The organism is Rhodococcus sp. MT28, assembly GCF_058792695.1.
The window spans coordinates 897,201-1,010,851 of the sequence record NZ_JBXAFD010000001.1; the positions used below are offsets into that span (position 1 = coordinate 897,201).

Sequence of the window (113,651 nt, forward strand, 5' to 3'; positions counted from 1 at the left end):
TGCTCTTGCGAGAACACCGACGTCAGGCCGAGGGCCATGAGCGAAGCTGCCAGCGAACCCAGGTAGGTGCCGGTATTGACCATCGAGGTCTGCGTCGCACGCCACCGTTTGGGAGCGGACTCGGAGACGAACGCGTTGGCGCCGCCGAGTTCACCGCCGGCCGCGAAGCCCTGCAGGCAACGAGCCAGAACCAGGATGGACGTCGCCCACACACCCAACGTGGCGTAAGTCGGCAGCAGGCCCATTCCGGCTGTCGCGAGAACCATCAGGAGGATGGTCCAGGACAGCGCGTTCTTGCGGCCGTACTTGTCGCCGATGTGGCCGAAGAAGATGCCGCCGGGCACGCGTAGGAAGAAGGCCACGGCGAATGCTGCAAAGGTACCGAGCAGCGCTGCGTTCGGGTCATGGGAAACGAAGAACAGCGCGGCGATCGTCGTGGCCATGTATCCGTAGATACCGAAGTCGTAGTACTCGACGACGGTACCGACGATGGCCGCGCGAATTACCTTCGTCGTCGACTGTCGTTCGGTTGCCACGCTGCTGCCCTCGGTGGATTCGGCTCTCGCCATGGTCTCATTCTCTGACATGTTGTTCCCTGCCTGGATTGGATACTGACTGGATTCGGTGCCGCGCAGACGTCGGACGTCAGGAGTGCGCGATGGAATGGACCGGTGCGCTCTCAGCGCTGGTCCTGGTGTAATTCGCCGCATTACGTCCCGCTACGCGGCCCATGGTCAAAGCGTTGGCAACCGCATTGCCGCCGCCCACGTATCTCAGTCCGAGGATTCCGGCGCCGGCCTCACCTGCGGCGTACAGACCCTCGATAGGTACTCCGGTGCTGCCGAGCACGGCCGCATCGGTGTTGATCTCCATTCCCGCATGCGTACAGACGAGCTCTGCCGGAAGGATTTTCGCGGCATAGAACGGAGCTGTCGCAATAGGATCCGGATTGCCGACGGCACCCTTGTTCCGCAACGTGCGATGGCGGAGGAAGTCGTCGTCGTGACCGCTGGGCAGTTGGTCGTTCCATCGACGCAGGGTTTGCGCCAACGTCGCAACCGGAACACCCGTAGCCACTGCGAGGTCTTCGATCGTGTCCGCACGAATCGTGCCACCGGCGGCAACTTCTTCCTCGATGCGTTCGGGATTCCAATCCGCATATCCTGGAGCCAGATTCACGCGAGCGTTCTCGTCGAAGATCATCCAACCGTATCCACCCTGATGGTCGATGATGCCGGTCGAGACCGCGTACGAGCTGTCCTCGTCCATGAAACGACGGCCGTCCTGGTTGACGTAGATCCGCGACTTCGGCGGAAAGCCGGCCTGCCAGTGGTGGAATCGCTGGAAGTAGACGGTGGGCAGCATCAGACCCCAGCCGTCGCCCGCCAGGGAAGCACCGAGGTCTTCGGCAAAACGAAGATGGTCTCCGCGGCTCCCCTCGGCTGCGACGACGAACAAGGCCTCTCCGGCCTTGTTCGCGTCCGGGAAGTGGCGTTCCACCAAACCCGGATCTTGCGCGAATCCACCGGAGGCAACAACGACGGCGCCCGCAGGCACCTCGATGTCGTCGGCGACAACGCCGACAACCCGACCGTCTTCCTCGATCAGCTTCTGCACCCGTGTTCCGAAGATGACCTCGATCCCGTGCTTACGACGAGCCTTGTCCAGCACCTGAATCAGTCCGTATCCCTGATCCTTGGGCACGTGGCCGCGCCAGACGTCCTCGACGCCGGCTTGGGCGAGTCCCGGCTGGTGAGCGTTACCTGAGATCGCCGCCGGAATCTCGACGCCGAGTCCGATGAGCCATTCCAGTGTCGGACCGGCGTTTTCGCAGAATGCACGAATCAATCCGGGTGAGAGCATCCACTGGTTGAGGTCCATGTAGTGCTGGAAGAACTTCTCTGCCGAGTCGTCGACTCCGAGGCCGGCCTGCACGCTCGTTCCGGCGGCCGTGAAGATGCCGGCCGACAGCGCGGTGGATCCACCGAGTTCGGTTTCGGATTCGAACAGCAGAACGGATGCGCCTTCTTCAGCTGCCGACACCGCAGCGGCGAGACCTGCTCCGCCGCCACCGATGACAACGACGTCCCAGTGCTCGGTCATGAAAGTTCTCCAGTCTCCGCGATGATGCGGTGGTAAAGACCGTTCGACACCAACCCGCCGTCGACAGTGAGTTCCGTACCGGTGGTGTAGGTCGAACTGTTCGAGAGCAGGAACAGCACTGCTTCGGTGATCTCGTCGAGAGTTCCCATGCGTCCGAAGGGAACCGACTTCAGTGACGCGGCGACGAAGTCGTTCGCGCCGCCGAGCAGCGCCGTACCGACCAGTCCCGGGTGCACCGAGTTGACGCGAATCCCCCACTGCGCGAAGTTACCTGCGGCCGACTTCGACAGACCGGTCAGACCCCACTTGCTCGACGAGTAAGCCGGAGAGAAGTATCCGATCTGACCGGCGATGGACGAGATGTTGACGATCGATCCGCCACCACTCTCGCGCATCAGCGGCGCCACCGCCTTCATACCGTAGAACGGGCCGAAGAGGTTGATCTTCATGGTCAGTTCCCAGATGTCGTTCGGGGTGTCCATGAATTCGAGCCGACGCGAGATGCCGGCGTTGTTGACCAGTCCGCCGAGTTCCCCACGGGTGGTGCGAATTTCGTCGACAACCCGGTCCCAGGCATCGACATCGGTGACGTCGAGAATATGAGCGGACGCCGATCCGCCTGCGGCGACGATGTCGTCGACCACGCCGGATGAATCCGAAACATCGGCAATGCAGACATGCGAACCGCGCGCGGCGAGAGTGCGCGCGTGATGCGCCCCCATCCCGGCAGCACCGCCGGTAACGAGAACGACGCCGGGATATGTCGTGGACTCAGACATGCCGCGAACCACCGTCCACCGCAATGCTGTGCCCGGTGACGTAACGCGCGCTGTCCGAGAGCAGGAACAGCAGCGGGCCGAAGACCTCTTCGGGCGAGCCCAGACGATGCAGTGGTACCGCGTCGAGTGCGTTCGCGAGCGCGATCGGATCTTCCTGGACCCACTTCGTCATCGCCGTGTCGATGTAGCCGGGTGCAATGGAGTTGACCCGAATACCCTTGTCGCCGAACTCCACTGCGAGAGACTCCGTGAGGTGCGCAACGGCAGCTTTCGACGTGCAGTATGCGCCTCTCCCCTTCCGCACACGCAGCGCAGACACCGAAGACATGTTGACGATGGCGCCGCCGGGACCGAGGTGACGTGCCGCCGCCTGAGCACCGTAGAGCACTCCCTCGACATTGACACTCAGCGTTGCGCCGATCTGCTCCGGGGTGATCTCCTCGGCCAGCGCAAACGGGAAGATACCCGCATTGTTGATCCAGAAATCAACCCGGCCGAACTCCTTCAACGCCAACTGCGCAAGCAATTCATGCTCGTCGGGCTTGGTGACGTCGACCCGAGCTCCGACGACGCGACCCGGCTTGTCCGCCAGTGCATTCGATTCGAGGTCCGTGTTGATTCGTGCGGCCGTGGCGAGCATCTGCTCTTCGTTGATGTCGGCGCCGACGACATGTACGCCGCGCGTTGCCAGTCCTTCGGCGAACGTCGCACCCATACCCTGAGCCGCGCCGGTCACCACTGCGACCTTGCCTGCCAACTCCGGGTACACCGCCGACATCTGCGTCACAACGGTACGGCCCGGGTTCGTCTGGTCAGAGCTTTCGGTCATGATGTACTTCTCCTACTGAATATTGTTGTGCAAGAAACATTTCGGTACTTCAAGCTTGTTCGGACGCTCGGGGCGCGTCGTCGCGGGAGACGGTGCGGCGGGCGATCTTCCACCCCTCACCGACCCGAACCACGTGATCTGTGACAGTTGTCAACCGCACCAGTCGCGAGTCTCCGCCGCGAGCGGTGGCAACGATCTGCAGGTACCCGTGCACTGTGAGAGCACTCTCGTCCACCGCCTCGACGACGAGATTGGTCAGAACGTGGCGATGCACCTCGTCGGCAGCTTCCGCCGCAGCGAAGAAGCGAGCAGCAAAAGCCGCAAGGTCGTCGAAACCGACCACAGGTTCCGGATAACTGGGGGAATGAAACTCACCGCCATCGGTGAATGTCTGCGCCCAATCCTGCTGGCGCCCAGAGTCTATGCAATGACTCTGGTGGCCGTACAGCTGGTGAATTGCGGCAACATCCTCCGTTGCCACGACGCTGTAGTTGCTCATGAAGGTTCTCTCCGAACACGCTGTGCTGCATCCACCCGAAGGTTGTGCAGCTCCGTAAAGTGTGCGATAATCGCACACACTGTGCGATATATTCAAAGCGTAGGTGGCATACCTCACAAACGTCAAGAAAGGGATTTGATGTCAGAGCTGAGCGAGGAACACCGACCGCGCAAAAGTGCAGTTCAAGTGGACTCCAGCATGTCGAAAACGCTGCACCACGGACTCGAGATCCTGGAACTCCTGACGTCCTATCCGCACGGCTTGTCGGTCACCGACATCGCCGACGGAGTGGGAGTCCACCGAACCGTCGCACATCGGTTGATCCGCACGCTCGAGGCTCATCACCTGTGCCGCAAGGACTCCTTCAAGCGCGTCACTCTCGGCGCCGGCCTGGTCACCCTCGCCGAACCGGTGGAACAGGATTTGCGCACTCTCGCTCGCCCGATACTTCAAGAACTTGCCGAGGCCACCGAGGCGACAGCGCACCTGGTGGTCCGCGAGAGCGATACCGAAGTGCGCGCGCTGATGGTGGTCGAACCGCGCAGCGCCAAGGTTCACGTCGCGTTTCATCCAGGGCAGGTCGATCCGATCGACCGCGGCTCCGCCGGGCTCTCCATCCTTGCCTCACTCCCGCCGACGAGCGGGGAACGAGAGGAAGTGACGGCGGCACGCGCACGCGGCTACGCAGTGACCGTCGGCGAGGTCATCCCGTCGGTCCTGGGAATCTCGGCGGTGATCCCCGGCCGACGCCGCGACGCCATCTCCAGCCTCGGAATTTCCGTCTTCGACTCCGAGGACCAAGCAGCGCTGGGCGCCGAGGTCATGGCAGCGGCAAAAACCCTCGGCAGCATGTTGCGCTGATCCGAACACCAGTCGAGCCCCGGGAATACCCGGGGCTCGACTTTGTTGACTCCGAATGAGATAGTTGAACAATCAACTACCTGACATCAGCTTCACGGATACAAGGAGTACGACATGCCTGCTGTGACAGTCGAGAACATCTTGGCCCTGCCCCGTCTCGACGAGCCGGCAGAGTCAGCAGTCGACCGCCCTGTCAAGAGCATCACCACCGCACCGGTCGGATACGAAGGTGAAGGCTTTCCCGTTCACCGCGCCTTCGCCGGCATCGACCTCTCCGCCCTCGATCCCTTCATCCACATGGACCAGATGGGCGAAGTCAACTACGCACCCGGAGAACCCAAGGGCACACCGTGGCACCCGCACCGCGGCTTCGAAACCGTGACCTACATGATCGACGGCATCATGGAGCACCAGGACTCCAATGGTGGCGGTGGCATTATCGGCGGCGGCGACACCCAGTGGATGACCGCGGGTGGCGGCATCCTCCACATCGAAACTCCGCCGGAGCACCTCGTCCTCAGCGGCGGCCTTTTCCACGGCGTCCAACTGTGGGTCAACCTGCCTCGCGACAACAAGATGGCATCTCCGCGGTACCAGGACATCACCGGTAACAAGGTGGCCCTGCTTTCCTCGCCGGACGGCGGAGCCTTGGTACGCGTCATCGCCGGAGACATCGCCGGCCACGCCGGACCTGGTTCGACGTACACACCGATCGCGCTCTCCCACACGACTGTGGCCCCGGGTGCGAGCCTGACGCTTCCGTGGAACCCCGAGTTCAACGCGATCGTCTACGTGCTCGCCGGCGAAGGCACGGTCGGGGCAGAGCGTCGGCCCATTCGTGTCGGACAGACAGCTGTCTTCGGACGCGGTGACTCCATCACCGTCGCCGCCTCCGATCGCCAGGATTCACGGACCGAATCTCTCGAGGTATTCATCCTCGGCGGCAAACCGATTCGTGAGCCCATCGCGATGGCCGGGCCGTTCGTCATGAACACCAAGTCCGAGGTCATGCAGGCCTTCGAGGACTTCCAGGCCGGACGCCTGGGATCCATCCCGGCGGCACACGAGACGCTGAGCTGACATGTCGTCGGTAGTCGTCCAGCGAGCTGACGAACGCGCGCATCTCAACTACGGCTGGCTCACGGCGCGTCACAGTTTCCCCTTCGCCGGAAACTTCGATCACGCCGCGTACGCGCATGGACTTCTGTTGGTGAACAACGACGACATCATCGAAGCCGACTACGGTTTCGACACTCATCAGCACCGCGACACCGAGATCGTGACGTGGGTGCTCAGCGGATCTCTGGTTCACCAGGATTCCGCTGGGCACTCCGGGGTCATCCATCGCGGACTCGCGCAGAGAATGAGCGCGGGTACCGGAATCCTGCACTCCGAGCGCAACGATCGCTTCCGGGCCGACGGCTCGCGTGTCACCGAGCCCGTTCACCTCGTCCAGATGTGGATACCCCCGGACGAATCCGGAGTGACTCCGAGCTATCAGGAACTCGACATCAACTCCGAACTCGACGGCGGTGGCCTGATCACCCTGGCGTCGGGGATGCCCGCGCATCGCGACCACAGCGCGATCAGCTTGCACAACAAACATGCGGCACTGCATGTTGCTCGCCTCGAGACCGGTGGGTCGGTATCTCTCCCGGATGCGCCGTACGTGCACGGCTTCATCGCCGGTGGCACTGTCGACGTCGAGGGAGTCGGATTGCTCGGTCCGGGAGATTCGTTGCGACTCAAGGATACTGGCGGTCAACGAGTCGAGGGAATCGGCGATGCGGAGATACTCGTGTGGGAGATGCACGCGTCGACGAACTGACGACACCACCGAGTACGCCCAATGTTCGGACTACACAGCAGGTTCGTCGTAGGGTGGATGCCGGTAGTGGCGGATCCCGATTGTGGTGGATCCCGGTGGTACAGAAGGAGGAGCCATGGCATCTGGTCGAGCACAGGCCCCACGGACGACACCGCACATCGATGTGCACCGCTCCGGCGATCGCTTGAAATCCCGCGTCTCCTGGCTGGATTCGAAACATTCGTTCTCGTTCGGACAGCACTACGATCCGGACAACACTCATCACGGATTGCTGCTCGTCAACAACGACGACACCGTACTGGCGGGAACCGGTTTCGACACCCATCCGCACAAGGACATGGAAATCGTGACCTGGGTGCTTCGCGGTTCGCTCGTGCACCAGGATTCCATCGGCCACACCGGCGTCATCTATCCGGGACTCGCCCAGCGCATGAGCGCCGGTACCGGAATCATGCACAGTGAGAAGAACGATTCGTGGCGTATCGGCGGCGAACAGCATTCCGACCCCGTGCATTTCATTCAGATGTGGGTGGTACCGGACGAAGGTGGACTGACCCCCGGTTACGAACAGCTCGAGATCGACGACGAACTGCTGCGCGGCGGTCTGATCCCGGTTGCCTCCGGGATGGAGCGCTACAAGGATCATTCGGCGATTCGCATCAACAACAAGAACGCCGCCATGCATGTCGCACGCATTCTGCCGGGCACCTCCGTGAATCTTCCGGGCGCACGGTTCCTGCACGTCTTCGTCGCGCAGGGCACTGCCGAGATGGAGGGCGTCGGCACACTGTACGAGGGCGATGCTGTCCGGTTGAGCGATTCGGGTGGCCAGCAGCTGACCTCCGACGCCGGGGCCGAAGTCCTCGTCTGGGAGATGCATTCACGTATCGGTGGTTGAGACCCGGTCTCGGCAGGACTCGGCGCGCTGGAGATACTCGACGGATGAGCATCGACAACTCCGCCGCGCCCGTCAAGAAGCTTGACCCACTCAACACATTGATGGGTGTGCGCGCCGTTTCGGTCGAGCCCGGGGACCTGGCCTTCGCGCAGGCCGTCGGCGAGCGATTCCACGATCACCGTGGCAAGACCGTGCTCGGTTCCATCGGAGTCATGATCGACGGTGCCATGGGTGGCGCGGTGTACTCGGGACTGACCTCGGGCCATCAGTCCGTGCTCGCGCAGGTCACGGTCAGTGCGGGCGCCGACATCCCCGACGTCGCGGACGTCGGTGCCACCGGAACACTCGTGCATCTCGACGACGGCGTCGGACTCGCATCCGGGCAACTTCGCGACGAGAACGGCACCCTTCTGGCAGTGATGGCCGGTCGCGCCATGGTGGTCTCGCGTCCCCCCGTCGTGGGAATCGACGACTACGTGGAGGGCGAGCCGCTGCCCGTCCCGACGCCGGAGAAGACAAGCGACCTGAGCGGGTTGTCCGGGTCCGACGTCGTCGAAGGAATCCGCGACGGCAAACTCGAACGCGGTCCACTCGCCGGTCTCCTCGATCTTGCTGTCGTCGACGTGACCCCGGGTTCCGTCGTCGGTGAGTTCGCACCCGTGGCCTGGATGGCCAACCCGTTGGGCGCCGTTCAGGGCGGTGTCCTCATCTCGGCAGTCGACGCCATCACTGGCCTGTCTGCCCAGACCCTGACCAGCGTCGACCAGGACTATCGCGTCCTCGACCACAAGATCGACTTCCTGCGCTCACCCGACATCGGCGGGCCGGTCTTGCGCGCCGAGGCCTCCGTGATTCGTGCCGGGCGCAGGCTCGCGCTGATCGAAACGCGCATCGTCGACGCCGGCGGACAGGTCTACGTACGGGCCACCTCGAGCATCCAGATGCTCTCCCAGCAAGTTCACAGCGGATAACCAGTTCCGCACCAGGTCGCCCGTCCACCATTGAGACAACAGCCCACACAATGGAGGTACAGCGGCGTGAACAAAGACATCGAAGCGAGCAGGCTGCGCGTGAGCCGTCGGCGGGCTCTCGCCCTCGGCGGAACCATCAGTCTCGGCGGGCTCATCGCAGCGTGCTCCGGCAACAGTGGCACCGCCACGACGACTTCGGCTGCGGCTGCGTCGACGACAAACACTTCCGGCACTTCCGCCGCGGCCACGTCCGGCGACGCTGTCACCGCACTTCTGGCCAAAGCACCGCAGTGTGTCATGAGCAAGGAAGAGACGCAGGGTCCCTACTGGTTCGACGTCGACTCCATTCGCGGCGACATCCGCGAGGACCGTCCGGGCACCACGCTGCAGGTTGCGATGCGCGTGCAGGACAACAGCCAGTGCAACGTCGACGGCAGCATCGGCGCGGTCAGTAACGCCGTCGTCGAGATCTGGCACTGCGACGCCGGCGGCGTGTACTCCGGCTTCGAATCCGGTTCGCTGAGCGCCAACGGCGGCGGCGGTGGCGGAACTCCCCCGGCCGGCGGGATGGGTGAACCTCCGTCAGGTGCACCCGGAGGCGGAATGGGCGAACCACCGTCAGGCGCCCCCGGCGGAATGGGCGGCGGCATGGGAGGGTCCGGTGAGACCTCCGACGGTTCGTACAGCGTCGGCGACACCGAAGCCACCACCACCGACGACGGTACCTATCTGCGCGGGGCGCAGACCACCGATGCAAACGGCATCGCACAGTTCACCACGATCTTCCCCGGCTGGTACATGGGCCGCACCACCCACATCCACGTCAAGGTTCACATCGACAAGAAGACGGTCCTCACGTCGCAGACCTTCTTCGACGAGACCCTTCTCGACGAGGTGTACTCGCAGTCCCCGTACAGCGAGCACACCGGTCGTGAGAACAACACGAACAACGCCAGTGACGGCATCTACGACGACACCGGCCTCATGACCGTCGAAAAGCAGTCGGACGGGTCCTACCTCGCCGTCATCAACCTGGGTATCGACGCCTGAGGTAGGAGCCCGGTCAGCTGCCGACGTATGCCGCGAGGTGCTTTCCGGTGAGGGTGGAGCCGTCGGCGACGAGCTCCTCGGGAGTGCCCTCGAAGACGATCCGACCGCCGTCGTGACCCGCACCAGGGCCGAGGTCGATGATCCAGTCTGCGTGTGCCATCACCGCTTGGTGGTGCTCGATCACGATGACTGACTTGCCGGAATCGACCAGTCGATCGAGCAGGCCGAGCAACTGCTCGACGTCGGCCAGGTGCAGTCCGGTGGTCGGCTCGTCGAGGACGTACACGCCGCCCTTCTCACCCAGGTGGGTTGCCAGCTTGATGCGCTGACGCTCACCGCCCGACAGCGTCGTCAACGGCTGGCCGATCGTGAGGTATCCGAGCCCCACGTCGACCAGTCGGACGAGGATCTTGTGCGCAGCGAGGGTCTTGGCCTCACCGTCGCCGAAGAACTCCTCGGCCTCGGCCACCGACATCGTGAGAACCTCGTTGATGTCCTTGCCACCGAATTTGTATTCGAGTACCTCGGCTTGGAAGCGCTTGCCCTCGCACTCCTCGCAGAGAGTGGCAACGCCGGCCATCATCGCCAGGTCGCTGTAGATGACGCCGTTGCCGTTGCACGTCGGGCAGGCGCCCTCGGAGTTGGCACTGAAGAGCGCCGGCTTCACGCCGTTGGCCTTGGCGAATGCCTTGCGAATCGGGTCGAGCAGCCCCGTGTACGTCGCCGGGTTGCTCCGACGCGAGCCGCGGATCGCGCTCTGATCGACCGACACCACGTCTTCGCGTTTCGCGAGCGAGCCGTGGATCAGCGAACTCTTGCCCGACCCGGCGACACCGGTGACCACGACCAGGACGCCGAGCGGTACGTCGACGTCGACGTCCTGCAGGTTGTGTGAGTTCGCTCCACGAATCTCGATTGCTCCGGTGGACTCCCGCACGGTCTCTTTGATTGCGGCCCGGTCGTCGAAGTGACGGCCGGTTACGGTGTCGCTGGCACGCAAACCGTCGACGGTGCCCTCGAAGCAGACGTTTCCGCCGGCGCTACCCGCACCCGGACCGAGGTCGACGATGTGATCGGCGATCACGATCGTCTCCGGCTTGTGCTCGACCACGAGCACGGTGTTGCCCTTGTCCCGCAGGCGCAGCAGTAGGTCGTTCATCCTCGCGATGTCGTGCGGATGCAGGCCGGTGGTGGGCTCGTCGAAAACATACGTGATGTCGGTGAGCGAGGAACCCAGGTGACGAATCATCTTGGTGCGCTGAGCTTCACCGCCGGAGAGGGTTCCCGACGGCCGATCGAGACTGAGGTAGCCGAGTCCGATCTCCACGAACGAGTCGAGCGTTTCACCGAGCGTCGTGAGCAACGGCGCGACCGACGGTTCCTTCAGTCCGCTGACCCATTCCGCGAGATCGCTGATCTGCATCGAGCAGGCGTCGGCGATGTTGACGCCCTTGATCTTCGACGACCGCGCCCCCTCGCTCAGTCGCGTCCCGTCGCATTCGGGGCAGGTGGTGAACGTGATCGCCCGCTCGACGAAAGCCCGGATGTGGGGCTGCATCGCGTCGACGTCCTTGGCCAGGAACGACTTCTGAATCTGCGGAATCAGACCCGTGTACGTCAGGTTGATGCCTTCGACCTTGATCTTGGTCGGCTCTTTGTAGAGCAGATCGTTCAGTTCCTTCTTGGTGTACTTCTTGATCGGCTTGTCGGGATCGAAGAAGCCGCAGCCGCGATAGATCCGGCCGTACCAACCCTCCATGCTGTAACCGGGCACCGTGATCGCACTCTCGTTGAGCGACTTGGTGTCGTCGTACAACGCGGTCAGATCGAAATCGTTGACCGCCCCTCGTCCCTCACACCGCGGACACATGCCGCCGGTGATCTTGAAGCTGCGACGCTCTTTCGTCTGACGTCCGCCGCGTTCCATCGTGACCGCGCCTGCTCCGGAGATCGAGGCCACGTTGAACGAAAACGCCTGGGGCGAACCGATGTGAGGCTTTCCGAGACGGCTGAACAGGATGCGGAGCATCGCGTTGGCGTCGGTGGCGGTTCCGACGGTCGAGCGCGGGTCGACTCCCATCCGCTGCTGATCGACGATGATCGCGGTGGTCAGGCCGTCGAGAACATCGACGTCCGGCCGCGCGAGCGTCGGCATGAATCCTTGAACGAAAGCGCTGTAGGTCTCGTTGATCATCCGCTGCGATTCCGCGGCGATCGTACTGAACACCAGCGAACTCTTCCCCGAACCGGAGACGCCGGTGAATACCGTCAGCCTCCGCTTCGGGATCTCGACACTGATGTCTTCGAGGTTGTTCACCCGCGCGCCTTGCACGCGGATCAAATCGTGGCTGTCTGCGGTGTGCAAGGCAGTCATCGTGTCTCCATCTGTCAGTCGATCGCCGACGGTCTCAGCGCAGTTGACGGGCTCAGCGCAGTTCTTGAATACGGATCAGGTTTCCCGCTGGGTCCCGGACGGCGCAATCGCGAACGCCGTACGGCTGCTCGGTCGGTTCCTGGACGACGTCGATGTCGCCGGCCTGAAGCCGCTCGAACGTGTCGTCCAGATCTTTGGTGGCCAGGAGAAGTCCGCCGTAGGTGCCCTTGGCCATCATCTCGATGATGGTGCGGCGCTCCTCGTCGGTGATTCCGGGATCGACGGCCGGCGGATGCAGCACGATGGAGGTGCCGGGCTGGCCGGGCGGCCCCACCGTGATCCAACGCATCCCGTCGTAGCCGACGTCGTTGCGAACCTCGAAGCCGAGCGTGTCGCGATAGAAGTTCAGGGCGGCTTCAGGGTCGTCCTGCGGAAGGAAACTCGAGTGAATGGTGATGTCCATGGCGATCACGTTAATTGCGGCTGCGCGGTCTGCGCTTCTCGATTCCTGATCGGTCTGGTGACTTGTTTGGACACGCAGGACGGCATTCCTGCCGTCGACTGCTCGGCCTCGCGCCGATAGACACTGGGCGGAACCCCCACCAATTCGGTGAACTTGCTGCTGAAAGTGCCGAGAGAGCTGCAACCGACCTCGAAGCAGACGTCCGTGACACTGAGGTCTCCGCGCCGCAGTAACGCCATCGCTCGCTCGATTCGCCTGGTCATCAGGTAGGCGTACGGCGGTTCTCCGTATGCCTGACGGAATTGGCGACTGAGATGCCCCGCAGACATGTTCACTCCCCGCGCGAGCGCCTCCACGTCCAGAGGCCGCGCGTACTCCCGGTCGATACGGTCTCGCACACGTCGTAGTCGCGCGAGGTCCTGCAGGTGCGGATCTGCGGCAGGTCTGCTGGTCACGTATTCGATCGTGCCATGCCATACCGACGTTGCCCAGCACAAGAGATGAACTCGGCGTGGAGCGATCGCGCACACACCGAGCAGTTCGTCATGATCGTGTAAGGATGGAGAAATGACCACGGCTCATCGCTCAGGCATCGACCTCACCCACCTCGACGGCGACACACGGGCGCAGGACGATCTGTTCGTCCACGTCAACGGAAAATGGCTCGCCGAATACGAGATTCCGGCAGACCGCGCAGTCGACGGGGCCTTCCGGACGCTCTACGACAAGGCCGAAGAAGACGTACAGACCATCATCACCGAAGCCGCGGAGTCCAACTCGGCCGCCGGTACCGATGCACAGCGCATCGGCGACCTGTACTCGAGCTTCATGGACGCCGACGCCGTGGAGGCCGCAGGCCTCGGCCCCATCGACGACGAGCTCGACGCCGTCGCCGATGCGCCGGACCGGTCGTCGCTGGCCACCGTGATCGGACGCCACCAGCGCGTCGGCGTCGGCGGTGCCATCTCGCATTACGTCGACACCGATGCCAAGAACTCCGAGCGGTACCTGATCCACTTCAGCCAGTCGGGAATCAGCCTCCCCGACGAGTCGTACTACCGCGAGGACAACTACGCGGAGATCCGCGAGAAGTACGTCGCGCACATCGACAAGATGTTCACCCTGGCCGGCGTCGGGTACGACGCCCAGCGTGTGTTCGAACTCGAGAAGAAGATCGCGGCCGGGCACTGGGACGTCGTCAAGCGTCGTGACGCAGATTTGAGTTACAACCTGGTGGGCTTCGAGGAACTGACCGAGCAGAACCCCGGTTTGGACTGGGCTGCGTGGCTGTCGGGTCTCGGCGCCGATTCGGAGAAGTTCGCCGAGATCGTGGTCCGCCAGCCCGATTTCCTGCACACCTTCACCGCACTCTGGGCGTCGGAGTCACTGGACGACTGGAAGGCATGGGCGGCGTGGAAGGTGCTTCATGCCCGCTCCCCTTATCTGCATTCGGCCCTGGTCGACGAGACTTTCGCTTTCTACGGCACCACACTGTCCGGGACCGAAGAGAACCGTGAGCGCTGGAAGCGCGGGGTAAGCCTGGTCCAGGATCTGCTCGGCGAGGCCGTCGGCAAGCTCTACGTCGATCGACACTTCCCCGCAGAGGCGAAGACCCGCATGCTGGAACTGGTCGCAAACCTGCAGGAGGCGTACCGCCGCAACATCTCCGACCTCGAGTGGATGAGCCCGCAGACTCGTGAGGCTGCATTGGCCAAGCTCGAGAAGTTCACCCCGAAGATCGGTTACCCCGACAAGTGGCGCGACTACGCCGGACTCGAGATCTCGGCAACCGACCTGGTGGGCAACTACCGTCGCGGATACGCCGCCGAGTACGACCGTGACCTGGCCAAGCTGGGCGGCCCCGTCGACCGTGACGAGTGGTTCATGACGCCGCAGACCGTCAACGCCTACTACAACCCGGGCATGAACGAAATCGTCTTCCCCGCAGCCATTCTCCAGCCGCCGTTCTTCGACGCGGCAGCCGACGACGCTGCCAACTACGGCGGCATCGGCGCCGTCATCGGCCACGAGATCGGTCACGGATTCGACGATCAGGGCGCCAAGTACGACGGCGACGGCAACATGGTCGACTGGTGGACCGACGAGGACCGCAGCGAATTCGGCAAGCGCACAAAGGCTCTCATCGAGCAGTACAACGAGTTCGAGCCCAAGGAACTGCCGGGCCACCACGTCAACGGCGAGTTCACGATCGGCGAGAACATCGGCGACCTCGGCGGGCTGTCGATCGCGATCGCGGCGTACAAGATCGCGACCGAAGGTACCGAACCTCCGGTCATCGACGGACTCACCGGCTTGCAGCGCGTGTTCTTCGGGTGGGCGCAGGTATGGCGCACGAAGGCCCGTGAGGCCGAAGCGCTTCGCCGTCTGGCCGTCGACCCGCACTCGCCGCCGGAGTTCCGGTGCAACGGCGTCGTCCGAAACCTCGACACGTTCCACGAGGAGTTCGACGTCAAGCCCGGTGACGCACTGTATTTGGAGCCGGAGAAGCGTGTGAAGATCTGGTAGCAGGGGCAAGCCCCTGTGTGCGCTTAGGGACCCCTGGACTCCCTGAGCGCGCACGGGGCCGAAGGCCTACCGGGCGTACATGATCACCCCGACGCCGACCAGACAGATCAGCGCACCGGCGATGTCGAAACGATCCGGGCGGAATCCGTCCATCACCACCGCCCACAGCAGTGAACCTGCGACGAAGATCCCGCCGTACGCGGCGAGGATGCGCCCGAAGTTCGCATCGGGTTGCATGGTGGCGACCAGACCGTAGAGGCCGAGCGAGATGACGCCGAGCCCCACCCAGATCCATCCCTTGTGCTCGCGAATTCCCTGCCACACCAACCACGCGCCCCCGATTTCGAGCAGCGCGGCGAGTACGAACAGCAACAGCGAACGTGCGACGGTCATGCCGCACACAGTATCGCTACAGACGTACTCCGGTCTCCGCGGAAAAGAAGTACACCTCGCCGGCCTTGGGCAGCAGATGAAGCGACTCCCCCGGTGCCACCGACATCTTCCGGTCGACGCGAATGACGATTCGACCGGATCGGCTCTGCCACTGCGAATCCGGGGCACCCTTTGCATAGACGAACGATTCGGCTCCCAACTCTTCGAGCAGATCGGCATCCACGGCCAGCGAGCCCTTTCGCCACGCTCCCACCAGATCCCACGATTCCGGGCGCACTCCCACGACGACCCGCTCCCGCTCGGACGCCCCGGTGGGCAGCGGAATCCGCAGATCACCGAGCACTGCGACGGTTCCCTCGACCGGCGCTTCGATCAGGTTCATGCCGGGCGATCCGATGAAGGCGGCCACAAAGGTGTTGACGGGGTTGTCGTAGAGTTCGCGCGGCTTCGCCACCTGCTGCAAGCGACCGTCCAGCATCACCGCCACTCGGTCCCCCATCGTCATCGCCTCGACCTGATCGTGGGTGACGTAGACCGTCGTGGTGCCGAGTCGACGCTGTAGGGCGGCGATCTGCGACCGTGTGCTGACGCGCAGTTTGGCGTCCAGATTACTGAGTGGTTCGTCCATGCAGAACACCTTGGGATGGCGAACGATGGCTCTACCCATGGCAACTCGCTGACGTTGCCCGCCCGACAGCTTTGCCGGTTTCCGTCCGAGCAAGGGTTCGAGTTCGAGCATCCGCGCGGCCTCGAGTACCCGCTCCCGGCGCTCCGTCTTTCCCACTCCGGCATTCTGGAGCGCGAAGCCCATGTTCTGCTCGACGGTCATGTTCGGGTACAGCGCGTAACTCTGAAACACCATGGCGACGTCACGTGCTCGCGGAGCGAGGTGCGTGACGTCCGTGCCGCCGATCTCGATCCGACCGTCCGACGCGGACTCGAGACCGGCGAGCATTCGGAGGCTGGTGGACTTACCGCAACCGGAAGGTCCTACGAGTACCAGGAACTCACCGTCGGCGATGTCGAGGTCGAGACGGTCGACTGCCGGTCGATCAGTTCCTTCGTAGCGGTGCGTGACTCCCGCGAATTGCACGTTGGCCATGAGTGTTCTCTCCTACTACTTCGGCAGCTTGGGGGTGATCTGCCGGTCGATGATCTGCTGCAACTGCGTGGCAACGCCGGCGAATGTCGATGCGACGTCGGCCTTCTGGAGAGCGATCTGCTCGAGTCCGGTGCCGATGATCTGATCCCCACCCGGGACGAACACGCGTGCGTAGTCCTGCGAGCGCGTACGCGAGAGCTGATCCACAGCGGTACGGGAGTTGGGGTTCGCGTCGAGGAACGCCTTCATGCTCGGCTCCGAGGTTGCCGACTTGCGGACCGGCATGTAGCCGACGTTCTGCGAGAAGTACGCCGTGTTCTCACCATTGGTGATGAAGTCGATGAACTTGAGCGCGTTCTTCTTACGCTGATCGGAGATCTTGGACGGGATGGCAAGCCCGGCACCGCCGGTGGGGCAACCGGGAGTTCCGTCCACTGCCGGGAGGAAAGCGGTGCCGAAGTCGAAGTTGGCAGTCTTCTTGATGCCGGACAGATCGCCCGTCGACGCGATGGTGGACGCCAGAATGCCGGTACCGAATTCGTTCGCGATGTCAGTGGAGACCGCGGCGTACTTCTTGTCGTGAATCATGCTGGAGAGGAACTGCCCTGCGGCAATGGTCTTCTCGTTGTCGAGCTGCAGATTCCACTGGTCGGAGTACGAGCCGCCGAACGTCCAGATTGGGCCTTCGTAGGTCCAGCCGAGGTAATCCTTCGCGTTGCCCCACCCGTGTGCCAACTTGCCGTTGCCCACGACCTTCTGCAGCTCGGGTCCCCACTCGTCGAACTCCTGCCATGTCGCCGGCCCACGGTCGGGAAGACCTGCCTGCGACCAGACCGCCTTGTTGTAGTAGAACAACGGCGTCGACCGCGCGTAGGGAAGCGCATAGTGCTTGCCCTGGAACAGGTAGTCGGCGAGCAGTGAATCGACGTAGTCGGCCGAGTCGACCCCCACCTCGGAGAAGAGTCCGTCAAGCGGCTCGATTGCCCCGGCCAGTGCATAGTTGAACCACCAGACATCGGACAGCACAACCACATCGGGCACATCTCCACCGGAGAGGGCAGCGTTGAACTTCTGTGCCACCTCTTCGTAGTTCTTGCCGCCGTCCACCAAGTTGACCTTCAGGTCCGGGTACTTGGTCTGGAAGCGGTTGATCAGTTCCTTCTCCACGTCGGTGGACTTACCCGGGTGGTTCGACCAGAAGGTGATGGTGTTGGAATCACCCGACGCACCGGATGTTCCCGCAGCATCAGCGCTCGACCCGCCGGATCCCGCGCACGCGGTCAGTGCGGCTCCGGCGGCGATTGCACCGCCGAGGCTCAAGAATCCGCGCCTGTTCATGTTTGCCATTACTGCTCCTCGAGAAAGAAATGTGACGGGAAAGCTGTCAGCCCTTGACCGCACCGGAGGTGAGGCCCTTGATCATGTGTCGTTGCAGCAGAAGGAAAATCACCAGGATCGGTAGCATGGTCAGCACCGTTCCTGCCATGACCGGACCCCAGTTGGTAAGTCCGTCGTTGTTCTGCAGTTGGGTCAATCCGATCGGCAGCGGTGCTACCGAGGAATCGTCGGACATGAGGAACGGCCACAGGTACTCGTTCCATTCGTTGACCACCGTGATGATGCCGAACGCCACCATCGTGGGTCCGGAAACGGGGAGCACCACGCGCCAGAGCAACCGCCAGTGGCCGGCTCCGTCCATCCGCGCCGCCTCGACGATCTCCGAAGGGATCGAGAGGAAGTGGTTGCGCATGAGGAACGTACCGAAGGCTACACCCGCGAGCGGAACTATGATGCCCTGGAACGTGTTACGCCAGCCCCACTCTGCCACGAGCGCGTAATTCGAGATCACGGTGATCTGGTTCGGAACCATCAATGCGGCGATGATTCCGAGAAAGACGAAGTTCTTCCCCGGGAAGCGCAGGAAAACAAGCCCATAGGCGCTGAGAGTCCCCAGAACGAACTTCGCCGCCGACAGAATCGTCGTGATCACTATCGAGTTCCGCAAGAACATCCAGAACGGGACCGATGTGGTTGCTTCCGAATAGTTTTCGGGATGCAGCGACGACGGCCACCACGTTGCCGGCTGCGTGTAGATCTCCGGGCGCTCCTTGAACGAGGTCATCACGATCCAGTAGAGCGGCAGGACGATGATGACCAACGCGATCACCATTGCCGCATAGCCGAGGATCTTCACACCGACCTCACGCCGGTCCACGTTCTTGCGGTCCGGGCCGGGCCGAACGACGGAAGTCGTAGCAGCGCTTTTCTTTTCCTCTACCGCTGTCATTTCTCTTCTCCCCGATCCATGGCACGAACCTGGTAGACGGTGATGATCAGCAGGATCAGGAACATGATGGTGGCAACCGTCGCACCGTAGCCCGCCCGGAAGTTTCGGAACGTCTCGTTGTACACCTGGTAGACCATCGTTGTCGTCCCTGTCCCCAGCGGACCACCTCGGGTCATGACGTTGATGATGTCGAAGACCTGGAGCGAGTTGAGCATGACGGTGATGGAGAGGAAGAACGTCGTCGGGCGCAACTGAGGTAGGAGCACCCGGCGGAACTTGGTCCACGGCTTGGCGCCGTCGATTTCGGCAGCTTCGTTCAGCTCCTGCCGAACTCCTTGCAGTGCAGCGAGATAGATGACAAACGTGTACCCGAGGTTCTTCCACATGTATGTCACCGTCACCATGAACAGCGCCCAGTGGGGATCCTGATAGAAGTCGGGCGATTGGAGTCCGACACGGTGCAGGAGATCCTGGATCAGGCCGAAGTTGGGGTCGAAGACGAACTGAAACGCGACACCGATCGCTGCACCGGAGATGACGAACGGAGCGAAGATGGCCGACCGGACCAGGTTTCGCCCGACGAGCTTGCGATCGAGCAGCATGGCCAACGCCAAACCGATGACCATCGAACCCACCACTGTGACCAATGTGAATACCACTGTGTTGGTGACGATCTGCCAGGTGTCGCTTCGTCCGAACCACTCGCGGTAATTGCTCAGCCCGATGAACGTCGCCTTCGGGTCCGCAATGTTCCAGTCGAAGAACGAAAGTCGGATGTTGTCCACCAGCGGGCGATAGGTGAACAAGATCAGCAACGCGAGATTGGGACCTACCAAGAGCGCGAACAGCGCGTAATCACGCCATGGTCTGCCCCACAGACCTGGCTTGCCTGATGTGGGCAGCGTTCTTTCCGGACTCGATCTCACTGAGGCAGTCTGACCGCCCGCAACGAATGAATGGTGAACGTACAAGACACTCGAGCTGAACGCGACACGAAAAAGGCCCTGCGCGAATACTTCTCGCGCAGGGCCTTCCTCGTCGATGTCTAGCGGTTCCAGTCGCCCAATCCGTCGGCGCCGCTGAGGACTCCACCTGCGGTGTTCTGCACGATCACCGGGTCACCCTTGCCTGCGTTCTCGAAGAACCACTTGGCGTCCTCGGTGCTGACATTGAGGCAGCCGTGGCTGACGTTGGTGAAACCTTGTTGCGCAACCGACCACGGAGCGGCATGGACGAAGATGCCACTGTAGGAAATTCGTGTCGCGTACTCGACGTAGGTGCGGTAACCCTCGGGAGAATCGATCGGGACGCCGTACGTGGACGAATCCATGTACATGTCGCGCAACTGCTCGCCGACGATGTACGTGCCGTTCGGTGTTTCGTGACCCGGCTTGCCGAACGACGTCGGCATGGTGCGCACGACCTCACCGTTGCGGGTGACGGTGACCTGCTTGGTGTTGTCGTCCGCGACGGTGACGAGTGCGTCACCGATGTTGAACGTGGAGTGCGAATCACCGGCGTCGACGGTCACGGAGATGTTCGCCGGCCAGAACTGTGTCGGCTTCCAACGGACCTGGCTGTCGTTGATCCAGTAGAAGCTGCCCTCGACCGGCGGATCGGTGGTCACGCGAATCGCGCGTTCGGCCGTAGCACGGTCGCCGACGGCCTCGTTGAATCGAATGATGATCGGTTGCGCGATACCGACGGTCTCGCCCGCGGACGGATTGAGCGACGGCGCGGAGAAGTTGGGGACGCCGATGGGAGCCTGAATCGGTGTACCCGGGATGCCCGGAACCGGAATCGCCGGATCGAGGTACGGAACGCCGGGAATGACGGGCAACGGAATGTCGGGTCCACCGGGGAAGAGAGGAACAGCCGCGGAGGGTCCGGCCAGAGCCAGGCCGGCGGCCACTGCTCCGACGATTGCCACGGCAACCCGTGACGTCCGACGACCCTGTTTGCTGCCCATGTCACTACCTTCGCTCGACTGACCACGTACTCACGTGGATCGTGCGCGGCCGGCATCGATACCCGCCTGGTACCGATGCCGATGCACCATTCGGACGCACCCGCTCGGAGCACACCTACACACCCGAGCACGCCGAAGAGAGCAAACCGCACATTTCCATAGTCATTAACACACAAAAGCGGCAATCGAGCAATTCGGATGTTCGCCCAAACGTTGCTATCCCTCGCTCCGGGCAGCCGCCAACATGGATTCGATGGAGATGAGTTTGGTTCGCGGCCGTCCGGTTGCGGCACCGGATGCGCGTTCTGCCTTGTCGATCCGCTGCCAACCTTGATAGTCCACCTGATCCGGCGACCGGTCTGCCAACAAAACCTGCAACTTGTCGGCATCCTCGGTCGGGGTGGCGAGGCGCCCACCAGCGAAGTCGTCGAAGATCATCGACACGGTCTCGGCGGAGCAGTACTTGTTGGTGCCGATCACGCCAGTCGGTCCGCGCTTGATCCAACCCGCGACGTAGACACCCGGGATCGGCGTGCCGGTCTCGGTGTCGATTACTCTGCCCTTCTCGTTGGGGATCACGCCGCGAGCGTCGTCGAAGGGCAAGTCGGCCATCGGTGTGCCGCGGTATCCGACCGACCGAAGCACCAGTGAAGTGTCGATCGTCTCCTCGGTTTCGGTAGGCCGGGCGGAGAGCTGACCGGTCGGCGTTGCCCCCAATTCGTTTTTCACGATCCGCACCTGTGAGACTTCACCGTCGCCGAGGACCTCGACGGGAGAGGTGAGGAACCGGAGAACGATCCGCTTGCGAGAAGGATCTGCGGTACGCGAAGCAAATTCCTGCGCCTGCTTGACCTTGAGCAGGACGGACGGCTCGGCGGCATCGCTGTCCACGAACGCCTGACTGGCCTCGTCGAGTTCGGCTTCGATCGGGTCGACGACTACGTCCACGTTCGCCATCTGTCCGAGCGCCAACAGTTCGGGATTGGTGTACGCGGCCTGCGCCGGCCCACGACGCCCGAGAATGACCACCTCACGAATCTTGCTGTTCCGCAGCGCTTCCAATGCGTGCTCAGCGAGGTCCGTCTTCGCAAGCTGGTCAGGGTCGGTCACCAGGATGCGTGCGACGTCGAGTGCGACGTTGCCGTTTCCGACGATCACCGCTCGCTCGCCGGACAGATCGAAAGTCCGATCGGCATATCCCGGGTGGCCGTTGTACCAGGCGACGAACTCGGTGGCGGCGTGACTTCCCGGCAGATCCTCGCCCGGGATCTCGAGCTTGCGATCCCCGGCAGCGCCCACCGCGTAGATCACTGCGTGGTGATGGTCCAAGAGTTCCGAATGCGAGATGTGGGTGCCCACCTCGACGTTGAAGTGGCAGCGCACAGTCTTCTTCGCGACGACGGCGCGGAACTGATCGGTGACCCCCTTGGTTCCGGGATGGTCTGGCGCCACGCCGGCGCGCACCAAACCGTAGGGAGTGGGAAGTCGATCGAACATGTCGACCTCGACGCGAGGCTTGCCGGTCAGTTCCATCGCCGCATAGCAGGCAGCCGGGCCGGAGCCGACGATCGCCACTTTCAGCGTTCCCAGTTCGGGATCGATCTTGGCCATCGTGATCGGCTCGGGCCAATCCGGGCCCATCGGATGCTTCTCGAAGTACGACGCATTCATCTGCAGGTACGGCGCGTCGTCCTCGTCGAGTTCGTTGTCCGGGAAGATCGCCTCGACCGGGCATTCGTCCACACACGCACCACAATCGATGCAGGTGTCGGGATCGATGTAGAGCATTTCGGTGGTCGCGAACGGAGCTTCGTCCGGTGTCGGGTGAATGCAATTGACCGGACACACGTCAACACACGAGGCGTCGTTGCAGCACGGCTGCGTGATCACATACGCCATGACATTCCCCTATCCCTGAAACACGAAGCTCGAACTGGTTCCCAGACTATAACGTGTTCCAATTTGGCGCGAGAATCGTTTTCAGATCACCCCATTGCGCTTCAGCAGCCATACCGCCTGCACGGTGGCGTGACCTCGCCATTCCAACGCCGCGGCGGGCGAATAGCTGTCGAAATCCACCGCCCAACCGCCGTCGCCATGTTGTCGCGCAGCGAGCGCAGACAGTTCGGACTCGATCACTGATGCGTCGAACAACGCGCGGGTCGGGCCGCCGGGAAGCGGTGAGAAATCGAGGGGCCGCATGAATTCGCCCTCGGCTCCCCCGTCCACGTGAACAAAGCCGTCAGCCGGGATACGCGAACCAAGAGTGCTCACCAACGACGACGCTTCGGGACTGTTCCGGTGAACCGCGTCGAGAAACTGCAAGGCAAAGGCCAGCTCGAGGGCATGCAGAGAATCCGCCCCGTCGATCGCGTCGAGGCAATATCGAACGGCAGAGGCGAACCACGGATGTTCGGCGACGGCCTCGTCGAATTCGGCAACGCGAGCCGCTGCAGCACACACGATGCTGGTGATCTGCAACGACGGCGCCAACGGATCTGCATCCACCCAGAAGGGCGCACACCCGGCTGGGTCTGCAATCGGGAAGGCGAAGGGTAAACCGCCGCCTGCCAGCGAATTGGTCTGCAACCAGTCGCACAGTTCGACCGCTCTGGGCGTCGGCGTTCCGATGTCGGCAAAGGCTTCGAAGGCATGCAGCGCTCCGCCAGGTTGGCTGGTTGCCGAGCGAAGATCCGGTTCGAGTCCCCAGCCGTACCCACCGTCCGGGTTGCGATAACCGTCCACGGCCGCACAAACCGCGGCCCGGTCACCCTGTCCGAGAATCAAATTCAGCCGATGCCGATCGAGAGTCCTGGCATGTCCCGCCATAAACCCGACGGCCGCCCTGAGATCAACACTCATGAACGACGACTCAAGATTCGTCGCCGTCGAGCCGGAAGCCGACCTTCAACGTGACCTGGAAATGCGCCACGGCGCCGTTCTCGATGTGACCGCGAGTTTCCACCACCTCGAACCATTCGAGGTTGCGCACCGTCTCGTTCGCCCGGGCGATGGCGGTGCGAATTGCCGCGTCACTGCTCTCGGTGGACGAGCCGACGATCTCGGTCACCCGGTACACGTTGCTGCTCATGGCATTCCCTTCGTGTCAGATTCGACGAACCAACTCCTGCGCCTCGGCGCCGAGCCTCGCAAGGCGAAGATCACCGAGAGCTGTCACAGCACTACCCAACCTGTTGGTGGTGAAACCGAGCGAGAGTCCGCTGGACAGGTCCGCATACGCGCCTGAACCGCCGACTCCGTAGTGGCCTATCGCATTCCGCGGCTGCCGCCGCGCGGCAATGATTGGCGGGTGGTAACCGAGAGTCCAGTTGGGCCGCACCGCCAGCACGTAATCCCGATCGCGAGTCTGGATGGTCGACATCTGGTCGATGGTCGATTCCTTCAGGAACCGCTTCCCGTCGATCACGCCGCCGTTCGCGATGGCGCCGTACATCTTCGCGAGAGCACGCGCGCTGAACACTCCGTTCCAGCCCGGCATGACGGCGTCGTGGACAGCCGGGTTGCGCACCATGACGTCGAAACCGTCCGGCATCGCGGCCTCCGCGAGTCCGCGAGTCGGACCGACGTGTGAGAGCACGGTCGACGCGAAGGCCCAGTTCAAGCCGGCAGGGTTGATATGTGGGAACAGCTTCGCGATCCGTGGACGCTCGGTTTCGGGTACGCGGTACCAGAATTCGTCGACTCCGAGGGGCTTCGCTATCTCCGCTTGTACGACGTCGATGAACGGCTGACCGGACACCCTGGCCACAAGTTCGGCTACCAACCAGCCGTAGGTCACAGCGTGATAGCCGGGGCCTCGAAGCCGACGCGGATCCGGTTTCTCGGCAGCCAGGGCGGCAACGACCGCGTCGTAGTCCATCAGGTCGAGAGGATGCGGCATCAAGCCGCGAACTCGGTGAAGGCCCGCGCGATGTGACATCAGTTCGCGGACGGTGATCTTGTCCTTGCCGGCCGCCGCGAATTCAGGCCAGTACCGAGCAACCGGGGCGTCGTAGTCGATCAACCCACGTTCGGCGAGTCGGTGAACGACGGTGCTGGCGACGCCTTTGCCGGTCGAGAACGACAGCGACACCGTGTCGTGGTCCCAGCGCCGATCACGATCGGCATTGCCGGCCCAGATGTCGAGAACTTTCTCGCCTCCCAGGTACACGACCAGCGCGCCGCCGCCTTGTTGCGGTTGGCGATACATCGCGAAGAAGCGGTCGGCCAAGGGAAGGAATCGCCGGTCCACGTACAGCTCGGTGCGCGAAGGCACCTCCACCCGGGCGAGTGAATCCCGTCGTGCACTGGGAGTCATCGCGTCCTCCGATCCCCGCTGATCAAGTTGCCCGGTCACCCGATCGGTGGCAGGAGCTTGACACCATTGTGACCACTGTCACGCAAGAGGCTCAGGGCCGGGGTGCCCTCACGGGGTGACCCACGTCGAAGTGCCGTCGCTGAAACATCCCTGACCTGTGGCGATATTGAAAACAAGGGTGGGACCACCTGAGCAGATCGCCCCGACGTCCGCGTCACCCACTGCCGCTCTGCCGCCAGGTCCGCTGAGCACCACGGCAAAGGGTGAGGAGTCGGTGCGACCGAGTGCGAGCGAACCCGGGCCGTACGCGACCGCGGCAAGTAACCCACCGCGCGACTCCGCCGCAGCAACGCCGCCGAAGAGGCCGAGGCCTGCCGACCTGCCGCCGTCTCGAGAATCCGCGACGCCGACGCCGTCGCCCTCGACGTGTGAAATCGCGTAACTGGAGGGATCTGCCACCGCTCGGCACGCGGATGACCCGTCGACGATCGTCTGATCTTGCCCGCGCGCCGAACAATCCAACGTCGCGGCAGACGCTGTTCCGCTACCGAGTGACAATCCGAAGGCGGCAAGAATCACGCCGCCCGCCGCTAAGCTTGCTGCTCGCATTTTCCGGCGATCCATATCCAACCCCCACAGTGCATTCGACGTGACCGTACATTCGACGTCTGATCGAATTACCCGATATGTCCGCCTCTGACGCTACCCGTCTTTGTTCTTCCGATCGCGGTCCTTGCTCGGTTGAACACGTTTGGGTTCACCGGGCATTTTGGGATAGTTCGGCGGGTACGGCAGATCGCCCAGTCCTGCCGCCAGATCCTTCTCCCACATCTCCAACAGAACATCGAGGGCAAAGGCCTTGTCGTGCATGGCTTCCATCGGATCACCACGATCGGCGAGCAAGCCGGGAACCGTGGCGATGGTGCAGTCGTCTGGATGCACGTCGCGCAGTTCGTCCCAGGTCACCGGCGTCGACACAGTTGCGATCGGCGTCTTACGAGCGGAATACGCCGCCGCGATCGTCCGGTCACGGGCATTCTGATTGAAGTCGATGAAGATCCGTTCACCCCGCTCTTCCTTCCACCACGCGGTTGTGGCGCGATCGGCACTACGACGTTCGACTTCACGGGCGAGGGCGATACCCGCGTGGCGGACCTCGACAAAATCCCAGCGCGCCTCGAGCGGGATGTAGACGTGAAGGCCTCGGCCACCGGACGTCTTGGGAAATCCTTCCAATCCCAACTCGGCGAGCAGAGGGCGAAGGACCTCGTCCGCGATGGCAACGGCCTCGTCGAACCCGGTCCCCGGTTGCGGATCGAGATCGATGCGGAGTTCGTCCGGGTGGTCGGTGTCCGGGCACCGCACGGCCCAGGGATGAAACGTGACAGTCCCGAGATTGGCGGCCCACACGATGTTCGCAGCACTTCGCACTCGAAGGACGTCGGCCTTGCGACCCGACGGGAACGTGACCTCGCAGGATTCGACGTGCTCGGGCCGCTTTGCCGGCAGCCGCTTCTGGTAAACCTCTTCGCCCTCGATGCCGTCGGGGAATCGCTGAAGATGCGTGGGCCGATCTTGGAGCGCCCGCAACGCTGCACCCTGCAGCGCCACCGTTCGGTAGTACTCGACAAGATGCCGTTTGGTTCCGCCGTCCTCACCCAACTGCGGATAGTAGATCTTGTCCGGGCTCGACAATCGGACCGCGATCCCGTCGACGTCCAGTTCCTCTGCCGGGCTCGCCATCACTTACCGCCTGCAAGAACATCCGCGAAGTCGTATCGCACCGGAACCTCCAACTGATCGAATGTGCATTCGTCGGGCACCCTGTCCGGACGCCAGCGCAGGAATCGTGCAGCGTGCCGAAAGCGTTCCCCTTCCATCTGGTCGTACGCCACTTCGAGCACCCTCTCAGGACGAAGCGGAATCCAGGAGCGGTCTGCGGCCGATCTCCACCGGCTGGCCTCTCCCTCGGCTACAACGTCGTCCCCGAGGCGCAAAGGTTCGAGTTCGGCCAACAACTCGATCCGCCGCGCCGCGGTGAAAGCAGAAGCGCCACCGACCATCTTCAATTCGGAACCGTCGTACAGACCAAGAAGCATCGACCCGATACCTGGCTGACTCTTGTGGGGACGGTAGCCCAGCAGTACGACATCCGCGGTCCTGGCGTGTTTCACCTTGATCATCTCGCGCTTGTTCGGCAGGTACGGTCCCGCCAGCTTCTTGGCGACAACCCCGTCGAGACCCGCGCCTTCGAAGGTTTCGAACCAGGCCATTGCTTCGGCGCTGTCGGCCGTCGCTGCCGTGACGTGGCAACTCGGCCCGCCACCGACGCAATCGAGGAGCAACGCACGTCGAACCCCGAAGTCCTCGATCGAGACGTCGCGATCCCCGAGCGCCAGTAAATCGAACCCGACAAATTGCGCGGGCGTCTGTTCCGACAACAATGCGACGCGGCTCGCGGCGGGGTGAATCCGCTCGGAGAGCGCTTCCCAACTCAGGCGCGTCACACCGTCGATCTCACGGGGAACCACCAGTTCTCCGTCCACCACACATTTTTCGGGCAATTCAGACTTGACGGCTTCCACCGCCTCGGGAAAGTACCGCGCCAAGTCCTTTCCTCCTCGCGATCCGAGCACCACTTCGTCACCGTCACGAAAGATGATTGCTCGAAATCCGTCCCATTTCGGCTCGTACGACCACGTCGGGTCACCGGACTCGGGCTGACGCGGCACAGTGGCCGCAGCCTTCGCGAGCATCGGGGCAAGCGGCGGCATCAGGGGTAGCTCCACCTACCCATACTGACAGTCCGGTTGGCAATTCGACTACCGATGTATTGGAATAGGTCCCGAACAATCCACGAACCAACAGAATTATCCAAGAATCAACAAAGGGGTCCTTATGTCCGGAATCGTCCGGCGACTTTGCACTGCGGTGATCGCAACTTCTGCAATCGCCGCCTTCACCGTCGGTTGCGGTTCCGACATCGAGCCGAAAGCCATTGCGGAATCATCTTCCTCGGTTGCCGATTCGACCACTACCTCCGCGGCCCCGACCACCTCGAAGATCACCGGCCAGGAAGGCTCGGACGACGGCGGCGACGTCGACATCGACGTGTCGATCGGTGATTGCGTCAAGCTCGGAGGCACCACGACGGCCGCAGAAATCGACAACGCGGACTGCGGTAGCAAGGATTCCAACTACAAGGTGGTCGCCAAGGTTCCCACCTCTGATCTGTGTGCCTCCGACGTCGACTCGTACTACTACGAGACCCTCGCGGGTGACGAGCAGGGCGCTGTCTGTCTCGACGTCGACTGGGTAGTCGGCGGATGCATGGATCTCGGCAGCGGAATGGACGAGCCCGCCCGCATCGAATGCTCGGATACCAGCGGCACCAATGTAGTCGAGGTCGTCGAAATCCTGCAGAACTCCACGTCGATCGACGAATGCGGTTCGGGGGCAGACTCGGGATTCGAGCACCCGGAACGTAAGTTCACGGTCTGCGTCGCAACGCTCTGATTCGAGCGCCCTCCCGAAAAACACCTGTGCGCCTTGACAACCGATCTCGGTTGGCAAGGCGCACAGCGCTTTCTACAGCCGGCACTTTCTACAGCCAGCCCCGACGCTTGAAGATCGTGTAGAGACTTCCACAGGTCAGGAACATCATCGAGAGCGCAAACGGATAGCCCAAGTGCCAGTGCAGTTCCGGCATGTCGTCGAAGTTCATCCCGTACACGGTTCCGATGAGCGTCGGCGCGAAGAGAATTGCCGCCCACGCCGAGACCTTCTTGATCTCCTCGTTCTGCGCGTAGCTTGCCTGCGTCAGATTGCGCATCTCCTCGTTCTGGTTCTGCGACACCAGAGTTGCGTTCACCGTGAGGATGTTTCCGAGCAACTGACGAAAGCCGTCGGCCCGCTCCACCACAGTCGTCGCATGGTCGGTGACGTCGCGCAGGTATCGCTGGAGTTCCTCGTCCGTGTGGTACTTGTCGAACCCTGCCGACAACCCACGCAGCATTCCCAGCAGCGGACGCGTCGCCCGCTGGAATTCGATCACCTCACGGGTCAGTTCGTAGATGCGACGCGAAACTCCGGGATCGCCACTGAATACTTCGGTTTCGATCTCGTCGATGTCGTTCTGCAGGCCGGCCACCACCGGGGCGTACCCGTCGACGACTGCGTCGAGAATGGCATAGAGAACGGCCTCGGTACCCAACCGCAACAGGTCAGGATCGTTCTCCATGCGAGTCCGCACCGCCGACAGATCCGGCGATTCACTGTGACGGACGGTCAGAATGAAGTTCGGACCACAGAAGATGTGCAACTCGCCGAATTCGACCCGCTCGGTCTCGTCGCGGTACCGCGCAGCACGCAGGACCACGAACAGTGTCTTGCCGTAGCGCTCGAGCTTGGGGCGCTGGTGCGCGACGATCGCATCCTCGACCGCCAGTTCGTGGAGGTCGAAATGTTGTGCAGCGGCATACAACTGGGCGTCGTCGGGCCGGTACATGCCGATCCACGCCATCGACTGCGAATCCGGAAGGCATGACAGTGCTTCCGCCAGCGTGGACGGTGACGCTATCCGCTCGCCGTCGCGGTACACGCCGCTGTTGACGACGGTCGATTCGACGGGCGCCACCGCCTCGGGCGGGGCAGCCTTGACGACGGTGCGTGCGGCACGCGAGTGTCCGGGATGTGAGTCACCGAGCCCCGCGGAACGACGCGGCAGTACCGAACGTGAACGACGAAATTCGCGCATGCTGAACAGCTTTCGAGGGAAGAGTGAACGACGACGCTTGCTTCACAGCAAAGCCGAAGCCGATGAACACACGATGAAGCTGCAGCAAAATACCGGATCGACCCGGGCGGCTACAGCTTCAGTTGGTACTCGGAGGTTGGCCACGCATTACAGCCACACCTCCTCTTCCCTGAATTCCTACGCAAGTCCGCGCACGACGCCAACATGCTACCCCGACTGTCAGAGCACGACAAACCGAACGACAAGCCGCAGGACAGCACGAACCGGTCGGAGAAAACCCGCTCGACGAATGCAGCTTTCAGTCAGTTCGCAGCGCGCAATCCGCCGATCAACAGTTCGACGATCTGGTCCGCCAACGACTCCGTCTCCGCCAACGTCTGCCCTTCACGCCTTCGGTACCAGAGGTCGATGCCGTTGAGACTGCTGAGGAGGACTTTTGCCGCCATTCGAGGTGAGCCCGCACGAATGGAACCATCCGCGACACCTTCGGTCATCACGTCGACGAACAGATTCTCGTAGTCGAGTCGCAGCGAATTCAGTTCCACGAGGACTTGCTGTTGCCTCGGCTTGAGCGCGGAGTTCATCTGGCCCCGGACACCTTGGTGGATCGTGTGGTGGTACCCGAGATGTGTCATGAGATTGACCAGGTGGGCGTGCGACATCGCTTCGAGACGCGCGAGGCCGCTTTCTGCCCCGCCCATCCGAGACTCGACCTCAGCGCGGAGCAGGCTCATCCCGCGCTCGTAGATTGCCAGGTAGATGTCGAACTTCGAACGAAAGTGGTAGTAGACAAGACCTTTGGTGGCGCCGATTCGATCGGCCAGTAAATCTACAGTCGTGGCTGCGTAACCGTCTTCGGCAAAGGCGTCGGCGGCGCTGGTGATGATCGCGGATCGCACGTCCGGAAGATCACTACTCATTCGACTTCCACTCCCATTCACACTGCCTGCCGGCCCTTGACTGTTTCCACGCCATCGCATAGTAATACTGAGTAGTATCCCAGATCAGAGAGGTTTTCCAATGTCGTTGGATTTTTCCGGCAAGGTAGCGATCATCACGGGCGCAGGCGGCGGACTCGGCCGTTCACACGCATTGGCCCTCGCCGCACGCGGCGCACGCGTCGTCGTCAACGACATGGGTGGCTCGGTCAACGGCAGTGGCGGCGCTGATACCGCAGCAGCCAAAGTAGTGGCGGAAATCGTCGAGCTGGGCGGCGAGGCCATCGCGGACCACTGCGACATCACTGACGTCGACGCCGTTGCCGCCATGGTCGCGACGGCCGTGGACAAGTGGGGCCGCGTGGACATCCTGATCAACAACGCCGGAATCCTGCGCGACAAGTCGTTCATCAAGGCCGAGCTCGACGACTTCCGCAAAGTCATCGACGTGCATCTGATGGGTTCCGTCATCTGTTCCAAGGCAGTCTGGCCGCACATGGTCGAACAGAACTACGGACGCATCCTCATGACTACGTCGGCATCGGGAATTTACGGCAACTTCGGCCAGGCGAACTACGGCGCCGCGAAGTCCGGCGTCGTCGGCCTGATGAACGTTCTCGCCATCGAGGGCGAACGCAAGGGCATCCGCGTCAACTCGCTGGCCCCGACCGCCGCGACCCGCATGACCGAAGACCTCCTCGACGAGAAGACTCTCGCTCTGCTTGCACCCGAATCGATTTCACCCGGCGCACTGTTCATGGTCTCCGATGACGCACCGACGAAGACCATCCTCAGCGCCGGCGCCGGCGTCTTCGCGATCGCTCGCATGGAAGAGTCGCAGGGCGTCTACATCCCCGAAGGCGCACTCTCCCCCGAGGTCGTCGCCGAACGGTGGTCCGAGATCAGTGACATGACCGATTCCGTCCAGGTGCCCGCGGCGTTCGATCAGACCCGCCGGTTCGTCGAGAAGGCCGTGGCGGAGCAGCCCAGCAATTGAGCAGGGCAACCAGACAACTGATCGACCCCGCTCCCCCTAAGGTGTGGTGGTGACCACACCTACGGGAGTATCGATCGTCGACATCGTCGACAGACTGGGAATGACGTTCCTCAGCGGTGGCGACACCGTCGACGGCGCCCGCACTGTCAGCCGCGTGACCCTGCACGAAGGGTCCGAAGCTACCCAGGACAGTGCGGGCGCCGTCGTACTCGGCGCAGGTCTCGCCGGTTCGGCCGATATCGCAACGGCGGTAAGAGAATACGGCTCGGCAGGTGCGGTAGCGCTGATCGTCAAAGAGCCCCTGGACTTCGACGGCCTCGTCGAGAAAGCGGTGGCCGACACCGACGTCGCACTCCTCGGAATGGTCAAGGATGCAAGCTGGCTGCAAAGCGCGTCGTTGATCAACGAGATCCTCGAATCCGGCAACAACGGGGACCGCACGTCGGCCGCCGACGCCGACCTGTTCGATCTTGCCAACTCGATCGCTCAGGTATTGAACGGCCCGGTCACCATCGAGAATCAGTCGAGCCGGATCCTCGCGTTCTCGGCGGATCAAGCCTTCGGCGACGAAGCACGTAAGCAGAGTGTCCTCGGACATCAAGTGCCGCAGCACTATTCCGATCGGCTCAGGTCAATGGGGTATTTCAACAAGATCTACGGCTCTACCCTGCCGGTATTTCTACCGGGTATCGGGCCGGGCATCAGGCCCCGCGTCGGCATGCGAATACATGCGGCATCGCAGATCCTCGGTTCGATCTGGGTGATCTTGGACGAGGAGCCGAACGAATTGCAGGTCAAAACGCTCGTCGAGGCGGCGGGCGTGGCCGCGATGAGTTTACTTCGCGCCAAGCTGGCAGCCGATTCCGCACGACGGCTGAGGTTGGGCGAGGTGATCACGTTACTGAGTGGCGGCACTTCAGCCAAGGAAGCGGCCGAGCGACTGGGCTACGGCCGCTCGAAGGCAAACGTACTTGCGGCCGGCTTCCGTAGCGGCGCCGGTGCATCGTTGGAGGCCGAAGCCGATGTCGATCAACTGGCCCTGACACTCAATACCTATCTCGACCAAGTATTTCCGCTGTCGGTGGCGGCAGCGATCGGCGGCACCGTCTACGCCGTAATCCCACACACCCGGCACCAGACCGACGACGACTACGTGCGTCGGATCGCGTCGGAGTTTGCAGACCGTTCCCGTTCGGAAAAGTCGGTGGTCATCGGAATCGGTGCGACAGTGGCCGACGTGATGACGCTGGAGAAGTCACGCGACGAAGCCGACCGAGCGCTTCGCGTTCTGAGGTCGACGTGGAATTCCTCGGGCCGGACCGTCGCGCGCGCCGACGACGTGCAGATCAATTCCCTACTTCTGCGCCTCTCCGACGCCCTGGCGGACGAGAACGAGACCGCATCGGGTCCGCTCGCGGTACTGCGTGAGTACGACCGCAGTCACGACATCAACCTTGTCGACACGCTCCGCGCCTGGCTCGACACGTTCGGCGACATTCCGGCTGCTGCGTCCTTGGTTCACATCCACGTCAACACGTTCCGGTACCGCCTCAAGAAGCTTGCCGGGATTGCCGGCATCGATCTCGATGATCCGGAAACTCGATTCAGCCTGATGCTCCAGCTTCGTCTCTTCCATCCGACAATGTTGTAGCGATCTACCAAGTCTCACGAAACATTCGTAAATCCGGACGATGTTCTCGTTCTTTTGTTGGGTGAAGATTCAAGCAATCGTCTTTTGCTCCTGACCCGACAGACCTCGCGTCACTCGGGCGGGACCACACCTTCCGGAGGCACCATGAAACAACGGTCCTACGTACTACTGGCTGCGGCAACTGGCACCGTTCTTGCCCTGACCGCGTGCTCAACGGGTGGCTCATCGGGTTCGGGTGGGGGTGAACCCGTCACGGACGGCACCTTCAAATTGGCTCTCGTGGCCGACCCCGGCGCTCTGAATCCGCTGATGACCGCCGCTTCGCCGGCGCACCAACTGGCGCGTCTGAGCTACGACTATCTGCTCCATCCGGATCCCGATACCGGCGTAACCAAGCCGTGGCTCGCCGAGAAATGGGAAGAGACAACCACTTCCGCGTCCTTCACCATTCGCGACGGCGTCACCTGTAACGACGGATCCGCTCTGACTGCCCAGACCGTCGCCGACAACGTCAATTTCATCACCAACGCAGCAAACAAATCCGCTCTCCGCGGGGTGTACGCACCGGCAACTGCAACTGCCACCGCCGACCCGGCGACCCGGACCGTAACGGTCACAACTCCGGAACCCTCTCCGTTCCTGCTTCTCAACCTGGCGCGAATACCGATCATGTGCGAGGCCGGGTTGAAGGATCCGACGGCGGCAAACAAGACGACCTTCGGGTCGGGCATGTTCCAGATGACCGAGGCAGTCGCCAACGATCATTACTCCTACGTTCGGCGCGACGGATACAACTGGGGACCGGACGGCACTACCTCCGACACTGCCGGTGTACCCAAGAATGTCGTCGCATCCATCATCACGAACAACAGCACAGCGGCCAACCAGGTGTTGTCCGGTGATCTGAATGCCGCTGCCGTCTCCGGCCCCGATCAGGACCGCATGAACGCCGCGAACTTGGATACCGTCAAGCAGCCTGCTCCAGCGGGCGAGATGTTCTTCAACCACAGTCCCGGCAATCCGACGAGCGATCCTGCCGTACGCAAGGCGCTGGTCCAGGCTCTCAATCTCGACGACCTCGCCGAGATCTTCACCGCCGGCCGCGGAACCCGATCGACCACGATGGTGTCCATCGAACCGCGGGCCTGCATCTACGACTCTGTCGCCGGAAACCTACCGGACTTCGATACCAGTGCGGCCGCAGCAACTCTCGAGTCTGCGGGCTGGAAGGTCGGCGCGGACGGTAAACGCAGCAAGGACGGCACACCGCTCCGAATTCGGATGGTCTACGAGACGTTCGGCGACGCGACCGATGCTGCCGCCGACGTCGCAGTCAACGCGTGGAACGACCTGGGCGCCACCGTTGAACTCACCAGTGGAGACTCGAACAAGATTCTCGATGTCGCACTCAGCGGCAAGGACAACACGGCGTGGGATGTCGCGTGGGAGCCGATCAACGTCGCGCTGCCCAGCATGCTGGTCCCCTTCCTCTCCGGTCCGGTGCCCGCTGCGGGAATGAACTTTGCGTCGATCTCCAACCCGGCCTACGACGCAGCCGTCACCAAGGCTTCCGGGCTGACGGGCGAGGACGCTTGTGCCGCTTGGGCAGACGCTGAGTCCGAGATCATCAAAGCAAACTCGGCGGTACCTTTTGCCGACAAGATCACGACTCTCTACTTCAACAATGCGGGTCTTGCATTCGGCCGCAATTTCATCGGTTCGGCCCTGCGCCTGTACCAGTAGACCGCCGGTAGCGACCGGGGAAATCGTCGTGTTTCGCCGGTCGCTGTCGGTATACGGACAGGTATTCACTGATCCTGACGGTTTTCGTGGGAGCGGACGAAAATCGACCCGATTTTCGTGAGGATCGACAGAGATGCGCGTCACGTCATGCGCCAAGATTTAGCAGTCAACACTCAACCGCGCCCTCACGTTTTTCGCTCGGGCCCCTGCTCCATCACGGAGGCACCATGAAACACCGCTTCTATCCAACACTTGCGGCAGCCGCAGGGCTCACGCTTGTGTTGTCTGCTTGTGGCTCGGGAGGCACGTCCTCGGGCGCCAGTGGCGGTGAACCGGCCACCGACGGGACCTTCCGTTTCGCCCTGCAGGCCGATCCGGGTGCTCTCAACCCGATCATGTCGGCCGCCTCGGCGACCGCCGAGTTGTCGCGTTTGGCGTACGACTACCTGATCTACCAGGATCCCGATACCAGTGAAGTCGGACCGTGGTTGGCGGAGAAGTGGGAGGAGACCCCGACCTCGGCGTCCTTCACCATCCGTGACGGGGTGACCTGTACCGACGGATCGACGCTGACACCGCAGACCGTCGCGGACAACATCAACTTCGTGGCCAACCCGGACAACGGTTCACAGTTGCGCGGGTCCTCCGTGCCGACCGGCGCCACTGCGACTGCCGATCCTGCAACGCGCACTGTCACGGTGACCACTCCGGCGCCGAGCCCGTTCCTTCTTCTCAACGTCGGTCGCCTGCCGATCCTGTGCGAGGCCGGATTGAAAGATCCGACAGCGTCGAACAAGAAGTCGCTCGGCACCGGCATGTTCGAAGTCACCGAAGTTGCCGCCAACGACCACTACACGTTCCAGCGTCGCGAGGGCTACAACTGGGGCCCCGACGGCACGACCTCCGACACCCCGGGCGTCCCCAAGACGGTCGTCGCCGCCATGTCGCCGAACGTGAGCACCGCCGCAAATCAGCTGCTCTCGGGTGAACTCAACGCAGCTCCGATCGCCGGTCCGGACAAGGACCGCGTCGCGGCAGCCAATCTGGACTCCGTCGGTCGGCCTCTGCCGGCAGGCCAGATGTACTTCAACCAGATCGCGAGTAATCCCACCAGCGATCCCGCAGTGCGCAAGGCCCTGATCCAAGCGGTCGATCTCGACGACCTCACTCAGGTCATCACCGCCGGACACGGGGTCCGGGCAACCAGCCTCGTCGCCGTCGAACCGCGCGCCTGCGTTTACGACTCTGTCGCAGGCAACATTCCGGACTTCGACCTCACTGCCGCCAAGGCAACACTGGACGGCGCTGGTTGGACCGCCGGCGCTGACGGCAAGCGAAGCAAGGATGGCAAGCCGCTCAATCTCCGCCTCGTGTACGACGGCACCGACGATCCGCGCAACGCGGCGGCCGAACTTGCTCAGTCGGCGTGGTCCGAACTCGGCGCAAACGTCGAGGTGACCGGGGGCGACTCGAACAAGATCATCGACGTCATTCTGAGCGGCAAGGACAACTCTGCCTGGGACATCGCCTGGGTCCAGGTCAACTCCTCGCTGCCCAGCACCTTCACTGCGTACTTTGCCGGGCCGGTTCCCGCAGCAGGCAAGAACTTCGGATCGGTCAGCAACCCCGCCTACGAAGCAGCAGCCACCAAGGCTTCCGGTCTGACCGGTAGCGACGCTTGTGACGCCTGGGCCGACGCCGAGTCGGAGCTCACCAAGACGATCGCGGCCGTGCCCTTCGCAGACTCCGTCATGAACGTGTACTTCAACAAGGCCGGACTCTCATTCGGCAAGTCGCTCAACGGTTCTGCGCTGCGTCTCTACCAGTAGGCCGTCCGCCCACTCTGAAATATCTTCCCGCCCCAGCATCCCGCCCTCCGGAAAGACAGCCCATGAGTCAAACTATTGAAGCCGCGAAACCAGAAGCGGCGCCTCAGGCTCGAGCAAAGTGGCTCGAGTCCGACAGCTGGCCCGCATATCTTCTGCGTCGTTTCGGCACCTTCGTGATTTCACTCTGGGCGCTGGTGACTGCGGCGTTCCTGATGCTCCAACTGATTCCGGGAGACCCGGTTCGGTTGGCACTGGGAATGAACGCACCGGTCGAACTGGTCGAGACAACGAGGTCTCAGCTCGGTTACGACCTTCCCTTGTGGCAGCAGTACTTCCGATTCGTCGGCGGGTTGCTGAGCGGGAATCCCGGTGACTCGATCACCTTGAGGACTCCGGTCTTCGAGGTGATCGCGTCCCGCCTACCGGCAACACTCGAACTGGCTGTACTCACAGTCGTCACGGTGCTGCTAGTGGGCATTCCGATCGGCCTCATCTTCGCTGCACTGACCCGCAACGGTCGACGACGCGGAGTCGAGATCGGTTACACCGCAACGTCGGGCACCATCGCCGTGATCCCCGAGTTCATGTTCGGTACGGCGCTGGTCTACCTCTTTGCCGTCACGTTCCCTGTTCTGCCCGTCGCCGGCCGAGGTGGACCGGAAAGCTACATCCTCCCGGTCGCGGCCATGTCGATCGGTGCCATCGCCTCGATGTCGCGCATCGTCCGTGCAGAGGCGCTCGGCGTGTTGGACATGGACTACATCCGTACGGCGCGCGCCAAGCGAATGCCCGTGGCACGAATCTACTTCCGTCATGCAATGCCCAACCTCATGACGTCGACGCTGACGCTCGCCGGACTCCTCCTGGGTGGTCTGATTGCCGGCACCGTGCTCATCGAGAGCATCTTCGCCTGGCCCGGCATGGGCATGGCGCTGGTCAAGTCCATCACCGAGAAGGACTACCCGCTCGCCCAGACACTGGTCGTGATCTACGGCGCCATCGTCCTTCTCATCAATTTCATCGTCGACGTGGTGCTCGCTCTCATCGACCCACGATCCACAATTCGGGAGAACTGAGTTGAGCACCTCACCTACGGCCCCCACTGCGGCCCCCAAGACGCCCCCGCGACGACACTGGATCGTCGGAACGTTCCGCACCCCATTGGGAATCCTGGCCCTCACCTTCCTGACCGCTCTGATCGCCCTCGTCATCTTCGGACCGATGATCTGGGGTGACGCCGCTGTCGCAGCCAACCCGAAGGCACTCTCTCAGGGACCGAGTTCCGAGCACATCTTCGGCACCGACGCCGGCGGGCGTGACGTCTTCGCCCGCACGATGACCGCCGCGAGACTGTCGGTGCTCATGGCTCTCGGAGCCGTCGCACTCGGTGTCACAATTGGCCTGATACTCGGTACGCTCCCGACGCTCGCTCCCCGCTGGGTCGGACGAATGGTCGTGGCATTCCTCAACTTCGCCATCGCATTCCCCGGACTGCTCCTCGCGATCTTCCTGTTGGTCGTTCTCGGACAGGGTGCTGGCAGCGCGGTGATCGCCATCGGTCTCGCCCTGGCCTCGCCGTTCGCGAGGTTGACGTACGCACTGGCTTCGTCGGTCAACGGACGCGACTTCATCGACGCAGCACGCATCCTCGGGGTTACCAAGCCGGGGCTGCTGTTCCGCCACATTCTCCCCAATATCCGTGAACCACTCATCGTCAATGCCAGCATCGCTGTCGGCAGCGGCCTCGTGGTCTTCGCCGGACTCTCGTTCCTCGGCTTGGGCATTCAGCCGCCTGCATTCGACTGGGGCCGGATGCTCAACGAAGGTCTGTCGAAGATCTTCGTCAACCCGGCCACCGCACTCGCCCCCGGCATCGCCGTCGTGCTCGCCGGCTTGACCTTCACGCTGCTCGGCGAGGCCATTGCTCGCGGCGCGGGAGTTCGCAGCCCGATCAGCAGTCGCCTGCCGAAGTGGAAGCCGATCAACCGGAAAACTGCCCAGGCCGATTCGGCGCCCACCGACGAAGACGCGGTACTGACCGTCCGCAACATGTCCGTCGCAGTCCCCGCGGGTGACGACTGGCGTCGCCCCGTCGACAACATCAGTTTTACAGTTCACCGCGGCGAAACCGTGGGCATCGTCGGTGAATCCGGGTCCGGAAAGTCACTGAGTTGCATGGCAATCGCGCAGCTGACCGACCACCCCACCGTGGTCGACGCCGGGCTCATCGAGTTCGACGGCACCGTGCTGATGAAGGACGGCAAGCGGCCGGACGACGCGGCTTCGCGCAAGGTTGCCCGCCAACTCGGCACACGTATGGCGATGGTGTTCCAGGATCCGATGTCGTCCATGAATCCGTCTCTCAAGGTCGGATACCAGGTCGCCGAGATCGGTTGGCTCCACGAAGGTATGAGCAAGGCCGACGCGAAGAAGGCGGCAGTCGAGCGACTGAACGCCGTCAAGATCCCCGACGCGCCCAGGCGTGCGAAGCAGTACCCCCACGAGTTCTCCGGCGGTATGCGTCAGCGCGCGATGATCGCCATGGGTCTGATGGGTAAGCCCGCTCTGATCATCGCGGACGAACCCACCACTGCGCTCGACGTGACCGTTCAGCGTGAGGTCCTCGGGCTGCTCCACGAGGTTCGCGAAGAAACCGGCGCCGCAATCCTTCTCATCTCGCACGACATGGCCGTCATCACCGGCATGTGCACCCGTGTCCTCGTCATGTTTGCCGGCGAAATCGTCGAAGACATCGCAGTCGACGATCTGATTGCCGGCCGTGCAAAGCATCCGTACACCCGCGCGCTGATCGCCGCGGTCCCCACCATGAGCACCGATCGCGACAAGCCGCTTGCCACCGTCGACGAAGCCTGGCAGGTGGAGAGCCTCGACGCCGAGGAGAGCACCGCCGACATCGAGTTGGAAGAACTGTTGGCTGTTGCAGAGGAGATCCGATGAGCAGACTCGAATTCCGTGACGTCAACGTCCACCTCGGTAGCGGTTCGAAAAAATTCCACGCCGTCAAGAACATCAATCTCGACATCCCCTCCGGATCGGTGGTCGGTCTCGTCGGTGAATCGGGTTCCGGAAAGTCGACACTGGCGCGAGCAACTGTCGGCCTGGCCGAGCCCAGTTCCGGCCAGATCCTTCTCGACGGTGTGGACGTCGCTCACGCCCGCGGCGCGACGGCTCGTCTGCGCCACCGGATCCAGATGGTCTTCCAAGATCCGTACTCGTGCCTCGACCCGCGAATGACCATCGGCCAGTCACTCGCCGAGGCGCTGCGGTCCACCGAGCGTCGTGACAAAGCTCGGCGCAGCCGCGGCGACCGCGCCGCCGAGGTCGCTCGACTCCTCACCACCGTCCAACTGCCGGTGGAGAAGGCGCACGAATACCCATCGTCGTTGTCGGGTGGTCAGCGCCAACGCGTTGCCCTCGCGCGGGCTTTGGCAGCCGCACCGGCAGTTCTGCTTGCCGACGAAATCACCTCCGCTCTGGACGTGTCCGTGCAGGGCGCGGTTCTGAATCTGTTGGTGGATCTGCAGAAGCAGCTTGGTCTGACGGTTCTGTTCGTCAGTCACAACCTGGCGGTGATCCGCTACGTCTGTGACCACGTCGCAGTCATGCTCGGCGGCGAGATCGTCGAGCACGGGCCGGTTCTCGACGTGATCGATTCGCCCAAGGAGCCGTACACGGCAAAGCTGTTGTCCGCGATCCCGACATTCGGGGAGCCGATGTTCCAATGACAACGCCAACCACTCTCGACTCTCCCGCAGCCGTAGCCCGTGCCGAAGAACGTCGTTCGGCGAGAATCCAGGATTACGCGTCCGTGGTTACACCGACCAGCATCGCCGTATCGGCGTCGGGACGCATTGCATACGTACGTACCGAATCGAATCCGGCTGCGGATACCAACGAGCACTCGATCTGGTTGGCTTCCCCGCAACTACAGCTCACCGCGGGACCTGCCGACACCTCGCCGGCTTGGCATCCCGTTTCGACGCTGTTGGTCTTCGTTCGGCCGGATTCCTCGGGCACACCACAACTGTGGAAGGTCGACGCCACCGGGGGTCCGGCAACACAGCTGACCACCACGGCGCAGCTCCCGCTCGGCGCGGGGGCACCGGTGTTCTCTCCTGACGGCGCTCGGATCGCCTTCAGCGCCCCCGTCGACCGCACTGCCGCCGGATCGTCATGCCTCTTGGTGGCGAAGCGCCTCAACTACAAGGTCGACGGATCCGGTGTCCGGGGCAGCGTTCGGGCGCACTTGTTCGAGTTCGATCTGGCCGCCGGCTCGCTTCGGCAGCTGACGGACGGCGATTGGGACGCTTCGCATCCCGCGTACAGTCCCGACGGCACCGAACTGGCTTTCACCGCGGCGATGGACGGCGACGCCGATCTGACGCGGGCGAGTTCCGCCTGGACCGTATCGCTGACTGATCTCGCCTCCACTCCGCGGATGTTGGGGCACGCACGCGGCATCGCAGGACCACTTGCATGGACACCTGCCGGCGACGCGGTCGTAGCCGTCGGTTGGCACACACCGATCATTCACAACAACGAACTTCTTGTCCTGCACCGCGACCAGCGAGTGGAAGACCGCAGCCTGACGTCCGGACTCGACCGAAACGTCATGCCGGGCGGAACCGGTTATCCCGGTGGCGCACCGAGTTTCACCGCCGACGGCGACATCGTCTTCTGCATCCGCAACCACGGCTCCACCGAACTGCACAAGGTCGATTTCGGATCAGGCTCCGTCTCAACACTTCTCACCGGCGAGCAGACAGTGGTCTCAGGCCTTGCCCTGACGTCCGGGCGAGCCGTCGTCGCGCTGGCAACGGCGACATCCTTCGGCGAGGTCGCCGTCATCGACCTCGAGACTCGTGCAGTCGAAACGGTCACCGAATTGAACACGGAACTGACAACTTCCGTCGCGTTTCCAGTCGCCTCCGAGCGTTGGTTCGACATCAGCGACGGCACCCGTGTTCAGGGTTGGATCCTGCGCGACCCGAACGTCACGGGCGCCGGTCCGCTGGTTCTGGACGTCCACGGCGGACCACACAATGCCTGGACCGGAACGCCCACCGTGATGCACGCATACCACGCGGAACTGGTCGCGCTGGGATTCACGGTCTTGATGATCAATCCGCGCGGAAGTGACGGCTACGGAAACGACTTCTTCGACGGTGTGCGGGACGGCTGGGGTGAGGCGGATCGTGCCGACCTGCTCGAACCGGTCGAAACCCTTGTCGCCGAGGGGATGGCCGATCCGAAGCAACTGGTACTCACGGGCTACAGCTACGGCGGATTCATGACGTGCGCCCTGACGTCCGTCACCGATCGGTTTGCCGTCGCAGTCGCCGGTGGTCTCGTTTGCGACATCGCGAACACGGCCGGCCCCTCAGACGAGGGCATCTTGCTGCAGACGGTCGAATTCGACCCGCAGTCATCTCGGGTACAGGAACTTTCGCCGCTGGGGCGAGTCTCCCAGGTGACGACACCGACGCTGATCCTTCACGGCGGCAGCGACGTCCGTTGCCCGGTCAACCAGGCCGAACAGTGGTTCGGTGGACTGCGTTTGGCCGGCACCCCGACCGAGTTGGTGGTTTTCCCGGACGCGTCACATGCCTTCGTGTTGACGGGTCGGCCGTCCCACCGACTGGAGTACAGCACTCGTCTCGTCGACTGGATCGAACGGCACCTCTCCCCCAAGCCCGCACTGACCACGGTCGATCCCGACTACTGGCAGTACCGACTCGACACCCTGAGTGCGAAGTACGGGGTGCCCGGCGCCTCACTGGGAATTCTGACCACAACCCGCAGCGGATTCTCCCGCACCGTGGTCACGTCTGGTGTCGTCAGTACCCGCACCGGCGTCGCGGCTACGCCCGACACGCTGTTCCAGATGGGTTCGATCAGCAAGGTCTGGACGGCCACCCTGATCATGCAGCTCGTCGAAGAAGGATTGCTGGATCTCGACTCACCTGTCCGGAACATCCTGCCGGACTTCGCAGTTGCCGACGCGGTAGCCACCGAAACGGTCACGACTCGCCACCTGTTGACTCACACCAGTGGCATCGACGGTGACGTTTTCATCGACGGCGGGCGCGGCGACGACTGCGTCGAGCGATACGTCGCATCACTGAAATCAACGGTGCAGCTCTTCGCCCCCGGCACCGATTGGTCGTACTGCAACACCGGCTTCGTGATCGCCGGACGAATCATCGAGGTTCTCCGAGGTAAGAGTTGGGACGCGGTTCTGCGCGAGCGGATCATCGAACCGCTCGGCCTGACCAAAACCACGACCCTGCCTGAGGAGACGGCACTGCACCGCGCTGCAGTCGGGCACGTCGGCGCTGCCGACGACCTCGAGCAGACACCACAATTCCTCATCCCTCGCTCGATGGGCCCCGCCGGTCTCATCAACAGCACCGCCGAGGACCTTCTTCTGTTCGCGCAGGATTCGATGCGCGAGGATCCGATTCTGCTTCAGCGGTCCACCCATCTGGCGATGCTCGAGGAGCGCCGCCAGATCGGTGACGTGTCGTCAGCGGACATCATGGGAACCACTTGGCTGCTGCATAATTGGGGCGGGGTACTGGCTCATGGCCACAATGGCGGAACTCTCGGCCAGCAGTCGTTCTTGCGAGTGGTGCCGTCGTGCGGTCTAGCCGTGGTCCTGATGGCCAACGGTGGAGCAATGGACGCTCTCTCCGGCGATCTTCTGGCTGAAGTAATCGGTTCCATAGGCGGCGTCAGTGTGACACCGGCATTCTCGCCTGGTGACCCCCACACCCGCGTCACGTCCTCACCTGAAGAACTCGATGCGCTGTGCGGCCTGTACCGCGATGCCGCAGCCGATTTCGTCTTGGAAAGGACCGGCGGTTCCCTGACCGCCCGCCGCACCGATCACATCGACCCTTCGGTCACCGCCGAAAGCGCAGAGTCCGTCTCTCTCAGCCTGATCGAAGTTCACCCTGGAGTATTCGCGACCCAACTACCTCAATCAGCGGGTTGGATCCGGATCACTTTCTCCGACAACGGGAGTACACAATTGCTACACGTCGGAAGCCGCGCGTATCCGCGAGTGAACAACCGATGACCATTCTCCGCGATCTGGCCGAGCGCCAACTTCCTCAGATCCTCGAGGACGCCATCGCGCTCATCGAAGTCGAGTCGCCGTCACACGATCTCGAAGCTGTTGCCCGCAGCGCGAAGTGGACGTCAGACCTTGTCCACGAACGACTCGGCGTGACACCGGAGTCGATAGTGACGGAAGGCCGTACCCATCTGGTGACCCGTTTCGGCAGCTCACCGACGCGGCTGATGCTGCTCGGTCATCATGACACCGTGTGGCCGATCGGCACCCTGACACGCCTGCCCGCAGCCGTCACCGACGGAGCGCTCCGAGGTCCGGGCGGACTCGACATGAAACTTGGTGTCGTTCAGGCAATCCACGCCCTCGCTATCGTCCGGGAGCTGCACGGCGACGATGCACTCGACGGAATCACACTCCTCGTGACCGGTGACGAAGAAATCGGTTCACCCACGTCGCGGTCCCTCATCGAGGAACTTGCGGCAGGCGCGGTACTGGTTCTCGAGGCCGGCGGTGACGGTGGCGAACTGAAGACTGTCCGCAAGGGAGTGTCGCTGTATCGGATCCATGTTGCCGGTCGCGCCGCCCACGCCGGGCTGGAGCCGGAAAAAGGCATCAACGCTGCAGTAGAACTGGCTCGTCTCGTGATCGCGATCAACGACTTGTCCTCGCCGGCACAGGCAACCACCGTCACCCCGACTGTCATTTCAGCCGGAACCACAACCAACACCGTTCCGGCAGAAGCCTTCGTCGACGTGGACGTGCGCGCAACCAGCGCCGCCGAGCAGGAGCGCGTCGATGCGAATATCCGAGCCCTGCAGGCAATCCACCCCGAAGCCGTAGTCACGGTCTCGGGTGGTGTCAACCGTCCACCTCTCGAAGGGACGATGTCCGCACCGTTGCTGGCGTTGGCGGAACGCGTTGCGCTCGAGCATGATCTGACTCCGCCCGTCGGCCTCGCCGTAGGCGGAGCCTCGGACGGAAACTTCACTGCCGGTATCGGTATCCCCACCCTCGACGGCCTCGGTGGCGTCGGCGGCGGTGCACACGCCGAGACCGAGCATGCGCTCGTGTCCGCAATCGCTCCGAGGACGGCGTTGGTTGCGGGCCTTATTCGTTCGATCACGTCTGAAGGGGGCCCTCGTGTCGAAAAGCAAAGCGGTTGAGTTTCGAGAACTGGTCGATACCCGCGAAATAGCCGATCTATCCGCCGTTTTCGACGAGATCTGGGCTACCAGTCCCGGACCGGCTCATTTCGGCACTGCGATGTTGGTTGCGCTTCACCACGGTGGTCACTACGTGGTGGGAGCCTTTTCCGAAGGCGAAATGATCGGTGGTTGCGTCGGATTCTTCGTCGAGCCTCTCGGCGAGGTTCTGCACTCACACATCGCCGGAGTACTACCGGGACACGCAGGCAAGGGAATCGGCCGCGCCCTCAAGCATCATCAGCGAGACTGGTGCATCGAGCGCGGCGTCAAGACGATCCGGTGGACCTTCGATCCACTGGTCGCACGAAATGCCTATTTCAACATTCAGCGTCTCGGAGCCGAACCGGCCGAATACAACCCGGATTTCTACGGGTCGATGGCAGACGGAATCAATGCAGGCGACGCCAGCGATCGTATGCTCGTCAGTTGGGACCTCGACGTCGGTGGATCTCCGAGTTCTACTGTGGCCGTGAATGATACATTCAAGGTGCTTCAACCCACCGAAGACGGTACGCCTCGAATGCTCCCGATCCCACCCGACTGCGTCGATATCGCAGTCGGAATACCCAGAGACATCGAGCATCTGAGAACAGTCGACCGCGCCTCTGCCTTTGCCTGGCGACACGCGCTTCGCGAGTACCTCGAACCACTGATCGCCTCGAAGGAATGGCAATCGACCGGCTTCGACCCCAGCGGCTATTACATGTTCACGAAAATCTGCGAGACAACCGGAGAAGAGCAAGTCCATGCACATTGAGTCCGTCGAATTGCGCGAACTGCGCATCCCTCTCGTCTCCCCCTTCACCACGTCATTCAGCACCCAGCTCGAGCGCAACACCCTCGTCCTGAAAGTGAGCGGCACCACCGACGGCCCCAACGGTCCGGTGGAGACCGTCGGCTGGGGCGAGTGCGGCTCGCTCAGCGATCCGTACTACAACTCCGAATACACCGCTGGTGCGCGGGCGATGCTTCGCGAGTATCTTGTTCCGACGCTACGTAAGTCGCAGTCGGATCAACCGCTCACCGCCGAGACGGTCGGCAGCGTACTTCACCACATCGTGGGTCACCAGATGTCGAAGTCGGCTATCGAAATGGCAATTCTCGATGCTGAATTGCGCGCTCGCGGACAGTCTTTCGCTCGGTACCTCGGTGCCACTCGCACGCGAGTTCCCTCGGGAGTGTCCGTCGGCATCCAGGACAGCATCCCTCAACTGCTCGAGACCGTCGGCAACTATCTGTCGCAGGGTTACGTGCGAATCAAGCTGAAGATCAAGCCGGGCTGGGACATCGCTCCCGTGGCTGCGGTGCGCAAGGAGTTCGGCTACGACGTTCCTCTGCAGGTCGACGCGAACGCCGCGTACACCCTCGTCGACGCGCAGTTGCTCCGTCGCCTGGACGAATTCGCACTGCTCCTCATCGAACAGCCGCTGGCCGAGGACGATTTGGTGCAGCACGCCAAGCTCGCCCAGTCCCTTTCGACTCCGATCTGCCTCGACGAGTCGGTCGAGTCGGCCAAGGATGCGGCGGATGCCATCACGCTCGGTGCCGCTTCGGTCATCAACATCAAGCCGAGCCGTGTCGGTGGATATCTGGAAGCCAAGCGCATCCACGATCTCGCCTCGGCACACGGTATTGCGGTGTGGTGCGGCGGAATGCTCGAGACCGGAATCGGCCGCGCCGCCAACGCAGCCCTCGCGGCGCTGGACGGATTCACGCTGCCCGGCGACATCTCGGCGTCCGATCGCTTCTACAAGGAAGACATCACCGAACCTTTTGTCATCGAGGACGGCCACATCGCCGTGCCGCAGGGACCGGGCTTCGGTGTGACTCCGCGCGAAGACGTCATGGATCGCTTCACGGTCGGAACCGAGATTCTGTAGGTCCGTCACACAGTTACGCAGCAGCCACCTCCACCTTCACCCCGGAGGTGGCTGTTCGTCGTTTGTGTCGGTAGGGGGGTGCATAGTGATTCGGACATGACGTTCTGCACCGAAAGGCCCCCGATGAGTAGCTGGTCCGATCGCCCGATCTGCGCGTTCGACCTCGAGACCACGGGGCGGGATCCGTCGACCGCTCGTATCGTCAGTGCCTGCGTCGCGGTGATCGACGGTTCGAGTGTCGAAACACGCACGTGGCTACTCGATCCCGGCGTCGACATCCCCGCCGGCGCCTCGGCTGTTCACGGCATCAGCACCGAGTTCGCGGCGCAACACGGCCAGGATTATTCCGAGGGCTACGAAGAGATTCGCGAGGCTCTGCACAATTCCTGGGCGCGCGATCACGCCGTGGTGGCGTTCAATGCCTCCTATGATCTGACGGTCATGCATGCCGAGGGTCTGCGCATCGGCAAGCCTGCATTCGTTCCGGGGTTGGTGATCGATCCGTACGTGATCGATCGGGCGATGGATACGTTCCGCAAGGGCAAGCGAACGCTTGCGGCCGTGTGCGAGCACTACGGAATTTCATTGGAGTCGGCGCACGAAGCCGAGGCCGATGCCAAAGCTGCGGCAGCGTTGGCCCGCGAGTTGGCCGTGCGGTTCCCCGACATCCTGGGGCTCGATCTCATGGTCGATCAAGCCGATTGGCACGCCGAGCGGCAACGCGATTTCGCCGAGTACCTTCTCAGCCAAGGGAGGGACGTGGCAGATGTGAACGGCCAGTGGCCGATTCGCATCATCGCCTGACGTCCTCCCCGGCTCGGACGACCGCGCGCTACGCCGGGACCGGCGGCCACACCGGCGCAATGGACCACGGACGGGCTGTTTCGAGCTGCGACGCAACCTGAATCAGCAGATCTTCACGGCCGAACGCGCCGACCAACTGCACGCCGATCGGAACGCCGGCCGAGTCATGACCCATCGGCAAGGAAATCGCCGGCTGACCTGAACTGTTGAACGGACTGGTCAAGCCGCTGTACCCGGCCGAATGCTCCCAGATCGACATAGGATTCGCCGTATCGAGCAGACCGAGCGGAGCTGCCGGCCGAGCCATCGTCGGAGCCAGCAACAGGTCGTGATCGACAAAGAACGCACCGATCACCTGGGCGGCCCGCTCGAGTTCCTGCAACGCCTTGACGACGTTCGTCGCACTTTCGGACTTCGCGCGGTCGTAGATCATCCGCGCCATCGGCTCGAGGTCGTCGTCGCGGATCGCGCGGTTCAGGGCGTCGAGTCGTTCGTCGACCTCGATCGTCATCGGAATGCCCATCAACACCGACAGCCCGGCAGTGAGCGCATCGAGCGGAAAGTTCGGGGCACTCTCGGTGACATCGTGACCGAGTTCTTCGAGCAGGCCGGCAACACCGGTCGCGACGGCCGAGCACTCCGGGTCCACCGGTGTGCCGTCAGGAAGAGCGTTACTCAGACCGATCCGCAACCGTCCGGGATCGGCACCCACTTCCTCGATGTACGGCCGCTTCGGCGCCAGGATCACGTAAGGATCGCCCACTGTCGGCCCGGCGGACAGATCGAGAAGCAGCGCAGTGTCGCGGACACTTCGGGTGAGCGCGTGATGAACACTCATCGGCGACGAGAAGAGCGTGCGCGCCGGTGCCGTCGGAGTACGTCCTCGGCTCGGCTTGAGGCCTACCAGGCCGCAGGCCGATGCGGGAATACGGATCGATCCACCACCGTCGCTGGCATGCCCGCCTGGCACGATCCCGACGGCAACAGCTACAGCCGTGCCACCCGAAGATCCGCCGGGCGAACGATCAAGGGCGTAAGGGTTACGGGTGGGTCCGAACAGCGCAGGTTCGGTACTCGCGTTCTTGCCGAACTCCGGGGTGTTCGTCTTGCCGATGACAACCAGACCAGCCTGGCGGTAGCGCTCGACGAGCGTCGAATCTTTTTCTGCCACAGCGTCGGCGAACAATCGAGATCCATTGGTGCTCGGCAATCCTGCGACGTCCATGCCGAGGTCTTTGATCACGAACGGGACGCCCTGCAGTGGACCATCCGGCAGGCCGCCTGATACCTCGTTGCGCGCTTCCTCTCGGCGCTCACTGATCACCGCGTTGACTGCCGGGTTGCGCTCGTCGAGCCTGTCCAGACTGAACTCGAGGACTTCCTTGGCGGAGACGTCGCCGCTCTTGATCGCTTCGGCCAGGCCGGTCATGTCGTTGTTGTCGAACAAATCCTGCATCGATGCCCTCATCACTCGTGTCGAACTCTGCCGATAGTGAGGTCCGTCATATCAACCGGAGTGGCGACGCAGTTCCGAAATTCCGCTTGGCGGGACCGATCAGAGAATCAAGCCCTCACAGAATCAAACCTTGCCGCCGCGCTTCCACGACCGCTTCGTGACGACTGCGGACGTCGAGTTTTCCCATCAGATTCCTCATGTACGTCTTGATCGTTTCGACGCTCAGGGACAACCTCTCGGCGATCTCGGCATTGCGCAGTCCGAGAGCGACGTACCCCATCACCTCCCGCTCGCGTGGCGACAGGACAACGGTGTTCGCGACTGGAGTGTTCGCGGAAGGTTTCGGCGACGCCAACGCCCGCAACTTTGCCTCGACCGCGAGGACCTGCGCGCTGAGAGCCATGTCCTCGAGGTTCGCCGCGATCTCACCGAGCGCCAGGACGCTCTCGGTCAGCCCTTCGGATATCTGGGCATCGCGGTTCGAACCATGTTCCACCGCAGCGGTATCGAGCATCGCCACCCGACGATCCACTTCGTCGCGAATCTCGAATTCTCGGGCCAACGCGTACGACGATCGCATCATCGTCTCGGCGATCACGTCGCCGATCGGCAGGTTGGCACGCAGTCCTCCGTAGATCGCTCCGCGAGTAACCCCGCGTACGACGATCGGGACTGCCATCAAGGATTCGATCGCTTCGGTGCCCACTTCGTAGTCGTAGTCGTGAGTGATGTGCGACGAGTTCGCGTAGTCCTGGACCGCGCCCGGTCGTTGTTCTGCGATCGCCCGACCGCCGAGTCCGCATTCGGCGTCGATCCGCAGGTTTCGCAGGATGTTGCTGCGCGTGCCGACGTGACCGGTGATGGTCAGCGACCGGTCGCTGACGCAGCCGCCGAACAGAACCGGCAACTCGGTTTTGGGGTGCAGCCGACGCAGTTCGGCGCGCAACGCGTCGTCGTCGCTCGGTCTCAGTACCCTGCTCACTCTCACCTCCACGTACCCAATTCAGAGGGTAGCGGCACCTTTGGCTGGGCAATAGCGTGCATCCAGGCCATTTGTAGTGCCGATCACACTTATCGTGACACCAACCGTGCCACGTCGCCTTCGGAGGAACCGTGTCTGTCCCGACAGCTGTCGCAGCCAACAACACCCCGCTCAGTCCGCTGCGCTTTCTCGAGCGCAGCGCCGCGGTGTTCCCCGAGCGCACCGCCGTCGTTCACGGCGACCGGACCTACTCGTACCGAGAGTTCGGTGACGAGGTCGCGGCTCTGGCCCGCGTCCTGCGTGAACGCATTCAGCCCGGTGACCGCGTTGCATACCTGGCGCCGAACGTACCCGAGATGCTGTTCGCGCATTTTGCCGTCCCCCTCGCCGGCGGGGTCCTGATCGCCCTGAACTCACGCCTCGCCGGTCCCGAACTCGAATACATTCTCGATCACTCGGGGACCACGATCCTGTTCGTGGACTCCGAATTCGTCGGTTCGGTCACCTCGTCCAAGGCAAACGTGGGGAGCCTGCGTGAGATCGTCGAGATCCCGGACTCCACCGTCCCCTATCCGGACGTTCCCACCGGAATCGTCACCGGGCAGTACGCCGATCTGATTGCCGAAGGCGAAGCTCTCTCCGATCAGCCACTGCACTGGGGCGTCGACGACGAGCAGCAGTGCATCGCCATCAACTACACCTCGGGTACCACCGGAAAACCCAAGGGCGTCATGTACTCCCACCGCGGGGCGTACCTGAACTCGCTCGGCGAGACATTCCACAACGGCTTCGACGGAGCGACGAAGTATCTGTGGACACTGCCGATGTTCCACTGCAACGGGTGGTGCACGCCGTGGGCCGTCACTCAGGCCGCGGGCACACACATCTGCCTGCGCGCGGTCCGCGCCGATGCGATCTGGGACGCCATCGACAATCTGGGCGTGACACATCTGTGCGGCGCTCCTACCGTCTGCTCCACCATCGCCGACGCAGACCAGGCCCACAAGGTCGACGCCTTGCGCATCACCACCGCCGGCGCTCCCCCGTCACCGACGATCATCGGAAAACTCGAAGACATCGGTGTCACCGTCGTTCACGTCTACGGCCTCACCGAGGTATACGGCCCCTACACGATCTGCGAATACCAGGAAGCCTGGGACGACAAGCCGCAGTCCGAGCGCGCCGCACTTCTCTCTCGTCAGGGAGTCGGCATGGTGCAGGCCGAAAATGCTCGCGTTGTCGATGCCGAGATGAACGACGTCCCCGCCGACGGCCAGACCATGGGTGAGATCGTGCTCCGCGGCAACAACGTGATGCTCGGGTACTACCGCGACGAGGCCGCGACAGCCGAAGCATTTGCCGGTGGTTGGTTCCATTCCGGCGACCTCGGCGTCATGCATCCCGACGGATACATCCAGCTCAAGGACCGCGCGAAGGACATCATCATCTCCGGCGGCGAGAACATCTCCACCGTCGAGGTGGAGCAGGCGATCATGAGTCACCCCGCGGTGATCGACGTGGCAGTCGTCGGCGTTCCGGACGAGAAGTGGGGCGAGCGCCCGAAGGCATTCGTGGTGCTGGGCAAGGGATTACAGGCATCCGCCGAAGACATCGTCGAGCACACCCGCACTTTGCTGGCCGGGTACAAGGTTCCCCGCGACATCGTCTTCCCGCTCGACCTTCCTCGCACCCCCACCGGCAAGGTTCTCAAGTTCCAGCTACGCGCCGACAACTGACGCCGACGAAACCTGGATACTTGCATCCATGACCGAGCGCTCCGATGTACCCGGAACTGACCCCGCACAGTTTCGGGTACACGTCGCGTCTCAAGCGATCCGGTTGTTCTCGGAGAACGGGTACGAAGCCACCACCGTCGAGCAGATCGCCGCTGCCGCCGGTGTGTCGCGTCGGACGTTCTTCCGGCAGTTCCGCTCCAAGGAAGACGTGATCTTCGCCGATCACGAGTCCCTCCTCGAACACGTCGCAGAGTTCCTCGCGTCCGATTCCGCCGACCCCTGGGCGTCCGTGTGCGAGGCCGCGGGACTGGTCTTCGATTTCTTCCGCAGGAACCGAGACCTGTCGATGCGGCGATACCGCGTCGTACAGCATGTTCCGGCTCTTCGCGACCGCGAACTCGTCACCGGATTCCGCTACGAGCGCCTCTTCGTCGACTACCTGCGCAGCGCTGTGCCCCGCGAGCCTGTCCTCGAGGTTGTCGGTTTTGCCGCAGCTGTCACCGCGTGCCACAACTACCTCTTGCGAAGCATGATCAAAGGCGACGAGGACGCCACAGCTGATGCACTAAGTCAGGCATTGCTCGACGTTCGGCGGACATACGGCGTGGCACCCGGGTCCAAGACCAGCACGCCAGAATCGAAGTCCGTGCTGGTAGTAGCCTTTCCCCCGGGCACGTCCGCTGATGAGATCAGCAGAAAAATCCACGAACAACTCGGCTGACACTGCTCGTGCACCGAAACTTCACACACCCATCCCTTGACCTGGCACTCAGTGCCGTGTTTGACTGGGGTCATGGGCACCGGTCTGTCCGCGAATCTCGCTGGTAACGCCGGAGCCGCACCGACCGCCTTCAAGCCACCTTCACCAAGGAGCGTTCCCATGGCAGGAAACCCGGATTTCAATCTCTTCGCACTGAACGAAGAGCACGACGAACTGCGGGCTGCTATCCGCGGACTCTCCGAGAAGGAAATCGCGCCGTACGCCAAGGACGTCGACGAGAACGCACGTTTCCCCGAGGAAGCGCTCACCGCTCTCAACGCGTCCGGCTTCAACGCCATCCACGTTCCCGAGGCTTACGACGGCCAGGGCGCCGATTCCGTCGCCACCTGCATCGTCATCGAGGAAGTCGCCCGCGTCTGTGGCTCCTCCTCGCTGATCCCCGCTGTGAACAAGCTCGGCACCATGGGCCTGATCCTCAAGGGTTCCGAAGAGCTCAAGTCCAAGGTGCTCCCGGACCTCGTCAACGGCGGAATGGCGTCGTACGCACTGTCCGAGCGTGAAGCCGGATCCGACGCCGCTTCGATGCGTACCCGCGCAAAGGCTGACGGCGACGACTGGATCCTCAACGGCTCCAAGTGCTGGATCACCAACGGCGGCAAGTCCACCTGGTACACCGTCATGGCTGTCACCGATCCCGACAAGGGCGCAAACGGCATCTCCTCTTTCATGGTCCACAAGGACGACGAGGGCTTTGTCGTCGGACCGAAGGAAAAGAAGCTCGGCATCAAGGGCTCCCCCACCGCTGAGCTGTACTTCGAGAACTGCCGCATCCCCGGCGACCGCATCATCGGCGAACCGGGCACCGGCTTCAAGACGGCACTCGAGACCCTCGACCACACGCGTCCCACCATCGGTGCTCAGGCTGTCGGCCTGGCCCAGGGCGCACTCGACGCGGCGCTGGCATACACCAAGGATCGCAAGCAGTTCGGCAAGTCCATCAGCGACTTCCAGGCTGTTCAGTTCATGCTCGCGGACATGGCGATGAAGGTCGAAGCCGCACGTCTGATGGTTTACACCTCCGCAGCACGCGCCGAGCGCGGCGAGAAGAACCTCGGCTTCATCTCCGCTGCGGCGAAGTGCTTCGCTTCGGACGTTGCCATGGAGGTCACCACCGACGCCGTGCAGCTGTTCGGTGGCGCCGGCTACACCACCGACTTCCCGGTCGAGCGCATGATGCGCGACGCCAAGATCACGCAGATCTACGAAGGCACCAACCAGATTCAGCGCGTCGTGATGTCGCGTGCGCTGTTGAAGTAAGGCACTTCGCGCCCCTGTGCGCCTTTCTGGTAGTTCTGACTACCGGAACGGCGCACAGGGGCTTGCCCCCAATTTTTGAGGAGAATCGTGGAACTTGTAGGCGTAATCGGCGGCGGCACCATGGGTGCCGGCATTGCCGAAGTTTGTGCAAAAGCCGGTAGCTCGGTACTGGTGCTCGAAACCAAAGAAGAATTTGCCGCCGCTGCTCGCGAACGGATCGCCAAGTCGATCAACCGCGGCGTCGCCAAGGGCAAGATCACGCAGGAAGAAGCCGACGCCGCGATCGCACGCGTCCGCGTCACCTTGGACATGGAAGAGTTCGCCGATCGCGATCTGGTGATCGAAGCTGCTCCCGAGATCGAAGCTCTCAAGTACGAGATCTTCGGCAAGCTCGACAAGATCGTCAAGCCTGCAGGCATTCTGGCGACCAACACCTCGTCGATCCCCGTCATCAAGATCGCCAAGGCCACCTCGCGCCCCGGCCAGGTTGTCGGCGTTCACTTCTTCAACCCCGTGCCGGTCATGCCGCTCGTGGAGATCGTGGTCAGCCTGACGACGTCCGAAGAGACCGTTCTCGCCGTCACCGACTACGCCAAGAACACCTTGCGCAAGAAGACGGTTCGCGCGGGCGACCGTTCGGGCTTCATCGTCAACGCTCTGCTCATCCCGTACCTGTGCCAGGCTGTCCGGATGCTCGAATCCGGCTACGCCACAGCAGAAGACATCGACGAGGCCATGAAGGGCGGCTGCGGCTACCCGATGGGCCCGCTGACGCTGCTCGACACCGTCGGTCTCGACATCGCTCTCGCAGCAGCGGAGTCGCTGTACGCGGAATTCGCCGAACCGCACTACGCTCCGCCGGCGCTGCTTCGCCGCATGGTCGACGCCGGTCGCCTCGGCAAGAAGACCGGTCGCGGCTTCTACGAATACGCCTGAGTCCGACCGCTTCACTCTTCCGGCCCCTCACCTGTTGCAGGTGAGGGGCCGGAGTTGTTTTCGGGCAGATCTAGCCGAATCCATTGACAAATTCGCGCGGCGCAGCAAAAGTCATCATGTGACAACGACCGTTGTCACATGAGCGCAGGCGGAGGGTCAACCAGATGAGCAGCGATCCGGACACCGATACTCGTCGACCTAAGCCCCAGGCGCGACCAGAGCCCCGGGAACTACGAGCCGATCCGATCGGCCCCGGTTCCCTGACGTGGACACACTTCGGCGACGTTCGCGGTCTGCTGTATCTCGGACGCGCAGGCACGCTGCAGAACATGCATCCCGCGGTAAGTGGAGCGCTGCAGGATCATTCGAATTTTTTCGACAACCCGCTCGACCGCCTGTTCCGCTCACTGCCGCCCATCTACGGCGTCGTGTACGACCGGACCGAAGAGGGCACAGGCACGCTCGTTCGCAACTTCCACACCGATCTCAAAGGAATCGACGAAACCGGCGGGCGTTACCACGCCCTCGCTCCTGACACTTTCTGGTGGACACACGTCACGTTCTTCGAGGTGATACTCGATTTCAACGAGCGATTCGCGTACAAGAAGTTCACGGCGGAGCAGAAGGACCAGCTTGTCCGTGAGGCCGTAACCTGGTGGCGCTGTTACGGACTCACCGACCGACCGGCTTTCGACGACTACGCCAGCTTCCGCACGTACTGGGAAGACATGCTCGACAACCACCTGATCAACACCCACACCACAAAATGGTCGACGCGCATCGCCGAGCACGACATCGCACCGGCTCCGAAGGTTCCGACGTGGCTGTGGCGTCTGACCTCACGCCCCACGATGGCCGTGGCGAACTGGATCGGCAAGGCACTGATGCCGGAGAAGGCGCGCGAAACTCTCGGATGGGAATGGACGCCGCGCGACGAACGAATGTACTTCTGGTTCGCCCGCTTCCTGACATTGACAGATCGATTCTGGCATCTGCTGCCGCTACAACTGCGGTACGCGCCGCGCGCCTACTCGGGCATCCGCGCGCAGGGTCTGTGAGCACTCGTCGGTAGGCTGGAGTGCGTGCCAGCTCATCTCCCTTCCGACGCGATCAGTGTTCGTGTGGACAGCTGGACGTGGGCGGTTCGGCTGTTCAAGACACGCTCGCAGGCGGCGACCGCCTGCCGATCGGGACACGTTCGGGTCAACGGAACGTCGGCAAAGGCAGCTCAGCAGGTGAAAGCCGGCGACGAGGTGCGGGTGCGTGTATCCGGCATCGAACGCATTGTCGTCGTGGTCAAGCCGATCACGAAGCGAGTCAGCGCCGTGCTGGCCGCCGATTGCCTGCAGGACAATTCGCCGCCCCCACCACCGCCCGAACTGATCGCGTCCATTCCGCGACGTGATCGCGGCGCCGGCAGACCGACCAAACGCGAGCGACGCGACCTCGAGAAGTTGCGCGGCCTCGAGCCGTAATCGCTACCTCGAAACAGGCTGACGCAGAACCGTCTTCAGTTTCTCGGGCGGCGTCCGGCGAGCGTCGCTGAGGTAGATCTCGTGATGATCGCCGTTGAAGCTCAGGCCGTTCGACGGGATGAACGTGTTGTGCAGCCGGTCCAGGGTGGGAGCTTCGTCGTCGTACGAGCCGACGTGAAGAATCTGGACGGACAGACCTTCCTCCAACTCGAGAAACCTGACCTTGTCGAGAGCGGCAATCTCCTTCTTGGCCCGCACTGCCTTGGCCCGGACTGCGTCAATCGACGCAGACAGTTCCGTCTCCGTGATCCACTCCGGTTGCGAGATCATCATCGTCCAATCCCACGACGACTTGTCCCGCGTCACGAACACCTCGGGGTCATCTGCCCGCCACAACCCTTCCAGCGGGCCCACGACGAAGTCGCGATCCAGTTCCTTCTTGCTCGCGAATTTGGTCGCGTAGGACACCGAATACAGCGCTTCGAGCGCCTCGGAGTACTCGGTGGCAGTGTTGGGATCACCGTGACCGTCGACGGCGAAGTAGCCGAAGCGCGGGACGGTCACGAGGGCAAAATCGCGGCGCCCGGGGGAATAGAGATCCTTGTATGCCTTCTTGACGTCGTACTTCTCCATGCGCCACCCACCTGATCACTGGCCGAGTTTCAACGTTCGGAAACCTATCCGAGAACACCGACATTCCGATAGCGGACCACCGTCCCCTTGTTAATAGACCAGTGGACCTTTACTCTGGACGGGGTGACTACACCCCAGGCGACCGACGTCGCTCGAGTTCCGCGCCGCAGACCGTTGCGGATCGTTGCCATATCCGCGATTGTCGCGTCGATCTTGGCTCTGTTGTTCGTGTACCCGTGGTGGAGCTTGTTCGTCCGGCCGGACTGGCCGACAGCGGTGGCAGTTTTCGGCACCGTTCTATTTGCCGCCCTCCTGATCACCCTGCCTGCCACCATGATGCTCAGCCACGGACACACTGACCGCGATCCAGTTCGCCTGGTCGGCGACGCCCTCCTCGGAATCATCTGGGTCGTGTTCGTGTGGACCCTGCTCGGTGAAGTCCTGAGGCGCGGATTGCTCGTCGGCGGCGTGGATGACCCGCTTCGATCGAGAATCGTCGCCGTTGCGGCACTGATCACCTCGGCCGTTCTGCTGATCTGGGGCTATCGGGAAGCCATGAGACTGCCACGGATCAAGCACGTCGACGTCACCATCCCTCGCCTCGGAGCGGGAATGGACAAGCTTCGGGTAGTCGCAATTACCGACACCCATTTCGGCCCGATCAATCGCGAGAAGTGGTCCGAGCGCGTGATCGCGGCAGTCAACGAACTCGACGCCGACATCGTGGCCCACGTCGGCGACATTGCCGACGGAACAGTGGAGCAGCGCCTCGGCCAAGCCACCCCACTCGCGTCGGTGGAAGCCAGACTCGCTCGTGTCTACGTCACCGGGAATCACGAGTACTTCCACGAGGCTCAGGAGTGGCTCGACTACATGACCTCGATCGGCTGGGATGCCCTGCACAACCGGCACCTCGTCGTCACCAAGGGCGGCGACAACCTGGTCATCGCCGGAGTCGACGACGCCACCGCTCTGGGATCGAAGCTCGACGGTCACGGCGCGAACTTCGATATGGCCCTTGCCGGCACCGACCCCGATTTGCCGATCCTGATGCTCGCCCATCAACCGAAGCAGGTAACTCAGTCCGCTTCCGCGGGAGTGGATCTGCAGCTCGCCGGTCATACCCACGGCGGACAGATCTGGCCGTTCAACCTTCTGGTCAAACTCGATCAACCGTCGGTGCACGGGCTCACTCGTCACGGCGACCGCACGCAGTTGTACACAAGCCGCGGAACCGGGTTCTGGGGTCCACCATTCCGCGTGTTCGCACCGAGCGAGATCACCGTCCTGACGCTGCACAGCGCCTGAACGGGCTCAGCTCGTTCGGGTTGCCGCTCGCGCCGACAGCCCGACGAGCTGATTGATCAGACCTTCACGTAGGCCGGTTGCGAACATGTCGGCAGCAGGGGGCGCCTGCATCTCGTTCAGTACGACGACCATGGATTCGGCAGGCTCGGCAGTCGGCCACAAGCCTGCAACAATCACCAGGGTTACCTTGGCGAATTGAGCCGCGTCGCCCTCCGAGAGGTGAGGCAATTGCGAATGAATCAGCGACGCAAACCTTCCCGAGTTGACCGTTGCCCGCTTCTTGAAGTCACGGGCGAAGTCGACGGAGATGTTTCTTTCGAGGACACCTGCCATGACGCTCATCAACTCACACAGTAAACGCTGTGCGACAAGCGATTCCGCAACCGTCGATGCCACATGGATTTCAGTGGCGAACGGTGACTCGTCACCGGCCGGAGTCAACGACTCGGACAACCCGTCCAACCACGCAACCCAGTTCTCGTCGAGCACTTCGAGAAAGATGGCTTCGCGACTGTCGAAGTAGCGAAGCACGTTCGACTTCGCCAGTCCGACGCTCTCACTGAGCTCACGCAGGCTGATGTCGGCGACGGGCCTGGACCCGAGCATCGCGCGGGCCGCATCGAGAATCGCGCACCGACGCGCTTCGATCTGCTCCGGCCTGCGCGCGCGCTGGAATCCATGGGTCGCCACCATCACGCAAGATTATCAGACCATCGTTCTATTGTTTGCTGTACTGCGGGTCAATTGTCCGAAGGTGCATGCTGCGCCACGACTCCCCTCGACGCCAGTTCGCGACGCAGCGAATCGGTATCGACGGACGCGAGATCGACTCGGTGCGTGCGGGTGGCCAAGGCTCGGACTTCCTCGGACAGGTCCGCCACCTGCTTACGCGTCGCGGCCTGGGATGCCTCGTCCTGTTCCGCCACGCGCTCGACCAACCAGGAAGCGAGTGTGGCAGTCACGATGCCCAGCAACGCAATTCCGCCGATCATCAATGCTCCGGCGATCATGCGCCCGGTCGTGGTAACGGGCGCCATGTCTCCGTAACCGACGGTCGTGACCGTCTCCATCGCCCACCACAATGCCGTTCCGTACGACGTGATGGCAGCGCCCTGCGCGTGACGCTCGGCATCGAGCATGGCCAGCGCCGCGACACCGATCAGCAAGGCCGTGGCACCAGTGGCGTAAATAACCACCCGTCCACGCAAGCTTTGCCCGCTCGAGCGGTGAACTATCGCAAGCAGTGTGACCAACCGAAGTAGGCGCAGCGGACGCAGCATGGGCAACACCACCATCGCCAAGTCCAAGAGATGCCTGACGAACCAGCGACCGCGGGCAGGTGCCAACCACAGGCGAACTGCGTAGTCGACGGCAAAAACGACCCACGCAGCCCACATCGTCCATTCGGTCAGACGATGTGGAAGGCCCGTCGGTTGCGCCAGCACTTGGTACGCGTACGCCACCAAGAACAGGCAGGCCGCAGCGGTCAACGGGATGTCGATGGCTAGCTGCCATTTCTCCAACGTCCACGCAGCGCGGCGGTGCGCCGACTTCGTCGATTCGTTCATCCGAGAAGTCTGACACCACCGCTACCTAGTGCCCGGCAGAACCGACTCAGATCCGAGTGTGCGTCAAGATGTTGAGCGCCGTGGGAACTGCCTCGATCGTGATGGGCAACGGCCCCACCCGATCGCCGTCCGCGTAGGCGATGATGCCCTCGGAGACCAACCGCACCTTCTTCGACCGATACGTCTGCACCGCATCCAAGGAGACGTGAGTTCCCTTGTACACCCGCGGAAACAGGCGCACCAGACGCAACCTCGAACCGTGCCCGACGACGGTCAGATCCAGCAACCCATCAGACTTCGACGCGCCCGGAGTGATGAGCATGCCGCCACCGTACGAGCGGCCGTTGCCGACAGCCACGAGCGTCGCGTCCACCGTGATGACCTCGTCGTCGAGTTCGATCCGGTACGGCAGCGGCTTCATCTTCGCCAACTCGGCGAGCATCGCCAAGTTGTAGCGCATCGGTCCCTTGGGCCACGACATCCGATTGGCCCGTTCACTGACCAGCGAATCGAATCCGCTCGCGATGATCGTTCCCGACCAGACGACGGAACCGTCGGCCAGCGTGATCTTCGCCAGGTCGGACTGCTGCACGACGCCGTCGGCGATCACATCGGCGGCTGCCTCGGGATCGCCTGTGGGAATGCCGAACTCACGGGCGTGATCGTTACCGGTGCCCGCCGGGATGAGCCCGATAGGAGTATCGGTCAACGCGGCAGCCTGCAATCCGATGCTGATGGCACCGTCACCGCCGACCACCACCAGCGCGTCGGTACCCTCCTCGATCGCACGACGGGCCAATTTCTTGGCGTCGTCGGCGTCGGTTCCGATGATCTCGGTGACGGCAACTCCCCGAGCGCGCAGTCGCGCAACACCTTTGCGTCCTGCCGCAGGCGCGTGACCATGTCCCGCCATCGGATTGATCAGGACGGTAACCTTCTCGATCTGACTGCGGGTTTCGGTCACGGAATCAGCTTTCCAGGATTGAGGATGCCGGCAGGGTCCACTGCATTCTTCACTGCGCGAAGGATGTTCGCGCCCAGTTCACCGATCTCGTCCTTCATCCATGGGCGGTGATCGGCGCCGACAGCGTGGTGATGGGTGATCGTGCCACCGGCGGCGATGATCGCATCGCCAGCGGCAGTTTTCGCCTTGTGCCACTGAGCGATCGGATCCTCGGTCTGCGCGCTGACCACGGTGAAGTACAGCGAAGCACCGGTCTTGTAGGTGTGCGAAATGTGGCACATCACGAGCGGCTGAGTCCCCTGCTCGACGAGAGCCTTGGTCAGCGCCTCGGTGACCGAGGAGCGCAGGTTCGCGAGGTTACCCCAGGTGGTTGCCGTCTCGAGGGTTTCACACAGCGCACCGACATCGAGGAGAGCGTCACGCAGATACGGTGCATCGAATCGCCCGTGTTCCCAGCTGTTTCCGGGCTCCTCGCCGAGCGATGTGCCGCCGTGAGCGGTGAGAATTGCTCGGGCCTCCGCCATCCGTTCAGCGGTGTGCGAAGCGGTGCCCTCGTAGGTAGTGATGCCGAGGCAACCACCGGTGAAGGCGTTCTCGCCGATCTTGTCGGTGGTCGCCAAATTCACGCCACTCTCGGCCTCGTCGGACAACCGCAGCACGGTCGGAGCCGATCCTTCCTGGACAAGCTCACGCAATGCAGCTGCGCCGGTGGCGAAGTCGGGGAAGCTCCACCCTTCGCGCACGGTGGTCTCGGGCAGACGGTGAACCCGCACACGCACGTGCGTGATGACGCCGAAGGTGCCCTCGGAGCCGACAAAAAGCTCACCCAGATCGGGGCCTGCAGCGGATGCCGGCGCACGCCCGGTCTCGATCACTCCACTCGGGGTGACAACGGTGAGGCCCTGAACCATGTCCTCGAAGCGCCCGTATCCAGCCGACGCCTGCCCCGAAGACCGGGTGGCGGCAAACCCGCCCAGAGTGGCGAACAGGAAGCTCTGCGGGAAGTGCCCGACCGAGAAACCGTGCTCACGCAGAAGCTCCTCGGCCCGTGGGCCGGTAGTTCCGCCGCCGAACGTCGCAATGCCCGATTCCTCGTCCAACCCGACAAGCTGATCGAACCTGCGCAGATCGAGAGAAAGAACTGCGTCGAACCCGTCACGAATGGGATCGAGCCCGCCGACGACGCTGGTGCCACCACCGAACGGGACCACTGCGATCCGGTTGGCAGAGCAGTATCGGAGAACCTGCTCGACCTCTGCGTCTGTCCCTGGAGTGACGACTGCGTCCGGTGCGTCCTGCGGCTCGACGCTACGACGGCGAAGCAGATCCGGGGTGCTCTTGCCACCGGCCCGAAGGATTCGATCGGAATCCTTGGTACTGACGTACTCGGCCCCGACCAGCCCGGACAGCGCTTCGACATGCGACTGGGCCATAGCGGACGGAGCCACCTGGACGTCTTCGATGGCGAGACGCGATCGAGTCGGTGCGGAGACACCGAGAAATCCGGTCAACAATGATGTGACTGCGTCCGACAGTTCACGCTTCTTGGCCGGATCGCCCCAGGCGTCCCACTGCATCGGCGGTTGCAAGGCAGACTTTTCGGTGCTCATAGACACTAGTGTTACATATTTGTGTGATGTGTAAACATCCCGGTGGATCAATCCATCCATCAACCCATCGTCTTGGAACCGTCGATGGCTTCGCGAAGCATGTCCGCGTGGCCCGCATGCTGGGCCGTCTCGGCGATGATGTGCAGCAATGCGCGCCGCGCTGACCAGCGAGCTCCCGCTTCGAACCACGGCGCCGACGGCAGTGGATGCGAGATGTCGAGGCTGTCCAGCGAGGCCACCAACTCGTCGGTCCTGGCCGCGATCCCCTCGTACTCGGAAACGATGCCTGCCAAGGTTTCACCCTCGACCATGGCGAATTCGTTCGCCCGTTCCTGTTGCATCTCTTCCGACCACTGGGTCGGGTCGAAGTCCCCACCAAGTCCGGCCGGCCCTTCCAGAATGAAGTCGACCCATCCCTTTTCCGCCTGACCCACATGCTTGATCAATCCGCCGAGGCACAGTTCACTCACGGTCGGCCTCGAAGCGGCCTGCTCGTCGGTGAGGTCCTTGACGGTGAAGAGAAGGAATTCACGATGCCGACGCAGGCTCTGGAGGAGATCCGCGCGCTCGCCGGTGACGGTGGTGATCGGTGCGTTCATGATGTTTTCCTTCGCTCGTGGGTTCGTGCCCTGTGAGAACTACGTTAGAAGTTATTGCGGACAGAAACGGTCCTCATTAGAAAACGATCAAGAAAAAACTCCCGGCACCCACCGATGAAGGTGAGTGCCGGGAGTTCGAGCGAGCTAGACGAGATCAGACTGTGCGAGCCAAACGATCGGCCAGCAGGCGCGTGAAGTGCGCCGGATCGCTCAGCTCGCCGCCCTCGGCAAGCAACGCCATGCCGTAGAGCAACTGAGCCGTCTCCGTCAGGTTCTCTGCATTGTCATTGGCGGCCTGCGCCTCCCGCAGACCCGAGACAAGCGGATGCTCCGGGTTGAGCTCGAGAATGCGCTTGCTGTGTGGAACAGGCTGACCCGAAGCCTTGTACATCTTCTCGAGCGTCGGAGACATGCTGAACGCGTCGCCGACGATGCAGGCAGCCGACGTGGTCAGGCGCGTCGAGAGACGCGTTTCCTTGATGTCGTCGGACAGGGTTTCGGTCAGCCACGTCAGCAGCGCGCCGAATTCCTTTTCCTTCTCTTCGCGCTCGGCTTCGGCCGCCTTCTTCTCGTCCTCGGTGTCCAAGTCGACCTCGCCCTTGGCGATCGACTGGAAGGTCTTGCCGTCGAAGTCCGAGACTGCGTCGACCCACATCTCGTCCACGGGGTCGGTGAGTACGAGAACCTCGAGGCCCTTGGCCTTGAAAGCCTCCATGTGCGGGGAGCTTTCGATGAGGTGACGAGATTCGCCGGTCATGAAGTAGATCTGTTCCTGACCGTCCTTCATGCGCTCCACGTACTCGGCGAGAGTGGTCACGCCCTCTTCACTGTTGGTCGAGGCGAAGGACGAGATGTCGAGCAGCGTCTTGCGGTTGTCGGCATCGGCCATCAGGCCTTCCTTGAGCGCGCGTCCGAACTCGGTCCAGAAAGTCGAGTACTTCTCCGGCTCGTTCGCCTTCATGTCCTTGATGGTCGAGAGGACCTTCTTGGTCAGACGACGACGGATGGCAGCGATCTGCCGGTCCTGCTGCAGAATTTCACGAGAGACGTTGAGCGAGAGGTCTTGTGCGTCGACCACGCCCTTGACGAAGCGCAGGTAATCGGGCACCAACTCTTCGCAGTCGTCCATGATGAAGACGCGCTTGACGTAGAGGTGGATGCCGGCCTTGCGCTCACGCATGAACAGATCGAACGGCGCCGTCGACGGAATGAACAGCAGCGCTTGGTATTCGAAAGTACCTTCGGCCTTCATCGGGATGACCTCGAGAGGCTCGTCCCAGGCGTGGCTGACGTGCTTGTAGAACTCCTTGTACTCGTCCTCGGACACCTCGTCCTTGGAGCGAGTCCACAGCGCCTTCATCGAGTTGATCGTCTCGGTCTCGATGGTGACCTCGGGCTCCTCGCCCTCGGCCGGCGTCGACGTACGAGCGACATCCATGCGGATCGGCCACGCGATGAAGTCGGAGTACTTCTTGACCAGTTCCTTGATCTTCCATTCCGACGTGTAGTCGTGCAGGCCGTTCTCGGAATCCTCGGGCATCAGGTGCAGGGTCACGGAGCTACCCTGCGGTGCCTCGTTCACATGCTCGAGCGTGTACGTGCCTTCGCCGGTCGATTCCCAGCGCGTCGCGTGATCTTCACCGGCGCGGCGGGTCAGCAGCGTGACCTTGTCCGCGACCATGAACGTGGAGTAGAAGCCGATGCCGAACTGACCGATCAGTTCTTCGGATGCCGCTGCATCCTTGGCTTCCTTGAGCTTGCGACGGACCTCGGCGGTGCCGGACTTGGCGAGCGTGCCGATCAGGTCGACGACCTCGTCACGCGACATGCCGATGCCGTTGTCGCGGATGGTCAGGGTGCGTGCCGCCTTGTCGATGTCGATCTCGATATGCAGATCGGAGACGTCGACGTTGAGGTCTTTGTCCTGGTAAGACTCGAGGCGGAGCTTGTCCAGCGCGTCCGAAGCGTTGGAGATCAACTCACGAAGGAAGCTGTCCTTGTTCGTATAGATTGAATGAACCATCAGATCCAGCAGCTGACGTGTTTCTGCTTGGAACTCGAGCTGCTCGGTATGCGCGGTCACTTCGATCCCTTTCTCTTCTCGGACTGATCACAGGAATTTTACTTGACCGCGAATACCGCGGGTCGGCCCCCGCACAGACAAGGGAGGCCACGCGACCTGCGCGTGACCTCCCGTTATCTTCACCACCGATCTACTCGGTGACGTTCACCATCGAATAGTTCGAGACGCCGGCGGCCAGCACCCTGAGGTGATCGTCAGATGCGCCCAAAGTGTGTTCGATGGCCACCAGCCGCGAGACGTAGTGCCCGACCGGATACTCGGCTGTCATACCGATACCACCGTGCATCTGAATTGCTTCCTGACCGATCTGATGCGCGGCGCGACCGACAGACAGCTTCGCTCGCGACGCGATGGTCGGATCGATCACTCCGTCGGCGATGGCCATGGTGGCGTACAGACTCATGCTGCTCGCCAGTTCGAGCGCCACGTACATGTCGGCCGCACGATGAGTCAGCGTCTGGAACTTCGCGAGCGGAACACCGAACTGCTTGCGCTGCTTCAGGTATTCCGTCGTCAGTCGCAGAGCTTCGGTCATGATCCCGATCGACTCGGCGCACAGAGCTGCCTGCGCCCGAACCTCTGCTTCGACGATCGCCTCCGTGACATCGCCGCCCTCACCAAGCTGTTCGGCCGCGGCATCGGTGAACGTGAACTGCGCACCGCGACGGCCGTCGTGAGTTGCGTATTTGCTCCATGAGACACCCGCGCTTTCCGCATCTACCAGAAAGAGCCCGGTGCCCCCGTCTGGAAGTGCGGCGCTGACGATCACGACGTGCGCGCTGTCGCCCTGCAGGACCGGGTTCTTGACGCCGGTGATAGTCCACCCCGATCCCGATCCCGACTGCGACGCCGTGGTCGTGACGGTGGCGACCGGCCAGCGCGTGCCGGGTTCCGTATGCGCGAAGGCCGACAGAGTGGTCCCGTCGCTGAGCGCCGGCAGGAGCCGCGCCCGCTGATCTGCCGAACCGACAGCCGCGATCAAACCGCCGGGGATCAGAACACCACCCAAGTACGGCTCGGGTGCAAGCGCACGGCCCAGTTCGGTCATCACGACCATGGTCTCGACCGGTCCAGCGCCCATTCCGCCGTCAGCCTCCGCGAACGGCAGGCCGAGCAGCCCGAGCTCCGCGAACTGCTTCCACACCGCGGCATTCCATCCCTCGTCAGTAGCCGAGGTGGCGTTGCGCTTCTCCGCGTCGTAGCTGCGGTTGAGCAATTCACGCGTCGTGTCGCGAAGCATCGTCTGCTCGTCGTCGAGTTCGAAATTCATGTCAGATGCTCACAATCCGAGGATCGAGGAGGCAATGATGGAGCGCTGCACCTCACTTGATCCGCTGTAGATGGAAACCTTCCGGTAGTTCAGGTAGCGCGGCGCCGCCTGCTGCGCCCACTCCGGCGAGTCGATCTCGGCCGTGTTCACCGGCAACGAGTCCGGACCCGCAACATCCATCAGCAATTCCGTTGCCGCCTGCTGCAATTCGGAGCCACGGAGCTTGAGCAGCGACGATGCCGGATTCGGCTTTCCGTCTGCCGAACTCGCCACAACTCGCAGTTGAGTCAGATCCAGTGCAAGCAGTTCGTTTTCCAACTCAGCCAACCGAGCCGCGAACAACGGATCATCGAGGAGTGTGCCTTTTCCGACGCGGACCTCCCGCGCCTTCTCTTTTGCCGTGGCGACAAGGGTTTTGGAGAACCCGACCCGTGTGACCCCCGTGCGTTCGTTGCCGAGCAGGAACTTGGCGTAGTCCCAGCCTTTGTTCTCTTCGCCGACAAGATTCTCCGCAGGGACGCGGACGTTGTCGAAGAACACCTCGTTGACCTCGACGCTGCCGTCGATCAGTTTGATGGGGCGAACCGTGATGCCGGGAGTTGCCAGATCGATGAGCAAGAACGAAATTCCGGCCTGCCGCTTCTGGGCACTGGCATCTGTGCGAACCAGACAGAAGATCCACTCGGCGTGCTGAGCGAGAGTAGTCCACGTCTTCTGACCGTTGACGATGTAATCCGCGCCGTCACGGACAGCGGCCGTCTTGAGTGAAGCGAGATCCGAACCGGCTTCTGGTTCCGAAAAACCTTGGCACCACCAGATATCGGCGTTGGCCGTAGCGGGGAGAAATTTCTCCTTCTGCTCCTGCGAACCGAAGGCAGCGATAACGGGCCCAACCATGCTCACGTTGAACGGCAATGGGTTGGGTACCGACGCCAACTGCATTTCCTCGGAATAGATGTGGCGCTGAACCGGAGTCCAGTCCTTGCCACCCCATTCGACCGGCCAGTGTGGAACCGCCAACCCGTGTGCGTTCAGAATCTGTTGACCCGCAACGATGTCCTCACGAGTCAGCTTTCCGAATCCGGCTGCACGTGCTCGAAGTTCGGGCGAGAATTCGGTGGTGAAGAACTTTCGCATCTCCTCGCGGAACGCAACTTCCTCAGTGGTCAGTTCGAGATTCATGTGGAGTCTGCTTTCTTCTTGCAGGATTTCAGAACAAGATTCGTGCGACGGTCTGCGCAACGACGGCAGGTTTGCCCACGCCTTCGATCTCGACGGTGTTGGTGATCTGACTCTGTAGTGAACCGTTCGGCAATTCTTCGATTGCGGAGAGCACTGCGGTATTTCGAACCTTGGCCCCGACTGGCACCGGACTCGGGAATCGAACCTTGTCGGACCCGTAGTTGATGACCATTTTCGCGCCGTCGATGCGATACACGGACTTCGACAGAAGCGGCAGGAGTGAGAGCGTCAGATACCCGTGCGCAATTGGTCCACCGAAAGGTGATTCGCGCCTGGCTCTTTCGTCGTCGACATGAATCCACTGATGGTCACCGGTCGCGTCGGCAAATTGATGGACCATCTCGCGGGTGACCTCGACCCACTCGCTCGAACCCAGCGTTTCACCGACCGCCCCCAGGAGATCGGACTTGTTCTCGAACACCCGTGTCATCTGATCCTCCACGTTCCCGAACACTGTTAGGTTAATTGGATAATAAACTCACAGTGTAAGGTTGTCCAGTACTTTCACACGAAAGGGTGTGCGATGGCGCGACCGCGGATTCCACTACTGAGCAAGCCGATCATCAGGGACACCGCCCTGAAACTGGTCGACGAGAACGGTTTGACCGACTTCTCGATGCGCAAACTCGCCACCGTTCTCGGCGTGCAAGCACCATCGCTGTACAGCCATTACGCCAACAAGGACGAGCTACTCGACGACGTCGCGAACGTCATCATGGAGTCCGTCGACGTGAGCGGCTTCGACTCTGACGATTGGCGCGGTGCGCTTCGCACGTGGGCGCGGTCCTACCACGCTGCCCTGGGCAAGCATCCCAATATCGTTCCCTACTTGGCCTACGGTCCGAGCGTCAGGCCCATCGCCCTTGACCGCGCCAACGCCATCCACGGCGGGCTGGTGCGCGCCGGATGGCCGCAGCGCACGGCAACGCTGATCGGCGCTTCCGTCAAGTACGTGGTCATGGGCGCTGCGACAGCGACGTTCTCCGGCGGATTCGTGGACGATCCGGCGATCTACGCCGAGCGTTACCCGCACCTCACGCGAGCACATCTGTTGCGCGAGCGTGCTACGGAAATCGATGGTGCCAGTTTCGAACTCGCGCTGGAATCCCTGCTGGACGGGCTGGAAGCCAAATATGCACTGCTGCAGACCACTTCAGAGTAATCCCCTGAAAACTGTAGGTCGCTACTTTCGGTCAAGCACGCCGAGCATCGCAACAAAGGCCGCCTGACGATCCCCGAGAGCGGCAAAGAATTCCCGATCCGATGCTTCGACCGCACGATTTGCCTTGCCTGCCAGGGCCGCACCCGCCTGGGTCACCACCACCGAGCGTGCCCGAGCGTCCGTCGGATGTGGACGTCGTTCGACAAACCCCTTGGATTCGAGGGTCCGAATCACCTGTGACGTCATCATCGCGTCGGTGCGCGCGTACTCGGCAAGACCGCGTTGAGTTATCGGCGTCTCTGCATCCAGCCAGGTCAGTGCGGCGAGCAGAACGAACTGCACGTGGGTCAGGTCGAAAGGTCGCAGCGCCGCGCGAATCGAGGCTTGCCAAGCATTGGTGACACGCCACAACATCAGACCGGGACTCTCGTCCGCGTCCTCGAAGTCGGTTTCCAGTTTCTTCGCCACAGCGCCAGTGTGTCAGCTCGTCGTCGAACGCAGAACCTCGACGTCGTTGTCATCCAACGGAATCAAGCCTCGGCGGAGTTGATACCCCCAATTCGGTGCCGAGGTCAGCGCCAATCGACTCCGGACTGCGTCGAGAGGAACGGGGTTGAACTGTTCGTACCGAACTCGCCGCCGAAACGGCTTGAAACACCCCTCGCCCGCCTGCCAGATCTCACCCTCTTCGATCACACCGAGAGCTGTGAACTCGCGCAACGGATCTCGGTCGCCCATGGACTCGACCGGCGAATAATAGACCAGCACGTCACCTGCTTTCATCCGTACCAAACCAGCTCTCTTTCCGTGCCCGATCTGTGCGATACCGAGATCCACTGCGCGACGCACATGTTCGGCAGAGACAACCCCTAACCAGGCATTCATCGCCGGCCCCCTGGCGAACCGAAAGCACATTCATTCATGCATTTAGTATGCGCGCTTATTATCTTTCACGCAACAGATCCACTCTTGAACGTGTTCAACTCCAGGGCGTACGCTGCACTTGAACATGTTCAAAGAAGGAGTGTCGATGGGTAGTCGCGGGATCGAGACCAGGGAAAAGCTGGTGGAAACAGCATTGCGGCTCTTCCGCGACGAAGGCTTCGCAGCGACGACCATGCGCAAGATCGCAAATGAGGCAGAGGTCTCGCTCGGGAACGCCTACTACTACTTCGCCAGCAAAGACGAACTGGTTAACGAGCTGTATCTCGTCATCCAACGCGATCACCGCGCGCGGGCGCTTCCACTCCTTCGCGAAGGTGGGTCACTGACAGAAAATCTCAGGATTGTTCTGCACACCGGACTCGATGTCATGGGGCCCTATCACGGCTTCGGCAGCACGTTTCTGCACGTTGCCCTGCCCACCACATCACAGTCCAGCCCGTTCTCGGCCGAGTCGACCGATGCGAGATCGATGGCCGTCGAATTGATGCGTGAAGCACTGGCGGCGTCGAAGCAGAAGACGCCGGCGTCATTGGAGACCCAGCTCCCCACGCTCTTGTGGCTCAGCTATCTGGGCGTGACGCTGCACTGGGTCACCGACGCGTCTCCGGGGCAAACTCGTACCCGATCCCTCGTCGACGGCCTGGTACCGATCATCGCGAAAGCGCTCACCCTCGCCCGGCTGCCAGTGGCACGAGGTCTGGTCGGCGATGTCGCCGCCCTGATGACAAAAGTCGTTTCTGCAGAGGGGAACACAAAACCATGAAGACCGTTGTTGTCTGTGGTGCGTCGGGTTACGTAGGCCAACACCTTCTTCGAACGCTCGAATCCAACGGGGTCGACGTTCGGACGATCGGCCGGGGAGGAACGAGCGATGCCACGTGGTCCGACGAGCACGGCGTCGCCGATGTACTCAGCGGCACGGATCTGCTCGTCAACCTCGCCGGCCGCTCCGTGAGCTGCCGCTACAACAAGCGCAATGCCGACGACATCTTCTCCTCCCGAGTGGAAACGACTGCACTGTTGGGTCGTGCGCTGACCCGCACGCCGCAGCCACCCTCACTCTGGGCGAATGCCAGTACCGGCACGATCTACCGAGACGCACGAGATCGACCGATGGACGAGAAGAACGGAGAGCTGGGTAAGGGATTCTCCGTAGCGGTCGCGCGAGCGTGGGAACACGAATTGTTCTCAGCCCCAACGCCTGTTCGCAAAGTGGCACTTCGGATGTCGATCGTCCTCGGAGCCGGCGGTGGGGCGATCAATCCGTTCGTCAACCTCGCCCGAATGGGCTTCGGCGGACGAATGGGCGACGGCCGACAGATGTTCAGCTGGATTCACATCGCCGACGTCATTCGCGCGATCATCCACGTCTACGAGAATCCGGAGATCTCAGGCCCGGTCAATATCGCATCCCCGTATCCGGTAACCAACACCGACATGATGCGGATGGTACGAGCGAAACTTGGCCGACAATATGGGTTTCCGACGCCGGGCTGGATGCTCGAGTTCGGCGCACGAATCATCCGCACCGAGGCTGAACTGGTAACGAAGAGTCGCTGGGTTTCACCAGGGGTGCTCGCGGACAGCGGCTTCCAGTATCAATTTCCGACGTTGGAGTCTGCGCTGAACCAGATCGCTCAAGAGACCCCGCGAGGGTTGCTTCCGGTTTCACTCGGCTAAATATCCTGCTCTCCGGTCCGCCCGCCGTACGTCGCAATCTTGTACTCCGTCGCAGCCAAAGACAACGTGAGCTCCTTGATCTGCCGACGAACGGTGTCCCGGTGCTCGAGCAGCATGTCGAGCCTCTCCGGAATTGTCCCTTCACCGGCGTCGACCAGTTCGACGTAGTGCTGCAGGTCGCGAATCGCCATACCTGAAATACGCATGCGGGTCAGAAACACCAGCCTGCGAACAGATTCCGGACCGTACACACGATGTCCGCTCGAGTCACGATCGACCTCGACCAGACCGATCTTCTCGTAGTAGCGCAGCGTATGTGCCGAGACATCCAGCAGGTCCGAGACTTCGGCGATCGACATCGGCTCCTGAACGTCCCCTGCATCGACGAGTCGGTGAATCACCTCGATCGACATTGGCCCGTCCACTTCCCCAAGTGCCTCGAGTGCCTTACGCATCAAGTCTTCCGTAGCCATGACTCTCAGCCTAGAACGGGCGGACAGGGCCGGCAGCATCCGCGAAGTCTGCACTGCGAGCCAGGTCGGCCCAGACGCATACCTCGGCGAGATTCTTCCGATACGACGCGGAGACACGCTCCACGGCTTCCTTTCCGAGTGGCAGACGAAGTGGCACATTCTCGCTGTGCACGAGCGAGGTGATGATCTCTGCTGCTTTCTCCGGATCACCCTCCTGAACACCGTCTGCGGCCGCCATGTCCCGCAGAACGGGATCCAGCAAATCACGGTATTCCGATGATGATTCGGCGAAGCTCAGAACGCCAGGCGTGTTGAATGCTGTACGGAATCGGCTGGGCTCGACGATCATCACCCGAACGCCGAACTGCGCGACCTCACCGGCGAGAGCCTCCGACCAACCCTCGAGAGCGAACTTCGACGCCGAGTACGCCCCGACACCGGGAAACGACATACGGCCGCCTTGACTGCTCATCTGCACGATCGTCCCGCTGCCCTGCTCTCGCATCGACGGGAGGACGGCGCGCACCATCGCGGCGGGTCCGATCAGGTGCAGTTCCATGAGATCCCGCAAGGTCGAATCGTCCACCATCTCCGCCGCGCCGACCATCCCACGACCGGCATTGTTGACCAGCACGTCGATGCGACCGAAGCGCTCGAGCGCATATTCGACGACGCCCGGAGCCGCTGCGGTATCTCTGACGTCGAACGTCACCGCCGAGAACCGATCCGGATTCGCCGACGCAATATCTGCAACGGACTCGGGACGACGAACTGCAGCGACTACCGCGTCCCCCGATCGAAGTGCAGACAGTGCGAGTTCACGGCCGAAACCCTGAGAAACTCCAGTGATGATCCAGGTCTTTGTTGTCATGGTCGGCAACGCTAGGGGTTAGAGCGCGCTCCAACGCAAGCCTGTGGTTCTACCGCCGAACTACACGCCGGCCCACACCGGTCGTTCCCCGCGAAGGAAACCGTCGACGCCGGCTTTGAAGTCGTCACTGCTGTAGATCATGCTCATCAGATCATCGTTGTCGGCAATCACTCGGGTTCTGATGCGTCGCAGGGACTCCCGAATAGTCCAGACGGTCATCGGGGCGGCGGCAAGTAGATCGCGAGATACCTGGGCAGTCAGGGGCGCGAACTCGGACTCTGTTGCACAGTCGCTGAGGAAGCCGCTCCGCAGAGCCTCGCCACTCGACATCACCCCAGCCCGAGCGATCAACGACATCAGACGCGAACTGCCGATCCTGTCCGCCAGCAACGCCACGGAATGGATCGACAACGAGTTTCCGAGTGTGCGCGCGATCGGTAGGCAGAAGCGTGACCCCTGCGTCGCGATCCGCACATCGCACGCTGCCGACAGCAACAGCCCTGCTCCCGCGCACACACCGTCGATGACCGCGAGGGTGGGAACCCTCACTTTCTCGAGTTCGGTCAGTACGCCGACGAACCGGCTTTCGTAGTCGAGCCCGTCGTGAAAGCTCGAGAAGGTTTGAAAGTGGCCAATGTCGGAGCCCGCCGAGAACGCCTCTCCCCCAGCACCTCGGAGAGTGAGCAACCGAATCTCGCGGTCGGAGTCGGCGCGCCGGCAGGCTCCGGCAATGGCGTCGTACATCTGCGGGGTCAATGCGTTGCGCTTTTCCGGCCGGTTGAACACGACGTCGAGGGTCTCGCCACGACGGATGATCAAGATTTCTTCGTGCGTTTCAGTCATGACACTCACGTTATTTCCGGTAGAGAAAAGTCGAAACACATTGCACTTGAATATCTTTGCGAATTCTCGATGCAAAGTTGCAGATAGTGCGAACGGAGAAGCGTCGACGAGGCCAGGAGACGGTGATGCCAGAACCGAACCTCGCCGACGCAGTATCAAAGGGGTGTCATGCCACGACAGCAAAAAGTGTCATGCCACGACTGTGCGCTGTGGCACGCCCGAATACTGGCTCAGCGGCCTGATCAGTGCATTCGACTGCCCCTGCTCGATGATGTGCGCCGTCCATCCGGTGATGCGGCTCATCACGAAGATCGGCGTGAACATCTCGACGTCGAAGCCCATGAGGAAATATGCAGGGCCCGTGGGGAAATCGAGATTCGGCTTGATTCCGGTGGCACTGACCATGGTCTTCTCGAGGATCTCGTACATCTGCACCCACTTCTCGCCGTCGGTCGCTGCCGCGACGTCGAGGAGGGCCTGCTTCATGGTCGGAACACGCGAATCACCGTTCTTGTAGACGCGGTGCCCGAAGCCCATGACCTTCTCCTTGGCAGCCAACTTCTCCGACATCCAGGCTTCGGCGCGGTCGGGGTCGTCGATCTCGAGCATGTCGTGCATGACAGCTTCGTTTGCACCGCCGTGCAACGGGCCCTTGAGCGTGCCGATAGCAGCGGTCACTGCGCTGTAGATGTCCGAAAGTGTGGACGTCACAACACGAGCGGCGAACGTCGAGGCGTTGAAGGAGTGCTCCGCGTACAGGATCAGCGAGACCTCGAAGGCCTTCACGATCGCCGACTCCGGAACAGCACCGAAACACATGTTCAAGAAGTTTTCGGCGAAACCCAGGTCCGACTGCGGCGCGATGGGATCCTGACCGCGCCGGCGGCGGAAATCGGCTGCGACGATGGTCGGCAGCACAGCCGTCATCCGCAGCGCCTTGGCCAGATTGGCCTTCTCCGAGTTGTCGTCCTCCGCCGGATCCTCGGCGCCGAGGTAGCTGATCGCCGTGCGGACAACATCCATGGGGTGGCAGTTGTCCGGCATCTTGGTCAGGAGTGAGAGCAGTGAGCGGTCGGCACGACGGGCCGCACGCTCACGCAGGCAGAGTAATTCGAGCTGCTCGGGAGTCGGCAGTTCGCCGTACCAGAGCAGGTGCGCAACTTCTTCGAAGCTGCAGTTCGCGGCAAGGTCCTGCACTGCGTAACCGCGATACGTCAACGAATTCGTCTCGGGCACTACCTTGGAGATAGCCGTCGTATCGACGACAACTCCGGCCAAGCCCTTGTAGATCGTCGGAATCTGTTCGGTCATGTCCTACTCCCCTCCAAGCTGAAATTGAAAATGCCACTGTCGAATTCGTTGTAGCGCTCGTACTCGAGAATCTCGTACAACCTGCTGCGATGCTGCATTTCGCCGAGCAGTCCTTCTTGCGTGCCCTCCGCAAAAATCTCGCGCAGACCCTTTTCGATAGCGAACATCGCCAGCCGAAGGGTGGTCACGGGGTAGATGACGGCGTTGAAACCGATCTCTTCCAACGTCTTCGCCGAAATGAGATTCGACTTCCCGAACTCGGTCATGTTGGCGAGGAGCGGAGTGTCGACTGCTGCGCGGAACTTCTCGAAGTCGGCCTCGGTGGCAAGAGCTTCGGTGAAGATCAGATCGGCACCGGCATCCACATAGGCCTTTGCTCGCTCGATCGCCGCGTCGATACCGTCGATTCCGGCAGCATCGGTGCGCGCGCAGATGACGAAGTTCGGGTCACGACGCGCCGACACTGCAGCACGAACACGGCGAACCATGTCTTCGGTGGGCACAATTGCTTTGCCGTCGAGGTGCCCGCAGCGTTTGGGGTTGATCTGATCCTCGAGGTGCAGACCGGCTATTCCGTCGTCCTCGAAGATCGTGACCGTGCGGGCCGCGCTCATAGGTTCACCGAAACCGGTGTCCGCGTCGACGAGCGTCGGGAGGTCCGTGACGCGCGCGATCTGCTTGCTGTGGCCGGCGACCTCGGTCAAGGTGGTCAGTCCGATGTCGGGAAGCGCCAATCCGGCGGAGTACGCACCACCTGAAACGTAGACACCCTCGAACCCGATTTCCTGAATCAGTCTGGCTGTCAGCGGATTGATCGCACCCGGGAGTCGTTGAATCTTTCCGGACGTCAGCCCGGCCCGGAAGGCAATCCGCTTGTCGGCTGCAGACGTCGCTGCTGCGATGAGGCCCGACATCAGAAAAGTCCCTTGGCGACCTTGGGAGCCCGAGCGAGAACGTCTTCGGAAACGGTGAAGGTCAGCTGATCGAGTTCGCCTGCCTTCAATTCGGCGGTGCGCTGAGCCGCATCGAGGAAGCGGTCCTGTTCGCTCGGCTCGATGACGCCCTCGGCGAGGGTGCGGAATTTCGCGACGTACTGATCGCGAGCGAACGGACGTGCGCCGAGCGGGTGCGCATCGGCCACCGCAAGCTCGTCGACGATGACTTCGCCGCTCTTCAAGGTGATCTCGGCGCGAGCACCGAAAGCCTTCTCGTCCGGATCCGTCGAGTGGTAACGGCGTGTCCATTCGGGATCTTCGCGCGTGGAGATCTTGTTCCACAGCTCGATCGTGTCCGCGCGCTGTGCACGCTCGGACGCGTAGGAATGTTCGTGGTGCCACGTACCGTCCTGTAGCGCAACGGCAAAGATGTACATCACCGAGTGGTCGAGGGTTTCACGCGAGGCGGTCGGGTCGAACTTCTGCGGATCGCCGGAACCGGTGCCGATGACGACGTGGGTGTGGTGACTGGTATGCAGGACGATCGACGCGATCTGGTCGAGATCACCGACACGAGAACGCATTCGGCGAGCGAGGTCGATCGGCGCCTGGCTCTGGTACTCCGCGGAGTGTTCTTTGGTGTACGAGTCGAGGATGGCGCGCTTCGCCTCACCCGAACCGGGCAGCGGAACGTGGTACTCCTTGTCCGGGCCACCGAGTAGCCAGGCGATGACGCCGTCTTCGCCTTCCCAGATCGGTGACGGTGCGCCCTCACCGCGCATCGCGCGGTCGACCGCCTCTACGGCAACCTTGCCTGCCAGCGCAGGCGCGTACGCCTTCCAACTGGAGATCTCGCCCTTGCGGGACTGACGTGTCGCCGTCGTGAGGTGCAGCGCCTGGCCGATTGCCTGGTAGACCGTCTCGGTGCCCAGGCCCAGCAAAGTTCCGATACCTGCCGCAGCCGAGGGGCCGAGGTGTGCGACGTGGTCGATCTTGTGCTCGTGCAGGCAGATAGCCCGAACCAGGTCGATCTGGATCTCGTAGCCGGTCGCCAGACCACGAATCAGGTCTCGACCGTCACGGCTGGTGTGCTGAGCGACGGCGAGGATCGGCGGGATGTTGTCTCCGGGGTGCGAGTACTCGGCGGCGAGGAACGTGTCGTGGAAATCGAGTTCACGAACCGCGACACCGTTGGCCCAGGCGGCCCATTCAGGCGAGAACGTACCGGGGATACCGAACACGGTGGAGCCTGGCGTATACGGATGCGACTGTGCTTGCGCCCGCGCATTCACCACGGGACGGCGCACCAGGGAAGCTGCGGCAACTGCCGCGTTGTCGATGATCCGGTTGACGATCATGTCGGATGTGGCGTCCGTGACGTCGACGGAATCCGTCGCAACTTCCGCGATCTTCCACGCGAGGTGGTCTTCCTTGGGGAACTCTTCGGCAGAGCGGTGAGTGCGTACGAGATGCGTCTTCATCGGTCCTCTTCTCACGTTCTTCGGTATCTATTTGCACGCTACGCAGCTCATTCACCTCGGGATAGGCCCTCGCAATTGCCTATTTGTGCAATGACAATGCTGCAATGTTGCGAATGTTGCGAATAGCTTCTCGGTAGGGTGAACGCGATCGGCACCGAGGAGATTCGATGAAGAAGATGTACGCGGGAGCGCGGCTGCGACGGCTGCGGGAGGAACGAAACCTGTCACAGTCCGCACTGGCGAAGGCACTCGAACTCTCCCCCAGCTATGTCAATCAACTGGAGAACGATCAACGACCGCTGACGGTGCCCGTCCTTCTCAAGCTCAACGCCGAGTTCGATCTCGACGTGCAATTCTTCGCCTCCGATTCCGACGCACGCCTGGTTGCGGACGTTCATCACGCCTTGGCCGAAACTTCGGAATCTGGAGACGTATCTCTGGCCGAGGTGGACGAATTGGTGGCCCGCATGCCGGCGGTCGGACGCACCCTCGTGATGTTGCACCGCCGCCTTCACGCCGCGACAGAGCAGTTGGACCAGTTCTCGACGCAGTTGTCCGGCGAACCAGCGTCCGATGTGTCACTCGTACCGATGCCCTACGAGGAAGTTCGGGACTTCTTCTACGACCGAAAGAATCACATCGCCGTTCTGGACGACGCTGCCGAGCAGATGTTTCTGGACAACGGATTGTCCGTGGGTGCAGTGGATTTGCAACTGGCACGACTACTTCGCGATCAGCACGGCGTCACCGTGACGATCCGTACCGACGAACCCGACAAGCTCGGCCCCAAGCGTTACTACGATCCGAACAAGTCGGTCCTCACACTCGCCCGTCGTCTGTCGGCAGGACAACGCGCGTTCCAGATCGCAATGCAGTTGGCCTTCTTCACGCAGGCTGACGTGATCGATTCCCTTGTCGCCGAGGATGAATCATTGAGCGCCGAGTCCGCAGCGCTGGCTCGCGTCGGACTCGCACACTACTTTGCCGGCGCACTGCTACTCCCGTACACCCAATTCCTGCAATCCGCTGAGGCCTTGCGGTACGACATCGACCTGCTCAGCCTCAAGTTCGAGGTCGGCTTCGAGACAGTCTGCCACCGGTTGTCCACTCTCCAACGACACGGCCAACGCGGCATCCCTTTCTTCTTCGTCCGAACCGATCGCGCCGGAAACATCTCGAAGCGTCAGTCTGCTACCGCCTTTCACTTCTCCAGAGTCGGAGGCAGCTGCCCGCTGTGGGTCATCCACGAGGCATTCGCGAGCCCAGGTCGCATCCTCACTCAGGTCGCGAAGATGCCCGACGGCCGGACATACCTCTGGGTGGCGCGCACTACCCACAGCGGCGGACTCGGGTACCTCGCACCCGAGCGCAACTTCGCCGTCGGACTCGGTTGCGACATCGGCTACGCCGATCGCATGGTCTACTCACACGGAATTCAGACGGACGACCCCGCGACCATCGTGCCGATCGGCGCGGGGTGCAAAGTCTGTGACAGGCCAGCGTGCTCTCAACGCGCCTTCCCCCAACTCGGCCGCTCGATCTCCGTCAGTGAGAACAGCAGCAGCCACCTTCCGTATCCGCAACAATAGGGCGCAAACAGTAGGGCACACCGACTCCACCTGCAGTTTCCCGGAGCTACGACGCTCTTCTGCTTCCATGGACGTCATGCAACCCGATGCCGTGACCCCTCGTCGACTGGTTCTTCGCCGCCTTTCGGCCGTGGCCGGTGTGGCCGGCATCGTGACTGGTTTGGTTGCCTTGATCGCAACTCAGTTGGACGTCGATCACAACATCGTGATCGTTCTGGCGTCAGTGGCGCCCTTGTTGATGATTGCTCCGCTGATCGGTGCCGTCGTCTCGGGTATCGGGCGTCAGTGGATCGTGTGCGCCGCCTCGATCCTCGTCCTTGGGTTGTTCGGATGGTCTGTGAGCCCGCTGTACATCGGCGGAACTGGGGAGTCGACGTCTGCGAACGGTCCATCGATTCGAATCATGCAGGCCAACTTGATGGTCGGTGCAGCGGATCCGGAGTCGCTTGTGGCGATGGTCCGCGAGCGCAACGTCGACGTGGTGACGGTCCAGGAGTTGACGTACCAGGAAGCCGACGCGCTCGAAGCCGCCGGGCTTGACGAGGTTCTGAGCCACCAATTCCTCGTCCCGTACACCGACGGCGGTGGCGGGGCCGGAATCTACAGTCGCTTTCCACTCTCCAATCCGCGTAGCCTCGACGGATTCTCACCCGAAACGCTGTCCGCAGAACTGAATGTCGGCTTGGCGCAGCCAGTCACATTGTTCGCCGTGCATCCGGCACCGGCGTACATCTCACCGGCTTCGGTGTGGGCGGACGAGCAGCGAAGGCTTGGGTCTTACATGGACAAAGTCGCCGGGCGGGACAACGTGATAGTGAGCGGCGACTTCAACGCGTCGTACTCGAACAAACAGTTCCGGAATCTTCTCACGAACGGATATACCAGCGCCGCCGACCAATTGGGTTCCGGCCTGATCCCGACCTATCCGACCGACAAGCGGTATCCGGCGGTGGTCGGTATCGACCACATCATCACGAAAGGCGCCGTGGCGACATCCTTGGAACGGATCGAGATCGAGGGATCCGATCACCACGGCCTGATTGCCGACATCACGTTGTCTTGAGTAAATACTGGATTGAGCAAGCACCGGGGCATGGTTGTGCCCCGGTGCTCACGTCTTCAGTTGTCGCGGTTCACGCCGCTGTGGGTGGGCTGTTCCCGCCGATCGGCTGTTGATACGGATCGATCGACATCGGTGGATAGAACACCGTTTTCCGATCCGGGCCGATCTCCACCCGCCATTCGGTGTGGTGCAGTGTCCGGTGGTGATGGCCGCACAACAAGATCAGGTTGTCGAGATCCGTTGGGCCACCATCGTTCCAGTGAACAATATGATGGGCATCGCACCACCCCGACGGCGTCCCACATCCCGGAAACGCGCAACCACCATCACGAACCGCCAACGCCCGCCGCTGCGGAACCGTCGCCGTTCTCGCTTCCTTGCCGCAGTCGAGTGGAACACCATTCTCGTCCAACAAAATCCGCGTCACGGTGCAGTCGCACGCCAACATCCGCGCGGTATCGATACTGATGGGGCCCACCCAATCCGCCCACGCGAAACCCAACTCCTCGGTGGACGGCAGGAGGTCTTTCAACGCCTTGAGGTCTGTCATGTCTTTTGCGCTGGCGGTGACCGTGATGTGCGGTTTCACTCCGCCTTCGATCGGACCCAACCCCGCCCGCTCGTACCGCCGCAGTAGTTCGCAGAACCCGTCCGCGCGCCGCAGCGCCGGCGTGCGGGTGTCCTTGACCCCGTCCTTCTCCGGCGTCGGCGCAGACAGGCTCGACAACAACGTGATCAACCGGGCCCCGTTCACAGCATCCAGATCACCCTTCACCGACACTCGCCCGTACAACCCTTTCGACGCGTAGAACTCGTTACGCTCCGAATCCTCACCAACCGGAACGCCGTCTTCGCGCTTGCCGTACTGCTTCTCGATTCGGCGGATCGCTGCTCGCACCGCATCACAATCGGCGATGTTCTTCGACGCCAGGCCAAGCAGGATTCCGCGGGCCTTGTCCACATCCGCCAGGGTCATGTTCTTCGGTGGATGCTGACAAAACGACGCCACCTGACGGGCTTTCAACGCATCCACGTCACCGCGGTGAAACGCATCGCCCACCACGGGTTCGAGCATCAGCAACCGCGCCAACCCGACCAGCAGACTGCACTCACCGATCTCCAGATTCGTCGACCCGTGCAACCACTGCGCGATCGCCCGAAAACCCTTCCCGCCGAGAACCTCACGGGAAACATCTCCACGATCAGCAACACCATCCGCGATTGCAGCTCGTGCCGGACGCGCACCAGAGCCAGAACCTCACTCTTGAGGCCCTCACCGTCCAGCTGCCACGCTCCCCGACTATCCATGCCGAAAGTTTAATCGAACATACTTTCGAGAACCAGAGACAAAACGGACAACTTCAAAAAGGTGCGCGACTCGAGACCTGTTGAATTACAGGCTCGTTCACGACTGATACAGCGCTAGGTCGGAGTGACTATCGCAAAGTTCGGATCCGGCTCGTCGAGGTATCCGGCAAGTTCTGCGAGCTTCGCCGGGTCGCCGGAAACCGAGATGGTTCCATTCGCAATCTCGGCACCCAAGTCCACACCACCGAGCAGCACACCGAGTAAGTCGCGCCGACTCAAACTGAACATCGCATCCACAGACCCAGCATCTGCAGACCCACTTTCCACGTCGAAATGGATCAGAACTCCGTTGCTGAGTTCCGTTCGGTGAACGATGTTTTCGTCAGTGATGTTCCAATCGACGACGATGTGCGAGCCCGCTGCGCGCACTCCATCCACGCGCAGCGATACTGCATCGAAGACTTGACTTACCGACAGCGCTGCGGTGATGTCGGGCGCCGCGGCAACCGTGGGCGTCCCCACTGAGCCGTTGCGCAGTTCGTATGCACCGGTGAGGTAGAAGTTCCGCCATGTGCCGTTCTCGGCGCCGTACCCGAGTTGCTCGAAGGTATCGGCCTGCAGATTCTTGGCCTCGACGTTGTCCGGTTCAGCGAAGACCACGTAGTTCACCACCTGCGCAACCCAGCGAAAGTCGCTGCGCTCGTACGATTCCCGAGCTTTCCGTAACACTTCTGCTGATCCGCCCATGAACTCCACGTGACGCTTGGCCGATTCGACGGGTGGATGCTCCCACAGATGCGCAGGGTTACCGTCGAACCAACCCATGTATCGCTGGTAGATGGATTTGACGTTGTGACTGACGGAACCGTAGTACCCGTGCGTGTGCCACGCTTGCGCCAATGCAGTTGGCAGCTCGATCGATTCGGCGATCTCGAGACCGGTCCACCCCTGATTGATTCGACGAAGTGTCTGATCGTGAAGGTACCCGTAGAGGTCGCGCTGCAATGACAGGAACTCGGTGAGCCGTTCGGTCCCCCACGTCGGCCAGTGGTGGGACGCAAACAGAACGTCGGATCGTGAGGCGTAACGATTGATCGATTCCGTCAGGTACGCAGACCAGACATGCGGATCTCGTACCAGGGCACCGCGAAGCGTGAGCAGGTTGTGGAGAGTATGAGTTGCGTTCTCCGCCATACACAGTGCGCGCAAATCCGGGAAGTAGAAGTTCATCTCGGACGGGGCCTCGGTTCCGGGCGTCATCTGGAATTCGATCCGAACGCCGTCGATCGTCTCCGTGTGACCTGTCTTCGAGATCGACACCGTCGGCGAAATGAGCGTCGGTGTGCCGGTTGAGGTGGTCTGCCCCAACCCGGCTCCGACGCTACCTCGGGGACCTCGGGGTAAGGCCGCTCCGTACATGTAGGCCGCGCGTCGAGCCATTGCCGTTCCCGCATAGACGTTTTCCTCGACCGCGTGCTCCACGAGCCCGGTGGGTGCGACGATCACGCATCGCCCGGCGGCGACGTCGTCGTCGGTGGTCACACCTTTGACCCCGCCGAAGTGGTCGATGTGCGAATGCGTGTAGATCACCGCGACAACCGGTCGATCACCACGGTGTTCCCGGTACAACGCGAGCCCGGCAGCAGCGGTTTCCCGGGAGATCAGTGGATCGATGACGATGATTCCGGTATCTCCCTCGATCAACGTCATGTTCGACAGATCAAGTCCGCGAATCTGATAGATCGAATCCGTCACCGCAAAGAGTCCCTGCTTGGCGACCAACTTCGACTGACGCCACAAGCTCGGATTGACCGTTGGCGGGCAGTCCTCGTCAAGGAACGCGTAGGAATCGTTGTTCCACAGGACTTTTCCGTCCGAATCGGAAACCAGCCCCGGATCGAGTGCGGCGACGAAACCCCGCTTCGCCTCGGTGAAGTCGGCGTCGTCGGAGAACGGTAGAGTCTCGGCGACTCGGGCGTTCGCGGCTTCGATTGCGGCCGATGCCGCACGTGGGTCGATCATAAGTCAGCCTTTCACGCCGAATTGCGGCAATGCGCATTGCCGCAATTGAAGAGAACAGCAGGGCTAGCTCAGCAACTGCGCCTTTGCCGCCGCGAACTCGGCATCGGTCAACACGCCGGACTGATGAAGCTGTCCCAACTCCTGCAGCTTGGAGACCAGATCGTCCGCGCCTGAAGGGGGAACGGACTGCACGGGGGCGACCTGCTGCTGCGGCGGCGGCTGTTGCTGCTGGTACTCCTGCTGATATTCCTGCTGCTGCTCGCTGGCCTTTCGTTGACTCCGTCGATCCATGGCGTTGGACGTCGCCTTTGCGGTTCCAGCCACTACCGCCGTGCGCGCCACCGTGCCGAGCAACCCCGGCCGCCCTCTGCGTCCACCTCGAAAAACCATGCCGAACTCCTTGGGTAATTGTCGCTACTGAAATGCTGCTTCGACCGCTGCGACGACTACCTCGCGCGGTATCTGAACGTGAAGGACTACGTCGCCGCCGCCACCGCGAACCGTCGACGCGAGCTCACGCGCCCACGTCTGCTCGTAGACGATGACTGCGGCGGACGTTCCTGGTTCGAGTGACTCACGGACCACGTCCAGGTCCTCGTCACTGATCAATGCCTTGGCTTCGATGGACAGAATCGCCAGTCCGATGTCGGTGAGATCTTCGTCGACATCGATCTGCGACACCTGTCCGTCCGCGTCCTTGGCGATGTACACGAGGTCGAGCAGAGTGACAAAACCTCGTTCCACCACGTTCTGCAGCGCGGCGACAGCTTCAGGATCCACAGTTGAACCTGGGAATGCCAGCACCACGAGCTCGACCGGTCCGATGTTCATTGCGTCGTTCATCCATCAAGCCTGGTGGCTCGGACGCTTGGGAACCTCACCCGCAGGGGATGAATTACCCGATGCGATCGAGTTATTTGTTGCGACGAATGACTTCGCGAATCGGCCGTACGTGTACGCCTTCTGCTGCGAGGGCTCGCCGGGCTTTGCCTCGGGTAACGAGCACACCGACGATACCGAGAATCCAAACCGGATATTGCACCATCCAGGCGACACGGAATCCGTCGAACGTGTACCCGCCCATGTGCCCGAGGATGACGCCCATCACTTGAATCACGATGAGGGAAGCGAGGAATCCCCCGATGTTGACCATGCCCTGCGCGGTGCCCATCGCCGAACTCGGATTGGATGTGCGCGCGTAGTCGAAGCCGATCACCGAACCCGGCCCACCCACCGAGATGACGACCACCAGGATCGTCAACAACCAGAGCGGAGACGGTTCGCTTCGTGAAAGCACGATCGTCCACATGAGCGCGCTGGCCACCATGATGGTGAGAACCAACCACGATCGACGCATGGGATAGCGACCGGTGAGAATACCGAGGATCGGGCCGGCCACGATTGCCGAGATGACTGACAGCGTCAGCAGCGAGCCGACCGTCGTGGAGTCGAGGCCTTGAGCCGATTTCAGGTACGGCACACCCCACAGCAGCGCGAACGTCGTGATCGAGAACTGAGTCCCCATGTGGCTGAAGAACCCGAGTCGGGTGCCGGGCCGCATCCACACCGTCTTGATCTGTCGCCCGATCTCCTTGGCGCCCGCCGGCACGGCGACCACGTCGGCACCGGGAGGCGCGTCGCGGATGACACTCAACGCCAGCGCAAACGCCAACAGTCCGACAGCGGCAGCGCTGCCGTAGGCAAAAGTCCAGCCCGGTCCGGACAACAGCAACATGAACGGAAGCGCAGACATCACCTGGCCCAGCTGACCGAGGATGCCCGTGAACTGCGAGACCAACGGCACCTGCCGGGGCGGGAACCACTGCGGTACCAACCGCAACACCGAGATGAAGGTGAGTGCATCCCCGGCACCGACGGCAATACGTGCACCGATCGCGACGGGCAGCGATTCGGTGAAGGCGAGAGCCAACTGCGCGGACATCATGATGAACGCACCGACTGCGATCATGATCCGCGAACCGTAGCGGTCGAGGAGGACTCCCGCCGGAATCTGCATGCCGGCGTACACAACGATCTGCAGCACGACGAAGCTCGACAGAACGCTGGGCGAGATCGAGAACCGATCAGCAGCAGACAGACCCGAGACGCCGAACGAAGTGCGGTGAAGCACGGCGATCACGTAGGCAAAAACACCGACACCCCAGACCAACCACACTTTTTTCATCGGGTCTGTATGTTACTCCTGTCTTTCGCAAGGCTCAGGACATGATTATTCGCGGCCCTGAGAGACCCAATTCAAATCAGCCGAACGGAGGCCTTCGGTAATCGCGGCGAGGGAGTCGAGGCGAGCGATCTGGTCTTCGCTCAGAACGATGTCCAACGCTCCGGCGTTTTCCGTGACTCGTGCAGCGAACCGCGTGCCGGGAATCGAAACGGAAGGCAACCCGTGCTGACGGCCCTTGGCATCGAGCCATGCCAGGGAAACCTGTGCAGGCGTCGCGCCGAGCTCCTCACCGACGGCGCGGACCACGTCGAGAACCTTCTGATTAGCAGGGAGCGCGGAGTCCGAGAAGCGTGGGAAGCGTCGGCGCAGGTCGTTGTCACCGAGCGTCTCCGCATCGAACGATCCCGCCAGGAAGCCTCGGCCCACAGGTGAGAAGGGCACGAATCCGACTCCGAGTTCCGCGGCGGTGGGTACTACCTTGTTCTCGACGTCCCGACTCCAGATGCTCCATTCCGACTGGATCGCCGCGATCGGATGCACCCCGTACGCACGACGCAGTTCATCGCCGGTCGCCTCGGACAGGCCGATGTTGCGGACCTTGCCCGCCTTCACCTGCTCCGCGATCGCGCCGACGGTGTCTTCGATCGGCACGTTCGGGTCGACCCGGTGCAAGTAGTAGAGGTCGACATGATCGACGCCGAGTCGTCCCAGAGACTCGTCGAGTGCCCGCGGCACGTAAGCCGGGTCTCCGTTGATCCCGCGCTGACCGTTGGCGATGTTGCCGACCAGACCGAACTTGGTCGCCAACTGCACTTCGTCCCGGCGGTCTTTGAGAAGCTCTCCCACCGCACGCTCGCTCGAGCCCTCGCCGTACACGTTGGCGGTGTCGATGAACGTGATCCCGATGTCCACCGCATGGTGCAGCGTGGCGAGCGCCTCGGCCGGATCCACCGGGCCGTAGACCGGGGCGACGGACATCGCGCCGTATCCCTGGGCGCTGACAGTGAGACCTTCGGCCAGAGTGACGGTGGGGACGGTCATGAAAACTCCTCGATTCGACTGAGCGACAACCCCGACAGTCTTCACCGAATCGAAGCCTCACGCACCGATTAACGTCACGCTGATCGGGTTACCCTCGAGTGATGGCATTCGATTGGCTCGAACTCGTACTCACCGCCCACCGCGAATTCGGTTCACGACTCGCTGCGGTCGAGGACTGGAACGCACCCACGCCCGACTCCGACTGGCACGTCGAACACCTCGTCCGCCACGTCATCGAGGAGCAGCAGTGGGTACCGCCGCTCCTGGCCGGACTGACGGTCGGCGAGGCGACACCGGACATCGTTCCCGTCGGGGACGACCTGTGGACCGAATGGCAGAAGTACTCCGATGCCGCCATCAAGGCGTGGAAATCGACGGACCTCAGTGCCCACGTTCACCTCTCGTACGGCACGGTGAAGGTGGAACCCTATCTGCGCCAGCAGACCTCGGACGTCACCATCCACACCTGGGACCTTGCGCGAGCGGTCGGAGCAGACGAGCGACTCGATCCAGACCTCGTCGAGGCCGTCTGGTCCGACCTCGACGGGCAGCGCGACATGCTCGCCGAGAGCGGTCTGTTTTCCGCTCCCGTCGATCTTCCTGACGATGCGTCGTTGCAGGACAAGCTGATTGCCCTGACCGGTCGCGATCCTCGTTAGACGTTCAGCGACACACCCGTCGTGCGAGCGACGCCGTCCCAGCCGCCGGCAGGTGCACCGAGGCCGAGCAGAGCCGCAACCGTCGGTGCGACGTCGATCGTGCGAGCCTGCGTGTCGATCTTCCGTCCACCGTCGAGAGCGGGATGCCCGCCGCTGAGGAAGAACGGGATGGGCAGTGTCACGAAATGACCGTGGTTGCCGGGAATCGGGTTGGACAGTGGAGTCGGATCACTGAACCGCCAGCCCTGAGCGCAAAACGCAACGACGTCACCGGCATTGGTGCCGAGATCGAATTCGGCGGGGAGGTGGCTGGATTCGACGCCGTCCACACCATCCACGATCTGCTGAATCCGGCTGACGGCTTCCGCCCGTTCGCCATCGGGTCCGACGAAGTAGATCAGGTCTGCGCCACCGTTCTGGGCGATTCGAATCTTGCCTGCCAGCAACGGGTCCGCGTTCAGCGGTCGATCCAAGCCGATGAGCCGCGCGGGCTCCGACCAGTCCATCGAGTGGTCGGCCAACACGATCAGAATGCTCCGATTCCAGCGCCCCGTGTCATGAAGGAAGTCGACGAAGCGGCGAACCTGGTTGTCGGTGTTCTGAAGTGCAGCCGTGCGAGCGATCCGGACGGACGGACCGGACAGATCCAGGTGCCCGACCCGATCGACGTCACCGAGGTTGGTGAACGAGAGCCGCGGCGAGTTCCCGCCGACGATACGGATCAAGGCGTCGATCGTGAAGTTGTCCGGCGCATGCTCGGTACCGGGAACGAGCGGCTGCGGATCCCACACCAGTGAGGCGCGGTCACCGAACAACCCGTGCAGGTAGCGCTTCGACAGCACACTCGCAGTGGTCAATCCGAGTTCGGTGCGCACCCGATCCAGAACCGTCGATGCCTGCAGGTCGGAAGGCCGATCGAGGTCACGCTTCTTGTCGATGGCCGGATCGTAGACGGAGTTGGCGGGTACACCCGAACGCGCCGGCAGCACTCCCGTCATCATCGCCGTGTGGTTCGGCAGCGTCTCTGCGATCGTGATGGCACTGGCGTCCGGGTAGTGGATACCGCCGGCCGCAAGCCCGGTCAGCGTCGGGGTGAGCTCCGATCGCAGCTCGTCCGGCCGCATGCCGTCGACGACTATGACATGCACGTCCAGGTCTGGGATTCCGGCGCTGGTGGGAACACTCGCGCGAGCGGGCGTTCCGAGCAATGCCGTTCCGGCGACAACACTTCCACCGATCAGAACGCTACGACGCGAAACTTCGATACTCACTGGTCGACTCCTGGTCGGTACGAGGCCTGATCGAGGGCGGCCGAGGTGGGTGAGACTCTACTGCCCGCGCCTGCCGGAAGACGGTAGCTCACGGCGTAGTGCGCATTGCTCTGCGGATTGGTGAGATCGTCGACGTAGTACCAGTCCATCTGAGTACCTTCGCGGGCGATTTCGAATACGCCGTAGCCGTGCGAATCCAGTTCGACGTACCGCACGTGTCGGTTCACGGCCTTGAATGCTTCTTCTGCCGCAACGGTTACCGTGCGCGGTGGCACTTTCAGCATGTCGTCGATATTGGGCGACGTCACCGACGGGACGACGAACTCGGCGCCGACGGTCGGCCCACCCGGATAGTTGGCGGCGTTGGTCGGTAGGTCGCAGGCCCACGACGTGTGGATGTCACCGGTGATGAAGACGGTGTTGTCCACACCGTTCGAGGTGATCGCGTCGAAAAGCCTGGTGCGGTCGGCGGTGTACCCGTCCCACTGATCCGTGTTGTACGGGACACCGGCCTGCGGCACACCCACCAGTTCGGTCAACGCCGCGGTGGTCGCCGGTTCCAGCGGCGGGAACACGCAGGGCGTGATCATGACCGGATTGCCGACGACCTTCCACTGCGTCGGGGAGGTGACGATTCCGTTGGTCAACCAATCCATCTGTGCGCGTCCGGTAATGGTGCGCGACGGATCGTCGACCTGCTTCATGGTCGGTTGCTCGTCGCGGTAAGTACGCAGATCGAGCATCGAGATCTCGGCCAGATTCCCGAAGCGGAACCGACGATACAGCTGAACGCTCGAACCACTACCCGACGGGCGGACGGGCATCCACTCGAAATATGCCTTGGCCGAGTTGGCCTTTCGATCTACCCAGTCACCTTCGACACCGGGAGTGTGGTTTTCGGCGCCGTCCCGGTACGCGTTGTCGGCCGATTCGTGATCGTCCCACGTGGTGATGAACGGGAGCTTCAGGTGCAGAGCTGCCAGATCCGGGTCTGTCTTGTACTGCGCGTGCCGAATTCGGTAGTCGGCCAGCGAAATGATCTCGTGGGCCGGCTCGTGAAGGCGAACGGATCCGTTTCTCGCGCCGTACTCCCCCTGCCCGTACTCGTAGATGTAGTCACCGAGGTGGATGATCGCGTCGAGGTCTTCGCGGAACGCGAGGTGACGATAGGCACCGAAATACCCCGCCTCCCAGTTGGAGCAGGACACCACGCCGAAGCGGAGACGATCGAGATCTGCCGAGTTCGACGGAGCCGTGCGGGTGCGGCCCACCGGAGAAACAGCCGAACCCGCAGTGAATCGGTACCAGTACGTCGTCGACGAATCGAGTCCGGTGACGTCGACCTTCGCGGTGTGATCGGAATCCGCCGAAGCAGCAACACTTCCGGACGCAACGACGCTCGCGAACCCCTCATCGGTCGCGACCTGCCAGTTGAGAGTCACCGCCGGCCCGACGCCGGAACCGGGCGTCGCGTCTGCCGTCGGGGTGATGCGGGTCCAGATGATCACCGCATCCGGCAACGGGTCACCGGATGCCACGCCGTGCGCGAAGCCCGGGCTGCCACCCGGAACCTCGGCACCGGCGTGGCTCGCCGAAGCGACACCGAGACCTACTGCGCCGGCAAGGGCCGCCGATCCCTGCAGCAGGCCACGTCTGGATATTCGATCGAAGGCATTCGTGTGCACGCTAGGAGTGAACCCGCACCTGAACGGGCGTTCAAGAGAGCTTCGGGATGTTCACCCAGGCTTCGCCTGCGCTTCTCTGGAAGTTTGATCGAGTCGATCCCGATCACAACCGGTAATCGAGGGCCGAGCCTCGAACCACACCGACCTTGACTCCGATGTAACCGCCGAGTGCACCCCCGGCCGCGATCAGGATCCAGAACGCCGGCGGAAGCAGAGCCTCGGACCCGTCGACCTCGGAAAACGCGGAATAACCTGCGATCAACGCGCCGAACAGGATGGGCAGTATCAGCAGAGCGGCAAAGAAAGTCACCCACACCGATACGAAGCGGCCCTTCCACCGGGCAATCTCGTGCAGAACCGTCAGAACGACCAGGAAGACACCACTACCGGTCAAGAAGGCGGCCAGAACTGCAAATCCGAAAGCCGAAGTCAGTTCCGACTCCACGTGAATCCCCCTGTACGTCAATCACCTGCACACTCAGCCCCAACTGCGATGCGACGAGTCTATTCACGACGGACGGCGTTTGTCGGCAAGTCGAGTCGCTCGTCTGCCGGAAACACACCCCGCTGACGCCTATGCTTGGAAAATGACCGAACCCGACATCAAGCCCAGAAGTCGTGACGTCACCGACGGACTCGAAAAGACCGCAGCGCGCGGCATGTTGCGTGCAGTAGGAATGGGCGACGACGACTGGGTCAAGTCGCAGATCGGCGTCGCCTCGTCCTGGAACGAAATCACGCCATGCAACCTGTCCCTCGATCGCCTGGCCAAGGCCGTCAAGGAGGGCGTACGGGAAGCCGGCGGGTTCCCTCTCGAATTCGGCACTATCTCCGTCTCCGACGGCATTTCGATGGGGCACGAGGGCATGCACTTCTCCCTCGTCTCCCGTGAAGTGATCGCGGACAGCGTCGAGACCGTCATGCAGGCCGAGCGTCTCGACGGATCGGTCCTTCTCGCCGGCTGCGACAAGTCGTTGCCCGGCATGATGATGGCGGCGGCCCGCCTCGACCTCGCCAGCGTGTTCCTCTACGCCGGCTCCACCCTCCCCGGCGTCGCCAAACTTTCCGACGGCAGTGAGCGGGAAGTCACCGTCATCGACGCGTTCGAGGCGGTTGGCGCCTGCTCGCGTGGGCTGATGAGCCGCGCCGACGTCGACACCATCGAACGGGCGATCTGCCCGGGCGAAGGCGCGTGCGGCGGCATGTACACGGCAAACACGATGGCCAGCGCCGCCGAGGCCATGGGAATGTCGCTGCCCGGCAGCGCTTCACCGCCCGCACCGGATCGTCGCCGCGACGGCTTCGCCCGCGAGAGCGGCAAAGCCGTTGTCGAACTCCTGCGTCGAGGTATCACCGCGAGGGACATCCTCACCAAGGAAGCGTTCGAGAACGCCATTGCAGTAGTCATGGCATTCGGCGGATCCACCAATGCGGTGCTCCATCTCCTCGCGATCGCGCACGAAGCGTACGTCCCGCTGACGCTCGACGACTTCGCTCGCGTCGGCGCGAAGGTCCCGCACCTCGCCGACGTCAAGCCTTTCGGAAAGCACGTCATGACGGACGTCGACCGTATCGGCGGCGTCCCCGTGATCATGAAGGCATTGCTCGACGCGGGACTCATGCACGGAGATTGCCTGACCGTCACCGGTAAGACCGTGGCGGAGAATCTCGCGCACATCACCCCGCCCGATCCGGACGGCAAGGTCCTGCGGGCGATGAACAAGCCCATTCACCCCACCGGAGGCATCACGATCTTGAAGGGGTCACTCGCGCCCGGCGGCGCGGTGGTCAAGTCGGCAGGATTCGAGTCTGATGTATTCGTCGGCACTGCACGGGTTTTCGAACGCGAGCGCGCCGCGATGGATGCTCTCGAGGACGGCACCATCACCGGCGGTGACGTTGTCGTCATCCGCTACGAAGGCCCGAAGGGTGGTCCCGGCATGCGCGAGATGCTGGCCATCACGGGCGCGATCAAGGGCGCGGGTCTCGGCAAGGACGTCCTGCTGCTGACGGACGGACGATTCTCGGGCGGCACCACCGGCCTGTGTGTCGGACACGTTGCGCCCGAGGCCGTCGACGGCGGTCCCATCGCGTTCGTTCGCGACGGCGATCAGATCCGGCTCGACGTGGGTACCGGACAACTCGAATTGTTGGTCGACGACTCCGAATTGGAAGCCCGCAAGAAGGGCTGGGAGCCGTTGCCGCCTCGCTACACACGTGGTGTGTTGGCCAAGTACTCCAAGCTCGTGGGATCAGCCTCGGGTGGAGCAGTGTGCGGCTGATCCCAGCCCGCCGCTAGATCGGCCGGTACCCGGCGCCGACACCTCCGTGGGCATTGATCGTGTCCACGATGGAGGTCATGTTGGTGCCGAGTTCCGGCCCCAGGCACGGCACCCAGAGGTAGGCGTTGACCATCGCGACCAGCGTCGTCCCGACCGTGACCGGGGCTCCCGAATCACCGTGGTCGACGCAGATCTGAGTCCAGGTGGATGCGTCGGCGCTCAGGTCTCCCCAGACGACGCCGCAGGTCGTGCCCGTCGTACGGCCTTCCTTGCAGGCTGTGGCCGGGAAGCTGGCTGGAGCGCCGATCGAGGTGATGGTTGCCGCGCCCACCGTTCGAACTGGTGTGACCTTGCCCGGATCGAACTGGATGACCCCGTAGTCCAGGTCCGGGTTCGACTCGACGAACGTGCCGACCACGCCTGCGTCCTCGTTGCTTTCCGGGATCACGAACGATCCAGGACCACCGCAGTGACCTGCGGTGATACCTACGAGTCTGCCGCCGTTGTCGTGACCGATAGTGGTCAACGTACAGACCAGCTGATTGTCGATGATGATGCCCGAACCACCACCCATGGGCGTGGGTGCAGCAACAGCGTTGCTGCTGACGATGAACCCGAGTCCGAGTGCCAAGACCAACGCTGCCAGAGCCGAAACAATTCGCTGCAACATCACAATCTCTCCGCCGGTAATCTCCCCGCTGCAAAAAACGCATACCCCGGAAAGTGCGGACCTACGCAGCGTTTCTAGTCGGTAGCTCCGAGCGCTTCGAGCATCTTGCGTGCCTCCTCGAGCTGACGACTCAACTCGTCGACTCGCGCTGCAGCCATGTCCCGTGCAGCGACGATGATGGACTCGACAGCCTCGATTGCGGTGGGCTCACCCAACTCGCGGACAGCTCGCTCGACCGCATCGGGTGCGACCGGAACTGCTTTGCCCGGACGCTTCGCGCCCTGTGTGACCGTCACGCTCCAGTCGTTGTCCGCGCCCGCATGGATCGTGACGCTGATGCCGGCCGGCAGTTTCTTCGCACGCTTGACGGCCGGACGAGGTGTCGCGGCAGGGGCAGCAGTGGTAGTCGGTACCGGAGCGGGTGCAGGCTGCGCACGCGGCTTCGGTCGAACAGGCTCTACGAGTGGCTCCATCAGGGGCTCGGACTCCACAACTGGTTTGGGCCGTGGCGCCGGTTTGGCCGGTGCCGCGGAGACGCGGTTTATGCGCAATTCCTCTGCCTCGAAAGGCAATTCGTCGTTGACGCCTTTGGGGCGGATCATCACGGTGTTGCCGTCCACCGACACGACTTTCGCCGAGGTACCGGCTTCGATCCCCAGGCTGGGAGTCGCCTCGCGCAGATAGACGGTGGCGCGCTTGCCTTCGGCGACAGCCGTGGCGAGCGCTGCCAGATTGTCCGCAGTGAGGTGATCCGGCGTTGATGCGGCAGCGCCGGAACGTCTACGGGGTGGCATGCGCAGGTCCTTTCAGAAGTATCTCGTGCATTTCGGTATCGACAGTGCTTTTCTCGGGGCAACTCTTGCACAAGCCACCGACGTGTTGACTCTCACCGCCCGCCTGAGCCCGAGGATCCGTAGACGGTTCGGCCAATTCAGTACTGTTCTCGGGGCACCGCGTGGAAGATGGTGGACAGAAATTCGTTGCGGCAAGAAGGAGCACGGTGAGCAGTTCGGAGTCAGAGTGGATCGACGAGGTCACCGAACCCGCCCCTGCTGAATCTCACGCTGCTGAACCTCACACTGCTGATCCGGTCGACGTCGATGCTCATCTGCTCAGCCGGATTCAAGCCGACATCGAGGAGTCCCTCCTCGGCGGACCGCGCTGCTTCACGCAATCGCAGATCGCGGAATTCGCCGGTGTGACACGCGAGCGTGCCGATCGTTTGTGGGTCGCGATGGGCTTTGCCGTCGACGAGGATCCCGACGCCGTCATGTTCACCCAGCAAGACGCCAACGCCCTCAAGACGATCATCGACATGGTCAATCGAGGAGTCATCTCGCAGAGCAGTGAGGTGGCTGCCGCCCGTTCACTGGGGCAGTCGATGTCGAGGTTGGCTGAGTGGCAGGTCTCGCTGATCAGCACACACATCATCGACCAGCTCGCCGACTCGGCAGATCACGAGCCCGAAGCGATCCGGAAGATCGTTCTGCGCCTCGGCGCCGAGATCATTCCCGCTGTCGAATCTCTGCAGACGTACGTCTGGAAGCGCCACGTCGCGTCGTCGACGGGCCGCAACGTCGGAAACCCGGGCGAAGAAGTAGCGAGTCGTGTTCTGGTCGTGGGTTTCGCCGACATCGTCGGGTACACCTCGCTGACCCGCGGCCTCGACTCCGCCGAACTCAACGATCTGCTCGAGCGGTTCGAGTCCGCGTCCACCGAAATCATCGGTCGCAACTACGGCTGGGTGGTCAAGACCGTCGGTGACGAGGTCATGTTCGCCGCTGAAAGTCCCCACCATGCCGCCGAGATCGCTTTGCAGATCCAGCAGGCGGTCCTCGCCGATCACGACGATCCGCAGCTTCGGGTGGGTCTGGCCATGGGGCCGACGTTGGTTCGCTTCGGAGATCTCTACGGTTCGGTGGTCAACAAGGCCGCGCGTCTCACCAGCTCTGCTCGTCCCGGCACCGTGCTGATCGACTCCGAGTTGGCCACCCAACTCGGCTCGGACGCCAATTTCAAACTGCGGCACCTACGTCCGCGACGAGTGCGCGGCATCGACAGGCTCGAGCAGTACGTGCTACGCCGCAATCTGGAGCCGTGAGCTCTCAGCTCGACACTCCGCGTGCAGCCAGAAAGTCGTCCACGATCTGCTCACACGCAGCCTCCCCGAGAGGCGTCAGCGTGGCCAGCTTGGTGAGCACCAAAGGTCCGACCAACTGAGCAAGTGCGACGTCGTAGTCGTACTCCCCCAACGCGTCGATCGCGTCCGGCGAGCGCAGGATCCGATCGAACGCGTGTCGGTACTGCTCGAAAACCGTCTGGCGCAGCGATCGCAATTCGGGCTTGTCCGTGGACAGGGCATCGACGCTCGAATAGCCCTTCAGTTCCGGCCCCAAGCCGAGCCAGCACATCGCCGTCACCTGGATCGGTGCGCTTTCGATGGCCTTGGCCTGACTGGTCAACAACTCGAGCAACTGCGCGCGGAGATCGCCTTCACCGGACATCTCCGGCACCGGCGGCAGTAGACGTGCAAATGCCGCGGCGAGTAACTCCGTGCCGCTGTCGAAATGGCGGTACAGCGTCGCACGCGCGACGTTGGCCAACTTGGTGACGGCATCGATCGTCACGGCGTCGACGCCGCCTTCTGCCAGCAGCGTGGTCGCTGCGTCGAGCAACCTGGACCTGGAACGCTGTTTGCGCGGGTCCTCGTCGTTTCCCTGCTGTTCGATTCCCTGCTTGTCGATTCCCACCGTCACAACTTCAGTTATACCCACTTGGGGGTTGTGGAACTGCTGTTCTTGTAACGATACTGATGGTCTTGTTTCTATCGGGAGGTTTCGTGAGTAGCGATACGACGCTCGAACAGTCCACGTGGACCATCCGACAGATCTGGATGCTGACGGTCGCGTGCTGCGCCGTCGCGCTGGTCGTCGCAGCGATGGCCGCTCTCAACACGGCCCTTCCCGACTTGGCCCGCGATACCGGCGCAACACAGAGCCAGCTCACGTGGATCGTGGACGGGTACACGCTCACGCTGGCTTGTCTCTTGTTGCCGGCGGGCGCACTCGGCGATCGATACGGTCGACGAGAACTGCTCATGTTCGGACTACTCGTTTTTGCTGCTGGCTCGTCGATTCCGGTCTTCGCGGACGAACCGTCGTGGATCATCGTCTCCCGCGTGATCTCCGGCGTCGGCGCCGCATTTGTCATGCCGGCGACGCTGTCTCTACTCACTGCAGGTTTCCCGCCGGCGCAGCGTGCCCGCGCCGTCGGAGTCTGGTCTGGCGTCGCAGGGTCCGGTGCAATCGCCGGACTTGTCGTCTCCGGGTTGCTCCTCGAAAAATGGTCGTGGCATTCGATATTCGTCAGCCTGGCCGTCGTCTCAGTTCTCATCCTCGTGGTGTCGTTCACGATCGTGACGTCGAAGGACACGGAGGCAACTCCACTCGATCTACCTGGTACAGCGCTGATCGCCGGCTCGATCGGGCTGTTCGTCCTCGGGATGATCGAGGCGCCGGCCCGTGGTTGGCTCGATCCGGTAGTTCTCGCGTTGCTGGTCGGCGGAATTGCCATGGCCGCGGTATTCAGCTGGGTCGAATTACGTACTCGCCATCCACTTCTGGACGTGAGACTGTTCGCCAATCGCGCATTCGGCAGCGGCGCAGCGTCACTGACCCTGCAATTCCTGGCGACTTTCGGCTTGTTCTTCCTGATCGTGCAGTATCTCCAACTGGTGCTCGACTACTCCCCCCTGCAATCGGCGCTCGCCCTGATGCCGATCGCTGTGCCGGTGATGGCGCTGTCCGTGGTTGCTCCCCTACTGATTCCGCGTATCGGCCTTCGCGCTCTCACCGCCACCGGGGTTGCCTTCCTCGGAACCGGAATTGCGCTCTTGACGCGCTTGGATGCCAGTTCGACCTATGCCGAAGTCTGTGTTCCCTTGGTAGTGGCCGCCATTGGATTGGGTTTGTCGACAACCCCCGCCACTGCTGCCATCGTCTCCAACGCACCGGACTCCAAACAGGGGGTTGCCTCAGCAGTCAACGACGCAACCCGTGAGATCGGCTCCGCCATCGGCGTTGCACTGGCGGGAAGTATCCTCGCCGCCGGCTACGGAAATCACGTCCAGCCCGCGGTCGACTTGCTACCCGAACCGGCCAAGGAGCCGGTATCCGGTTCTCTGGCCGCCGCTCTCCACGTCGCCGAAGCAGCCGGGCCGCAGGGTGCCCAGTTGGCCGAATTCGCCCGTGAAGCCTTCATCAAAGGCATGGATCAAGGAGCACTCACGCTCGCTTCGATCATGTGGGTATCCGCGATCGTTCTGGGATTCTGGGCTCCGGGTCGTCAGCGAGACTGACCGCCTCGTCGGTACGCCGGGGCCTTGGTCGTCTGCTCCGACTGCAGAGTCTGCAGGAGGGGCATCGACCGGAGTGGCACCACAACCGAGAGAACCATGACGCTGGTCGACCGGGTGGCTATCCCCGACCGATTCAGTTCGAGCAGCGTCGCTTGCAAATCCTCGTGCGACGCAGCGGCAATCCGGCACAGCACGTCGCCGGAGCCGGTGGTGGCAAAGGCTTCGAGCACACCGGGGATTGCCTCGAGTTCCGCTGTGACGGTGTCGAGCGCCCCCTGGGCGATCTGCAAAGTCACGAATGCCTGTACTCCGAAACCCGCTGCAGCTAAATTGATGTGCGGCGCGTATCCGGCGATGACGCCCGCATCTTCCATCCTTTTCAATCTCGCCTGCACTGTCGCCCGCGCAACCTTGACCTGACGCGAAAGCTCCAACGCACCGGCTCTCGGGTGCTTGTTCATCGCGTCCAACAGAGCCAGATCCACTGCGTCGAGATTCACGTCTGCTCCACTCGTCGTTCAACTATGCAAATTGCCTACAAAACAGTGCCACCATCTTCGCATTCCGGCGCTGTGTCTACTTTCAACTACCTCCGTTGACTACCCAACCTCTGAAGGACTTATCTGTTTGTACTGGCAGTGCCGAACATAACTCGAGCACCGCGCTGTGTACATCGCACTCAGAGGGGACTCATCATGACCGTCGAACAGACTCTCACCGACGACGAACAGTTGGCCGGCCTGGATCTGGAGCAATTGCGCCAGTTGGTCGGCTTGGTCGAGTACGACAGCGATCACGATCCCTTCCCCGTGAGCGGTTGGGACGGCCTCGAATGGATCGTCGGAAATGCCACGCAGACTTCACATTTCTTCCAGTCTGCGTTCGGCATGGAATTGGTGGCCTATTCAGGCCCGTCGACGGGAAACCGCGACCACCACGCGTTTGTACTCAAAAGCGGGGCCGTGCGGTTTGTCGTCAAGGGCGCTGTGGATCCGGCAAGTCCGCTGATCGAACATCACAGCCGTCACGGCGACGGTATCCGCGACATCGCGCTCAGCGTCCCTGACGTGGACAAGTGCATCGCACACGCCATCACCCAAGGCGCGACGGTGTTGAGCGAACCGCACGACGTCACCGACGAGCACGGCACCGTTCGCCTGGCCAGCATCGCGACGTACGGCGAGACTCGGCACACCCTCGTCGACCGTTCCCGCTACACCGGCCCTTACCTTCCCGGATACGTCGAACGGACGTCGTCGTACCGCAAGCGTGACGGCGCGCCCAAGCGAATCTTCCAGGCCCTCGACCACGTCGTCGGCAATGTCGAACTCGGCAAGATGGACCAGTGGGTCGACTTCTACAACCGGGTCATGGGATTCACCAACATGGCCGAGTTCGTGGGCGGCGACATAGCCACCGACTACTCCGCGCTGATGAGCAAGGTCGTCTCGAGCGGCAATCACCGAGTCAAGTTCCCACTCAACGAACCTGCCATCGCGAAGAAGCGGTCACAGATCGACGAGTACCTCGAGTTCTATCGAGGTCCCGGCGCTCAGCATCTCGCGCTTGCGACCAACGACATCCTCGGAGCAGTCGATGCTCTGGTCGACGAAGGAATCGAGTTTCTCTCTACTCCGGCTTCGTATTACGAGGATCCCGAATTGCGCGCGCGTATCGGAGAGGTTCGAGTTCCGATCGAGGAATTGCAGAAGCGAGGCATCCTCGTCGACCGCGACGAGGACGGCTATCTTCTTCAGATCTTCACCAAGCCGATCGGAGATCGTCCCACCGTGTTCTTCGAGATCATCGAACGCCACGGCTCACTGGGATTCGGACTGGGAAACTTCAAAGCCCTGTTCGAAGCGATCGAGCGTGAGCAGGCCGCGCGGGGCAACTTCTGAGGTAGGTCAGCTGTTTTCGGTCCACGCCCAGACCACCGCGGGTCGCCCGGTGGCACTGACCCGGACTCGTTCGTCCGTACGTTCCAGCCCTGGCAACGCTTTGAGCGTCCGGTTCAAGTTGCCCGGGTCCGGACGCACACCGGAAAGCTCCTCCGCCACGGCCAGCGCGTACGACGCCGGAAACGACGGACCCAGTAATGCCCGCGTGAATGCCTGATCTCGCCACAACAGGGTGTCAGCAAGGATCGGGCGGGTATCGGCGACTATCCGATTGTGGTCGAACGCAAGGTCCCCCGGGTTGTCCCAGCTCACCCATTCGGCCGAACCCGGCACCTCGTCCGACGAGATCACTGCCCACATGGTCACCGAGAGCGTCGGACCGCGGGGGTCGCGATTGGGTTCGTCGAACACGGTCAATTGACCGCTGACGAGGATCTTCTCGTCGGGAATTCCGAGCTTGGTGGTCACGGCTCGCCTGGCGGCGTCCTGCAACCGCTCACCGGCGCCCAGCAGTACACCGGGCAGCGCCAACTGCCCGGTGTACGGCTCCGCTTGCCGCGGAGTGACGGCAAATCGCAACATCCCGGGTTCCGGATTGCCGAACCGGAGCGCGATGACATCGATCGAGACAAGTGACTGGTCCACACCGTCCATCATGCAGGCACTGGGCATCGCATCTGACGATCGACCCGGTCGGCACCGTTCGCGGTCAGCACTACCGGCGCACCCATTTCCTCGCTCAGATACCGGGCGAAATCCTCCGGGTCGGCCGGAAGTTCCTTCGGCACGACCCCTACGGCTTTCAGGGAATCTGTCAGCGCCTGCTGGTGATCGAGATCCTTCCACTCTCCGACGGGAACGAACGGCAATCCTTCGTACGCGTGCACCCCGTGGATCGGGACGCCTGCAGCCCGCGCGCGATCCATCGCGTCGAGATGAGTAAGCGCCAAACCGTCGACGCCACCGCTCACCTCGATTGCGTAGTGCAACAACAACTCGTCGAGGTGGCCCGTCCGGAATCCGCCTTGATACTCACCCGTCCCGTTGTGCAGCTCGGGCAACACCTTCGCCAGCTCCGGATCCTCCGTCGGGAAGGGCCCAGCTCCGTGTCGTGTCATGTACGTGCGGGTGACGCCGAGTACGTAACTGTCCCGGCCCAACTCGTCGATCATCGCTCGCGCGTTGGACGGTTCGACCGTCGACCACGTGGTGTGTGGGTGAAACCCCCGCCACTCGTCGAGAAGGACACCTTGTGCCCCCTCGAATACCAGACGACCACGGGCACCCAACGCGCCCAGCGCATCCGGGTCGGCGATGTCCACGACGGCACCGAATTCCGCGTACATGTCGACCATGTCGTCGATCGGCGGAAAACCGTGGCGACTCTCCGCGATCAACGGTCCGTAGAATGTGGCCAACGCCGACAACTTACGACGCAAGGAATCAGGTCGCCGGCAGTCTCCCACCGTAGGCGCATCCGCAACTTCGAGCGCATACGCCGCGGTCTCACCGATCCCCTTGCCACACGAGCCGTGTCGGTTACCGCCGCGAACATCCTCACGGGCCCTGTTGGCGGCCACGTGAATCGGCGTCGTCAACAATGCGCGCGCGTCGATCCGTATCAAATCGAACGGATTTCGAACTCCGAGCGCTTCCAGAGCACGCGCCTCCCGGGCGAGCGCGATGGGCTCGACCAACACGAATCTCGAGAGAAACGTCGGGACGCCGGACAGCGTTCCCGAACCGAACTGCGAAAACGTGTGGTGGCGCTCGCCGACCGTCACGTTGTGCGCTGCCTGTGCCCCACCGTTGAACCGGACCACTGCGGCCACACCCAAATCGGCTTGGTCGGAGCAAAGCCAATCGACGGTTGCTCCCTTCCCCGCATCTCCGAACCCGAGGTCTACGACGACGATATCGCGGTCTTCGAACGGCTCCATCATGCTCTCCTTCTATGCGAAATCGACATCGTCCGTATCGGTTCCGAGATCGTGGGGCAACCCGGCCACCGTCGCGGTGCTGCGCCCTGGAATTACAGCGAGAGCCTTGCCGACGGTCTCGGCTTCAGCTCTTGAACCGATGTCGCGGAGATCCGCCAGTCCGTCACGCAGGTCGATGCGGTCCTCGCCGATTCCGACCGTCAGCGCGATCAGTTCGCACACCGCAGCGGGGTCGTCGAGTTTGACGAAGCGTTCACCGAGCAACTTCTTCCAGTGATCCGCGATTTCCGGATCGTTGAAGTACGACGACTGATCTGGCAGAACGAAGTAGACATTCCATCTTTCTTCGAGTTCACGGTAGATCGACGAGACCGATACGTCCTGACGTACCTTGTCCCCGATCACCGAACGGATGTGACGAGCCGAGAGCCGCGGCTTGTTCAGCTCGTCGCCGATGATGAAGAGGTAGCCTTTCCTTCCGCGCTTCTCCCAGGCATCCGTACTGGTGTGGCGCGCCATGAAATATGCTGCCAATTCATAGCTTTCCGACTTCTGTCCACCACCGTTGCCCTCGAGGAAGATGGTCCGAAGCTGCTCGTCCATCGCGTTACCCGACTCGAACTGGCCGACTTGTAGTGGCACCTGATCGGAATCGGCGTCGCCGATACCACCGAACAGAATCTGCGGATCATCCGCGTATCCCTTGCGTTGCAGCAGCCCGTGCAGCTTTCCGAGCTTGTCCTGCATGATTCGAGGAACAGCGCCCATCGAGCCGGTGACATCGAAAAGCACTGCTATCGGGAGAGAATCGGGGTGCCCGGCCGAGTCTCGGCATTCACGCTTGTCGACGCCGAAGGGGTCGAGGGTCGGGTCCGCTTTCCAACTGCTTCGCGGACGCGACCGAAGCGAATCGGTGTAACCGAAATCGTCGACACCGCGTGCGGCACGAAAAGTCTTGCCCGCCAAATAGGTGTTGTCGTCCCAGTATCCGTAGCCCATGACAATCACTGTCCTTTCGTGGATGGAACGGCGAACGGACGAAATGTCCGCTGGCCATAGAGAAGATCGAGGAGTTCGTCGAACTCACCCAGTAGGTCGACCGCGTCGGGACGCAATCTCGGGTTGTCCTGCATGCAGCCGTCGGCAAACACCTTCATCCGTTCGTGGGTCTGCTCGCCCAGCATTCGGAGCATCAAATGATGAGCCATGTAGACGTCCCAGGCCGGAGACGCTCCTTCGCCGAGTTCCGGTGGGTACGAATCACGATCGGAACCGATCGTCGCCACCGGGCGGCTGCCCGTACGGGTGGCAAAGGACCAGCCGACCAGCACCACCCCGTGCCGATCAGGCTCGATCAGCACGTTCTCCGCGGTAATCGCCGTGTGCACCCAACCAGTCGCATGCGCTGCTGCCAGAGCCCGAAGTAGCCGTCGGTGCATCCACGCCCAGTCCCGTGGATCGAGGCCACCTGGATACGCCTCACGGACGTCGGCGAGACTCACAAAACCTTCGGTCAGATCGTCCAACACATCGATCTGACGTCTCGTGCCGCTGCCCACATGGGTGATTTGATCGATCAATCGCGGGAAGTACGAGACTGCCCAACCGGCTTCGCACGAATTCTCGATGTCCGTCAACACATTCCGTTCGGCCTCGATCATCGAGTTCGCCCGAGGGTCTCGCGGAATCTTCAGTACGACACCGGCATCGGACCGGTACAGGTTAGCGACCGAGCCGCGCGCTACCAGTCCACCCAACGTGTACTCGCCCCGCTCGCCGACATAAACGGGCCGAGAATCTGCCGGCTCGAACTCCGCTGTCCAACTGCGGTATAGCTCGTTCAACCGAGATGTCGCGGCCGAGTATCGCACCCGATCTTCGGGCTTCGCCCGGTCCGGATGAATGGCGGAGGCGAGCCGATGAAAACGACGCTTTGCAGCGCGACGGGTGTCGAGATCGCTGGAGTCTCCCCCGAACACATCGGCCGAAACTCGTGCTGCCTCGACGATTTCAAGTGCCGTGCTGATCGTTTTCATAGTTTTAGTCTATCTGACTAAAACGAAGACGGCAAGAATGCGTATTTCATCCGAGTACATGCGCATCACATCAGGACACGGCAATCACCTGGCGGTACCGAGGGCTGAAACAGCTTTGCGTAGCTCGATCACTGCCAGACTGCTGTCGCCCTCGCGGGTACACAGATCGATCGAACACTGCTCGATGTCGGAAATGCGCACGAAACTGATATCCGAGCGGGTGTAGTACTCGGCAATGGTTGCTGCCGTTATCACCACCGCCCGACCGTTGGCGACAACCTCGAGCGCTTCGTCCATCGTGCGGACAGAGGGACCGTACCGGACGGGTACACCACTCGGGCGCGGGTCCACCGACCACCATTTCACCCATTCGGGTGGCGCACCGTCACTCGAAACCTGCACAGTCCCATCTATTTCAGAAATCTCGATACTCGTACGGCCCGCCAGTCGGTGTCCTCGAGGCAGGGCCACCACCCGCGGTTCGACGCCGATCCGTTCGAGCACCACACCGTCGAGCACCGGCAGTGGAGGGCGCACGAAGGCGGCATCGACGGTCGCGCTCGCCACCGCGGAAACCTGTTGGGACCAGTCCAATTGGACCAGCTCCACCTCCGCATGCAACGAATCGATCACCGCACGTCCCAAACTTCCGGCCGCCCCGTTGATGAATCCGATCCGCAACCGCCTGGCCCGCCGACGCTCGAGTGCGTCGAGCCCGTTCATCGCGCGAACGGCGAACTCGAGAGCGGGCCGCGCATCCGCGACGAACACCTCACCCGCGGCGGTGAGCACCGCCGGGTGCGAACTGCGATCAACCAACTCGACACCCACCTGTTCCTCGAGTCGACGAATCTGCTGACTGAGAGCAGGCGCCGTGACGAACAACCGGTCTGCCGCTCGGCCGAAGTGCCCTTCCGCCACGACGACGAGCAACGAGGACACCAACCGCAGATTCAGATCTTCACCTCTTCTCGCCTTTTTCATTACCGTCCATTCGGTTGTCTTAGGCCGCTGTTCGCCAGCAAAGTGATGACCATCACGGTATCTGAACAGCGGAGTTAAGCAAACCGGCAATTGTCGAACGAAGTTCTACATGTACAGCGAATGCCACGTCAGGTCACAGTTGTCGCAGATCCGGACAGCCCGCCGAATCCGCGAAACCAGGAGATGTGATGAGCAAGTACGAGCACGAATTCGTCCACATGATGGATGGCGTCGAAAAGCAATTGGAAACCATCGACAATCCGCGGCACCAGAAGATCCTCCGAAACTACCGGCGCCACGCATTGCTCGAGGTCTCCGGTCGTTACAAGGAAATCCTCTCGCCCGACATGACCGTCGAAGAACCCGTCTACCGGTTGTTCGAAGACGGGCAGTCGATTGTCCTCGACGGCATGGACGCCGTCACCAACTTCTACCAGTCACTCGCCGAGACGGACACCCTTGTCATGTGGACCGGACAGTCCGACTTCGCGGTCTCCGACAGCGGATTCTCGGGTGAGACTCTCTTCAGTCAATTCGTCCCAGGATCGATTCTGGGAGACGGGGTGTTCGGCGCGGTGCACGAATCGGGTGGATCCACCCCCGCAGCCCCCGAACAGTCGTCGGACATCGACCCCGACGGTTGGTATCTCGTGCGTCGGACCTTGGCATTTGTCTGGCCGTACGACGAGCAGGGGCGACTCATCGGTGAGCATGTCTACGAAGATTCTGCTTCGAAAGTCGTGACCAAGGTGGACCCGAGCGAAGTCATCACGGCGGCGCGCGCAGCCGAACTGCTTGCCCCACTGCTCGAAACGCACCTGCCGTGAGCGCGCCCGTAGCCATTGTCACCGGCGCAGCTGCCGGGTTGGGCGCCGCTATTGCCGAGCGCCTTGCGGAGGACTTCGGCACCCTGCTTCTCCTCGACATCGAAGAGGCCGCACTCGCCGACACCGCAGCACGCCTGGAAAGCCTTGGCGTAGCAGTCCACACGGCACGATGCGATGTTCGACGTGAAGGTGACGTCAAGAACGCCTTCGACGTGGCTGCATCGGCCGGAAGCCCGACTGCACTCGTCAACGGCGCCGGAATCGGCGTCTTCACTCCGTTCCTCGAGATCACCGAAGACCAGTGGGACAACACCTTTGCGGTGAACACCAAGGGCAGCTTCCTGATGTGCCGCGAATTCGTGAGCAGAACCGAGGGTCCGGCAGCGATCGTCAACATCGCGTCGATCGGTGCCCGCTTGGGCGGTGACATGCTCGCGCACTACGGACCGTCGAAGGCCGCCGTGATCGAGATGAGTCACAGCGTCGCCCGGATCGGTGCGACTCGAGGACTTCGCTCGAATACGGTCATGCCCGGCCTGATCCTCACCGACATGTGGCTTCGAACCATCAAGGAACTGCGTCGACGCGATCCCTCGCTCACAGATGTTTCCGATGCTGACGTCTTCGATTCTTTTGTCGCACAGATGGTTCCGATGGGTCGAGCTCAGACGCCCGGAGACATCGCCGAGATGGTCGCCTTCTTGCTCAGTGACAAGGCTCGCAACGTCACCGGCCAGACGATTGCCGTCGACGGCGGCGCCGTGATGACCTGATCGGGTCGATGGCGGTCAGCCCCAGCGCGACTGGCCGCCGTCGAGCGGGATCGTGGCACCCGTGAGGTACCCGGCGTCTTCGCTGACGAGGAAGACGACGGCACGACCGATGTCGGTCTCGGGGTCTCCGACGCGTCCCAGCGGAATACCTGCGACAAATGCCGCTGCCTCTTCGGGATTCTTGTCCATCCACCACTGCAACGCGGGAGTCTTGGCGTGCGGGGCAACATTGAGAACGCGAATGTTGTCCTTGCCCCATTCACAGGCCGCAGCGCGGGTCAACGAGCGCATGCCTTCTTTGATGGAACCGTAAGCGCCGTAGTTACTGGCATCCCAGCGCACCGCCGCCGAGGTGACCATGTTGATGATGACGCCACCGCCACGACTGTTCATGTGGGGGTACGACGCCTGCATCATGCGCAGGGTGGCGAGCGGCCCCGTCGCGAAGGAACGCTCGAAGTCTTCGTCGAGCACGCTCAAGAGTGGGCCGGGCTTGCAGTCGTTGGCGTTGTTGACCAGGATGTCGATTCCGCCGAACAGTTCGACGGTACGGTCCACGGCGTCGGTGATGTCGTCCTTCTTGCTGACGTCGCAGACCACCGCCTCACCGCGCGCACCGATGTCAGCCAGTAGTCCACACGTGGTGTGCAACTTGGATTCGGTGCGGCCGGCAACGGCGATCACGGCGCCCTCTTTGGCCAAGGCCAGGGCAATCCCCTGCCCGATTCCCTGACCCGCACCGGTGATGAGTGCGACTTTGCCTTCGAGCTTGCCCATGTGACTACTCCAATGTCCGTCGACGCAGAGGTCCCTTTTGCGGGAGGGACCGGTCGATTCTGGTGACTGCCGCTGTTTGTCGTCTACACTCGACCTACAAAACAACCAAGCACTTGCTTGACCCTAAGGTGTGCGACCACGTCGCGTCAATCACATTGGGCGGCAATTCAGCTCGGCACCGCACCAGGAAGGCTCCACCGTGACACTGCCCAACCCCGTCGATTTCAGCGGACGCTCGGTGATCGTCACCGGCGGCACCAAAGGCATCGGCTACGTCATCGCCGAAACCTTCCTCGCCGCGGGTGCGAACGTGCTGGTCTGTGGCCGTAACGAGCCCGAAAACCTACCCACCGCCGACGGCCGTAGCGCAGCCTTTCGCGCCACTGACGTCCGCGATCCCGCCGACGCCGCAGCCCTCGTCCAGGATGCCGTCGAGCGCTTCGGCCGTCTGGACGTCCTGGTCAACAACGCCGGCGGCTCCCCCGATGCCGATGCTGCGACGGTGTCACCCCGCTTCGTCGAGAAGATCGTGGCCCTGAACCTGTTGGCACCCTTCAACGTTGCCCAGGCCGCAAATGCAGTGATGCAGACTCAGGACGACGGCGGTGCCATCATCAACATCGGCAGTGTCTCGGCGATCGACCCGCAGCCCGGAACCGCGGCGTACAGCGCAGCCAAGGCAGGCCTCCTCGTTCTGACCAAGGCATTGGCCCTCGAATGGGCGCCGAAGGTCCGGATCAACCACATCACCACCGGCCTGATCCGTACCGAGGCTGCCGCCGAGGTCTACGGCGCCGACGGCGGCGCTGCGGTCACCAGGACCATTCCGATGGAGCGCATGGCCGTGCCGGCCGATATCGCCAACTCCTGCCTGTTCCTGGCGAGCCCGCTCTCCTCGTACGTGAACGGCGCCGACATCGCCGTTCACGGCGGCGGTGAGTACCCGGCTCGCTACATGGCGACCCACCAGGATTGAAACAAATACGAAGCAGCCCCTGAGCGGATTCGCTCGGGGGCTGCTTCTTCGTGTGAACAACTGCGGGGCGCGACGAGGGGTCAAGCACCCCGCAGTTGAGTCTGGAGGGACTAGCGAGCGGAGAAGCTCACTCGTGCACCGGAAATCGCTACCTGATCACCCTTGGTGACCTGGAAGGCCAGGTCGTCGGGAGTTCCCCACGCAACGATGGACGGCGCTTCACCCGGATGGATTGCCGCAGCGAATCGACCCTCGAGGCTCACGAGGTCCGCCGGATGCACGCCGGCGACCCGGGCAAGCTCGAGCGTGCTCGCGGCCAACGTGCACAGGCCGTGCATGATCGGACGCGGCTGGTTGATCCGCGCCGCAGCCTGGGGATCGATGTGGATGTGGTGCTTGTCGCCCAGGAGCCGGTACATCGCCGTCTGGTTCTCCGCTGTGGTCAACACACCGGTCAACGAAGGCTCGCCGGTCGGCTCCGCCGGACGTGAGGGTCCACGTTCTCCGCCGAATCCACCGGCACCGGGGGCAAAAAGTGACCAGGTCGCGACGAAGTATTCGCACTCCACCTTCACTTCGAACACGGCCGCTGCGCCCTTGTCCCACACCTCGCCGACCGAAGCCTTCAAGGTCACGTCACCGCTACGCGGAAGCGGAGCAAGCACTTTCAGCTCTTGCGAGCCGTGCAGTGCCGTCGAGGTGTCGAAGGCGCCCGCCGAACCCAGAGCGTCGGGAGCCCACTGCGCCAGCGTCAGAGCAAAGGTCGGCAGTACCCGAAGCTGATCCTCGAAGACGAGGTCCAGCTCGGTCGCCTTGGCGCCCACGGCAAGTGCGTACAGGATCGCGTCGCGCTCGGTGTACGACACGGTGCGGGTCCCGAGATCGGCTCCACGCCAATCGCCGGCGGTCTTCGCAGCTTCCGAAGTTGTCACTGTCTTTTCCTCTCTCAAACAGCGCCGAGAACGAGACCGCTGGTGGGTACTGCTGTTCCGGCTGTGACCAATACGTTTTCGACGCCCTCGGGCTGGTTGGTCGACGTGCCTCGCACCAGTCGCACACCTTCGGCAATTCCGTTGACACCGTGCAGGTACGCCTCGCCGACCTGACCACCGTGAGTGTTGGACGGCAGGCGTCCACCGATCTCGAGGTTGCCTTCGCGGATGAAGTCCTTTGCTTCGCCTGGCTTGCAGAAGCCCAGTTCTTCGAGCTGGGGAAGCACCAACGGAGTGAAGTGGTCGTACAGGATCGCGGCGTTGATGTCGTCCGGTGTCAGGCCGCTCTGGCCGTACAGCTGACGAGCAACCAAGCCCATCTCCGGGATACCCGAGATGTCGGGCCGGTAGTAGCTGGTCATCATGTGCTGATCCTTGCTACTGCCCTGAGCGGCGCCCTTGATGACGACGGGCTTGTTGGCCAGATCCTTTGCGCGCTCGGCAGAGACGATGACCAATGCCTGGCCGCCGTCGGTTTCCTGGCAGCAGTCGAGCAGGTGCAGCGGCTCGGCGATCCAGCGCGAGTTCTGATGGTCCTCGAGCGTGATCGGACGCTCGTAGAACCAAGCAGCCGGGTTGTTGGCGGCATGCTTGCGCGCCACCACTGCAACTCGTCCGAAGTCCTCACTCGTCGCACCGTACTGGTGCATGTAGCGGCGGGCGAACATGGCGACCCACTGAGCGGGAGTCGACAATCCCTGCGGAGTCATCCACGCATATGCCGCGCGATCCGCGGTGCTGTCCATGGGGCGATCGTGCTGCCCTAGGCCGTAGCGCACACCGGAGCGCTCGTTGAAGGCGCGGTAACAAACCACGACGTCGGCAACACCCGTCGCAACTGCCATGGCCGCCTGCTGCACGGTGGCACACGCAGCGCCGCCACCGTAGTGAATGCGCGAGAAGAACTTGAGCTCACCGAGGCCGCAGTTGCGAGCCACGATCGCTTCGCCGTTCGTCTCCGACGTGTAGGTGGACAGACCGTCGACCTCGGACGGATCGATACCGGCGTCAGCGAGTGCCGCGACGATGGCCTCACACGCCAACTGCAGTTCGGTGCGGCCGGAGTTCTTGGAGAACTCGGTGGATCCGATGCCGACGATGGCGGCGGCTCCCGAGAGTGGGCTGATCGCCATCAGGGCCTCTCCTCTTCCTTGAAAGCGACTGCGACGGTGCCGGATGCATGGTTGCCGAGGCTGTTTGCACCCTGCACCTTGACCACGACCACTCCGTCTTCCTTGGACACGACCTCACCGGTCATCGTCATGGTGTCACCCGGGTAGTTGGGCGCCCCGAGACGAATGGCGATGCGGCGCAGGGTCGATGCAGATCCGGCCCAGTCCGTGACGTATCGACCGACAAGACCGTTGCTCGTGAGGATGTTCATGAAGACATCCTTCGAGCCACGCTCCTGCGCCAGGCTCGGATCGTGGTGCACGTCCTGAAAATCGCGAGTGGCGATTGCCGTGGCGACGATCAACGTGCGGGTCAGCGGGATCGCCAACTCGGGCAATGCCTCTCCGACAACGACGTCTGCGTAACTGCGACCGGCAAGTACGGTCATGCGAGCACCTCCACACCGGATGCGAGCTGCGCACCCAGACGCGCCAGATCGGAGCTGGAACCACCGAGGGTGGCAGCAATCTGCTTGCCCCACAACAGGTGACGGTGAACCGGGTAGTCGGTGTCGACGCCCATGCCGCCGTGAACATGCGTGGTGCGATGCACGACGCGCTGTCCGCCGTCGGTAGCCCACCACTTGGCGACCAGTACCGAGGTGCCGAGATCCAGTCCCTCGGAGATGCGCCAGGCGGCCTGCCACAGTGTCACGCGCATCGCTTCGAGATCGATGTAGCAGTCAGCGAGTTGATGATTGACGGCCTGGAAGGTCGCCAGCGGACGGCCGAACTGCTTGCGGCCGTTCAGGTACGTGACGGCCTGCGCGACTGCACCCGACCCGACGCCCCATTGGATTGCGGCCAATGCCAGCTGAACGCGGTCGATCAGCCACGGAACCGTGGTGCCGTCAGCCGCACCGATCAGCTGCGCGGGGGCACCGGCAAAGGTGACGTTGGCACAGATCTCCCAACTGGTGGACTGCGTCTGTTCGAGCGTCACTCCCTCGGCACTCAGGTCGACCAGCAGCAGTGCCGTACCAGTGGAAGCGGTTGCCGAAACGAGAGCAAGGTTCGCGACGTGAGTCATCGGCACTACTGCCTTCTCACCCGTCAGAGTCCAGTTGCCGTCGGCGTCCTGCTCAGCCGTGGTCAGTGGGTCGCCGCCCGTGTACGGACCGAACTCTTCGAGACCGACGGTCAGGAATCGACTGCCGTCGGCAACTCCCGGAAGGAGTTCGGCGCGAAGGGAATCAGAGCCGAATTCGTTGACAGCCAATGCTGCAAGGGTCGTTTCCCAGATCGGCACGGCCGCAACGTGACGTCCCTGCTGTTCGAGCAGTGCGTACAGCTCGGACAAGCCGAGGCCACCGCCGCCGAACTCCTCCGGCAGGGCGATACCGAGCAGGCCGGTGCTCGCGAGTTCGCGCCACAGTTCACGGTCGACGCGCTCGGCGGAGAGTTCGATCTCCTTGGTGCGCTCGATCGTTGCCTTGCTGGTGAAGACCTCGTCGGCCAGTGCGCGAATTGCTTCCTGCTCTTCGCTGAAATTGAAGTCCATCAGTGCTCCTCGCGTACGGCCGGCCGGAACGCGGGAAGCGTCAGATCCGGGTCGGCGTCGATCCAGTCAAGTTCCACGGGCATGTCGACCACGACATCTTCGGGCGCGATACCCACCATGTTGGCGATCAATCGGGTTCCCTCTTCGAGTTCGATTACCGCAACGATGAGCGGGTAGTCGAACGCGTCGATCTTGGGGTGGTGATTGACCACGAAGCTGTACACCGTGCCACGCCCCGACGCGTCGATCGTGTCCCACTCGAGTGACTGGCACTCGCCGCACATCGGGCCGGTGGGATGACGCAACGTCTTGCAGGACGTGCAGCGCTGGATCACCAGACGGTGCTCTTTGGCCGCTTCGAACCAGAAAGCGTTGTCCGCGTTGAGAGCCGGACGCGGACGCAGTGCACGAGGAGCTTCGGGCGCAGCAGATTCCTGAGGTTTGAACCGCAGCGTCCGCCACCGCTGGGTGCCGACAACCTGATCGTCACCGTTGCGGTAGGTCTTGAGCGTCGTGACGAAGTGTCCGACACCGAGGCCGGTCTTCTTCTCCGGCGAAATCGACTCGATGACCTCGGTGTAGTTAACGCGATCGCCTGGGCGCAGTTCGGCGAAGAACTCCTGATCGGAATCGGTGGCCACGACAGAGCTGTAGCCGGCTGCGTCGAGGGTGGCGATCAGATCGGTCCACACCTGCGACGGGTCGTTGCCCGCCATCTTGTCGGTAAAGGTCCGCATGATCCAGACCTGGAGCATCTGAGCGGGAGCGACGACGCCGTCGCGTCCGGTGGCGCGGGCGGCGTCGTCGTCGAGGTAGACGGGGTTGGTATCGCCCATGGTCTCGGCCCAATGCCGGATCATGGGGATGTTGACCTCGTCGGGTCCCCAGGTGGTGGGAACAAGCGTCTGGCCGACAAAAGCGTCGAGTTGCGCCGAAATGTCGCTCACTTGACCCTCTTTTCGCGAACGAGTCCCAAGCCGATGGTGCCGACCATGTCCCGCAGAACTTCGTTGACGCCGCCGCCGAAGGTGTTCACGACACCCTGACGCGAGATCTGCTCGATCTGACCGGCAAGCAGAGCGCCCGGAGACTCGGGGCGGATGCGACCGGCGGAGCCGAGAATTCCGAGCAGGGTGCGGTAGACGTCGACGTGAGTCTCGGTCCCGTACGTCTTGGTGGCACCGGCGTCGGCTCCGGAGAGCGTGTCCTGTGCGACGGCTGCCGTCATCTTCCAATTCAGCAGTCGCATGGCCTCGAGCTTGGCGTGTGTGCGAGCGAAGTCCTGTTGCACCCACGGGATGTCGATGGCGCCGTTTTCCTTGGCCCAGTCCAGGACCAGGTTCCACAGACCGTACGTGCGACCACCGATGGCCGCCAGGCCGATTCGCTCGTGGTTGAGCTGAGCCGTGATGAGCTGCCAGCCGCCGTTGACCTCGCCCACAACGTCCTTCGACGGAACTCGAATGCCGGAGTAGTACGTGGACGTCACCATCAAACCGCCGACGGTGTTGATCGGTGACCACTCGAAGCCTGCATCCTCGGTGGGGACGATCAGGATCGAGATTCCCTTGTGCTTGGGGGCATCCGCGTCGGTGCGGCAGGCCAGCCACACGTAGTCGGCAGTGTTGGCGCCACTGGTGAAGATCTTGTTGCCGTCGACGATCCACTCGTCACCGTCGAGAACCGCACGAGTCTTGAGTGACGCAAGGTCGGTGCCGGCCTCGGGCTCGGTGTACCCGATTGCGAAGACGATGTCGCCGGCCAGGATGCCGGGCAGGAAACGTTCCTTCTGTTCTTCGGTGCCGTACTTCATCAACGTCGGTCCGACGGTATTGACCGTCACGAAGGGAAACGGCAGACCTGCGCGCTGAACCTCGTCGAAGAACA

At 62.4% G+C, this 113,651-nt stretch carries 107 protein-coding genes and 1 pseudogene (2 of these 108 cut by a window edge); 40 read left to right on the forward strand and 68 right to left on the reverse strand.

Features of this window, described 5'->3' with window-relative positions; all coding sequences use genetic code 11:
* The 5 genes from AC1Q6C_RS04315 to AC1Q6C_RS04335 form a co-directional block, all read right to left on the reverse strand.
* Nucleotides 1-569, reverse strand: the 5' end (the start) of a protein-coding gene (locus AC1Q6C_RS04315; RefSeq protein WP_007731424.1) for an MFS transporter. 745 nt of this gene lie to the left of the window's left edge; only the first 569 of its 1,314 coding nucleotides appear in the window; it begins with the start codon at nt 567-569; its stop codon lies beyond the left edge, outside the window.
* 76 nt (nt 570-645) lie between these two features.
* Complete coding sequence (locus AC1Q6C_RS04320) at nt 646-2,103, reverse strand: FAD-dependent oxidoreductase (protein ID WP_003940616.1); 1,458 nt, start codon at nt 2,101-2,103, stop codon at nt 646-648.
* Nucleotides 2,100-2,882, reverse strand: a complete 783-nt coding sequence (locus AC1Q6C_RS04325; RefSeq protein WP_039973229.1) for an SDR family NAD(P)-dependent oxidoreductase — start codon at nt 2,880-2,882, stop codon at nt 2,100-2,102. The genes AC1Q6C_RS04320 and AC1Q6C_RS04325 overlap by 4 nt, the downstream gene beginning before the upstream one ends.
* Nucleotides 2,875-3,711 carry an SDR family NAD(P)-dependent oxidoreductase gene (locus tag AC1Q6C_RS04330; protein WP_007731420.1) on the reverse strand — a complete coding sequence of 279 codons (837 nt, stop codon included), beginning with the start codon at nt 3,709-3,711 and terminating at the stop codon, nt 2,875-2,877. The genes AC1Q6C_RS04325 and AC1Q6C_RS04330 overlap by 8 nt, the downstream gene beginning before the upstream one ends.
* A 49-nt stretch (nt 3,712-3,760) precedes the next feature.
* Nucleotides 3,761-4,210: a nuclear transport factor 2 family protein gene (locus AC1Q6C_RS04335; RefSeq protein WP_228401302.1), complete on the reverse strand. Its 450-nt coding sequence runs from the start codon at nt 4,208-4,210 to the stop codon at nt 3,761-3,763.
* 138 nt (nt 4,211-4,348) lie between these two features.
* On the opposite strand from AC1Q6C_RS04335, the gene AC1Q6C_RS04340 reads away from it, so the two are divergent.
* The 6 genes from AC1Q6C_RS04340 (at nt 4,349) to AC1Q6C_RS04365 (ending at nt 9,818) form a co-directional block, all read left to right on the forward strand.
* Nucleotides 4,349-5,071, forward strand: coding sequence for an IclR family transcriptional regulator (locus AC1Q6C_RS04340; protein WP_003939719.1), 723 nt, complete (start codon nt 4,349-4,351; stop codon nt 5,069-5,071).
* A gap of 114 nt (nt 5,072-5,185) precedes the next feature.
* The gene (locus AC1Q6C_RS04345; RefSeq protein WP_007731415.1) at nt 5,186-6,151 is read left to right on the forward strand and encodes a pirin family protein; all 966 of its coding nucleotides are present in this window, start codon (nt 5,186-5,188) and stop codon (nt 6,149-6,151) included.
* Between the two features lies 1 nt (nt 6,152).
* Complete coding sequence (locus tag AC1Q6C_RS04350; RefSeq protein WP_003939960.1) at nt 6,153-6,899, forward strand: pirin family protein; 747 nt, start codon at nt 6,153-6,155, stop codon at nt 6,897-6,899.
* 115 nt (nt 6,900-7,014) lie between these two features.
* Complete coding sequence (locus AC1Q6C_RS04355; protein WP_003940511.1) at nt 7,015-7,797, forward strand: pirin family protein; 783 nt, start codon at nt 7,015-7,017, stop codon at nt 7,795-7,797.
* Between the two features lie 44 nt (nt 7,798-7,841).
* Nucleotides 7,842-8,768, forward strand: a complete 927-nt coding sequence (locus AC1Q6C_RS04360) for a PaaI family thioesterase (RefSeq protein WP_003940082.1) — start codon at nt 7,842-7,844, stop codon at nt 8,766-8,768.
* Between the two features lie 66 nt (nt 8,769-8,834).
* Nucleotides 8,835-9,818 carry a peptidase associated/transthyretin-like domain-containing protein gene (locus tag AC1Q6C_RS04365; RefSeq protein WP_228401303.1) on the forward strand — a complete coding sequence of 328 codons (984 nt, stop codon included), beginning with the start codon at nt 8,835-8,837 and terminating at the stop codon, nt 9,816-9,818.
* A 13-nt stretch (nt 9,819-9,831) separates the two neighbouring features.
* On the opposite strand, the gene AC1Q6C_RS04370 is transcribed toward AC1Q6C_RS04365, so the two are convergent.
* Genes AC1Q6C_RS04370 through AC1Q6C_RS04380 form a run of 3 tightly spaced genes read right to left on the reverse strand, consistent with a single transcriptional unit; the run spans nt 9,832 to nt 13,110 of the window.
* The gene (locus AC1Q6C_RS04370; RefSeq protein ID WP_007731409.1) at nt 9,832-12,192 is read right to left on the reverse strand and encodes an ATP-binding cassette domain-containing protein; all 2,361 of its coding nucleotides are present in this window, start codon (nt 12,190-12,192) and stop codon (nt 9,832-9,834) included.
* A gap of 52 nt (nt 12,193-12,244) precedes the next feature.
* Nucleotides 12,245-12,655: a VOC family protein gene (locus tag AC1Q6C_RS04375; RefSeq protein ID WP_003940539.1), complete on the reverse strand. Its 411-nt coding sequence runs from the start codon at nt 12,653-12,655 to the stop codon at nt 12,245-12,247.
* Between the two features lie 5 nt (nt 12,656-12,660).
* On the reverse strand, nt 12,661-13,110 hold the full coding sequence (locus AC1Q6C_RS04380) for a helix-turn-helix transcriptional regulator (RefSeq protein ID WP_030535180.1): 450 nt from the start codon (nt 13,108-13,110) through the stop codon (nt 12,661-12,663).
* 112 nt (nt 13,111-13,222) lie between these two features.
* Between AC1Q6C_RS04380 and AC1Q6C_RS04385 the strand changes: the two genes are divergently transcribed.
* Nucleotides 13,223-15,181 carry a M13 family metallopeptidase gene (locus tag AC1Q6C_RS04385; protein ID WP_058037706.1) on the forward strand — a complete coding sequence of 653 codons (1,959 nt, stop codon included), beginning with the start codon at nt 13,223-13,225 and terminating at the stop codon, nt 15,179-15,181.
* A gap of 66 nt (nt 15,182-15,247) precedes the next feature.
* On the opposite strand, the gene AC1Q6C_RS04390 is transcribed toward AC1Q6C_RS04385, so the two are convergent.
* The 13 genes from AC1Q6C_RS04390 to AC1Q6C_RS04450 all read right to left on the reverse strand — a co-directional run bounded on the left by AC1Q6C_RS04390 (nt 15,248) and on the right by AC1Q6C_RS04450 (nt 28,039).
* Nucleotides 15,248-15,574: a YnfA family protein gene (locus AC1Q6C_RS04390; RefSeq protein ID WP_003940244.1), complete on the reverse strand. Its 327-nt coding sequence runs from the start codon at nt 15,572-15,574 to the stop codon at nt 15,248-15,250.
* Between the two features lie 16 nt (nt 15,575-15,590).
* Nucleotides 15,591-16,676, reverse strand: coding sequence for an ABC transporter ATP-binding protein (locus AC1Q6C_RS04395; protein ID WP_007731405.1), 1,086 nt, complete (start codon nt 16,674-16,676; stop codon nt 15,591-15,593).
* A gap of 15 nt (nt 16,677-16,691) precedes the next feature.
* Nucleotides 16,692-18,023, reverse strand: a complete 1,332-nt coding sequence (locus AC1Q6C_RS04400) for an ABC transporter substrate-binding protein (protein WP_003940485.1) — start codon at nt 18,021-18,023, stop codon at nt 16,692-16,694.
* Nucleotides 18,024-18,060: 37 nt separating this feature from the next.
* Nucleotides 18,061-18,963, reverse strand: coding sequence for a carbohydrate ABC transporter permease (locus tag AC1Q6C_RS04405; protein ID WP_042452747.1), 903 nt, complete (start codon nt 18,961-18,963; stop codon nt 18,061-18,063).
* Entirely contained in the window at nt 18,960-19,934 is a 975-nt protein-coding gene (locus AC1Q6C_RS04410) for a carbohydrate ABC transporter permease (protein WP_003940557.1), read from the reverse strand. The genes AC1Q6C_RS04405 and AC1Q6C_RS04410 overlap by 4 nt, the downstream gene beginning before the upstream one ends.
* Nucleotides 19,935-20,008: 74 nt before the next feature.
* Nucleotides 20,009-20,932, reverse strand: coding sequence for a L,D-transpeptidase (locus tag AC1Q6C_RS04415; protein WP_007731397.1), 924 nt, complete (start codon nt 20,930-20,932; stop codon nt 20,009-20,011).
* 216 nt (nt 20,933-21,148) lie between these two features.
* The gene (locus AC1Q6C_RS04420; RefSeq protein ID WP_492666399.1) at nt 21,149-22,831 is read right to left on the reverse strand and encodes an FAD-dependent oxidoreductase; all 1,683 of its coding nucleotides are present in this window, start codon (nt 22,829-22,831) and stop codon (nt 21,149-21,151) included.
* Between the two features lie 81 nt (nt 22,832-22,912).
* Nucleotides 22,913-23,794, reverse strand: a complete 882-nt coding sequence (locus tag AC1Q6C_RS04425) for a hypothetical protein (RefSeq protein WP_151098201.1) — start codon at nt 23,792-23,794, stop codon at nt 22,913-22,915.
* A 10-nt stretch (nt 23,795-23,804) separates the two neighbouring features.
* The gene (locus tag AC1Q6C_RS04430; protein ID WP_003939815.1) at nt 23,805-24,023 is read right to left on the reverse strand and encodes a dodecin; all 219 of its coding nucleotides are present in this window, start codon (nt 24,021-24,023) and stop codon (nt 23,805-23,807) included.
* A gap of 15 nt (nt 24,024-24,038) precedes the next feature.
* A complete protein-coding gene (locus tag AC1Q6C_RS04435; protein WP_151098202.1) occupies nt 24,039-25,250 on the reverse strand; it encodes a serine hydrolase domain-containing protein in 1,212 nt (403 codons plus the stop codon).
* Nucleotides 25,251-25,358: 108 nt separating this feature from the next.
* Nucleotides 25,359-25,874, reverse strand: a complete 516-nt coding sequence (locus tag AC1Q6C_RS04440; RefSeq protein ID WP_039973227.1) for a DUF6764 family protein — start codon at nt 25,872-25,874, stop codon at nt 25,359-25,361.
* A 78-nt stretch (nt 25,875-25,952) separates the two neighbouring features.
* Complete coding sequence (gene ligD / locus AC1Q6C_RS04445; protein WP_003940248.1) at nt 25,953-26,993, reverse strand: non-homologous end-joining DNA ligase; 1,041 nt, start codon at nt 26,991-26,993, stop codon at nt 25,953-25,955.
* On the reverse strand, nt 26,993-28,039 hold the full coding sequence (locus AC1Q6C_RS04450) for an ATP-dependent DNA ligase (RefSeq protein WP_230359054.1): 1,047 nt from the start codon (nt 28,037-28,039) through the stop codon (nt 26,993-26,995). Before AC1Q6C_RS04450 ends, ligD begins: the two co-directional genes overlap by 1 nt.
* A 109-nt stretch (nt 28,040-28,148) precedes the next feature.
* On the opposite strand from AC1Q6C_RS04450, the gene lppU reads away from it, so the two are divergent.
* Complete coding sequence (gene lppU / locus AC1Q6C_RS04455; RefSeq protein ID WP_007731384.1) at nt 28,149-28,766, forward strand: LppU family putative lipoprotein; 618 nt, start codon at nt 28,149-28,151, stop codon at nt 28,764-28,766.
* A gap of 88 nt (nt 28,767-28,854) precedes the next feature.
* On the opposite strand, the gene AC1Q6C_RS04460 is transcribed toward lppU, so the two are convergent.
* Together AC1Q6C_RS04460 and AC1Q6C_RS04465 are read right to left on the reverse strand one after the other, a co-directional pair.
* Nucleotides 28,855-30,006: a magnesium and cobalt transport protein CorA gene (locus AC1Q6C_RS04460; RefSeq protein ID WP_007731382.1), complete on the reverse strand. Its 1,152-nt coding sequence runs from the start codon at nt 30,004-30,006 to the stop codon at nt 28,855-28,857.
* A 302-nt stretch (nt 30,007-30,308) separates the two neighbouring features.
* Nucleotides 30,309-30,926 (reverse strand): TetR family transcriptional regulator, encoded by a 618-nt coding sequence (locus AC1Q6C_RS04465; RefSeq protein WP_007731377.1) that lies wholly within the window; start codon nt 30,924-30,926, stop codon nt 30,309-30,311.
* A 100-nt stretch (nt 30,927-31,026) separates the two neighbouring features.
* Here AC1Q6C_RS04465 and AC1Q6C_RS04470 point away from each other — a divergent pair, with 100 nt between their 5' ends.
* The 12 genes from AC1Q6C_RS04470 to AC1Q6C_RS04525 all read left to right on the forward strand — a co-directional run bounded on the left by AC1Q6C_RS04470 (nt 31,027) and on the right by AC1Q6C_RS04525 (nt 48,152).
* The gene (locus tag AC1Q6C_RS04470) at nt 31,027-31,941 is read left to right on the forward strand and encodes an SDR family NAD(P)-dependent oxidoreductase (protein WP_007731375.1); all 915 of its coding nucleotides are present in this window, start codon (nt 31,027-31,029) and stop codon (nt 31,939-31,941) included.
* A gap of 49 nt (nt 31,942-31,990) precedes the next feature.
* Nucleotides 31,991-33,592, forward strand: coding sequence for a PucR family transcriptional regulator (locus AC1Q6C_RS04475; protein ID WP_007731373.1), 1,602 nt, complete (start codon nt 31,991-31,993; stop codon nt 33,590-33,592).
* 144 nt (nt 33,593-33,736) lie between these two features.
* On the forward strand, nt 33,737-35,335 hold the full coding sequence (locus tag AC1Q6C_RS04480; RefSeq protein ID WP_230359055.1) for an ABC transporter substrate-binding protein: 1,599 nt from the start codon (nt 33,737-33,739) through the stop codon (nt 35,333-35,335).
* A gap of 227 nt (nt 35,336-35,562) precedes the next feature.
* Nucleotides 35,563-37,164 carry an ABC transporter substrate-binding protein gene (locus tag AC1Q6C_RS04485; protein WP_030535172.1) on the forward strand — a complete coding sequence of 534 codons (1,602 nt, stop codon included), beginning with the start codon at nt 35,563-35,565 and terminating at the stop codon, nt 37,162-37,164.
* Between the two features lie 62 nt (nt 37,165-37,226).
* Complete coding sequence (locus tag AC1Q6C_RS04490; protein WP_003940249.1) at nt 37,227-38,240, forward strand: ABC transporter permease; 1,014 nt, start codon at nt 37,227-37,229, stop codon at nt 38,238-38,240.
* 1 nt (nt 38,241) lies between these two features.
* The gene (locus AC1Q6C_RS04495; protein WP_225320135.1) at nt 38,242-40,122 is read left to right on the forward strand and encodes a dipeptide/oligopeptide/nickel ABC transporter permease/ATP-binding protein; all 1,881 of its coding nucleotides are present in this window, start codon (nt 38,242-38,244) and stop codon (nt 40,120-40,122) included.
* Nucleotides 40,119-40,910: an ABC transporter ATP-binding protein gene (locus tag AC1Q6C_RS04500; protein ID WP_003940215.1), complete on the forward strand. Its 792-nt coding sequence runs from the start codon at nt 40,119-40,121 to the stop codon at nt 40,908-40,910. The genes AC1Q6C_RS04495 and AC1Q6C_RS04500 overlap by 4 nt, the downstream gene beginning before the upstream one ends.
* On the forward strand, nt 40,907-44,266 hold the full coding sequence (locus AC1Q6C_RS04505) for a serine hydrolase (RefSeq protein ID WP_492666400.1): 3,360 nt from the start codon (nt 40,907-40,909) through the stop codon (nt 44,264-44,266). The genes AC1Q6C_RS04500 and AC1Q6C_RS04505 overlap by 4 nt, the downstream gene beginning before the upstream one ends.
* A complete protein-coding gene (locus tag AC1Q6C_RS04510; RefSeq protein WP_003939777.1) occupies nt 44,263-45,426 on the forward strand; it encodes a M20/M25/M40 family metallo-hydrolase in 1,164 nt (387 codons plus the stop codon). Before AC1Q6C_RS04505 ends, AC1Q6C_RS04510 begins: the two co-directional genes overlap by 4 nt.
* Nucleotides 45,404-46,225, forward strand: a complete 822-nt coding sequence (locus AC1Q6C_RS04515) for a GNAT family N-acetyltransferase (protein ID WP_030535170.1) — start codon at nt 45,404-45,406, stop codon at nt 46,223-46,225. The genes AC1Q6C_RS04510 and AC1Q6C_RS04515 overlap by 23 nt, the downstream gene beginning before the upstream one ends.
* Complete coding sequence (menC, locus tag AC1Q6C_RS04520; protein ID WP_003940422.1) at nt 46,215-47,348, forward strand: o-succinylbenzoate synthase; 1,134 nt, start codon at nt 46,215-46,217, stop codon at nt 47,346-47,348. Before AC1Q6C_RS04515 ends, menC begins: the two co-directional genes overlap by 11 nt.
* A 123-nt stretch (nt 47,349-47,471) precedes the next feature.
* A complete protein-coding gene (locus AC1Q6C_RS04525; protein WP_003940028.1) occupies nt 47,472-48,152 on the forward strand; it encodes a 3'-5' exonuclease in 681 nt (226 codons plus the stop codon).
* A 28-nt stretch (nt 48,153-48,180) separates the two neighbouring features.
* Here AC1Q6C_RS04525 and AC1Q6C_RS04530 read toward each other — a convergent pair whose 3' ends face one another.
* Nucleotides 48,181-49,608, reverse strand: coding sequence for an amidase (locus AC1Q6C_RS04530; protein WP_151098208.1), 1,428 nt, complete (start codon nt 49,606-49,608; stop codon nt 48,181-48,183).
* Nucleotides 49,609-49,723: 115 nt separating this feature from the next.
* Nucleotides 49,724-50,590, reverse strand: a complete 867-nt coding sequence (locus AC1Q6C_RS04535; RefSeq protein WP_030535167.1) for a helix-turn-helix transcriptional regulator — start codon at nt 50,588-50,590, stop codon at nt 49,724-49,726.
* Nucleotides 50,591-50,721: 131 nt separating this feature from the next.
* Between AC1Q6C_RS04535 and AC1Q6C_RS04540 the strand changes: the two genes are divergently transcribed.
* The 6 genes from AC1Q6C_RS04540 (at nt 50,722) to AC1Q6C_RS04565 (ending at nt 56,775) form a co-directional block, all read left to right on the forward strand.
* On the forward strand, nt 50,722-52,326 hold the full coding sequence (locus AC1Q6C_RS04540; RefSeq protein WP_030535166.1) for an acyl--CoA ligase family protein: 1,605 nt from the start codon (nt 50,722-50,724) through the stop codon (nt 52,324-52,326).
* 28 nt (nt 52,327-52,354) lie between these two features.
* Entirely contained in the window at nt 52,355-53,047 is a 693-nt protein-coding gene (locus tag AC1Q6C_RS04545; RefSeq protein WP_003939674.1) for a TetR family transcriptional regulator, read from the forward strand.
* A 159-nt stretch (nt 53,048-53,206) separates the two neighbouring features.
* Nucleotides 53,207-54,364, forward strand: a complete 1,158-nt coding sequence (locus tag AC1Q6C_RS04550; protein WP_003939784.1) for an acyl-CoA dehydrogenase — start codon at nt 53,207-53,209, stop codon at nt 54,362-54,364.
* Between the two features lie 87 nt (nt 54,365-54,451).
* On the forward strand, nt 54,452-55,300 hold the full coding sequence (locus AC1Q6C_RS04555; RefSeq protein ID WP_003940434.1) for a 3-hydroxybutyryl-CoA dehydrogenase: 849 nt from the start codon (nt 54,452-54,454) through the stop codon (nt 55,298-55,300).
* Nucleotides 55,301-55,464: 164 nt separating this feature from the next.
* Nucleotides 55,465-56,358 (forward strand): oxygenase MpaB family protein, encoded by an 894-nt coding sequence (locus tag AC1Q6C_RS04560; protein WP_007731355.1) that lies wholly within the window; start codon nt 55,465-55,467, stop codon nt 56,356-56,358.
* Nucleotides 56,359-56,382: 24 nt separating this feature from the next.
* A complete protein-coding gene (locus AC1Q6C_RS04565; RefSeq protein ID WP_003940158.1) occupies nt 56,383-56,775 on the forward strand; it encodes an RNA-binding S4 domain-containing protein in 393 nt (130 codons plus the stop codon).
* A gap of 3 nt (nt 56,776-56,778) precedes the next feature.
* On the opposite strand, the gene AC1Q6C_RS04570 is transcribed toward AC1Q6C_RS04565, so the two are convergent.
* Nucleotides 56,779-57,408 carry a GyrI-like domain-containing protein gene (locus tag AC1Q6C_RS04570; RefSeq protein ID WP_007731353.1) on the reverse strand — a complete coding sequence of 210 codons (630 nt, stop codon included), beginning with the start codon at nt 57,406-57,408 and terminating at the stop codon, nt 56,779-56,781.
* Between the two features lie 123 nt (nt 57,409-57,531).
* Here AC1Q6C_RS04570 and AC1Q6C_RS04575 point away from each other — a divergent pair, with 123 nt between their 5' ends.
* Nucleotides 57,532-58,716 (forward strand): metallophosphoesterase, encoded by a 1,185-nt coding sequence (locus tag AC1Q6C_RS04575; protein WP_230359060.1) that lies wholly within the window; start codon nt 57,532-57,534, stop codon nt 58,714-58,716.
* Nucleotides 58,717-58,722: 6 nt separating this feature from the next.
* Here the strand turns inward: AC1Q6C_RS04575 and AC1Q6C_RS04580 are convergent, their stop codons facing one another.
* From AC1Q6C_RS04580 to AC1Q6C_RS04620, 9 genes are all read right to left on the reverse strand, one after another.
* The gene (locus AC1Q6C_RS04580; protein WP_058226231.1) at nt 58,723-59,409 is read right to left on the reverse strand and encodes a TetR/AcrR family transcriptional regulator; all 687 of its coding nucleotides are present in this window, start codon (nt 59,407-59,409) and stop codon (nt 58,723-58,725) included.
* A gap of 47 nt (nt 59,410-59,456) precedes the next feature.
* The gene (locus AC1Q6C_RS04585) at nt 59,457-60,284 is read right to left on the reverse strand and encodes a potassium channel family protein (RefSeq protein ID WP_047271164.1); all 828 of its coding nucleotides are present in this window, start codon (nt 60,282-60,284) and stop codon (nt 59,457-59,459) included.
* Nucleotides 60,285-60,330: 46 nt separating this feature from the next.
* The gene (locus tag AC1Q6C_RS04590) at nt 60,331-61,248 is read right to left on the reverse strand and encodes a diacylglycerol kinase (protein WP_007731349.1); all 918 of its coding nucleotides are present in this window, start codon (nt 61,246-61,248) and stop codon (nt 60,331-60,333) included.
* Entirely contained in the window at nt 61,245-62,825 is a 1,581-nt protein-coding gene (locus tag AC1Q6C_RS04595) for an FAD-binding oxidoreductase (RefSeq protein WP_042452763.1), read from the reverse strand. The genes AC1Q6C_RS04590 and AC1Q6C_RS04595 overlap by 4 nt, the downstream gene beginning before the upstream one ends.
* A gap of 92 nt (nt 62,826-62,917) precedes the next feature.
* On the reverse strand, nt 62,918-63,457 hold the full coding sequence (locus AC1Q6C_RS04600) for a DinB family protein (RefSeq protein WP_030535159.1): 540 nt from the start codon (nt 63,455-63,457) through the stop codon (nt 62,918-62,920).
* 154 nt (nt 63,458-63,611) lie between these two features.
* The gene (gene htpG, locus AC1Q6C_RS04605; RefSeq protein ID WP_054781209.1) at nt 63,612-65,540 is read right to left on the reverse strand and encodes a molecular chaperone HtpG; all 1,929 of its coding nucleotides are present in this window, start codon (nt 65,538-65,540) and stop codon (nt 63,612-63,614) included.
* A gap of 130 nt (nt 65,541-65,670) precedes the next feature.
* Nucleotides 65,671-66,810, reverse strand: coding sequence for an acyl-CoA dehydrogenase family protein (locus AC1Q6C_RS04610; protein ID WP_230359061.1), 1,140 nt, complete (start codon nt 66,808-66,810; stop codon nt 65,671-65,673).
* Nucleotides 66,811-66,819: 9 nt separating this feature from the next.
* A complete protein-coding gene (locus AC1Q6C_RS04615) occupies nt 66,820-67,992 on the reverse strand; it encodes an acyl-CoA dehydrogenase family protein (protein ID WP_492666401.1) in 1,173 nt (390 codons plus the stop codon).
* A 28-nt stretch (nt 67,993-68,020) separates the two neighbouring features.
* Entirely contained in the window at nt 68,021-68,482 is a 462-nt protein-coding gene (locus AC1Q6C_RS04620) for a MaoC family dehydratase (RefSeq protein ID WP_042453553.1), read from the reverse strand.
* Nucleotides 68,483-68,575: 93 nt separating this feature from the next.
* Between AC1Q6C_RS04620 and AC1Q6C_RS04625 the strand changes: the two genes are divergently transcribed.
* Entirely contained in the window at nt 68,576-69,214 is a 639-nt protein-coding gene (locus tag AC1Q6C_RS04625; protein ID WP_230359063.1) for a TetR/AcrR family transcriptional regulator, read from the forward strand.
* 21 nt (nt 69,215-69,235) lie between these two features.
* Here the strand turns inward: AC1Q6C_RS04625 and AC1Q6C_RS04630 are convergent, their stop codons facing one another.
* Both AC1Q6C_RS04630 and AC1Q6C_RS04635 read right to left on the reverse strand, forming a co-directional pair.
* Nucleotides 69,236-69,682, reverse strand: coding sequence for a MarR family winged helix-turn-helix transcriptional regulator (locus AC1Q6C_RS04630; RefSeq protein ID WP_230359064.1), 447 nt, complete (start codon nt 69,680-69,682; stop codon nt 69,236-69,238).
* Nucleotides 69,683-69,694: 12 nt separating this feature from the next.
* Nucleotides 69,695-70,099 carry an EVE domain-containing protein gene (locus tag AC1Q6C_RS04635; RefSeq protein ID WP_151098210.1) on the reverse strand — a complete coding sequence of 135 codons (405 nt, stop codon included), beginning with the start codon at nt 70,097-70,099 and terminating at the stop codon, nt 69,695-69,697.
* A gap of 145 nt (nt 70,100-70,244) precedes the next feature.
* On the opposite strand from AC1Q6C_RS04635, the gene AC1Q6C_RS04640 reads away from it, so the two are divergent.
* Complete coding sequence (locus AC1Q6C_RS04640) at nt 70,245-70,922, forward strand: TetR/AcrR family transcriptional regulator (RefSeq protein ID WP_151098211.1); 678 nt, start codon at nt 70,245-70,247, stop codon at nt 70,920-70,922.
* Complete coding sequence (locus tag AC1Q6C_RS04645) at nt 70,919-71,839, forward strand: TIGR01777 family oxidoreductase (protein WP_050656413.1); 921 nt, start codon at nt 70,919-70,921, stop codon at nt 71,837-71,839. Before AC1Q6C_RS04640 ends, AC1Q6C_RS04645 begins: the two co-directional genes overlap by 4 nt.
* Here the strand turns inward: AC1Q6C_RS04645 and AC1Q6C_RS04650 are convergent.
* From AC1Q6C_RS04650 to prpD, 6 genes are all read right to left on the reverse strand, one after another.
* Entirely contained in the window at nt 71,836-72,312 is a 477-nt protein-coding gene (locus tag AC1Q6C_RS04650) for a MerR family transcriptional regulator (protein ID WP_054827068.1), read from the reverse strand. The two genes, AC1Q6C_RS04645 and AC1Q6C_RS04650, sit on opposite strands and share 4 nt — an antisense overlap.
* 10 nt (nt 72,313-72,322) lie before the next feature.
* A complete protein-coding gene (locus AC1Q6C_RS04655) occupies nt 72,323-73,183 on the reverse strand; it encodes an SDR family NAD(P)-dependent oxidoreductase (RefSeq protein WP_230359065.1) in 861 nt (286 codons plus the stop codon).
* Between the two features lie 60 nt (nt 73,184-73,243).
* Complete coding sequence (locus AC1Q6C_RS04660) at nt 73,244-74,026, reverse strand: enoyl-CoA hydratase (RefSeq protein WP_209921823.1); 783 nt, start codon at nt 74,024-74,026, stop codon at nt 73,244-73,246.
* A gap of 189 nt (nt 74,027-74,215) precedes the next feature.
* A complete protein-coding gene (locus tag AC1Q6C_RS04665; RefSeq protein WP_047269777.1) occupies nt 74,216-75,337 on the reverse strand; it encodes a bifunctional 2-methylcitrate synthase/citrate synthase in 1,122 nt (373 codons plus the stop codon).
* Nucleotides 75,334-76,251, reverse strand: coding sequence for a methylisocitrate lyase (gene prpB, locus AC1Q6C_RS04670; protein ID WP_042448311.1), 918 nt, complete (start codon nt 76,249-76,251; stop codon nt 75,334-75,336). The genes AC1Q6C_RS04665 and prpB overlap by 4 nt, the downstream gene beginning before the upstream one ends.
* Nucleotides 76,251-77,753, reverse strand: coding sequence for a 2-methylcitrate dehydratase PrpD (gene prpD, locus AC1Q6C_RS04675; RefSeq protein WP_007732586.1), 1,503 nt, complete (start codon nt 77,751-77,753; stop codon nt 76,251-76,253). Before prpD ends, prpB begins: the two co-directional genes overlap by 1 nt.
* 167 nt (nt 77,754-77,920) lie before the next feature.
* On the opposite strand from prpD, the gene AC1Q6C_RS04680 reads away from it, so the two are divergent.
* A complete protein-coding gene (locus tag AC1Q6C_RS04680; RefSeq protein WP_003939891.1) occupies nt 77,921-79,342 on the forward strand; it encodes a short-chain fatty acyl-CoA regulator family protein in 1,422 nt (473 codons plus the stop codon).
* A gap of 67 nt (nt 79,343-79,409) precedes the next feature.
* On the forward strand, nt 79,410-80,405 hold the full coding sequence (locus AC1Q6C_RS04685) for an endonuclease/exonuclease/phosphatase family protein (protein WP_054186495.1): 996 nt from the start codon (nt 79,410-79,412) through the stop codon (nt 80,403-80,405).
* Nucleotides 80,406-80,475: 70 nt separating this feature from the next.
* Here AC1Q6C_RS04685 and AC1Q6C_RS04690 read toward each other — a convergent pair.
* The 6 genes and pseudogenes from AC1Q6C_RS04690 to AC1Q6C_RS04715 all read right to left on the reverse strand — a co-directional run bounded on the left by AC1Q6C_RS04690 (nt 80,476) and on the right by AC1Q6C_RS04715 (nt 86,961).
* Nucleotides 80,476-81,713: pseudogene (locus tag AC1Q6C_RS04690) on the reverse strand (HNH endonuclease signature motif containing protein).
* Between the two features lie 114 nt (nt 81,714-81,827).
* Nucleotides 81,828-83,735 (reverse strand): alkyl/aryl-sulfatase, encoded by a 1,908-nt coding sequence (locus tag AC1Q6C_RS04695; RefSeq protein ID WP_230359067.1) that lies wholly within the window; start codon nt 83,733-83,735, stop codon nt 81,828-81,830.
* Nucleotides 83,736-83,798: 63 nt separating this feature from the next.
* Entirely contained in the window at nt 83,799-84,125 is a 327-nt protein-coding gene (locus AC1Q6C_RS04700; protein WP_003939954.1) for an SHOCT domain-containing protein, read from the reverse strand.
* 24 nt (nt 84,126-84,149) lie between these two features.
* Nucleotides 84,150-84,578 carry a DUF6325 family protein gene (locus AC1Q6C_RS04705; protein WP_007732604.1) on the reverse strand — a complete coding sequence of 143 codons (429 nt, stop codon included), beginning with the start codon at nt 84,576-84,578 and terminating at the stop codon, nt 84,150-84,152.
* A 70-nt stretch (nt 84,579-84,648) separates the two neighbouring features.
* Entirely contained in the window at nt 84,649-85,920 is a 1,272-nt protein-coding gene (locus AC1Q6C_RS04710) for an MFS transporter (RefSeq protein WP_007732605.1), read from the reverse strand.
* A 45-nt stretch (nt 85,921-85,965) separates the two neighbouring features.
* Nucleotides 85,966-86,961 (reverse strand): aldo/keto reductase, encoded by a 996-nt coding sequence (locus tag AC1Q6C_RS04715; protein WP_230359069.1) that lies wholly within the window; start codon nt 86,959-86,961, stop codon nt 85,966-85,968.
* 101 nt (nt 86,962-87,062) lie between these two features.
* Here AC1Q6C_RS04715 and AC1Q6C_RS04720 point away from each other — a divergent pair, with 101 nt between their 5' ends.
* Nucleotides 87,063-87,620: a TIGR03086 family metal-binding protein gene (locus AC1Q6C_RS04720; protein WP_020970773.1), complete on the forward strand. Its 558-nt coding sequence runs from the start codon at nt 87,063-87,065 to the stop codon at nt 87,618-87,620.
* On the opposite strand, the gene AC1Q6C_RS04725 is transcribed toward AC1Q6C_RS04720, so the two are convergent.
* From AC1Q6C_RS04725 to AC1Q6C_RS04735, 3 genes are all read right to left on the reverse strand, one after another.
* Complete coding sequence (locus AC1Q6C_RS04725; RefSeq protein ID WP_054187442.1) at nt 87,617-88,891, reverse strand: alkaline phosphatase family protein; 1,275 nt, start codon at nt 88,889-88,891, stop codon at nt 87,617-87,619. The two genes, AC1Q6C_RS04720 and AC1Q6C_RS04725, sit on opposite strands and share 4 nt — an antisense overlap.
* Nucleotides 88,888-90,576, reverse strand: coding sequence for an alkaline phosphatase D family protein (locus tag AC1Q6C_RS04730; protein WP_007732613.1), 1,689 nt, complete (start codon nt 90,574-90,576; stop codon nt 88,888-88,890). Before AC1Q6C_RS04730 ends, AC1Q6C_RS04725 begins: the two co-directional genes overlap by 4 nt.
* 103 nt (nt 90,577-90,679) lie before the next feature.
* The gene (locus AC1Q6C_RS04735) at nt 90,680-91,021 is read right to left on the reverse strand and encodes a hypothetical protein (RefSeq protein ID WP_003940142.1); all 342 of its coding nucleotides are present in this window, start codon (nt 91,019-91,021) and stop codon (nt 90,680-90,682) included.
* Nucleotides 91,022-91,163: 142 nt separating this feature from the next.
* Here AC1Q6C_RS04735 and ilvD point away from each other — a divergent pair, with 142 nt between their 5' ends.
* Nucleotides 91,164-92,858: a dihydroxy-acid dehydratase gene (gene ilvD / locus AC1Q6C_RS04740; protein WP_003940201.1), complete on the forward strand. Its 1,695-nt coding sequence runs from the start codon at nt 91,164-91,166 to the stop codon at nt 92,856-92,858.
* 13 nt (nt 92,859-92,871) lie between these two features.
* On the opposite strand, the gene AC1Q6C_RS04745 is transcribed toward ilvD, so the two are convergent.
* Nucleotides 92,872-93,528, reverse strand: coding sequence for a S1 family peptidase (locus AC1Q6C_RS04745; protein ID WP_007732621.1), 657 nt, complete (start codon nt 93,526-93,528; stop codon nt 92,872-92,874).
* 74 nt (nt 93,529-93,602) lie between these two features.
* On the reverse strand, nt 93,603-94,322 hold the full coding sequence (locus tag AC1Q6C_RS04750) for a DUF6319 family protein (RefSeq protein ID WP_003940205.1): 720 nt from the start codon (nt 94,320-94,322) through the stop codon (nt 93,603-93,605).
* Nucleotides 94,323-94,483: 161 nt separating this feature from the next.
* On the opposite strand from AC1Q6C_RS04750, the gene AC1Q6C_RS04755 reads away from it, so the two are divergent.
* Nucleotides 94,484-95,629 carry an adenylate/guanylate cyclase domain-containing protein gene (locus AC1Q6C_RS04755; protein WP_082931257.1) on the forward strand — a complete coding sequence of 382 codons (1,146 nt, stop codon included), beginning with the start codon at nt 94,484-94,486 and terminating at the stop codon, nt 95,627-95,629.
* Nucleotides 95,630-95,633: 4 nt separating this feature from the next.
* On the opposite strand, the gene AC1Q6C_RS04760 is transcribed toward AC1Q6C_RS04755, so the two are convergent.
* Nucleotides 95,634-96,284, reverse strand: a complete 651-nt coding sequence (locus AC1Q6C_RS04760; RefSeq protein ID WP_030537009.1) for a TetR/AcrR family transcriptional regulator — start codon at nt 96,282-96,284, stop codon at nt 95,634-95,636.
* A gap of 56 nt (nt 96,285-96,340) precedes the next feature.
* Here AC1Q6C_RS04760 and AC1Q6C_RS04765 point away from each other — a divergent pair, with 56 nt between their 5' ends.
* Entirely contained in the window at nt 96,341-97,885 is a 1,545-nt protein-coding gene (locus tag AC1Q6C_RS04765; protein ID WP_050656830.1) for an MFS transporter, read from the forward strand.
* On the opposite strand, the gene AC1Q6C_RS04770 is transcribed toward AC1Q6C_RS04765, so the two are convergent.
* Nucleotides 97,873-98,385, reverse strand: a complete 513-nt coding sequence (locus tag AC1Q6C_RS04770; protein ID WP_003939810.1) for an Lrp/AsnC family transcriptional regulator — start codon at nt 98,383-98,385, stop codon at nt 97,873-97,875. The genes AC1Q6C_RS04765 and AC1Q6C_RS04770 overlap by 13 nt on opposite strands.
* A 195-nt stretch (nt 98,386-98,580) precedes the next feature.
* Between AC1Q6C_RS04770 and hppD the strand changes: the two genes are divergently transcribed.
* Nucleotides 98,581-99,786, forward strand: a complete 1,206-nt coding sequence (hppD, locus tag AC1Q6C_RS04775) for a 4-hydroxyphenylpyruvate dioxygenase (protein ID WP_064443733.1) — start codon at nt 98,581-98,583, stop codon at nt 99,784-99,786.
* Nucleotides 99,787-99,792: 6 nt separating this feature from the next.
* Here the strand turns inward: hppD and AC1Q6C_RS04780 are convergent, their stop codons facing one another.
* The 5 genes from AC1Q6C_RS04780 to AC1Q6C_RS04800 all read right to left on the reverse strand — a co-directional run bounded on the left by AC1Q6C_RS04780 (nt 99,793) and on the right by AC1Q6C_RS04800 (nt 104,746).
* Nucleotides 99,793-100,443: an NUDIX hydrolase gene (locus tag AC1Q6C_RS04780; protein WP_020909123.1), complete on the reverse strand. Its 651-nt coding sequence runs from the start codon at nt 100,441-100,443 to the stop codon at nt 99,793-99,795.
* Entirely contained in the window at nt 100,440-101,729 is a 1,290-nt protein-coding gene (locus tag AC1Q6C_RS04785) for an adenylosuccinate synthetase (RefSeq protein WP_412770917.1), read from the reverse strand. The genes AC1Q6C_RS04780 and AC1Q6C_RS04785 overlap by 4 nt, the downstream gene beginning before the upstream one ends.
* A 9-nt stretch (nt 101,730-101,738) precedes the next feature.
* A complete protein-coding gene (locus AC1Q6C_RS04790; protein ID WP_161120058.1) occupies nt 101,739-102,725 on the reverse strand; it encodes a hypothetical protein in 987 nt (328 codons plus the stop codon).
* 5 nt (nt 102,726-102,730) lie between these two features.
* Entirely contained in the window at nt 102,731-103,762 is a 1,032-nt protein-coding gene (locus AC1Q6C_RS04795; protein WP_209447964.1) for a hypothetical protein, read from the reverse strand.
* 84 nt (nt 103,763-103,846) lie between these two features.
* Nucleotides 103,847-104,746 carry a LysR family transcriptional regulator gene (locus AC1Q6C_RS04800; RefSeq protein WP_230359071.1) on the reverse strand — a complete coding sequence of 300 codons (900 nt, stop codon included), beginning with the start codon at nt 104,744-104,746 and terminating at the stop codon, nt 103,847-103,849.
* A 188-nt stretch (nt 104,747-104,934) separates the two neighbouring features.
* On the opposite strand from AC1Q6C_RS04800, the gene AC1Q6C_RS04805 reads away from it, so the two are divergent.
* Nucleotides 104,935-105,573: a hypothetical protein gene (locus tag AC1Q6C_RS04805; protein WP_007732640.1), complete on the forward strand. Its 639-nt coding sequence runs from the start codon at nt 104,935-104,937 to the stop codon at nt 105,571-105,573.
* A complete protein-coding gene (locus tag AC1Q6C_RS04810; RefSeq protein WP_007732641.1) occupies nt 105,570-106,346 on the forward strand; it encodes an SDR family NAD(P)-dependent oxidoreductase in 777 nt (258 codons plus the stop codon). Before AC1Q6C_RS04805 ends, AC1Q6C_RS04810 begins: the two co-directional genes overlap by 4 nt.
* Before the next feature lie 15 nt (nt 106,347-106,361).
* Here the strand turns inward: AC1Q6C_RS04810 and AC1Q6C_RS04815 are convergent, their stop codons facing one another.
* A complete protein-coding gene (locus AC1Q6C_RS04815) occupies nt 106,362-107,123 on the reverse strand; it encodes an SDR family NAD(P)-dependent oxidoreductase (protein ID WP_007732643.1) in 762 nt (253 codons plus the stop codon).
* Nucleotides 107,124-107,322: 199 nt separating this feature from the next.
* Between AC1Q6C_RS04815 and AC1Q6C_RS04820 the strand changes: the two genes are divergently transcribed.
* A complete protein-coding gene (locus tag AC1Q6C_RS04820; protein ID WP_003940546.1) occupies nt 107,323-108,099 on the forward strand; it encodes an SDR family oxidoreductase in 777 nt (258 codons plus the stop codon).
* Nucleotides 108,100-108,209: 110 nt separating this feature from the next.
* Here AC1Q6C_RS04820 and AC1Q6C_RS04825 read toward each other — a convergent pair whose 3' ends face one another.
* The 6 genes in view from AC1Q6C_RS04825 to AC1Q6C_RS04850 are tightly spaced (at most 14 nt apart) and all read right to left on the reverse strand, a layout consistent with a single transcriptional unit that may run on beyond the window.
* Entirely contained in the window at nt 108,210-109,031 is an 822-nt protein-coding gene (locus AC1Q6C_RS04825; protein WP_007732645.1) for a MaoC/PaaZ C-terminal domain-containing protein, read from the reverse strand.
* Nucleotides 109,032-109,045: 14 nt separating this feature from the next.
* Nucleotides 109,046-110,224 carry a lipid-transfer protein gene (locus AC1Q6C_RS04830; RefSeq protein WP_003940050.1) on the reverse strand — a complete coding sequence of 393 codons (1,179 nt, stop codon included), beginning with the start codon at nt 110,222-110,224 and terminating at the stop codon, nt 109,046-109,048.
* Entirely contained in the window at nt 110,224-110,652 is a 429-nt protein-coding gene (locus tag AC1Q6C_RS04835) for a MaoC family dehydratase (protein ID WP_003940399.1), read from the reverse strand. The genes AC1Q6C_RS04830 and AC1Q6C_RS04835 overlap by 1 nt, the downstream gene beginning before the upstream one ends.
* Entirely contained in the window at nt 110,649-111,764 is a 1,116-nt protein-coding gene (locus AC1Q6C_RS04840) for an acyl-CoA dehydrogenase family protein (protein WP_030537002.1), read from the reverse strand. The genes AC1Q6C_RS04835 and AC1Q6C_RS04840 overlap by 4 nt, the downstream gene beginning before the upstream one ends.
* On the reverse strand, nt 111,764-112,711 hold the full coding sequence (locus tag AC1Q6C_RS04845) for a bifunctional MaoC family dehydratase N-terminal/OB-fold nucleic acid binding domain-containing protein (RefSeq protein WP_070161968.1): 948 nt from the start codon (nt 112,709-112,711) through the stop codon (nt 111,764-111,766). Before AC1Q6C_RS04845 ends, AC1Q6C_RS04840 begins: the two co-directional genes overlap by 1 nt.
* Nucleotides 112,708-113,651 carry the 3' portion of an acyl-CoA dehydrogenase family protein gene (locus AC1Q6C_RS04850; protein WP_003940442.1) on the reverse strand. The gene runs 223 nt beyond the window's last position, so the window shows 944 of its 1,167 coding nt (coding positions 224-1,167); its start codon lies beyond the right edge, outside the window; its stop codon occupies nt 112,708-112,710. Before AC1Q6C_RS04850 ends, AC1Q6C_RS04845 begins: the two co-directional genes overlap by 4 nt.

What these genes read in the sequence shown, in the direction of transcription:
- AC1Q6C_RS04640 (WP_151098211.1), top strand. Translation starts at nt 70,245, where the DNA reads ATGGGTAGTCGCGGGATCGAGACCAGGGAAAAGCTGGTGGAAACAGCA.
- AC1Q6C_RS04360 (WP_003940082.1), top strand. Translation starts at nt 7,842, where the DNA reads ATGAGCATCGACAACTCCGCCGCGCCCGTCAAGAAGCTTGACCCACTC.
- AC1Q6C_RS04460 (WP_007731382.1), bottom strand. Translation starts at nt 30,006, where the DNA reads ATGCGCGAATTTCGTCGTTCACGTTCGGTACTGCCGCGTCGTTCCGCG.
- AC1Q6C_RS04785 (WP_412770917.1), bottom strand. Translation starts at nt 101,729, where the DNA reads ATGATGGAGCCGTTCGAAGACCGCGATATCGTCGTCGTAGACCTCGGG.
- AC1Q6C_RS04350 (WP_003939960.1), top strand. Translation starts at nt 6,153, where the DNA reads ATGTCGTCGGTAGTCGTCCAGCGAGCTGACGAACGCGCGCATCTCAAC.
- AC1Q6C_RS04800 (WP_230359071.1), bottom strand. Translation starts at nt 104,746, where the DNA reads ATGAAAAAGGCGAGAAGAGGTGAAGATCTGAATCTGCGGTTGGTGTCC.
- AC1Q6C_RS04420 (WP_492666399.1), bottom strand. Translation starts at nt 22,831, where the DNA reads ATGGCGTATGTGATCACGCAGCCGTGCTGCAACGACGCCTCGTGTGTT.
- AC1Q6C_RS04840 (WP_030537002.1), bottom strand. Translation starts at nt 111,764, where the DNA reads ATGGACTTCAATTTCAGCGAAGAGCAGGAAGCAATTCGCGCACTGGCC.
- AC1Q6C_RS04335 (WP_228401302.1), bottom strand. Translation starts at nt 4,210, where the DNA reads ATGAGCAACTACAGCGTCGTGGCAACGGAGGATGTTGCCGCAATTCAC.
- AC1Q6C_RS04510 (WP_003939777.1), top strand. Translation starts at nt 44,263, where the DNA reads ATGACCATTCTCCGCGATCTGGCCGAGCGCCAACTTCCTCAGATCCTC.
- AC1Q6C_RS04570 (WP_007731353.1), bottom strand. Translation starts at nt 57,408, where the DNA reads ATGGAGAAGTACGACGTCAAGAAGGCATACAAGGATCTCTATTCCCCC.
- AC1Q6C_RS04550 (WP_003939784.1), top strand. Translation starts at nt 53,207, where the DNA reads ATGGCAGGAAACCCGGATTTCAATCTCTTCGCACTGAACGAAGAGCAC.
- AC1Q6C_RS04585 (WP_047271164.1), bottom strand. Translation starts at nt 60,284, where the DNA reads ATGAACGAATCGACGAAGTCGGCGCACCGCCGCGCTGCGTGGACGTTG.
- AC1Q6C_RS04805 (WP_007732640.1), top strand. Translation starts at nt 104,935, where the DNA reads ATGAGCAAGTACGAGCACGAATTCGTCCACATGATGGATGGCGTCGAA.
- AC1Q6C_RS04635 (WP_151098210.1), bottom strand. Translation starts at nt 70,099, where the DNA reads ATGAATGCCTGGTTAGGGGTTGTCTCTGCCGAACATGTGCGTCGCGCA.
- AC1Q6C_RS04465 (WP_007731377.1), bottom strand. Translation starts at nt 30,926, where the DNA reads ATGAGTAGTGATCTTCCGGACGTGCGATCCGCGATCATCACCAGCGCC.
- AC1Q6C_RS04650 (WP_054827068.1), bottom strand. Translation starts at nt 72,312, where the DNA reads ATGGCTACGGAAGACTTGATGCGTAAGGCACTCGAGGCACTTGGGGAA.
- AC1Q6C_RS04480 (WP_230359055.1), top strand. Translation starts at nt 33,737, where the DNA reads ATGAAACAACGGTCCTACGTACTACTGGCTGCGGCAACTGGCACCGTT.
- AC1Q6C_RS04485 (WP_030535172.1), top strand. Translation starts at nt 35,563, where the DNA reads ATGAAACACCGCTTCTATCCAACACTTGCGGCAGCCGCAGGGCTCACG.
- AC1Q6C_RS04320 (WP_003940616.1), bottom strand. Translation starts at nt 2,103, where the DNA reads ATGACCGAGCACTGGGACGTCGTTGTCATCGGTGGCGGCGGAGCAGGT.
- AC1Q6C_RS04765 (WP_050656830.1), top strand. Translation starts at nt 96,341, where the DNA reads ATGGTCTTGTTTCTATCGGGAGGTTTCGTGAGTAGCGATACGACGCTC.
- AC1Q6C_RS04325 (WP_039973229.1), bottom strand. Translation starts at nt 2,882, where the DNA reads ATGTCTGAGTCCACGACATATCCCGGCGTCGTTCTCGTTACCGGCGGT.
- AC1Q6C_RS04355 (WP_003940511.1), top strand. Translation starts at nt 7,015, where the DNA reads ATGGCATCTGGTCGAGCACAGGCCCCACGGACGACACCGCACATCGAT.
- AC1Q6C_RS04745 (WP_007732621.1), bottom strand. Translation starts at nt 93,528, where the DNA reads ATGTTGCAGCGAATTGTTTCGGCTCTGGCAGCGTTGGTCTTGGCACTC.
- AC1Q6C_RS04405 (WP_042452747.1), bottom strand. Translation starts at nt 18,963, where the DNA reads ATGACAGCGGTAGAGGAAAAGAAAAGCGCTGCTACGACTTCCGTCGTT.
- ligD (WP_003940248.1), bottom strand. Translation starts at nt 26,993, where the DNA reads ATGGCGAGCCCGGCAGAGGAACTGGACGTCGACGGGATCGCGGTCCGA.
- AC1Q6C_RS04525 (WP_003940028.1), top strand. Translation starts at nt 47,472, where the DNA reads ATGAGTAGCTGGTCCGATCGCCCGATCTGCGCGTTCGACCTCGAGACC.
- AC1Q6C_RS04815 (WP_007732643.1), bottom strand. Translation starts at nt 107,123, where the DNA reads ATGGGCAAGCTCGAAGGCAAAGTCGCACTCATCACCGGTGCGGGTCAG.
- AC1Q6C_RS04665 (WP_047269777.1), bottom strand. Translation starts at nt 75,337, where the DNA reads ATGACCGAACAGATTCCGACGATCTACAAGGGCTTGGCCGGAGTTGTC.
- AC1Q6C_RS04430 (WP_003939815.1), bottom strand. Translation starts at nt 24,023, where the DNA reads ATGAGCAGCAACGTGTACCGGGTGACCGAGATCGTCGGCTCGTCCACC.
- AC1Q6C_RS04435 (WP_151098202.1), bottom strand. Translation starts at nt 25,250, where the DNA reads ATGACTCCCAGTGCACGACGGGATTCACTCGCCCGGGTGGAGGTGCCT.
- AC1Q6C_RS04545 (WP_003939674.1), top strand. Translation starts at nt 52,355, where the DNA reads ATGACCGAGCGCTCCGATGTACCCGGAACTGACCCCGCACAGTTTCGG.
- AC1Q6C_RS04580 (WP_058226231.1), bottom strand. Translation starts at nt 59,409, where the DNA reads ATGGTGGCGACCCATGGATTCCAGCGCGCGCGCAGGCCGGAGCAGATC.
- AC1Q6C_RS04660 (WP_209921823.1), bottom strand. Translation starts at nt 74,026, where the DNA reads ATGACTGAAACGCACGAAGAAATCTTGATCATCCGTCGTGGCGAGACC.
- AC1Q6C_RS04705 (WP_007732604.1), bottom strand. Translation starts at nt 84,578, where the DNA reads ATGAACGACGCAATGAACATCGGACCGGTCGAGCTCGTGGTGCTGGCA.
- AC1Q6C_RS04615 (WP_492666401.1), bottom strand. Translation starts at nt 67,992, where the DNA reads ATGAATCTCGAACTGACCACTGAGGAAGTTGCGTTCCGCGAGGAGATG.
- prpD (WP_007732586.1), bottom strand. Translation starts at nt 77,753, where the DNA reads ATGAAGACGCATCTCGTACGCACTCACCGCTCTGCCGAAGAGTTCCCC.
- AC1Q6C_RS04370 (WP_007731409.1), bottom strand. Translation starts at nt 12,192, where the DNA reads ATGACTGCCTTGCACACCGCAGACAGCCACGATTTGATCCGCGTGCAA.
- AC1Q6C_RS04595 (WP_042452763.1), bottom strand. Translation starts at nt 62,825, where the DNA reads ATGCAGTGGGACGCCTGGGGCGATCCGGCCAAGAAGCGTGAACTGTCG.
- AC1Q6C_RS04330 (WP_007731420.1), bottom strand. Translation starts at nt 3,711, where the DNA reads ATGACCGAAAGCTCTGACCAGACGAACCCGGGCCGTACCGTTGTGACG.
- AC1Q6C_RS04425 (WP_151098201.1), bottom strand. Translation starts at nt 23,794, where the DNA reads ATGAGTGTTGATCTCAGGGCGGCCGTCGGGTTTATGGCGGGACATGCC.
- AC1Q6C_RS04340 (WP_003939719.1), top strand. Translation starts at nt 4,349, where the DNA reads ATGTCAGAGCTGAGCGAGGAACACCGACCGCGCAAAAGTGCAGTTCAA.
- AC1Q6C_RS04685 (WP_054186495.1), top strand. Translation starts at nt 79,410, where the DNA reads ATGGACGTCATGCAACCCGATGCCGTGACCCCTCGTCGACTGGTTCTT.
- AC1Q6C_RS04415 (WP_007731397.1), bottom strand. Translation starts at nt 20,932, where the DNA reads ATGGGCAGCAAACAGGGTCGTCGGACGTCACGGGTTGCCGTGGCAATC.
- ilvD (WP_003940201.1), top strand. Translation starts at nt 91,164, where the DNA reads ATGACCGAACCCGACATCAAGCCCAGAAGTCGTGACGTCACCGACGGA.
- AC1Q6C_RS04440 (WP_039973227.1), bottom strand. Translation starts at nt 25,874, where the DNA reads ATGGATCGCCGGAAAATGCGAGCAGCAAGCTTAGCGGCGGGCGGCGTG.
- AC1Q6C_RS04625 (WP_230359063.1), top strand. Translation starts at nt 68,576, where the DNA reads ATGGCGCGACCGCGGATTCCACTACTGAGCAAGCCGATCATCAGGGAC.
- AC1Q6C_RS04710 (WP_007732605.1), bottom strand. Translation starts at nt 85,920, where the DNA reads ATGAAAAAAGTGTGGTTGGTCTGGGGTGTCGGTGTTTTTGCCTACGTG.
- AC1Q6C_RS04795 (WP_209447964.1), bottom strand. Translation starts at nt 103,762, where the DNA reads ATGAAAACGATCAGCACGGCACTTGAAATCGTCGAGGCAGCACGAGTT.
- AC1Q6C_RS04505 (WP_492666400.1), top strand. Translation starts at nt 40,907, where the DNA reads ATGACAACGCCAACCACTCTCGACTCTCCCGCAGCCGTAGCCCGTGCC.
- AC1Q6C_RS04395 (WP_007731405.1), bottom strand. Translation starts at nt 16,676, where the DNA reads ATGGCCAACGTGCAATTCGCGGGAGTCACGCACCGCTACGAAGGAACT.
- AC1Q6C_RS04500 (WP_003940215.1), top strand. Translation starts at nt 40,119, where the DNA reads ATGAGCAGACTCGAATTCCGTGACGTCAACGTCCACCTCGGTAGCGGT.
- AC1Q6C_RS04470 (WP_007731375.1), top strand. Translation starts at nt 31,027, where the DNA reads ATGTCGTTGGATTTTTCCGGCAAGGTAGCGATCATCACGGGCGCAGGC.
- lppU (WP_007731384.1), top strand. Translation starts at nt 28,149, where the DNA reads ATGTCCGGAATCGTCCGGCGACTTTGCACTGCGGTGATCGCAACTTCT.
- AC1Q6C_RS04700 (WP_003939954.1), bottom strand. Translation starts at nt 84,125, where the DNA reads ATGGTTTTTCGAGGTGGACGCAGAGGGCGGCCGGGGTTGCTCGGCACG.
- AC1Q6C_RS04715 (WP_230359069.1), bottom strand. Translation starts at nt 86,961, where the DNA reads ATGACCGTCCCCACCGTCACTCTGGCCGAAGGTCTCACTGTCAGCGCC.
- AC1Q6C_RS04490 (WP_003940249.1), top strand. Translation starts at nt 37,227, where the DNA reads ATGAGTCAAACTATTGAAGCCGCGAAACCAGAAGCGGCGCCTCAGGCT.
- prpB (WP_042448311.1), bottom strand. Translation starts at nt 76,251, where the DNA reads ATGTCGGGCCTCATCGCAGCAGCGACGTCTGCAGCCGACAAGCGGATT.
- AC1Q6C_RS04835 (WP_003940399.1), bottom strand. Translation starts at nt 110,652, where the DNA reads ATGACCGTACTTGCCGGTCGCAGTTACGCAGACGTCGTTGTCGGAGAG.
- AC1Q6C_RS04385 (WP_058037706.1), top strand. Translation starts at nt 13,223, where the DNA reads ATGACCACGGCTCATCGCTCAGGCATCGACCTCACCCACCTCGACGGC.
- AC1Q6C_RS04375 (WP_003940539.1), bottom strand. Translation starts at nt 12,655, where the DNA reads ATGGACATCACCATTCACTCGAGTTTCCTTCCGCAGGACGACCCTGAA.
- AC1Q6C_RS04610 (WP_230359061.1), bottom strand. Translation starts at nt 66,810, where the DNA reads ATGAATTTCGAACTCGACGACGAGCAGACGATGCTTCGCGACACGACG.
- AC1Q6C_RS04720 (WP_020970773.1), top strand. Translation starts at nt 87,063, where the DNA reads ATGGCATTCGATTGGCTCGAACTCGTACTCACCGCCCACCGCGAATTC.
- AC1Q6C_RS04790 (WP_161120058.1), bottom strand. Translation starts at nt 102,725, where the DNA reads ATGGGCTACGGATACTGGGACGACAACACCTATTTGGCGGGCAAGACT.
- AC1Q6C_RS04390 (WP_003940244.1), bottom strand. Translation starts at nt 15,574, where the DNA reads ATGACCGTCGCACGTTCGCTGTTGCTGTTCGTACTCGCCGCGCTGCTC.
- AC1Q6C_RS04345 (WP_007731415.1), top strand. Translation starts at nt 5,186, where the DNA reads ATGCCTGCTGTGACAGTCGAGAACATCTTGGCCCTGCCCCGTCTCGAC.
- AC1Q6C_RS04750 (WP_003940205.1), bottom strand. Translation starts at nt 94,322, where the DNA reads ATGCCACCCCGTAGACGTTCCGGCGCTGCCGCATCAACGCCGGATCAC.
- AC1Q6C_RS04830 (WP_003940050.1), bottom strand. Translation starts at nt 110,224, where the DNA reads ATGGCGATCAGCCCACTCTCGGGAGCCGCCGCCATCGTCGGCATCGGA.
- AC1Q6C_RS04600 (WP_030535159.1), bottom strand. Translation starts at nt 63,457, where the DNA reads ATGAACGCACCGATCACCACCGTCACCGGCGAGCGCGCGGATCTCCTC.
- AC1Q6C_RS04780 (WP_020909123.1), bottom strand. Translation starts at nt 100,443, where the DNA reads ATGATGGACGGTGTGGACCAGTCACTTGTCTCGATCGATGTCATCGCG.
- AC1Q6C_RS04655 (WP_230359065.1), bottom strand. Translation starts at nt 73,183, where the DNA reads ATGACAACAAAGACCTGGATCATCACTGGAGTTTCTCAGGGTTTCGGC.
- menC (WP_003940422.1), top strand. Translation starts at nt 46,215, where the DNA reads ATGCACATTGAGTCCGTCGAATTGCGCGAACTGCGCATCCCTCTCGTC.
- AC1Q6C_RS04400 (WP_003940485.1), bottom strand. Translation starts at nt 18,023, where the DNA reads ATGGCAAACATGAACAGGCGCGGATTCTTGAGCCTCGGCGGTGCAATC.
- hppD (WP_064443733.1), top strand. Translation starts at nt 98,581, where the DNA reads ATGACCGTCGAACAGACTCTCACCGACGACGAACAGTTGGCCGGCCTG.
- AC1Q6C_RS04680 (WP_003939891.1), top strand. Translation starts at nt 77,921, where the DNA reads ATGAAGAAGATGTACGCGGGAGCGCGGCTGCGACGGCTGCGGGAGGAA.
- AC1Q6C_RS04530 (WP_151098208.1), bottom strand. Translation starts at nt 49,608, where the DNA reads ATGCAGGATTTGTTCGACAACAACGACATGACCGGCCTGGCCGAAGCG.
- AC1Q6C_RS04620 (WP_042453553.1), bottom strand. Translation starts at nt 68,482, where the DNA reads ATGACACGGGTGTTCGAGAACAAGTCCGATCTCCTGGGGGCGGTCGGT.
- AC1Q6C_RS04560 (WP_007731355.1), top strand. Translation starts at nt 55,465, where the DNA reads ATGAGCAGCGATCCGGACACCGATACTCGTCGACCTAAGCCCCAGGCG.
- AC1Q6C_RS04645 (WP_050656413.1), top strand. Translation starts at nt 70,919, where the DNA reads ATGAAGACCGTTGTTGTCTGTGGTGCGTCGGGTTACGTAGGCCAACAC.
- AC1Q6C_RS04695 (WP_230359067.1), bottom strand. Translation starts at nt 83,735, where the DNA reads ATGATCGACCCACGTGCGGCATCGGCCGCAATCGAAGCCGCGAACGCC.